This window comes from Paenibacillus sp. FSL K6-1230 (assembly GCF_038002385.1).
GTDB classification, from domain to species: Bacteria; Bacillota; Bacilli; order Paenibacillales; family Paenibacillaceae; genus Paenibacillus; species Paenibacillus massiliensis.
Genome location: NZ_JBBOCK010000001.1, coordinates 5,032,423 through 5,147,765, shown reverse-complemented (window position 1 = coordinate 5,147,765; position 115,343 = coordinate 5,032,423). Strand labels below are relative to the sequence as shown.

The window sequence follows — 115,343 nt, the reverse complement described above, 5'->3', positions numbered from 1 at the left end:
GAACAATATTCTGTAGTTGAGCTAGGTGAGGAGTTGTTTTTAGAGTTACAAAAAGCAGTTCCTCATATTAAAGAAAAGAGAACTAGAGCAGCTATAATTGAAACAATGGTTGAATTTCCAGATTTTAATTTCGATTACGAAATATTAGACGAATATCTAACACTGGTATTTGATTATCAAACCAACAATGAAGATGCTATAAGATGTCTAAAATCTTTTACTGTACAAGACTTATTTAAAGAAGTAATTTTCTTAAGGCTTGCTCAATTCACAGATAAACAAAGAGCGTTAGAAATTTTGGTTGGGATCGGGGGATCTAATTGGGGGGAGATACCAGCAGAGTATCAACAATTTGATGACCAAGTCCGTTCGGGAATAAGGATGAGAAATCGCACATTTATTATTTCCCAATTTTTATATTTTGTTCATCCTTTGTGTCGCGAATATTCTTATATTAATCATTTAGCTGCTCATTATCCTACGATGCAGTCAGCAAGAAACGATTGGGCTTGGAGATTGCCAGGCAGTACCGATCATATTATTAATTCGAAAATAGTGACTTCACGGGAAGCAGAGGTGTTTATCAAATTAGGTCAATTACTACATGAGAAAGTTCATTTAACATCAGTTGTGAAGAAAGGACTCTACTCTGCATTTTTTGAAGGTAAAGACCCAATTGACGTTATTTTTAATTTGCCTCAATGAAATTAAAATGATAGTAAGATATGTTAAGACCTTGGGGGCTACAATCTTCAAGGTCTTTCTTTTACCCCTATTCAGTGCCGAATGAATCCGGCGGCTTCGTTCAAGAGAACTTAACCCTCATCACTCCCGTATAATATTCCTCTAATATGCTTCCTGATATCAAGCGATTCATTATCCGTGATGTCGTGACAGGTACGATCTCGGATACACCAATCCTGAACCAATATGCGTACGTGAACGGGAACACGATCTCGTACCCGACCCATTCGGCTTAAGTCGAGATGGCGACTCCCTGATGCTGTGCGGCGGTGACATGCTGCTGGATCTATTACCGGGAGTAGGTGCGGTAAAAGGCTTCCAGCAGGCCTTCACGGGCGTGAACCTCGTGACAGGTGAGAAGCTGTCTGTAGCGGAACGCTGGATGGAAGGGATTGGATCAGCGATTGGCCTGGTTCCGGTTCCGGTTTCGATAATTTAGAGAGGATAGAAGATATGAAATATCCAGTTAAAATTAACAACAGTGAAAATGGATACAAGCGACTTAAATTGCCTGAAGAAATATCGGCAGTTGAGTACTTGTTATATGACATGGAGTCTTTCAAATTTCCTGTATTTTTATCCTACATTGAAAAAGTACTAAATAAAGAGAGCGAACTCGAAGAAATAGGCGGTAATATTTGTAGTTTGGAAATTACGAAAGATACAACCAAGGTTATTAATAATTTTGTGACTGAGGGGATGCAAGTTGAATGTGAAATCGAAACGGCTGAATTAAAAGCAATAATCAAGTTGTGGGTAGAAGTGAATAAAGATGTCCTAGATTAGCATGTTAGCCTGAGACTACACCTTATGAGAAGAGAAGAACATTTATCGTGATACAGAATTCAGAGAAATACAGAAGAACAACATACATTTCCCATACCACACATAGACTAATCAGAGAGCTAGACGCATTCACCATGCCCGGAGTGAAAGGAATGGGAAGCTGCTACGGAATCTATGGAATCTATCAACAAAGGAATGGTATTCACGAACCAGCTCCTGGCCTACGCTAGCTACAAGATCGGGGACTGGACCTATGGTACTCCACGAATCTGGCAATGGGAATTCAGTTCAAGGCTGGAGATCGGGAAGTTCTGTTCGATTGCCGACGGTGCTAACATCATGCTTGGTGGTGAGCATCGTGTGGATTGGGTGACCACCTATCCTTTCAATGCGATCTTCAAGGATGCCAGTGGGTATACAGGTCATCCACCTGAGCAGATCAGGTAATTGCTTGCCATCCAGTGGTGGGATTGGGATATGGTTAAGATCAAAGACAACTGGAGCTTGCTGCTCGCCAATGACATCCAGGAATTTATAGAGCGACATACCGAATAACCAGAAACGGGCCAAGGTGCTCGTTTTTTTCATTAGACATGAACGCGATCCTACAAAAGACCATAAGTTGTGTGATCCAAAAAATCCGGTAATTCAACGCCAAGACCAGAGCTGTAGTGAGCAGGATGCATGGTTAAGGGTGTAGAATATGTGAGTGAGGCTCATGGTGTAGAATATGTGAAGTTCGCTGCGGTGCGGTGTAGGATTAGAGCAAGTTCAGTAAAAGGAGGTGAGTCACTGTGGATGATCAGCTAACGAACCCTTATGAAGAACGCATACGACAGCTTCTTGATCACATCCTGCCAGGTGCGTATGACAGGCTTGAGACGATTGAAAATTTACCGAGTCAGACTGGTCTGAGTCTACTGGAGATATTAATAGAATTCGCCTGTCAGAGCTCTAATATCAGCTCTATTCTAATTGCGCGTGATCGAATTAGGCAGATTCCTGTTAAGTGGCTGTTGACCTATGCCCCTGATGTAATCCACAAGCGGGTATGCTTTGATGATGAATGGGAGTACCGCAGGTTGCTAGAGCTGGCCCGAGAGAGCCTGCCACAGCTCCTGGATGGCTTCATTAAGCGAGGATTGTCCTCAGACAATGATGAGGTTCAGGAGGCGGCGAACGATTTTCTGGTTACAGGGAGTTAGAATTGCTGTTGCGAGAAGGCGAGAGTGATCAGGAGGAATACGAGCTTGGATGATTGGTGTGAAGCAGTGGAGCGAGGCAAGGTGCGAGGATATGAGGAATACAAGTTGCTCCTTGGAGAGCGGTACATATATCAATATGCCATGAAGAAGGTAGGGAATAAATACTTAACCTATTGCTTCCACATCCCGGAGTCCAAAATTCAGGTGATGGAGGATTACGATGCGGAGGAGATTCAGGAGTTCGAACAGATTGAGCAGGCCATTAGTCATCTGGAGTCCAGGGGCGCTGTCGTAAACCAGTTCACAGCCATAAAAGGAGTGCTGCCATTCTGAGGAAATAAGGATTGGAGATGACTCCGTTAAGTATGGTAACATATGGAGATGACAGCTGTTATTTGGCGTACATGGTTCAATACATGATATTTTATAAGGAAAGGCTGGGGCATAATGAATACACCCTTAAATCAAACTTGGGATTTGGAGTCGATTTTCAAAGGAGGCTCTACCTCAGCGGACTTCACCGCTTACCTGGATACACTTGAAGCGGATGCCCGCAAGCTACTGCAGGATGTAAAGGTAGCTAAGGTGCCTCAGACCGTACTGGATACGGAGGAGCTTGATTCCATTCTGGAGCTGCTGCAGAATTGTGTTGCACGTGCCTCTGAAGCATCCTCCTTCGTCGGTTGCCTCTCGGCACAGGATCAGCATGACAAGGAGGCTGTTCGTCTTAGTGCGCGCATGAATGCACTATTCGCCCTGCTCCAGACAGCTACCACCCTGTACCACAACATTCTCGGTCAGACTGGGGACAAGGTATGGGAGCGCTGGATGCAGCGTGATAAGATTGCTCCCCTAAGCTTTGTATTAACTGAGAGTCGTGAGGCCTCCAGAGAGAAGATGAGCCCTGAGCTGGAAAGTCTGGCACTGGACCTGGCTATTGACGGTTACCATGGCTGGGGTAGCTTCTATGATACGATTGTAAGTAAGGTGAGTGTTCCGGTTAAGGATGACAATGGTGAAATCGTGGCAATGTCAGCAGGTCAGGCGGCAAACAAGCTGCATCATCAGGATCGTGAAGTACGGGAAGAGGTATTCCAGAGCTGGGAGAAGGCTTGGGAGGATGTAGCCGATTACTGTGCGGATACGTTAAATCATCTCGGTGGCTTCCGTCTGAAGCTGTATGAGAATCGCGGCTGGGAGGATATTCTCAAGGAACCTCTCGATATTAACCGGATGTCACGTGAGACACTGGACATGATGTGGAGCGTAATTAATGAGACCAAGCCGGTCCTTGTAAAATATCTGGAGCGCAAGGCAAAGCTGCTTGGGGTCGAGCGCTTAAGCTGGCATGATGTCGAGGCTCCTGTAGGCGAAGCGAGCGACAAGATTAGCTATGACGAGGCTGCTGTAGACATCGTGCAACAATTCCGTAAATTCAGTCCGAAAATGGCTGATTTTGCTGAAATGGCATTCGACAAAAGCTGGATTGAAGCTGAGGATCGTCCTGGCAAGCGTCCGGGCGGATTCTGTACTTCGCTTCCTGTGAGCAAGGAGACAAGAATTTTCATGACCTATGCAGGTACAGCCTCGAACGTGTCTACGTTGGCTCATGAGCTGGGACATGGCTACCATCAGCACGTGATGGATGAGCTGCCTGTACTGAATCAAAATTATGCGATGAATGTGGCCGAGACAGCATCTACCCTGGCTGAACTGATTGTATCGGATGCATTAGTGGAGAGTGCAACAGATGAACAGGGCCGCATAGCACTGCTGGAGGATAAGATTCAACGGTCTGTGGCGTTCTTCATGAATATTCACGCTCGTTTCTTGTTCGAGACACGCTTCTACGAGCAACGCAAATCCGGTCTGCTGACCGCTCAACAGCTATCAGAGCTGATGAATGAAGCGCAGAAGGAAGCATTCTGCGACGTGCTTGCCGAGACACATCCGCATTTCTGGGCTTCGAAGCTACATTTCTATATTACAGATGTGCCGTTTTACAACTTCCCGTATACGTTCGGTTACATGTTCAGCGCCGGAATCTATGCTCATGCACAGCGCACGGGTACTGGCTTTGCTGATCAGTATGATGAGTTGCTGCGTGATACAGGTCGGATGAAAGTGGAAGACCTTGCGAAAAAGCATTTGCAGACAGACCTGACACAGCCTGATTTCTGGCGTGGTGCAGCCGAATTGGCCGTTAAGGATATCGAGACGTTCCTGACTTTGACGGATTCCTCTGTCTCCTCCTAGGTCTCTTCTGACCATTACGTGCTGCGCTACGGGCGAGGAAGCATACGATTCAGTGAAGAAAATGGTTGGATACGTGCTCCTTTCGTAGCTGAATGTGCATAGTAGTCTAACCTTTTATACCCGAATGATGCATCAAGTACGATGATTCGACAAAATGCTGAAAGCCCATCCGAACAACGGATGGGCTTTTTGATATCGGGTTGACGCACAAATTGTCGATTTAAATGGTAATTAAATTTCCAGTAAGACTGGAATGTATGAATGCGTTAACTTTATAGGGATTTTAACCCATTTATGTTGAATATCGTTGAAAGAAGCTATGTATTTTCATATAATTGAGCCATAAGACCTAATTTTTACCATCGAATTAGGGATTAAATAAGTCGAAAGGAGGAGGTGGGATGAAAATAGAGCAACTGTCACTTCCTAGACAACTGGATATGGTGTTTAAAGAATTGGATGAGGAGCTGTCAGGATTGACATCTGGTATCGTGTTTGTGCAGATTCGCAATAATGTGATTGGCAAATTCGGAATCAAGCATCATCCAATTGGTTGTCGAACAGATGAGCTGGATGCTGCCCTGTCAGGATTAACAGCTCAGCAGCGTACAACGTTTCGGAGTCTGGCCCTTGATGCCTTGAAGCTGAAACGTAGCTGGACCCATGGGGAGATTTCGTACGAGTTCGCAGTAATGCAAGGTAAGATTGTAGTAGACACAACGCTGGAGTCCAACTATAACATGGCTAATCTGATGATTCGTTATCCCAGAAATACATATTCAGGCGCGAATTCGGAATCATCTTAATCATAGGCAGCCATCCAGATCAGCATTGTGCAAGTAGTAATGTGCAATTAGCAAAAGGTATTGAAGGTTATATTACTCAAAGAAGCGGCCTCCTTAGGAGACCGCTTAGCTGTATTTCTGCACTATTCTTATTTGCCTTGTCCCGACAATTGCTGCTCGGCGATTTGTACCAGCTTCTTGGTGATATAACCACCCAGGGAGCCTGCTTCACGGGAAGGCATGTTACCGTAATAGCCGTCTGCTGGAATCGTAATCCCCAGCTCTTGTGCAGCCTCGTATTTCAGCTGCTGCAGAGATGCATTGGCTTGAGGTACGATAAGATTATTACTACGGTTACGTCTGCCTTGTTGTTGTGTCGATCCGTACATCGTTGTCACCTCCTTCGGCTTTGGTAAGGATAGTATGTGACATCATTATGAATCTATTCGCCGAAGGAGAGGTTATTAGGAAGGTAATTTATGGTTGCAAAATCTGGATGCTGGAGGTCAGTCGAACAGTCTCGTCAGGAGTAATACGAATGAGACCCGTGAAATCATCCCGCTTGTTCAGATTAGGAGCATCTGGTAGCCAGGTATAAGGCTCAATGCATAGATACTGCTCACATTCACCTTTGGTATACAGCACCCAGTGCTTGAAGTAGCTCTCATCCACCGTATAACGAACTGTATAACCATCATTCCGAACCAGATTCGCCACAGCAGGCCCCGGAGCAGCTCGAAGAGCTGTGTCCAGATTCGTACCTTGCAACGGGAGTGCATCTGTGAGACAAGCCAGGTTCCCGAGCTCTTGGAGCTCGCCGGTAGGAAGCAACTGCTCATCCAGACCGTAGAGACCGCTGACGGGTAGCTGGAGCTGCCAACGTTCAGGCTGACCGTCAAGCAAGAACCAGGTATGGTAACCTATGCCGAAAGGAGCGTTATGCTCCCCTAAGTTAGTGACCTCCAGTGTCTGCGTGAACATATTTCCCTGTAGTCGATAGCTCATCTGCAGCCGCAGAGGAATCGGGAATTGCTCAAGCCAATGCGGATCATTTGCAGTCAGCAATTCCGACGTCAATGTACATCCGTCTTCGTCTTCTTCAATGTCGGTTACGCACCAGGCTTGCTTGCGATGGAGCCCGTGAATATGATTGTGGTTATCGGTATTTTGATCGAATTGATATGCAATTCCTTCATAAGTGAAGCGGCCTTGACGAATGCGTCCTGGAGGAACAAGCAGTGGAACGCCGAAATGGTAGGGCTTCTGTTGAAATAAGGACAAATCCTGTTCTTCAGGTCTACGTACAACCTCGCGTCCACTGAGGGTATCCTGGACAGAGATGGCCTGATTTCCCAGCCGCGGCAGTACCGTGACTTCCAGCTCTTCGCTATGTAAGACGTACGTGTCGTAACCATTCCAATGTCCTTTGGTCACTTGTTTCATATCCATGCTCCTTTGTTCACTTTTGATCGGATAATGATTGCAATATACATTCTTATGATAACATGTTATTTGACATTCAGGTGAACTGGAATTATCATACTGTTAAGTAAAAGAGACAGTCAAATGATACTGTCCTGCATACCGCTGAATACGATGACAAGGAAGAGTAAGCAATCCAGACTCTCTACAGAAAGCCGATGGTTGATGTGAATCGGCGGGAGAGGAATGCCGAATGGACCTTGGAGTTTCCGACAGAACCCAAGCTTACGTTGTTTGCTTGTCAGTATGAAGGAACGACTGTTCCCCGTTACAGGAACCTGAAGGCTGGTCTTCTATTCTTGGTGATTTCCGTGCTGTTCAACAGAACAGCTCTCGGGCCATAGTCAGAGACAGCGAATTAGGGTGGTACCACGGTCTCGCGTCCCTTGGGGATGTGGGGCCTTTTTTGCGTTCGCTAGGGAGACTCAGTGGAATTGCAGATCATATCGGAAATAGGAGGAATGTAATTATGAAAACAGTGCTCTCAGGTATTCAGCCCAGCGGTCAACTGACCCTTGGCAACTACATCGGGGCTATGAAGAATTTTGTGGCCTTACAGCATGAGCATCAGTGTTATTTCATGGTTGTGGACTTGCACGCCATTACTGTCCAGCAGGAGCCAGCCAAGCTGCGGGAGCAATCAGAGGCTGTAGCTGCGTTGTATCTGGCTGCTGGCATTGACCCAGTGAAATCCAGTGTGTTCATCCAATCCCATGTGCCACAGCATGCAGAGCTCGGATGGATTCTGACGACGTTGACTAATATGGGTGAGCTGGAGCGGATGACGCAGTTCAAGGACAAGTCGGAAGGGAAGGAATCCGTCGGTGCGGGACTCTTCGTATACCCTGCACTGATGGCTGCTGATATTCTGATCTATAATGCGGATCTCGTACCCGTAGGCGAGGATCAAAAGCAGCATCTGGAGCTGACCCGTGATCTGGCAGGACGTTTTAATCACAGATTCGGGGAGTTCTTCACCATTCCAGAGCCTTATATTCCTGAGGTTGGGGCTAGAATCATGTCACTGGATGATGGCTCGAAGAAAATGAGTAAGAGCAATCCTAACCCAGGCAGCTATATTGCATTGCTGGATGAGCCGTCCGTCATTCGTAAGAAAATCAGTCGGGCAACTACGGATTCGGGAAGCGAAGTCCGTTATGATCCTGCCAACAAGCCTGAGGTCAGCAATCTGATGAGTATTTATAGTCAATGCTCTGGATTGTCGCTATCCGAGGTGGAGAGAAGATTCGAGGGGCAGATGTATGGCGCCTTCAAAAAAGAGCTTGCTGAGGCCGTGCTTAGCGTCATCGAGCCACTGCAACAGCGTTATCGAGACATTCGTGAATCCGGAGAGTTGACCCGTGTTCTCTCCCAATCCGCTGAAAGAGCGCAGGAGGCAGCTGAGCGTACTTTGACTGAGGTAAGGCATCGGATGGGCTTTTTGCCTAGATAAAGCTAGCTCGTCGCAAGTGAGCTAGCTATAAAATCCGGCTATAGCATAGGCTTCCGTAAGCTAAACTCAGTAGTTTAAACTCTGTAGGAGTAGGCTAAACTCGTAGGACATTCTTCTTTGGGCCAACCCCTTCATACACTAAGCTTCAATGCATGAAGGTGCAATAGCTGCATCTTATGTATTAGATACACCAAAAAGAGGGGCCCTTATGGGCTCCTCTTTTTGGCTATGGATACAGCATGGCTGAGCAAATAGATCTTGAACAAAGAGAGCGGTTACCCAAACCATATCGCATAAGCGCACTATTAAAGCTTGCAGCGGCTGCACCCATAGGGGGCGTGGTACTAGGCTCGATTGCGCTTGGCTTTGACGACGAAGCCCCAGCCAATATTTCCTACAGACAGCAAACCAAGCAGAAGAGCCAGCCAGATCGAATGGCTGATCGCAACAGCGGAAGCGGTCAATAGTACGATGGAAGAAGCTGCGAACCACATGGACAGAGACTTACTCATGGCAAAAACCTCCATAATTGAATATGATCATTTCAGGAATAAGCAACCGGGTCTGAGCCATACTAAGCTTGCAAGCTTGCAAGGAACTTCATTCACAAGACTGAAAGGAGATTCAAATATGGCAGGACGTAATCGTTCAAACAATCTGGTTGTTCAACAAGCTAACAGTGCCATTCAGCAATTGAAATATGAGGCTGCGCAGGAGCTTGGAATTACAATTCCAGCAGACGGCTACTATGGCAACATGCCATCTCGTGAAGCTGGCTCCCTGGGTGGATATATTACCAAAAAGCTGGTACAGCAAGCAGAAGCTTCGCTGGCAGGTACTTCAGCAGGCCAGACAGGACTGTAAGACTCGACTTTCAGCAATACCTGCATGAATGAAAGTCCGGAGCGTAAGTGCTCCGGCTTTTTCTCGTCATGGCTAGACGGAATTTAACCGTTTCCTTTATTTTTTAAGTATTCCTTCTTGTATTGTGAATCAAACGCCACTATTTCGTCAAGAGTACGCTTACATAGTAACAACTGGAATGGGACGTTTGTGCATCTGTCGAGAGGAAGTATTTCGAAAATTTAAGGCATGAGTGTCAGTTATCGTGTCACTCATGCCCATTATTCAGGTTGGAACTGTAACAGATGCTCTAATAGCGTTCCTTGCCAACTGCAATATTGTGATTCGTTCGAGCATAACCAAGAGACTGTCTAGTTCATGTGAGGGGACAGTCTTTTTTGCATTTTCTCGTCACTTAGCCAGCCGACATAGGTGTGAAGTGTCTCGAAGTTGCGATCCATAGCAATGACTGCTACGAACGGATACTGCTTTCGGTGCCGATAACGAACATCGGTCCAACGAACAATATATCCCCAAGCAAATTCTTCTACATCCGCCACGGCATATGAGGAGAAATACAAGAAGGAACGAATGTCACTGTGCTGGGTGGAGACTTCCACAGCTGCGTGCGTAGAGGACTTGGCGCGTCGATTCCAATTCAGCTCACCGTTCTCATAGATGCCGAGCTCATAGCTGCCATTACGTGATGCCTTCACGACATGCCATTTGTTCCAGGACATCGTTGGAATTAGAGAATAGGTGTCTCCCTCCTTGTATCCAGCATCCAGCTGCTGTACTCGCTGTCTCCCCAGCCGATGACTCCACACTCTCCATATATAATAGAAGATGAGCAGTCCATATAGCGCCGTGAACAGAGGGGCAGGTGGCAATAATTGCAGTGCCCAAAGTACAATTGCGACGACATGACTTCCGAAGATGAAGGGGTCAAAAATATGAATGATGTCCCAGGAAATCCATTTACGGCTGAAGGGACGCAGAGCCTGTGTACCATAGGTGTTGAATAAATCGGTGAAGACATGCAGACATACGGCGATCCCAGTCCACAGGGCTACGTGCCATATGGCGGCTTCTCTGAACAGTAACATAATCAATGCCGTAATCAGGAACGTCCATATGGCCAGAAAGGGAAGAGAGTGAGATAATCCGCGGTGATTGCGTATATAGGCTGCATTCCCCCTCATTCTTAGTACGGTATCGAAATCGGGCGCCTGCGATCCGAGCACAGTAGCGAGCATAACAGCTCCAGCAGTGACGGGATCGGCTGCAACTACTGGATCAATATAGGCAAGACCTGCCAGACCGAAGCCAATGGCAAAATGTGTTGCTGTATCCACACGACAACAGCTCCTTTTCATGTCTCTAAAATTGGAAATGTACGATCTTTGTCAAACTCTTTGGCAAATAATTGTGATAAAATTTATATCGGAGGCAGAAAACCTCCGTTTTTTTCTGACTGATAATGAAGGGGGCATGATCCAACGTGAATAATATACAATATAAAACTCAATCGGACGCTGCCGCAGTTACAGTAGGTCGTAAGCCACCTGGTGCTGAGGCAGGTACCTGGAAGGATTTTATTACAGTTACCAAGCCTGGTATCCTTCGTACCAATATGGTTGCAGCCTTCGGTGGATTTTGGCTGGCTTCCGGCTGGAACGTCGACTACATGAAAATGCTTTTTACACTAATCGGAACCGCACTTATTATGGCTTCCTCCTGCGTGTTTAACAACTATTTTGACCGTGAGCTGGATATGAAGATGGAGCGCACACGCAAGCGTTCATTACCAACAGGCCGTCTCAAGCCGACTACTGTGCTGATCTACGCTATTGTTTTGGGAATTGTAGGCCTATCCGTCTTGTTCTTGCTATCCGGGCCTCTGGCTGGTTTACTGGGTATGCTAGGTATGTTCGTGTACGTAGTAATCTATACCCTATGGCTTAAACGTACCTCGACATGGAGTACATCCATTGGAGGCATCTCTGGTGCTATGCCGCCAGTCATCGGTTACGTAGCTGCTTCTGGTCAGATTGACCTAGGTGCATGGTTGCTGTTTGCTCTGTTGTTCTTGTGGCAGCCCCCTCACTTCTGGGCTCTTGCCATCCGAAGAGTGGAGGAGTACCGTGCCGCAGGCTTCCCGCTACTGCCAGTGGTCAAAGGAATTGAGCGCACCAAGTGGCAGACGCTTCCTTACATTATACTACTGATTCCTGTACCCATTCTGATGTATGTGTACAACTATACCGGCCTTGTATTCATGATTGCGACCTTGCTTTTATCCCTGCTATGGCTGTATTTTGCTTTGAAGGGCTTCAAAGCAAAGGACACGGATGCATGGGCCAAAAAAGTATTCTTCTTCTCCATTAACTACTTGACGATCAGCTTCCTGTTGATGATCTTCGATACGGTGCATAAGTAATTGTGAGCTGTCATCGTTATGATCGTCATTCATTTCTTATCATCAAATACGTGATATAACTCCGCAGCCTTGCGGAGTTTTTTTGTATTTAGAAGAAATTAATCCAGTACCGCTGGATAGACGATAAATTCATCCAAGCCAGCTTTTTCAAGCTGTGCAATGACATACTCATCAGGTGTGCCTTCGACACCGGCATAGCCTCTTCGGGTATACATATGCGTGGCATCGGGAAAAGAGTCGCTTAGCACACCACGGATTTTTTTGCCTGAGCTGTCATTATCCAGAAAGAGATAGACCTCGTCATGTCGTGCTTCCTTTCGCAGATGCTCCAGCTTGACCGTATTCAGTGTGCCAAATGTACAGAGAATGGTTACCTCGGGCGTTAGCAGGCGTCTAAGCTTGCTGCGGTCATTTTTGCCTTCCACAATGATGGTTACTGACAATGGATTCACCTCTAATCGCTAGGCGTAGGATATGAATTCCCCGGGAAATGATGAGGGCTCAGGTCTAGTGTAGCAATAATGACAAATAAGATGCAAAAAGCAGCAAAAGAAAAATATCTATCGACGTACTTTCACAGGAGACAAACCACGTTGGGATGAGGTTTTTCTTTGCGAACATCGAATTGTTCAGCTCTATTGAAAGCTAATAACGCTCAAATCTATATTGGATTATCTAAAAAAAGAACCGCGAACTCCACTGGAGCTCCCGGTCCCTTTTGCTATTGACTCAATTTGAATTCAATTCGAATCGGAGTAGATTAGATCCAGAAAGTACGCAGAATAATGACCAGCAACACATACAATACCAGAATTGTTCCTGTAGATGTCCAGACACCGCCGTACATTGGACCACAAGGGTTACAGTTACTCATGTGCTGTACCTCGCTTTCGTGGGGATTTCTTATGTTTTAAGTTGTTTGCTGACTACAATGTATGATATGTGTCCCAGGGACAGATCTCCTGTGCATTCGCCTTATATTGTATAAATAGGCGACTGGCTCAGATAGTTCAGGAGCCATTCGTGGAGAGTGGAGGTACAGGGGTAGGGCGGCGCAAGGGCAGAAAGAGCAGGCCACATGTCATGATCAGAAAGGCTAGGAAGAAAGGCGAGTGTTGATCACGAAGCTGACCCGCCACGACCGGTCCAATGAAGGAGCCAACAGATACAACAATGGAATGCAGGGCGAAGATTCTGCCAAGACGGTTGCCACCCAGCCGAATGAACAAAGCAGCCATGGCTGGAAAGATGATTCCTTTGGCTGTGCCAAGTACGAACAAGACGGGAACCAACGAGCTATCGGGGAAGGCTGCCATATAAAAGAAACAAAGCGCCATCAGAAGCATGCCGCTAACTAATCTGAGCAAGGGAGAATAGTTATTCAGGAATAGCATGCTTAACGTAACCAAGCCGCCCAGACTAATGACCGAGAACAGAAGCCCTGTTGACAGGATGGATTCCGTCCCTGCATTACGGAGCGGAAGCTCATAGAATAAGATCCCTTGAGCACAGGCGATCACTAACGGCAGAAGAAAGTACCGCCAATTCGGTAGTGGGGTATCTGTGTCCTTCTCCTGCGCAAGTGTCGTATGCACCTGTGAGGATTTGGGCAGGGTGAAATAAGCCATGATCCCGGTAAGGATCAGAATGATGCCAAGCGAGCTGAAGGTGCTCTGAAAGCCAAGGCTGGCTACTATAAATGCTCCCGCAGCTGGTGAGATAACGGAAGCAAGGGTGTGTATGACTCCGTGACCAGACATATATTTTCCTTGGGTGACAGGATCGTCAGATAGACGGGCCAATAGTGTCATACAGGCGGGAGACAAGAAAGCCAGTACAAAACCACTGCATGCACGGAGCACCAGCAGCTCCCAAGGGGAGTTGACAAATGCCTGTAGCACCAAAATAAAGCCTGCTGCTGTCAAGCTGAACATAATATATCTTCGGCTGCCGTGGCGATCAACACCTGGCCCTGCGAGCAGATTACCAGGAAGATGTGTCAGGGAGTAGATGCCCATCATCCAGCCAATGAAGGTAGGTGCAGCTCCCAAGGAAATGGCAAAGGGAGTAAGAATCGGGTATTGGGCATGCAGATCGAAGAAGGCGATGAACAGGAACAGATACAACCACAAGGCAGTTTTCACTCAGGTTTCCACTCCTTTGTACGGGCTCTTTGTAGAGCCTACTCCACTTGGGACAGACATAGACCTTTTTTTGAAATATTACGGTACGTCTATCTTGTTATTGGGGTGAAATGTCTACCATCTCCTCGTGCTATATTCCTTTGAAAGTGCCATGCAGGGCAAGCTGACAGGGAAATAGTGAATCATGTATAATGATAGAGTGCATGAGGCTTGCTAGCCTTGTGGAATATTTGCTAAGCTGAAGCGGGAGTGTCATGAATATGGATATGAATGTATGGATTGAATTTATCAAGCAGAACTGGCTGGTGATTCTAATCGCGCTAGTGGTGCTGCTTGTTGTGCTGAATGTAGTCAAGACCGTCTTGAAATGGCTTATTGTCATTGTCATTGTAGCTGGTTTGTTAATCTACAGTGGTATCTCGATGGATCAGATTCAAGAGGCCGTCATGAGTGTAAAAGATGAGGCTGTGGAGACCATGAAATCGGAAGCGGTCAAGGTTATGGCGCAGGAAGCCAAGGAAGCGAAGTATACCTCCAATGGAGACGGGGGCTTTACGATTACGAGTCCAAATCTGGAGGTTACAGGGACAGCTGGCAGCGATAAAGTGAAGGTATCCTTCAAGGGTGTGCCACTCGGGGAGTGGAGTGTCAGTGATACCGTCGCTACCTTTATAGATCAGGCCAAGAGCAGCTCGCCCTAAGCTGGGTTGAGCTCTCACTGACTGAACGCTGGTAGCCTGAAGCAGGGAGGTAGAGATGGAGCAAGATTGGCTTGAGAATTTGACGTCATGGAATTGGAATGGGGTAACCGTTGCGCTAATCGTTGTGGTGGTAATATCCCTACTGCAGGGCTGGCGTAGAGGGGCATCCAGATCTGCTGGAGCACTCTTCAATCTGATCGTAGATGGTGTAATAACGGTTGCGGGTATTCTTGGCGCTTTCGGGCTTGCTGCTTGGCTATCTCCTATCGTGCAGAGCTGGCTCGCCGATTATATGACTGTGTTGAACGAACGCGACACGAGCACTAGCAGCTTCCGGGATGTGATGGAGGCTGTGCTTCAGGTGGTGGAGATGTTCCCGCTGCTGCGCTTTGCTCTGTTGTTCCTTCTCAGCTATATGATCGTTATGTCGCTGTTACGGGGAATCTATGCGTTAGTCATGGGGCGAGATAAGGATTCGACCTCTCATACAACGGGGGCATCCAGCTTTCTGGGGAGATTATCTGGTGCAGGCATTGGTGTAGTCATCGGTGCAGCGCGCGCCATGATGCTCATTGCAGTGCTGTTCATTGGCGTCAGTCTTTACCCAAGTAGTTCCTTCAGTAGCTATGTACAGGCCTCTCCAATCTACAGCAAGGGTGCCCAGACGGTAGTGGCTCCACTGACTGGAGGCTTCATCAAGGATAAACTGCCGGTATTGACCCAGGCTGTAACGAAGGAATTCAGTGACATTCTACGACAGAAATATGAGATTATTGATCGTAGCATTCCTGCTGATATTGAAGGGGCTGCGGCTGAGCTTGTCCGTGGAGCTTCAGGGGATGAGGAGAAGGCCCGAAGGCTGTATGATTGGGTAGGCAGCAGAATTGCGTATGATTACGATAAAGTGGAGGCTTATGAGCAGCGAGGGGAATGGCGCGAGCAGACTCCACGCGATACTTTTGACACCCGAAGGGGTGTATGTATTGACTATGCCCGCCTGTACGCAGTGATGGCAAGATCACAGGGGCTGCAGGTGAAGGTTGTGACGGGGCTAGGTTATAATGGAGCAGGGGGCTATGGGCCTCATGCCTGGAATGAAGTGTACATTGCCGAGCAGGAAGCATGGATTCCGCTGGATGCTACATGGGCACAGAGTGGAAACTGGTTCAATCCATCAGGCTTTGCACAGACACACATTCCAGATGAGTACACAGACACTGCAATCACCAATTGAGTGCGAAAGGCATTCAGGTAGTTAGGAAGGAGAGAGACCGGACACATGATGAGAAAGACAGATCACGGGCAGAATCAGGACACGGCGGCAACCGCTCGTAAACGATTCAGCTTCCGGATCAACCTTTTCTTCTTTAGTGCATTTTTGATATTCACCGTAATTATTGTTAGATTGGCTATTTTGCAATTCGTTGAGGGGCCGCAGTTAAGAGAGGAAGAGACAGGCAGTATTACGAAGAATGTGCCGCTACCTCCTGTTCGCGGAACCATCTATGATTCAACAGGCACGAATAAGCTGGCTTATTCGACACCCGTTCAGTCTCTCTATATCACGCTGGCTAAAAACTATAGTGATAGTGCGGAGAATATCCGAGATGATGACAAGAAGCTATTGCCTGAGCTAGAGCAGATGTCAGAGAAGCTGGCTGACAGCTTCGCTAAATATGGCGATTCCAAGGCACCTAAGTTGACTGCGGCCGAGATTCTGGATTTGATGGACCGGAATTATCGTAAATATAGCGGATTTACGCCTCGTTTAATCAAGGCGGAGCTAACGGAGCAGGAGACAGCTTACTTCATGCAGCACAAGGACGAGTTCCCGGGTGTGGAGGTCGTCGAGGAGAGTATTCGTCATTATGATCCAGATACCGTAGCTGTACAAGCGATCGGTTACATTAACAAGTACAAGGGCGCGCGAACCTCGCTCGATAAATATAAGGATATTGAAGCCAACATGTCGCAGCAGCAAAATCCAGGATTGGTCTATATGGACAATGAGACCGTTGGTTTTGATGGTCTGGAGCTGCAATATCAGGATGAGCTACGGGGAGAGAACGGCTATAAGACCGTCCCGGTGGATCTTCGAAATATGCCCCAGGGCGTAGAGTCAATCACGCCACCTAAGAAGGGGCACGACATCATCTCGACCATCAATAAGGAAATCCAGCTCAAGACAGAAGATGCTATTATGGATCAGCTTCGTTGGCTGCATTCGAATCGTGTGTCAGGCCGCACGCATCCGTACGCACAGACGGGCTTTGCTGTAGCGATGGAAGTCGATACCGGTAATGTCGTGGCGATGGCCAGTATGCCGGATTACGATACGAACTACTGGCAATCAGGCAGTATCTCGACAGAAAATTACAAGAAGGTACAGTATGTGTATCAGAACGGTACGATCCGCGCTTTCTTATCAGGCCAAAAGGGCTCTCACCCTGAATCCGTTGTTTTGTTGGGTTCAACAGTGAAGCCACTGTCCGTGCTGATCGGCTTGCAGGAGGGACTGATCACGACCTCAACCTATTATCAGGACCGTGGTGCGGCTTATTTCGGTCGGAATGATTCCTCACGTGTACGTAACTCCTCAGGACACGTGTACGGGGGACTTTACCCAGATACGGCTATCAAGAACTCCTCCAACGCCTTTATGGTTGATCTGATCGGTGAGGGACTATATAACAAATACCGTAATGATGCCGAGAAGGATCAAGGGGTCAAGGTCTGGGATAATTACATGGAGCAATTCGGACTTGGAGTACCGACTGGAGTAGATTTGCCTCGTGAATATGCGGGTCGGAAGGAATATTACAGTCAGAGTAACGAGAGTAATCTGTCGAAGCTGGCCTATGCTTCCTTTGGCCAGCAAGGGAAGTATACGACGATGCAGCTGGCACAATACACAGTCATGCTGGCGAATCGTGGGAAACGCATGGAGCCGCATATGGTCAGTCAGATCAAGGACCATGAAGGCAATATCGTGAAGAAGTTCGAGCCTAAGGTACTCAATGAAGTCGATTTCCCGAAGGCTTATTGGGATGAGATTATTCGGGGGATGGCAACGAATGTGGCTGCATTTAACGACTTCCCCTATGATTATGCCCGTAAGACAGGAACCTCTGAGCAGAGCGTTGGCGGCAAGCTCGTGGACAACGGGGTATTTATCGCCTTTGCTCCACGTCAGAATCCGAAGCTTGCGGTCGCTGTGATGATTCCAGAGGGCGGCTTCGGAGCGACCAGTGCGGGACCGGTTGCACGCAAGATTTTCGACGCATACGATGAAGTGTACGGTCTGGATGGTGTTCCAAAGAAGCAAAAGAATGCGGAAGACGGCAATGCCAACAATAGTAGTGATACTAATCCTTAATTTAGCTGTTGTATCGAGAGGTAGGACCTCCCCCTGTATTAACGGGTGGGGGTCTTTTTTCGTATGTTTAGGTAGGCTGGTTATTACTGTTAACCCATTTAATGTACACTGTTTCCGGCGCAACAGAACTGATTTTTATTTTCCAATAGCATATTGAAACATGTCATGCCCATATACTTTGCTATCAAGCCAATACAAATGGTTGTCTTATTCATTGGCCCGAAAGGTGGAAAATGGTTTGTCGGACCCTTTTGTAGTCAGATCATTAGATGAGATACGTTTTTGGTCGCGCATAATGAAAGAACATTCCTTATTTCTTCGACTTGGGTTTAGGTGTGAGGACACGCAGTTAATTAATGAGGCTAATCAATTTCATACCATCTTTGAGGATATTGAAAGAAGAGCACATTCTTTTCAAGAAGATGCTGATCCCCAAGTAATTAGACAGTTTAATTCAGAAGTTCACAAAGCCGCTTCATATATTTGGGCATTTAAGAGAAAGGTACTTGGGCTTATACTAAGTTGCCAACTTCCTGGGGGAACCAACTTTCCTTTGCTTGTAGATCATGTTAGCCGAGAAGCAAATTATTTCAGAAATCGGTTAGAAGAGCTCAATAGCGGGAGACTTGAACCATTACCTGATGCGATTATTGATGAAAATGTCTTTTTCCTGAAAATCATGGCTGACCACGCAAAATTTATAGGTCATCTGCTTGATCCATCTGAGCGAAAATTAGTGGAACAAGCAAGGGAATTCAGCCAAGATTTTGATACGCTGATGTTTCAAGCCATTGACCTAAGTTCCATGCGCCCACAATCGCAGACCCATCCATTACTAAGTCAATTTGTTGATGAGAACCGCGTCTCGGTCAAATCATTGCGAGATTTTAAGAAGACTGCGCGCGACTTAATTGAGGAGTGTCGAATCAAAAGTATCATTCATCCTCTATTAGCAGATCATGTTTTTCGTGAAGCTGAACGATTCTTATTTATTCTTGATATGTTCGATCGGTCATTGTCTGGCATGAAGGTAGACAAGAGAGAGATTATGATGTGAGGTAGGTATCTAGATGGATGCATCTATTTGATGGAATACAATGGGCTAGAAGACTTCCATAAAAAGAATTTTTCTTGTTGTTTTAAGCACCCTTTGAGGTGCTTTTTCTATTGCCCATAATGTGACGAAATACGATCTGTTCTGATCGCCCTTCCTGATGAATTACAGGATCAACACAAATCATTGAACATTTACATCACCTCATTCATAGCATGTAGCAGTTCGATAAAGAGAGGGGGTTAACTGATGGAAATACCAATAACAGGGTTTATTGTGCATTCCGATGATTCAGATTTCAAACATTCGCATAAGCTTTTTATTACTTCGTGGGAAGGTAGAGCAGTTAATCTTCACGCGCATCCATTTAAAGGGGATACATCATTTGATATGGGGCACTACCACCATTACGTTGGAGTAACAGAGCCAGCTCCAAGTGGTGTTCCGCATGTTCATCATTATTATGCAGAAACATCATTTAACAATCAGCATTTACACACCATCAGAGGAACAACAGGACCAGCCATTCGCTTGTCAGGCGGTGGACATTATCACCATTTCGAAGGGTATACAACGGTGAACGGTAGAATTCCCCACGCTCATAGGTACAGTGGAAATACTGGAGATGAGGACGAGTACCGTAATTAATTTTCCAAACAACAACTGTAACACTGACGGGCAGCTACTGGCTCGTCTTTTCTTGTTGAAAGGACCGGGTACTTCGCTGCAATCTCTGCATTTGTTGTGCAAGGAGTCTGCAGAGATTCGGTAGCGTATTCAAGCCGGTCCCATGACCGGTGGTCTGGATAGGCTCGTCCAAAAGCATCGAGCCTTTGCTTCGGTTGAGATCGCTTAGCCTACTTGGTAAAAGAAGTGGTATCTGGATTGTCACCAGTTGACCGGTAAGCTGTGGTAACATTGGAATATCTCTGTGCTACAGGAGGATTTGGCATAATGAAGTTGAGTAAGATCGAGAAATCCGGAGTGACTACAGCAGAGAGGAAGCGCTTTACCTTCCGGCTAAATGTGTTTTTCTTCTGCTCCTTTCTATTATTCACTGTCCTTATCGTTCGATTATCTGTGCTACAGTTCCTGGAAGCTGACGAGCTCAAGGAGGAAGTGGCCTATTCTAGTACTCGCAACGTCCCATTCTCGCCGATTAGAGGCGTAATCTATGATGCTACCGGCAAGAATAAGTTAGCTTATTCGACCCCGATCCAATCACTCTATGTCACGCTCCAGAAGGATTATAGCGACAAGACCGAAGCCCTGCGCGAGGAAGAGAACAGGCTCTTGCCTGAACTTGAGCAATTCACGGAGGAGCTGGCAGACAAATTTGCCGAATACGGTGATCCTGATGGAGAGAAGCTGGATGCGGCGGAGATCATGAACCGACTGGATCGTAATTATGTAGTAGAGCGTGGATTCACTCCACGGCTGGTGAAGGTGGGGTTAAGCTCGGAGGAGATTGCCTATTTTCTACAGCATAAGGATCAGTATCCGGGAATTGATATTATCGAGGAAAGCCAGCGTCAGTACGATCCCGATACTGTGGCGGTCCAGACCATTGGCTATATTCGTACCTATCAGAACGCACGCACGAATGTTGATAAATATAAGGAGATTCATGACAATCAGAATGCCCAGCTCAATCCTGGTCTGGTCTATCGGGAGAGTGAGACAGTCGGTTATGATGGCTTGGAGCTACAGTATCAGGATGAGCTGCGTGGCTTGAACGGATACAAGACAATCTCCATCAATCCACGCTACCTGCCTGATGGGGTCGTGTCTGTGACACCGCCCCGCAAGGGCTATGATGTCTACTCTACCATTCATAAGGATATCCAGATGGCCACAGAGCAGGCGATAACGGATCAGCTAAGAAAGCTTCAGTCTTCTCCGAAGACTCGGGAAGCTACTACTGGCTATGCCGTGGCAATGGAGGTCGATACCGGACACATCGTGGCGATGGCGAGCATGCCGGATTATGATGCCAACGTCTGGAAGACAGGCGGAACGTCGCCAGAGGATTGGAAGAAGATTCAATATACGTATCGCAACGGGACCATCTCCCCGGTCCGTCCGAATCGTCCTGGTCAGCATCCCGAGTCTGTCCTGCTGTTAGGCTCCACCATTAAGCCACTCACGGTGCTGATCGGGCTGAAGGAGAAGTTCTTCACTACAGGAGATCGTTATTTCGATAACGGTTCGGCTTTCTACGGACGCAACGACTCCTCCAGAGTTGGTAACTCGGGAGGAAGTGCCCATGGTTCTTTAAGTCCGGCACGAGCCATTCAAGTCTCATCCAATACGTTCATGGTGGATATGATCGGGAAGAGACTCAATAGCCGTTATGGAGCGGAAGCTATCGACATATGGGACCGTTATATGAAGCAATTTGGGCTAGGGGTCTCGACAGGTGTAGACCTGCCAAGGGAGTATCTGGGTAGACTTGAGTATAAAGAAGAAGAAACAAATGAAAGTGTATTGACACGTATGGTGCAAGGCTCTTTCGGTCAGCAGGGCAAATATACGACACTTCAGCTCGCGCAGTATACAGCGACACTTGCCAATAGGGGCAAGCGGATGGAGCCTCAGCTGGTCAGTCATATTAAAGACAGTGAGGGTAATATCGTGCGTGAGATCAAGCCCAAGGTGCTGAATGAGGTAGAATTCGAACAAGCACACTGGGATGAGGTCATTCGGGGGATGGCGACCAATGTCTCTGCCTTTAGCGACTTCCCGTATGATTTTGCCCGTAAGACAGGTACCTCACAGCAAAGCGTAGGCGGACGCATCAAGGATAACGGGGTATTCATCGCGTTTGCTCCCCGTAACAATCCAAAGCTGGCCGTGGCTGTAGTTGTACCCGAGGGTGGCTTTGGCTCGACGAGTGCAGCTCCGATTGCTCGCAAGATATTCGACGCATACGATCAGGTCTACGGACTTGACGGTGTGCCGAAAGGCAACAGGGCTGCCACCGATGAGGGTAATGGCAATAACTGAACCCGAAGAAATCACTCGTCTGGAATGGGGAGCGCAACCTCTATCTTTTCCAATGAGTGATTTTTTTATTTGTTGCATTGGAGCTGTGAAAAAGTGGCTACTCGCGGTAGCGTTTGAATCAAACAAGCTCGCTCAAGTCTGCAATTGGGACATGATGCTGTAGCCCTTGCTGCGTGATAGTGGTAAAATGTCGTTGGGTAAATGCCCTGATTAAGTAGAGAGGAAGCATCACCACAAGCGTGTAGAATCGTGATGCACAGAGGAGGAGCTTCATGGGAGACTATAAGTATAAATTGCTGGCCTTGGATATGGATGGTACATTGCTGAACGACAATCATGAAATTTCACTGGAGACGACGAACTGGATTCACCGTGCGATCAAAGAGGGAATTCACGTCTGTCTGTCTACAGGACGGGCCGCCATGCATGCACTGCCTTATGCTCAGGAACTTGGCCTGGAGACGCCGATGGTTACTGTGAATGGCAGTGAGGTATGGAAATCTCCTCATGAACTGTGGAGACGATCCTTGCTGGATGTAGAGCTGGTTCGCAAGATGCGAGAGATCGCACTTGAGCATGATTCATGGTACTGGGCTTATAGCACGAAGGAGCTCTATAACGCCGAGCGTTGGCCAGAATCGCTGGACGGCTTGGAATGGCTGAAATTCGGATACAATACAAGCGATGATGATAAGCGTCATAGCATCTTGATGAAGCTGCAGGACCTTGGCGGCCTTCAAATTACGAATTCATCTCCTGTCAATCTGGAGATTAACCCTGGAGGAATTAGCAAGGCAACAGGCATTCAGGAGGTATGCGATCTGCTGGGTATCACGATGCAGGAGGTCGTTGCTGTGGGTGATAGCTTGAATGATCTGGCTGTCATTCAGGCAGCTGGTCTGGGTGTGGCCATGGGCAATGCCCAGGAGACGGTGAAGCAGGCTGCTGATGTAGTGGTAGCGAGCAACAATGATGATGGCATTGTCGAGGTGATCCGCAAGTATATTCTCGTCTAATCGGTCTTGATCCTACATTGATCTTACAATACATTTATAAGTTATCTTATACATGAGCTAGGAGTAGAGGAGGTCTTGCATGGACGTATTGGGCTGGATTCTGATTATTGCTTTATTTGCCATAGGCATGCTGGGCGCGGTGTATCCGGTATTACCAGGGGCACTTGCCATCTATTTCGGTTTTTTTGTGTACGGCTGGTTCTTTACGTTCGAGCATTACACGATCTGGTTCTGGATCATCCAGACGTTAATCGTAGTCATTCTATTTGTAGCTGACTATGTGGTGAATGCTTGGGGCGTTAAGAAGTTCGGCGGTTCACGGCTATCGACCATCCTGAGCACGGTGGGGGTTATTGTGGGTCCATTTGTCATCCCGGCATTCGGACTTGTACTGGGACCGTTCATTGGCGCCGTATTGGGTGAACTGCTGCAGCGTCAGTCGCTGGAGAAGGCCGTTCAGGTAGGAATCGGCTCGGTTGTAGGACTGTTTACTAGCACAGTCATGAAGATTGTTCTGCAACTGGCTATGATTATCCTGTTCCTGTTCTGGATATTTTAAGCGCGAGGAAGGTACGACTATTGTCTAAGAAGGAATCCTTTATAAGAGGAACACTGATTCTGGCTGCCGCAGCGCTGGTGGCCAGAGTCTTGGGCCTCGTGCAACGAGTGCCCTTGGAGCACATGTTCGGAGATGTCGGTAACGTGGCATTCACAGCCTCCAATACTGTATATTTGATGCTGCTTACCGTGGCGACAGCGGGTATTCCCAGCACTTTAAGCAAAATGGTGTCGGAGCGCTATGCCTTGAATCGACCGCATGAGGCCGCAAGAATCTATCAGGCGGCTCTGCTCTTTGCTGTCGGCGCAGGTATAATCATGACGATACTGCTGTATGTGGGAGCGCCCTATTATGCGACCAATGTCATCAAGCAGCCTGAGGCTGCACTCGCCATACGTGCGTTAGCACCTGCCCTGCTGCTGTTCCCGGCTATTGCCATGATGCGTGGCTATTTTCAGGGACGAGGCAACATGACGGCTGGCGGCATCTCGCAAATCGTCGAGCAATTCGCCAGAGTTGGGGTAGCGATCCTGTTAGGGTACATGCTGGTGCAGGCAGGCTATAATGAAGAGTTTAGTGCTGCTGGTGCATCCTTCGGCGGGGTGATTGGCAGCATTGGAGCCTTCGCGGTTATGCTATACTTCACCTTCAAGCTGCGCCGTGAGGACCGAAAGAGCGGGACAGGTGAAGCATTGGGAGCACCCATTCCATTACTGCGGATCTACAAGGACATTTTTACCCTGTCGATCCCGATTGTATTATCCTCACTCGCAGTACCTGCTGTATATTTTATTGATACATCGATCTTGAAGACGCTATTGGTGGACAAAATCGGCGAGGCCAGTGCAACTGGAGCACTCGCTGTACTCGGTGCCAAGGCTCAGAGTGTAGCTGGTATTCCGCCTATTCTTGCCATAGCCCTTAGCCAATCGTTGCTTCCAGTCGTGTCAGCAGCCTTTGCACGCAAGGATATGGATCATCTGCGCGGTCAGATGACCTTGGCATTGCGTATTTCTATTTTGAGCGGTCTGCCGATTGTTATTGCACTCACTACGGCAGCTTATTCCATTAATGGATTGCTATTCAAGGACCTGAGCGGGAGCGGAATTATTGCCGCCTTGACCTTGGGGACCATTTTCCAGATTACGATGATGACCAGTAATTCCATGCTCATCGGGATGGGCAAGCCCAATATCTCTACCATTCATGTCATGGTCGGCCTGGTAGTGAAGCTCGCTGCAAGCTGGATTCTGTCGATCTGGTTCGATGTGTACGGGATCATTGCCGCGACTGCATTGTGCTTCCTGGTCATTACATTGCTTAACATCCGTGTGCTCAAGGGCATCGTTCCATTCTCTATTCTGGGACGCAAATGGCCAGGCCTGCTCGTGACGGTCGTCATATCAGCGGCTGCAGGCTATGGTATGAATGTATTAACACTACTCCCCTTCGGAGCAACTCCTTCGCGTCTGGTCTTCTTCTTGGCTTGCGGAGTGTCGGGTGCGACAGTTGCACTTGCCTTTGTTGTTCTGATGATTGTGCTGCGAGTGATTACCAGAGAAGAGCTCGCAGGCTATCCACGGATTATCCAGAAGCTGCTCAGGCCGTTGATGCGGCTGCAGCGTGGACAAGCTCAGTCCGAGGCTGGCAGGGAGTAGGCTATTAGCTTGTTGGCAAGGTGAGATTCGCTTCGGCATCATGAGCCCAAGCGAGCTTCTGAATTCCGAAGCGATGCTCATGGCTGATCTCGAACAAGAGTGGCCTGCGAGGCTTGGTTAAGTAACTCATGACCATCCGTTGTTGATACCAGTCATAATGTGGAATGGGCTCATAGGTGGTATCCGTCCACACCTCATGAAGCTTGGGACTATATAGTCTCTGCCCTTCTGGCAACCATTGCGAGGATACAAGCGCTGCACTCTCTACAGGAGAGCGCAGCGCTTGTTGCATATGCGGGGTGAATAATCCGGGCCAATATTCGCTTCGAGAGCCTTCATGTGGGACCTGATTAACAAAGGAAGTGACCTGTTCAAGTACTTGCTTGTAACCGAATAGCATGCCGTAGAGTTGCTTACCGAAAGCAATCCGTTTGCTAAGGCTACCGAATTGCTCCAGCACAAGCCCGGCGAGGTGACCATTTACCCCAAGGGGAAAGAGCACCTGGTTCAATTGCAGCCATTGATTCATTTTGAACCCTAGTGTACTGGTAACATGTTTCTGGAAATAGGGATGCTGGATAACTCGACCCTCGATATAATACTGCTCATTAATAATAAGAGCAACGCTTAGCATGACACTATCGCGCTTCGTCCAGAAGCGTTCCCAGAAAGGATGCATGAAGGCAGAGATATGGAAGTGAGGGAGCAGATGGAAGCAACTCCGTCCCAGTCGCCTGCTGTGTGCATACAACTGAAGCTGGGGATAGGCATCTTGGAAAATGAGCGCATTGCTGCGTTCCAACAATCGGTAGAGAGAACTTCGGTCCTGATCTGATAGAAGGTCCTGTAGCAGTCCGCCTTTCAGATCTGTCATGTTATACCCCCCGTTACGGGAGACAAGATGTGCTAGTAGTGCCCAATGCAGCTCAGGGTAGGCTTGATAACAGTCCAGATAAGCAGCGGTGCGTGTAATATTGCTACGATTATGTTGCGCTGTATCATGTTGAATGAGCTCAAGCACCTCTTGATCCTGCTGGCACAAGGTATGCTCGGTAGAGCAATGGCGAATGTTACGGCCAAGGTAGGGAAGGAACAGCTCCAGCTCCTGCAAAGCGGCTTCGGCAGCTTCATGGTTCCAAGGGATAGGGCGGATGGGCAAGCGCAATCTGCGTGATGCGGACCAGGCCGCCTGAGTACCCGTCCACTTGTGTTCAAGAGCTTGGGGGATGGTCCGTGCAAGACGAAGCGTATCACGGAATCCGACAGCAATCTGGTGGAGCCAATCCGACATCTTGATCCTTCCTTTCCTGCCTGGCCTGGATTGGAGTGGTTAACATCAGCCGGCACTGAGATCATGTTATTCTAAGTATGGCTTGTTTGACCCTGATTAACCCTGACAGCAAGAACCGGTATGAACTTTTAGATGAGAATGTGCGAGCGCTGTGCAAATTGTATAATTACGGGTACAATAATAATGAGGGTTATTGGTAGCTGATACCAGCAAGTAGGTAGCCACGCTACATGATGCATGCAGAAGGCAGAGCTATTGCCCGTAGGATTAATGTCCACAGAATTATTGTTCCCTAGGAAATGCTCAATTGAACTGAAAGGTGGAATATCTCATGCTAAAAGTAAGTAACAAGGACCAATTTGACGAATTAATTCAGAAGCCCGGTCTAACTGTAGCTGTATTCAAAGCCGACTGGTGCGGTGATTGTAAATTCATAGATCCCTTCATGCCTGAGGTGGAGGAAAAATATGCGAATCAGCTCACTTTGATTGAAGTGGATGTAGAGCATACGGAAGGAATCAGTGAAGCACATAATGTGCTGGGGATTCCAAGCTTCATCGCTTTTAGCAACGGCCAAGAGCTCGTTCGTCTGGTGAACAGGCTGCGCAAATCCAGAGAAGAAATTGAACAATTTCTGGATCGGGCATCAGAGGTGCATGGAGCGATGACTCTGTAATCCAACGAGTGCTTGTAGGACGGTAGCTTGTGATTTGATGGCAGACAAAAGGATAGATGGACCTCATCTGATGTATGAGGCAAATGCGAATGCGTATGCGTATGCAAATGCAAATGCGTAGCAAATGACAGGAAGGCATCCTTGCTTAGCAAAGTGGGGATGGCCTTTTTGGTTTGGTCATCTCGTGATAGTCGTTCATGTTTTGTCACAATCTAACCATGTCTGTGATGAATCTATCAGTTATAATTATTTTAGTTAAGTTTTCATAACATTCACCAAAAAAATATAAAGCTGTAGGTGAGAACAAATTGAAGGGTACTCAAATCTTGAAATGGTTGGCGCTAATAACTTGTTTATTTATGTTTTTGGCTACCTTTGGTGGCGGTGTCGTCACACGGACGGACTCAGGTCTGGGCTGCGGTCAGGAATGGCCGACCTGTAACGGCAAGCTGGTGCCTGCGCACACGGTCGCTTCGGTGATTGAATATTCACACCGCTTCGTTAGCGCAATGGCTGGATTGTTGTCATTATCGAGCTTTGCCGGATTTATGCTGGTATTCCGCAAACGCCGTACGGATTTGCGAGTGTTCTCTGGCCTGACACTGGCTTTTGTCATCATACAGGGCATCATGGGAGCGTTCGCGGTCGTGTTCTCTCAGTCCACGGCAGTTATGGCGCTGCATTTCGGATTCGCGCTCATTGCTTTCGCAAGTGCCACGATGATGACGCTGGGAGTGTGGCAGGAGGCATCGGATTCGGCCAAGAGCAAGCGAACGCAAGGAGCTCCGGTCAAGAAAGGCTTCCGTTGGCTTGTATGGGGCTCTACGATCTACACGTACTTGGCTGTGTATACAGGAGCATTTCTGACCCATGCTACGACCAAGAACATCAATGATTTCCTCGGGATTGCACCGCTGTCGATTCATCAGATCTCAGGTGGATTACTGTTCGTTGTTATTCTGATCGTCGGCCACTTCGCGTATCACAAGCATCCTGATCATCGTGATCTTCGTATGCTGGGGGTCGCTTCAGCGCTCTTGCTGCTGCTGCAGGTCATCGTAGGTATGATTCTGCTGGTTGTAGCGGGCAGACCGGAGATCTACATGTTCGTCGTGCTGTCCCACATGGTTATTATTGCGGCTGCCTTTGCCATTCTGTGCTATATGAGCTTCCGCGTATGGCAGCTCTCACCGGAACGGATGAAGAAAGCGGCACTGGAGTAGGGCTAGTAAGCTGTAGCCTTGCTGGAAAGTACTCGTTCAGAATTCGTTTTGCCTCTAAGTAACTGTGTAGCTATAATGAATATAGTACTGACAAAGTCCGCGAGTTTCTCGTGGACTTTGTCATAGGTATTTAAGGCATTGGGGGAATGAGCGGGGACGGATCAAGGACATGATATAAGGTAAGCTTGAGAACGGTATCTTAAGCTTTGTCGCTTGTATTCGCTGCCTTCCATCATTTCGCACCTAACGAGCTGATATAAGGATACCAGTCTTACGTGGGCTATAAATCCACAAGGGTGATCTGTCCGAGGTACGCCATGGAGACAGCATCAAGCTTATGGATAGCTGAGAGTAATCATTTTAATAATACTGACATGTGAGAGTGAGGAAGGGGCGAGTAGATTGCTGCGTACGTTAGTTGGGGAGGAGCCCCGTAAGGACGAAGGAGTCCTGCTGGAAGCCATGAACAGCATGAACGAGACGTTGCAGCTGTTGCAGCGGCGGATACACAAGCATGGTGATCCTTCCCATGAGGACCGTAAGACGGATATTCTGACCCGAGGCCTGATATCTTCCCTGGATGAGTTGGAGCAGAGCACCTTCGTCGCTGGTTACTTTCGTTCAAAGGTGAAGGCGGGAGCAGGAGATCAGATGTCTGCAAGCGATCAGCCCGATTACTCAAGGTATGTCTATTTTTACAAAGATGGATTCATACGGGTATTCTCCATGCTCGATAAACTTGGTAATCTGTTAAATGATCTGTACGATCTCAATACAACCCGTGTAAAAGCACATTATTCCTACTACACGGTGCTTCGTCAGTTCAAATATCTGAAGGTACACGGTACACTTGCAGACCGTCTGTTTGATCTGAAGGATCAGTACAGGGCGCCGATGGACCGATTGCGCAAGCGTCGAAATATCGAGGTCCATCATATGAGTCCTGAAATGCAGGATGATCTGTGGCAAAGGCATAGAGCCTTGTTCGGTCCAATCCGACTGGAGGATGTGGATGCACACTTGGAGGATCTAAGGCAGGGTCTGGAGATGGTGTGTCGGAGTGTAACGGTTGCATTCGACTACACCAATGATTTCTTGAGGAGAGCGCAGAAGAACAAACTCCACTAAGCTTATCTTCAGTAGATGATAACAATGGATTGTTGCAGTCGATGATCGTAATGTTGTGTAGTGTAGTGCAGTGCAGTATAAAGCGATGCAAAAGTGACAGAAAGGCCATCGTTAAGGTGGTCTTTTTTTGATGTAAAAAATAAATCATATATTGAAGGAAATGGTAATAAAGTAGCGAATTACTTTCTTAGGCTTGTATCCATATCTTGAAGGAGGAGATAGCAATGCGTAGACGAAAGAGGCAAGGAAAGGTTGGTGTATTGATAATTGTAAGCGCTTTATTAGTGTCATTAGGAATATTCTCTCCACAGACATCGGCTGCCGGGCTCGAATATCGTTTTGATTTTGGAGCGGGGGCAGTAGAGCCTGGATACGTGGGGGTCAGGGCAGAGGATGGCTATACTGCTAGCAAAGGATACGGCTTCCAGACCCCCGAGCATATGCGTAATGTGACAGCCTCGGGTACAGGAGTCAAGTCGGACGCGGTGCAATTCAGACAATTCGGTATCAAGAGCAGCAATACCTTTAATGTGGATTTGCCAACAGGTCTTTATGAGGTGAAAGTTACACTTGGTAATACGAGCAGAGCCAGTGTGGCTGCGGAAGGGGTCTACCAGCTGATGAATCTGACTGGTAATGGAGCAGTCGATCGCTTCCAAATCCCGGTTACCGATGGGCAACTGAACCTGCTAGTTACGGAGGGAAAAGAGGGGACAGCTTTTACACTGAGTGCGCTCGAAATCGTGCAGCTATCAAGTCAGCCGGCGACGAGTCGTACAATCTACATTGGCGGTGATTCGACGGTGTGCAACTATTACCCGTTGGATAGCAGTGCACAGGGCGGCTGGGGACAATTACTGCCAGGATATGTAGATGGAGATGTGTTCCAGGTGCGTAATATGGCCACAGGTGGTCAGATTGCAAGGGGCTTCCGCGATGATGGACAGATGGAGAGTGTTCTACAATATATTAAGCCTGGTGACTACTTCATCCTGCAATTCGGCATTAATGATACGAATGCGAAGCATCAGGTCAGCGAGGCTCAATTCAAGGAAGCGATGCGGGATATGGTAATTCAGGCGAAGGCCAAAGGCGCCCATGTCATATTATCGACACCACAAGGCAGAGCCACAGATTTCAATGCGAATCAGGTACATTCATCCGTGAACAGATGGTACAGAGGGGCTACGCTAGCCTTGGCACAGGAGGAGAATGTAACGCTGGTTGATCTGAATGTGCTCAGCTCAGCCTACTTTACCTCCATTGGACCAGAGGCGACTCTGAATCTCTATATGCCAGGAGATACTCTGCATCCGAACCGTCAGGGAGCTGAGCAGCTGGCCAGACTTGTAGCCGAGGATCTGAGACGGCAGGGCCTGGAGGGCTGGTAAGCCCTAATCATGTGAGTTGTCGGGATCATCAAGCCGAGAACTATAATGAAGGAAGCATTGAGCTTCATTAAGCATATCCCCCAGGCTGTTAGCATTGCCAGGGGGATCATGCATGATAGCTATTGTATTTAACGGTTCCAATTAAGTTCTGAGCTTTATTGTATTAGACTCTGACGTCTAAAGTGGAGGATGTTGAAATTGGACTACCAGCATGAGTCAAATGGCTTGCTGAGGTCGAAGGCTGTATGCCTTCAGAAGACGATGCGTCAGTCTCCGATGTTGTCTTTGATGCTGTATTGGATCCATCCAATTGGTTCGCTTCTTTTTCAGAAGAAGGCTTGTTGGCTGACTCAGTCTGAGCTGGAGCAGGCTCATTTGCCTTCTGGGATAACTCCTCAATTTTCTCGTCAATCTTACTGATCTGAGAGCTTGCTTTCTGTATCATCTCACGTTTTTTCGCGAGCACCGTATTCTCTGCATTTTCCAGCATGATAGATTTCCCCGAGTCAGCACCTGGAGTAGGTTCTAGAACCATTCTGTCAAAGCGGTTTTCTCCTTCCATCGTTCGTACGGAAGTCTCCACATTCTTACGCATACCCACCAACTTGCCTAATTGATCATAGGTCTGACTTTTTTTCATCAACTGATGCATGGATGGATCTTGACCATCCTCTTTAACTTGGCTTGATTGAGTTTGTTGCTGAGCTTGTTCTGTTTTTTTGTTTTTTTCTTGGAATTCTTCCATCTTAATCTGTGCGATCTGGTTATCTAACTGCTGGATACTACTTGTCAGTGTTTTGACCCGATCAGCTTTGATGGTGGCTTCCAGTTCATCATTCGCCTTGACATCTTGAAGCTGTTCATTCAGCCTCATCTTTTGCTTTAGAAGTCCCTGAATTTCTCTTTCGTATCCCGAGCTAAAAGTAGACTGAGCAGGGCTGCTAGTCTTGGACATAGATGAGATAGAAATCATACATTCTCCCCCTATTTAGGTTAGTGAAGTGATATACTAATTTTTTCGGATGTTAGTTGAAGTTAATGAAGAGTTAGTAAATGAAAGTTAAGGGGAAATATACATCTTAATTTCTGATTAGTGCGGAAATGAGCATATCTGTTGACTGGACTATATTTCTTTTTAAAATTGACCTTTGACAAACGTGTGTAAACTATCTATACTGAAAGCTAGTTTCATATATTTTGATTATTTACAAGTAGTATTCATTCAGATAGTGAGATCTGATTATAATAACATAATTCTTATCGAGAGTGGTGGAGGGACTGGCCCTTTGAAGCCCGGCAACCGGTTATCCCCGTCGTATAGACGAGCGGGGTGAACGTCATGGTGCTAATTCCAACAATACATCTATGAATAGATTGTATTGGCAGATGAGACAAGTGGTGCAGTTCATGCAAGAGCCCTTATCCTTCTGTGATAAGGGCTCTTCTATTTATGCATATTTCGGGGCAGTTACGGCAGGAAAGGGTAAAGGTAAGAAAGGGGGGCACGTCCTTGATTGAAATTAAGCAATTAACGAAGTATTACGGTAAGGGAAGTCAACAAAATATCGCCTTGTCCAATCTGGACTTGACTATAGAAAAGGGTGAAATCTTCGGTGTCATCGGTCACTCCGGTGCAGGCAAGAGTACATTGATTCGATGTGTGAATCTTCTCGAACGCCCAAGCTCAGGAGAAGTATGGGTAGGGGGCGTGAATCTGACGGCGCTTCCGCGCAATCAGCTGCAATTGGCGAGACGTAAGATCAGCATGATCTTCCAGCATTTTAACCTGTTGTCCTCTGCGACGGTCTATGAAAATGTAGCCTTCCCCCTGCGACTGGTTCACACTCCTGCGGCTAAGCTGGATGCCAAAGTGAGAGAACTACTGGTGTTGGTAGGACTGGAGCAGCATAGCTCTAAATATCCAGCTCAGCTATCCGGGGGACAGAAGCAACGGGTAGGAATTGCACGAGCACTAGCAAGTGATCCAGACGTGCTCCTGTGTGACGAGGCAACCTCGGCACTTGACCCGCAGACGACGAATTCTATTCTGAAGCTCCTGCGAGATATTAATCAGCGCTTTAATCTAACTATTATGCTCATTACGCATGAGATGCACGTCATCCAGAGCATTTGCGATCGAGTAGGTGTTATCCATCAGGGTGGGATCGTTGAGCAAGGCCCTGTATCCGAGGTATTCTTGAAGCCGAAGCATCCGGTTACGAGAGATTTCATTCTGAGAGAAGCCGATGAGCAGCAAGAACTTAGCAAGATTCTCCAGGCGGCCCATCAGGATTCAGCCCAGATTGTGAAGATCTCGTTCCTTGGTAGCCAGACCTATAATCCGATCCTCTCTAAGGCTGTGCGTAATACGGGTGTGGACTTTGCGATCCTGCAGGGAACCATCTCTACCTTGAAGGATACGCCTTATGGCCAGCTTATCGTACGCTTTGAGGGTGCTGCTCCTGATATTAGCCGGACAATAGCCGAGCTCACTGCCCAGGGGCTGGATGTGGAGGTCATGCAATGATAGTGGATCTGGATTTTTCCCAGATAAATTGGGAAGAGGTTAGCAAGTCGACGATCGATACCCTGAGAATGTTGGGTGCCTCCGGGCTCTTCACCTTACTTCTGGGGCTTCCCCTGGGCGTAGTGCTATTTCTGACGAGCCGTTCGTCTAATGTCGTTTTGCAGATTGTCTATAATATATTATCCGTCATTGTAAATATTCTGCGCTCCGTGCCATTCATCATTCTGATTGTGGCTCTGATTCCGCTGACGCGTCTTATCGTTGGCACGTCTATTGGTGTCGAGGGTACGATTCCACCCCTCGTCATTGGAGCCGTGCCGTTCTTTGCCCGTTTGGTGGAGACGTCCTTGCGTGAGGTAGACCGAGGCGTCATTGAGGCGGCCCAATCAATGGGTGCCTCCACGACCCAGATTATTTTCCGAGTCCTGCTACGCGAGGCGCTTCCTGGTCTGGTGGCTGCGCTGACAATTACGATTGTTACGCTTGTATCTTACACCGCGATGTCGGGAATGATTGGTGGTGGCGGGCTGGGTGCACTAGCCATCAACTATGGATATTACAGGTATAATCTGCCAGTCATGATTGTGGCCGTTGCACTGATGGTTGTCATTGTACAGGTGCTGCAGATGGTCGGTGACCGTCTGGTTCGGCATTACACACGGAAATAAGGAAAACATATATATAGATCCTTATGTCACTATTTTTATTAATCACATTGGAGGGGTACACATGAAAAAATGGTCTCTATTGTTACTGAGCATTACCTTGATGGCGGTTCTCGCAGCTTGCGGCAACAATACCCAAGGTAATCAGGCGGCAGGCGAAGCTGAGCCGACACCAGGAGGCGCACCGCGTCAAGTCGAGCTGAAGGTAGGAGCAACAGCAGTTCCGCATGCGGAAATTCTGGAAGCTATTAAGCCAAGCCTGGAAGCACAAGGTGTTCGTCTGCAGGTAGTAACTTTCAATGATTATGTACAGCCAAACGTACAAGTATTCGATAAGCAATTGGATGCGAACTTCTTCCAACACAAGCCCTACCTGGATAGCGAGAACGAGACACGCGGCATGGACTTAGTGCCAGTCGTATCTGTACACGTTGAACCTATGGGTGCCTATTCCCAGAAACTTACATCCATCGACGAACTGAAGGATGGAGCAATTGTAGGTATTCCTAACGATGCAACGAATGGTGGACGTGCTCTGGTATTGCTGGCCAAGCAAGGGCTGATCACGCTCAAGGATAACACGGATGTCGGTTCCACTATTGCTGACATTACGGCTAACCCTAAGAATCTTGATATCAAAGAAGCCGATGCAGCCATTCTGCCGCGTCAATTGCCGGATCTCGACCTGGCCGTTATCAATACGAACTATGCATTGGAAGCTCAATTGAATCCTACACAGGATGCACTGTTCATCGAGGACAAAGAATCTCCTTATGCGAACTTACTTGTATCCCGTCCGGATAACAAGGATTCCGAGGGAATTCAAGCGCTGGCCAAAGCGCTGCAATCCGATGAAGTTAGAAAATTCATTGAAGACAAGTATCAAGGTGCTATCGTTCCAGCGTTCTAAGTTGGCATCATTGGTCCGAAATAACATCAGCTATTCGTTGTCAGAACAGCCAGCCTCCGCTTCGACGGATGCTGGCTTTTTTTGATTTGGCAGGTGCTCTTCTTGTGAGGAGGTGCCAAATCGAATATACTGTTGCTGTGACCGTTCTCTGTGCAGAGGAGGAAGGATGTTGAGACACAGAATAGCCCTTATAACTGGAAGCGCCAAAGGTCTTGGTCGAATGACGGCTCTTCAACTGGCGGATCTGGGCTGCGACATCGCACTGAATTATGTACACAGTCAGGCGGAAGCGGAGGAGCTTCAGCAGCAAATCAGAATGAAGGGCGTGCGGTGTATTACAGTACAGGCGGATATATCGAGGCCTGACCAGATTGAAGAACTCATTAGCCGGGTAGAGCAGGAGCTTGGCGGCGTGGATATCATGATTAATAATGCAGGACCATTTATTCGTGAACGCCGTTTATTTGCCGAGTATACTCACGCGGAGATTCAATCCCTAATACAGGGGAACCTCGTAGGAGCCATGCTGCTGGATCATTATGTGCTGCCTCACATGCGCAAGCAGCGGTGGGGAAGAATTATTCACTTTGGCTTCGGACATGCTGGAGAAGCGAGATCGTGGCCGCACAGAGCGGTATATGCGGCAGCCAAGGTAGGACTTGTATCCTTTACGAAGACACTGGCAGTGGAAGAGGCCCCATTTGGCATAACTGTAAATATGATCTGCCCCGGTGATATTCGGGGGGATAATAAGGAAAAGACGATCGCAGAGGTCAGCAGTCTGCCTGATCCAGAGACACCCAGAGGAAGACCCGGCAGCGGGGAGGATGTAGCCCGTGTCATCGCTTATTTGTGCGGGGATGATTCGGATTTTATTACTGGGAACATTATGGACATCTCAGGGGGGCTGGACCCCATCCGACCTTCCATCGGTAAATCTTCAGTGAAGCCGGAGCAAGCTAAAATAGTGGATTGATGACTAAGGGCAATACGGTTCCATCTTCGTATGAGAGCCGAGAGCAACAAAACCAATAGCCCAGGTGGATACATGAACATGCGCAAAAAAAAGAGTCTTGGCTTCAGCTGAAGCCAGGACTCTCTGTCATAAAATATGCAAGGGCATATCTTAGAATACTTGTACCACTTCTTGAACGCCTTCCACTTCTTCGAGAAGGGCACGTTCAATACCTGCTTTCAACGTGATCGTTGAACTCGGGCAGCTGCCGCATGCACCCATCAGCTTCAGCTTCACGATGCCGTCTTCAACATCGACCAGTTCCACGTCACCGCCGTCGCGCTGCAAGAAAGGACGCAATTTGTCCAACACTTCCAGTACTTCATCATACAAGGTGATGCTTTGCGTGTTATCGCTCATTTAGAATTCAACTCCTTTCCTGATACCTATTATTATAGTACAATTCAGGTTAAATTAAAATGGCCTTACGAAAAGCAGGTGAAATGAATTGAGACCAATTATCGAATTTTGCAGCAGTAATATGCATCTGGGTACAGAGGAGGTCATGTCACGTCTGGAAGAGAATCCAGACTATGATGTGATCGAATATGGATGCCTGACCAATTGCGGGCAATGTTATATGGAGCCTTATGCTATGGTCAATGGCGAGATCGTGGCAGCAGATTCGGCTGATGCGCTGTATGAGGCGGTTATTGCCAAGATCAAGGAAGCTGAAGCATGGCTGGAGATTGATTTGGATTAAAAATAAGGGTTCCCGCGCTTGAGCACATCCAAGCGGGGAACCCTTTACTGTGTTAACGAATGTTGTACAGCTGACCTGATTGTCTCCTAGATGCTATCCGAAATGACGCTTGGATTTCCATAAGACACCGCTCTTGAGCAGACGCGGAATACGTCCGCGGAGAGAAGCCGCTCCCATGAAGCCATAGCCGAAGCCGGCCTTTTTGCCAAGGGAGCCCAGAGTACCGCGCAATCTAATCGGATGTGGATGCGGAGTGTCTCCCTTCCATAGCGCTCTCACAATATGGGAAATACGCTCACCCTGAGCTTCAGCTGCCTGGGCACTTGGAGAGAATGGGAGGCTCGCACAATCCCCAACCACGTATACCTCCGGGTACTGTGGAATCTGATATAGCTCATTCAGCAATATACGCCCTTGCGCGTCCTTGGCCACTTGCAGGTCTTGAACGGCTTTGACAGGCTGAATCCCTGCTGTCCACACTACGGCATCGGTCAGCATTTCCGTATCCCGATTGTAGATGGCAGATGTTTCTACGCGGGATACGGCTACATGGGACATGGTATCCACCTGATGCTCTTTGAACCAGGCATGGACATACGTTGACAATCGCTGTGGAAAGGCTGTTAAGACGCGCTCTCCACGGTCCAGGATTGCAATATTAAGATCTGGGCGACTCTCGCGAAGCTCAGCAGCCAATTCGACGCCACTTAATCCTCCACCAACAATATGCACCTGACCGTATGGCTTGATTTCGTTCAGGCGTAGGTAAGTCTGGCGAGTACTGTTGAAGGATTGGATTGTAGAGGCATATTCCTTGGCACCGGGTGTGTTATGGAACCGATCTGTACAGCCTAGCCCAATCACAAGCTGGTCATACTCCAGAGGATCACCGATCATGAAGTGCACGGTCTTGTTCTCCAGGTCAATCGAGGTAACCTCACCGTAGCGGCGAGTAAGCTCGGCATGTGCCGGAAAGGAGACTCTGAGCTCCAGATCAGAGACAGTCCCCGCAGCCAGTGCATAATACTCGGTCTTCAGACCCTGAAAGGGCATGCGATCGACGAGGATGATCTCGATGTCTTTGGGAACGTGCTTATCCAGCAATTCTTTGGCAATGGTGAGGCCGCCGTAGCCGCCCCCCAGAATGACGAATTTCTTCATATCAGGTCAGCCCTTTCTGTGTTGTGCTGTTACTAGGCTTTATCCTTTAGCTCATGTTGGCTCGTGCCTGTTATGGCTTGTGAGTCGATTCATTGCATTCTGTTTATTCTTGCTGTATGTTAGGTCAGATTACCTGTGCCAAGCTTCATGATCTCTCCAGTGAACAAAGCCTGTTTAACCTGTTAGAAGGTATCTGCTTCAGGCTTATTCGTACACTTCGATCTCGTTGTAGAAGGTATCCCGTTCAACGGGAATGCGTCCTGCGCCCTTCACTAGCCAGATCAGCTCTTTGCGAGTCAAGCCTTCAGGAGTCAGTGCACCAGCAGCGTGACTGATCTTCTCACGAACGATCGTGCCATGCACGTCGGATGCGCCGAAGGATAGAGCCACTTGTGTCAGCTGAGGTCCAATGTTAATGAAGTAAGCCTTGATATGATCGATGTTATCCAGCATCAGACGGCTGATGGCAATTGTCTTAAGATCTTCGTAAGCCGAGTTGCGGCGCATAATGCTGGCATTCTTGCTCTTAGGCTGCATGGACAGCGGTATGAACACCATGAACCCGTTCGTCTCATCTTGTAGCTGGCGAACCTGCAGCATGTGGTTGATGCGATCTTCATAGGATTCTACTGAGCCATACAGCATCGTCGTATGCGTGCGCATACCCATGTTATGGGCTGTACGGTGTACTTCAAGATAGCGGTCCACATTTGCTTTGTCGACACGCATTTTTTGGCGATACTCATCGCTGAGGATTTCGGCACCACCGCCAGTCAGGGAACGCAGTCCAGCACCTCGCAGCTCATGCAGCACCTCGGAGATGCTGAGTCCACTGATACGTGTGAAGAAGTCAATCTCCGCAGCCGTGTAGGCCTTGAGAGTGACATTCGGATATTTCTCGTGCAGAGCCTTCAGGGAGTCTACATAGTATTGAAAAGGAACATGCGGATTATGTCCACCTACAATGTGGAATTCCCGAACGCCAGGATGGATATGCTGCTCTACATATTCAATCATTTCAGAGCCAGAGAGGGTGTAGGCACCATCATCGCCCTGATCCTTCCGGAAATTACAAAAGGCACAGCGTGCCTCGCATACATTCGTGAAGTATAGACTCATATTCTCAATGAAGTATACTTTCTTGCCGTTCTTGCGCAGGTTAGCTTCATTCGCAAGCTGCCCAAGCGTCAGCAGATCATCCGTTTCATATAAATAAATGCCGTCCTCTAGAGACAGGCGCTGACCCTGCTGTACCTTCTCTACGATCTCCGCCATGCGTTTATCTGTAAAAGGTGTTGTTAATGTGGACATACCAATTTCCTCCTTCAAGTTGCTGGGTGATGCGTGAAGGAATAGCTGGCTTCACGATGCACACAGGATGCCCGCTTTCGTCGGTTAGTCCCGGCTTCACGGTCTCACACAATAAGTGAAAAATGTTACAATGATAAATGTGTCGATTGAGCGACTTCTTGTTGACAAAATTCCGACAGTTCATCTACTGCGTCGTTTCTATTATAAACCTGACGTTGCAGGTGTTCAATACAATTGCTGTGAAAAAGGGTATTCGCGCGGCAGCTTGCGTTGTGAATGATGACTTGAGGACCTTCTGTATGTGGAGTATACTGAAATGAACTGAAGAAATAAAGGAGGAAATAGCATGATTACCATTTCGGAATCTGCGGCAGATCGGCTGAAGGAGATGCTGTCTCAGCAGGAGACGCCTAATATGTTCTTGCGTCTTGGCGTGACTCCAGGCGGCTGCACGGGATTTTCTTATGCGATGGGCTTTGACGATCAAGAATCTGATCAGGATATATATATGAATGTACAGGATATGAAGGTTGTTGTAGAGAAGGAGAACCTACGTTACCTGGACGGCCTTGAGATTGACTTCGAGGAATCTGGTATGACGGGTGGATTCACCATCCACAATCCGAATGCTGTTGCCACTTGCGGCTGCGGCTCTAGCTTCCGTACTCGTGAAGAAGCCGGTGTCCCTGACAAGGAATGCTAATGTTCTTGTAGATTAACAATAACCTTGAATGAGGGACTTTAATAATCCCTGAAATTCGTTGCAGGGTTGTGAATCACGCGGCCTTTATGGCGTATTAGTCTCGTGCTAATTACGTTATGGAGGTCTTTTTGCTTTGTTTTTATAGTGTCTTTTTTATTTATTTAATGACAAATTAGGAAATAGCCAATAACAAATCGGAACATCACCATGAAATCCTTCGTCTATATTAAAGGATGTAGAAAGCGAACAATTCCAGTATTGCTTCTGATACTTTTTGTCGCTGTAATTTCTTGCTCGCTATTATTATATCAAAATCAACAAAATATAAGTAAAACAACTCAAATGAAATTGGAAAGCATGCAGGCAGTGCATTGTATAATATTTCGAATGGCTATCAAATCATGGGTTCTTCTGACCCCCAAGATCTGACTTCAGAAAAAGTCACGGCAATATCTAACCAGTTGTCTAGAATAGCAGTCTATTCTGCCGTGATGGATCAGGCAACTGGAGCAGTCCTTCTGGGACCGATCGCTGAGAAATTAACAGCTTTATTGAAAGACATCTCATCTGATACTACGTACACCAATGCCGATCTAGAAAAGTACAGGGCCCTTCTTCAGTTTGCGAATGAACTTCATCCCCTGCTTACTGATTATTATGTCCCAATGATCGCTTGTGTACATGAGATCATCCACGCGGGCTTTCAGCGAATGATCACTGATTGTCAGAATATCTTTGTTCAGGTAAGCTATCAAATTTCAAAGCAGCTTATGGTATAATCAAATCATCTATTCGACAAAACTCTCCAATTTAGAACAGGTGAACCCCTTCCTGCCGCTTTTTTTGCTGGTGGTCTTTTTTATTTAAATCTAGTGAAAAGGGCAGTGCTCTTCTCTGGAATGACTTACTAGTCAGATCTTGAGTATCTCTGTTAGGGAAGATTCGGCCAGGCTGTCACTTCGGTAAGAGGAACTTGTCGTAAGCAGCAGATCCGAGAAGGGGAAATAATCTTGAGAAAATACATAGATCTCTTGCTGGCTAACATACGTACTCAAATGGATGACTGGTTCGATCTCTCTCAAGCTATCGAGCATGAAGAAGTGCGTCGATTCCTTCATTCGGTCAAGGGCACCGCAGGCACATTGCAGATGTCAGCTCTATCTGAGCTGTCCAGCTCGTTGCTGGAGCGACTAGAGCCCATCTCCGATTATGTATGGACGCCTCACGAGCTACGTACCTTCCTAATGCCTATCATTAAGACTAGCTACACCACTGGACATAGCCAGGAGCTTGAGATGAAGCATCCGATGCCTACAAGAGCAGAGATCCCCACCGAGCAGCCGCTCGTCCTCATTTTGGATGATGACGCTGCTCTGCTTCAATTTTTGAAGGAAGAGTTGGAGTCGAGGGGGTTTTTTGTCATCGCTACGGTCAATCCCAATCAAGCGATTCACTACTTCCATGATTTATGGCCAGACTGTCTGATTCTGGACCTGATTATTCCCGAAAAAAACGGATTCGAGGTTATTGCTACCCTGAAGGATCGGATCAGCAAGGGCTTCATTCCGACAACGATCATCAGCACAGATACCAGAAAAGAGAGCCGACTTAGGGCGTTTGAGATGGGAGCAGATGATTTTCTCAATAAACCGCTAGATATGGATGAACTGCTGGCGCGCTTGAATCGGCAAATGCGGAAGAAGAAGCAAATCGACAGCCTGTTATTTATGGACGAGCTAACAGGAGTTATGAACAGGAAATACCTGGATGAAGCTTATATGCGGTTATGCCGTGAACGCAATCGTCTGAATTCCAACTTCTCTTTAGCGGTCATTGATCTGGACTATTTCAAAAAGGTGAATGATCAGCATGGACATCTTGTTGGCGACAAGGTGCTGCTTGGATTCACCTCGTACATGAAGGAGAATATTCGCACGGCAGATATTTTGATACGGTTTGGTGGTGAGGAATTCGTACTATTATTGCCGCAGACCAGTGCTGACGAAGCCAAGCAGGTTCTTGAACGACTGCTCAGTGAATTCTCGACTCTGGAGCTGGGGGCGCCTGATGCAGGTCTGCGGATGACGTTCTCGGCTGGCGTAGTGGAAGTGCTGGATGCTGATCCACAGCAGTGTCGCGAGTGGCTGAGCATCGCTGATCTGGCATTGTACGAAGCCAAGGAGCGTGGTCGCAATAGGGTGGAGGTTGGCTATACGGGTATGGTCAAGGAGACCTACTCCCGTAAATTGAACATCGCGATTATTGATGACGATGCCATCATTCGCGCGCTGCTGCTGGAATCCCTGCAGGAGTCGATGGGTGGGATCATGCCGGTAGAGGTGAGGGCTTATCGCGATGGCGAAATGTTTTTTGCGGACCCCTGGCATGCTCAATCGTCCCCGTTCCTGGTCGTTCTGGATGGTGTTATGCCGAAAATGGATGGTCTGGAGGTGCTGGAGCGTATTCGAATGCTGCCGAGGTCCAGTATGTATTCTGTCATTATGCTTACGGGTCGCAAAGAGGAGAACGATATTGTACGTGCCTTGCAGCTTGGTGCAGATGATTATCTGACTAAGCCATTTCATATCGGTGAGCTAGAGGCCCGGATGAAGCGGCTGCTTGCTCGCATGAATCTGGCCATCAAAAGTTAAACATAAGTCTGAGGGGGAACAAATGTTGAAAAGGTTATTGCTTGCAGAGGATGAACCTGTGCTGCGTATGCTAGTGGCGGATACGCTTGAAGATGAAGGATACGAGCTGGATGTCGCGTGTGATGGAGAGGAAGCTTTGGAGCGGATTACTTCGACAAGCTACGATCTGGTCATTCTGGATTATATGATGCCTAAATTAACAGGGCTGGATGTCATTACACAGGTTCGAGCTATGCCAGACAGACAGCATACTCGAATTCTGATGCTATCAGCCAAGAACCAGCATCGGGAGCAGGACCGGGTAAGGATGGCGGGAGCCAATGATTTCATGTCCAAGCCCTTCAGTCCACTGGAATTGGTTCGCAAGGTGGAGGAAATGCTTGTATGAGCAAGTGGGTCATTCCATTCCGCAGAAATTTAATGATGCGCTTCATGGGTATGATGCTGACTGTTCTGGTGCTATTTTTTATCGGTGCAGGGGCTCTGTACTTGAACGAGCAGCGGGAGCAAGAAGAATTTCGGAAGATGGATGAGGTGCTGGTAGCCAAGCAGGAGATTCTGGATGAGCTGTCGCATCATTTTACTGGTGTTTTTTTCCGTGCTCGCGGGTACTTTATGCTTCAGAATGAAGAAGAGTATAAGAAGATGTTTGAAGAAAAGGCTGCAGTGGAACGAAATATAGCTGATTATAAGAAATACCAGGCTAGCGCAAGGGAAATTCAGGTGATGGATAATCTGGATTCGCTATTGAAGGATTTCTTTACCCGGGCTTTGCCTATGGCTACGGAGCTATCTCAGAACGGGGATTATAGGGAGTTGCGCAATTTATCCCAGCAAGGCGCCACGATGCAAATGAATCATCTTCTTGAGGAGCTAAGCTCATTAAATGCTGAATATCGTACTCGTGGACAAGAAAAACAGACAAAGGTCATCGATCGTCTCCAAGCTCAAAATGTTCAATACATCGTATATGTGCTCTTCATAATGTTCTTGTTGTTCCTGATGATGATCAAGACCGCTCGGGATTTGGGCATGCCTATGATTCGGCTGGCGGGCAGTGCCAAAGCCTTTACGCTTGGTGGTGTGGATAAGGTCAACTACACAGATCGCCCAGATGAGATTGGCGTGCTGGCCCGCTCTTTGCAATCCATGATGATCCAGATTCAAGCGAAGGAAGAGGAGCTTGTTGCCCAGAATGAGGAGCTGCAGGCACAGCAGGATGAGCTTCAGATGCAGCAGGAGGAGCTTACCGAGGCCCTCGTCAAAATGGAGGAAAAGGAGCATAGCCTTCAAAAGCATAATCAATTCATACGCTCCATCTCGACAACACTCGACCGACAAGAGCTGCTTCAGAGCATTATTACACATATGGCAGCCATCATGAAAGCTGATAAGGGCGTATTGCTGCTCCCGGGTGCACAGACAGATTATGCCTCATTTGGTCTGTCTGAGCACTCGATTATCCAGTTTGTAACAAATTATAGAGAGGGCATCTTGCCACGACTGGAAGAGACCAAGGTGCCTTATAGCATTCATCGTCAAGCAAGCGACGCAGAGAAAGGATACCATCTGGGGCAACTGTCAGCGAGCGATATTTTTGTGCCCGTTCTCCATTCAAATGGTGAAATTATTGCGATATTGGCATTGACACGCTTTTCACGAGAATTTACCTCCAAAGAGGAGGAGGAGACGAAGTCCTTTGCCCAGCAAATTTCACTCTCGTTGGAGAAATTGGCTATCTATGAGGATGCCGAGAGTCATCGGAAGCTGACTCAGGATATTCTGGATACAATTGATGTTGGGGTCCAGCTTCTGGACCGGCATGGAACGACCATTCAAGTGAATTCAAGCTGGAAGCGAATGATGATGCTCGAACACGATGATAATCCCGAGGTTCATTTGACATTGGAGGACATGGAGACCAAGCTGTCCCCTCTGTTAGCGGATGCTACTCCTCTTCGCCAGTACCTAACAGATCTTATGGATGGTCGCTCTGCTGAGCAGCAACGGATCATATATGAAATGGCTATGCCGGATCGGAGCATGATCGAGATGTACAGCAAGCCGCTATTCACGGGAAGTAATCATGCAGGGACGCTGCTGGTACACCGTGATATTACGAAGGAGTACGAGGCGGATGAAATGAAATCCGAATTCGTCAGCACCGTCAGCCATGAGTTGAGGACCCCGCTGGCTAGTGTGCTCGGCTTTGCTGAGCTCCTGCTGCACAAGGAGCTGACCGCAGAGCGTCAGAAGAAATATATCCGAACCATTCATCAGGAGGCTCACCGACTGACGTCGTTAATCAATGATTTTCTGGATCTGCAGCGGATGGAATCAGGCAGACAGACCTACCATTTCAGTCGGGTCAGTCTGGCGGAATTGATTGAAGAGACGATAGACATGCAGAGGGTGCAGGCAACCAAGCATACCTTCGTATTCGATAACGCTGCTGGAGATGTAACGGTGAAGGCTGATTCGGATAAAATCAAACAGGTGCTCATGAATGTAGTCGGAAATGCGGTCAAGTATTCACCTTCTGGTGGCAAGGTGGGTATTACTTTAGGTATCGAGGACTCTTATCTGCGAGTAGATATTTCAGATGAAGGGCTTGGCATACCAGCAGAAGCTATTCCGCAGCTGTTCCAAAAATTTTATCGTGTAGACAATACAGATCGCCGTCAGATTGGCGGAACTGGACTCGGCCTCGCCATTGTAAAAGAGATTATGCAGCATCACGGTGGCGACGTACAAGTAACATCCACTTATGGCCAAGGCAGTACCTTCTCGCTGCTGCTCCCTTTTGTGAATGAGGGCTATAGGGAATCAGAGCTGCAGACTGGCCAAGCATCCAGAACCATCTTTATTGTCGAGGATGATGCGAGTCTGTCCAACCTGCTGGCTGAGGAGCTGACCGGAAGCGGCTACCAGGCAGTACAATTCACGAGTGGGGAAAAAGCATTTGAGGCTATGCTGGAACAGCCTCCTACTGCGGTAGTGCTGGATCTTGTCCTTACTCATGGTATGAGTGGCTGGACAGTGATTGAGAAGATGAAGCAAACGGATGCGCTCAAGCATGTGCCGATTCTAATCTCTAGCGCATTTGAGGAAAAAGAGCGTGCCCTGGATATTGGAGCCCGGGGGTATCTTGTGAAGCCCTACTTACCCCACAAGCTGTCTATGGCGCTTCTGCAGATCATTAATGATCATCAGCATGCCAGAGGCTCGATCTTTGTTCCGGGTCCCATTCCCAATAACGAATAACCTGGACACCGGACATGGCACGTTAGCTTGTCATTCGGGGCTTTCAGGAGTGTTGACTGACAGACATCCACACAGGAGGAGCAAAAATTGAACATTGTGATTTCTCAGCAAATTAAGGCTACAGGTGTGAATGAGTATACGAAGGTCTCACGCACGTTTGAATCAGAAGCCATTCCTCATATCGGACATAAAATTATGGATGCCGCCTTTGGTGATATGCTGTATTACGAAGTAGAAGACGTCATGCTTGATTACTCCGTTGCTGAATGCTGGGTTGTGCTTCCAGCGGTTACGATCCATACTAGTGATGTGGAGGATTTACGTGACGCTGCTCGTGAGTACGAGTCCCATGGCTGGGTCTGCACCAAGCGTGTGTAGCCAATTTAGCATCAGAAATGTAATAATTGTCTAAATATTTTCCCGCATGATTGAAAATTATGAAAATTTTACAGGATGCGTGGAAACAGTTGATTACAACCAGTAGATATAAATAAGAAAGAAGGATATACTGTAGTATAGATAACATATGCCAGCATTCTGCAATATTCGATCCCAGTCGCCTGACTGACTGTGTCCGAACAACCTTTCACAGCGCCATAGAGAATGTCACGCAGGATCTGATGAAAAGGGGGCATTACATTGAAAGTGAAATTGCATTTTACGAACAAAGGGAAATCAGCGGTTGAGAAATTCACTAACGATGAATTGCTTGAAATTTTCGCAAGATACAGCAATACGCTGACGAAAAAGTATGATGTCTCGGTAGTGGTGCCCGAGGAGGACAATCCCAACATTGTTGAGGAAGGAGCCATTCAGCTGCAGCTGGAGCAGGTTCAATGTGATCCTGACGTCTTCCTGAAAGAGCTGGGAAGAGATATCAAGGTTCCGCTGGTGAAGCGACTAGGTGCAAAGCTGGATCAAGTCTTCAAGCCGGAGTTTATTGAGCAGTAGTAAAGTACTGAAGCACTCCGCACAAGCTCTAAGAACGTAAGGAATAGCCCTGCTGACGGTGATCGCCAGCAGGGCTATTTCTGTGTGCTCTTGCACTGTTCTGTGCGCATTTTGCACTATGTAGTATCACAGATTTTAGCAAGGTAATCATGCTTCGTCATTCATCTGCTATACTCTGATCAGTTCACTCGCTGCTCACCAGGAATGGCTAGCTCCATCGTAGTCGTCTCCCCGACCTTGGCCATTCCACTCGCAGTGGCATAGCCATATTCAAGGCCTCCTCCAGGCAAGGCACGGAAGTATACCATCCGTCCAGACATCTCCGGGCGTTCTGCGCCAATGTAGGAGCTAGTCAAGCTGTATGGAATTGAAGCAAAGGGAGCGGCTCCAGACTGTCCGGCACGTACTTGGGCTGTACCTTTTTTGTACTTCACCCCATTGATAACCTGATAATAGCTCATGACATCATTTTGTATCGAAATGAATCGGTCAGATCGTCCTTCTTGAAAAAATACCAGCGAGCGATTATCAGTAGGTGCCTTCTCCAGCTCAATGAGCATATCAACCAATGGCAGGGACAGCGCGGTTGCTCGGGCAGTGGCCAGCGAAGGCAAGGCCAGATTAGCAAGCTCCTGCTCTGTAGCTGAGGCGACGTAGACCACCTGATTCGATGAGCTGTAGCCAACAGAGGCTCCTGAGGATTCTGCGATAAAGCGTAGTGGTACCATCACGTAGTTGTTGCGCAGCATCACAGGCTGACTAAGCGTCACCTGCTTGCCGTTCAGTGTAGCTGATGTTGCACCAAGCCGGAGCGTAATGCTTCCCTTTGATGTTGTTAACGATGCGGTCTTACTGCTGTTATCCCAACTCACCTCATGTCCGAGGGAGCGAACAACGTTCAGGGGAACCAGAGTTGTACCTTCATAAATGATTACGGATGCTCCGGAGGGGAGCTCTACAATCTTGTTGTTCACTGATACCTGTAATGCACCAGTGTGGATCGGGGATGGTCCTGTGACCTGCAGCGCGGATGCTGCATGAGATACCGAAACGAACAGTGCCCCGGATAATGCGGCCGCCAGAACCAGTGATACCCATTTCTTCATCAATTCTCATCCCTCCTCTGGATGGTCGAACCAGTCGTGTATTGTGGTGACTTCTCAGACTTTCTTACTACATACCCGAATGGTGAGGCTTATGAATCAGAACTAGCTTACAAGCTACGCAGCTTGGCCAGATCGAAGGCGGGTACAAGTCCTTCCGCAGAAGCTCGTCCAAGCAATGCTTCAATAGCAGCGTAGCCGTCTTCTCCAAGCTCCGCCGTGAACTCGTTCACGTATAGAGCAATATGGGATTCTGCTACGTCTGGAGACATCTCCTGTGCATGGGAGAGAATATATTCACGCGAGGCTTCCGGGTGCTTCCAGGCGTAATCTACAGATTGACGAATCCATTGTGAAATCTGAGCGAGTGGAAGCGTTCGACGAGCTATAATGGCTCCAAGCGGGATGGGCAATCCTGTATCCTCCTCCCACCAGTTTCCGAGGTCTACCAGCATATGCAGTCCATAATTGGTGTAGGTGAATCTGGCTTCATGAATAACCAGTCCAGCATCAATACTGCCTTCCTGAACGGCGGGCATAATTTGATCGAAAGGCATCACAATGATCTCTCCCACGCCCCCTGGAACATACTTGGCCGCCCAGAGCCGGAAGAGCAGATAGGCTGTGGAGCGTTCGCTGGGAACAGCCACTCGCTTGCCAGACAATTCTTCTGGTGAGATGGCTCCCGTACGTGTGAGTACAAGGGGACCACAGCCACGTCCCAATGCGCCGCCACAAGGCAGCAGAGCGTATTCATCCAGCACCCAGGGCAGGGCAGCATAGGAAATCTTCATGACCTCCAGTCCATCTGGTGTAACTGCAAGGTTGTTGGTAATATCAATATCGGCGTATGTAACTTCCAACGGCGGTGCGTCTGGCAGTAGGCCATGAGCCCAGGCGTGGAAGACAAAGGTATCATTTGGACAAGGTGAAAAAGCAATCTGCATTACATGACCTCCATTAATGTGCGGAATGTGAGCTCCAGCGAGTGAAGTGCCTCCTGAATTCGCCATGCTTCGCGGTTACGCGGTCCCACGGCGTTGGAAATGCTGCGTATTTCATAACAGGGTAGCCCAAAGGTGCGGGCGGCTATGCCGACCCCATATCCCTCCATAGCCTCGGCAGCGGCGCCTGGCACTCGCTTGCGCAGCTCGCACGCCTGCTTCTCACTACCTGTGGCTGTGTTGACGGTGAGTATGGGGCCCCTGCAAGCGGGAATGGTAGCAGCCTGGAGTAAGTCCACCCATTGCTGAGCAATGGCAGGGTCTACCTCCAGCCTGCTGCTTCCGAAGCCTAGCTCCTCCACACTACTGAACCCATCCGGTGTCTCAGCCCCTAGGTCGGCAGCAATGATCTCGGTTGCTACCACGATGGATTCGATCGTTGCGACCTCACTGAACCCCCCCCCGATTCCAGCACTGATCACCATTGCATAGGAATCCTTCGCAAGTAGGGCAGCAGTGAGTGCTGCGGCTGAGGCAGGACCTACCCCAGCGAGCGACACGACAAAGCGAGGGTCATCTCCGACACCTCTAAGCACAGCGGCACGCTCAGCCTCCACTGCGGTCATAATCAACACACGGCCTGCTGTGTCAGACCTCGTATGTATTCTGGCTTCTGTCATTTGTATCTTCCCTTCCGTGTTAACCAATACAAGCATTCTACACCTTTTCAGAAGCAGGTTCAAAAAAATCATGTAATGAAATGACAAAAAGCGCCATAATTGGCGCCGGGATTATACATATCATATAATGGCTAACTCATCGAGAGATAATGGCTAATTCATCGAGAGATAATGGCTAACTGATCGAGAGCTTAGATGGGCTTGTCTTGCATGACAGCCTGGAACATCGTGGAGCTTCGCTCGTAATGACTCGTTGTATGATCAGGATTGGCGATGCGAATGACTTGATCCGAGAACATCTCGATGCAGCCACGGCCAATCTCGCAATATACGCCTGTAGCATCCTCCTGCCAGACCGAGACGGGTGTCTGTGAGAGGGCTGCAGTGAAGAAGTCGATATTCTTTTGCAGTATGAACGTTTTCCTTTTGGAATCCATTTTGATTTATCCTCCTGAATTTATGCAGACTTACATCGAGCACTGTGCCTGAAATTAGGTATAATAAAGGTAATATTTCTGTTGTGTCTTTCAGCATGCCATCACGTATCCAAGCCTCCTGATCAGTTGACCGAAGAAATGGTACTTTACATGGATGGAAGGTATGCCGACGGACGTAATGACTTTACCTTATCGTACAGCAGATGTAAAGATTAAATCTTATTTTACATGGATTTTACATTCCCATAACATTCGGCAGATGCTTGACCAGTTCAGCGGGTAGTACAATAGTAATGTACAGAGTTTCAACATTATTAGACACTTTTTGATTGTACACAGGAGGCCCTATGCTTAATGAATCGATGATCCTTAATGAACGTCAGCTTATAGACAAATCCGGCTCCTCTCGGTACTTTAACCGTGATCTGAGCTGGATTGAATTTAATCGCCGGGTGCTTCAGGAGGCACAGGATGAGGAGACCCCACTGCTCGAACGAGCCAAGTTCCTTGCGATCGTTTCCAGCAATCTGGATGAATTTATGGGTGTTCGCGTCGCTGAGACGCTAGAAAAGATTAAAGCAGGCTTCATGCAAAAGGATTTTACCGGTTATGCCCCACAAGGCCTATATAAACGACTGATGAAGAGAGCCAGCTCCATGGTCTCTGACCAATACAAGACCTACCGTGAGGTATCACGTCAGTTGGTCAAAAAAGGGCTGCGTTTTCTGGAATATGAGGATCTGAGCCCGACCCAACGCAAGGCACTGGATGCTTACTATCATGATATTGTATTTCCGGTCCTGACGCCGATGGCTGTCGATCAGAGCCGTCCTTTCCCGCTCGTTCATAATAAATATGTGTATCTGGCGGTAGTTCTGAAACGTAACGTTGTCATGCCCAAGGGCAAGCTCAAAAAATCCGAGCCCAAAGAGGCTGCTACGGATGATAATCTCTATTTTGCCATTGTCCAGGTACCCTCCAATATACCGCGACTAGTGCCGATTCCTGGGCGGGCGAATAGCAAACGCAAGTCATTCATTTTCCTTGAGGAGCTCATTAAGAATCATATCCATACGTTATTCGGGGGTTACACGCCAGAGGCAGTTCATGGGTTCAGGGTTACACGGAATGCTGATCTGTTCATTAATGAAGAGGAAGCTGAGGATTTGTTGGAGGAGATCGAGAAGGAGCTTCGTCGCCGTCGTCGCGGGGCGCCTGTACGTCTGGAGGTGGAGCAAGGAATCCACCCCTATGCGCTTGAGGAGCTTCAGTATGCCTTCCAGCTGAATGATCATGTCTTTGAGATTGATGGTCCGCTGGATTTGAGTTTCTTGTCCTCGTTTGCTGAAGGATTGGAAGGTCATTCCCACCTGCGCTTCCCACCTATCAAGCCTGTCTATCCTCAAGAGCTTGAGCTCAGGGAAGAGTTCTTCGAGATTCTGCGGAACCGGGATGTGCTGTTGTACCATCCATATGAATCCTTCGATGCTGTGACGGATTTTGTCATTGAAGCCTCGGAGGACCCGAATGTCATGGCGATCAAGATGACCTTATATCGGGTAAATGGGGAATCCAAGCTTATTCCGGCCTTGGCACATGCCGCTGAGTCCGGCAAGCAGGTGACTGTAGTGGTCGAGCTGAAGGCGAGATTCGATGAGGAACGTAACATTGCCTGGGCCCGCAAGCTGGAGAAGGCTGGCTGTCATGTTGTCTATGGACTGGTTGGACTCAAGACCCATGCGAAGATTATCCTCGTCGTACGACATGAGCAGAACGCCCTCAAGCGATATGTGCATGTCGGTACAGGCAATTACAACGCGAGCACGGCTCGTCTGTATACAGATATTGGACTATTCACCTCAGAGGAATCTGTCGGGGAGGATGCGTCTACACTGTTCAATGAGATCACGGGCTTCTCAACCCCGAATGAGCTTAAGGCCTTTACGGTAGCTCCGACAGGCATGAAGGACCGACTATTCGAGCTGATTCGTCGTGAGGCACGTCATGCGGCAGCTGGCAAATCCGCCTACATCCAGGCGAAGGTCAATTCCTTATCTAATCAGGAAATGATTGATGAGCTGTATGCAGCTTCTCAGGCTGGAGTGAAGATTGAGCTGATTGTACGCGGAGTATGCTGCCTGCGTCCAGGTATTCCGGGGCTTAGCGAGAATATTCGCGTCATTAGCATCGTAGATCGATTCCTGGAGCACTCACGACTGTTCTTCTTCGAGAATGGGGGAGAGCAGGAGGTGTATCTTTCTAGCGCGGACTGGATGACTCGCAACCTGACCAGACGGATCGAGCTCATGTGTCCAGTTAACGATAATACATTGAAGCAATCGGTCATTCGAATATTGCAGCTGCAGCTAAAAGACAATGTCAAAGCGAGGGAACTGCTGCCGAATGGAAGCTACGCTTATGTACCTCATAGCGAGCCATCCATTCGCAGCCAGTTTGAATCCATGAATATTAAGAGTTGGAAACGGACTGTACGGACCAAGTAATTTGCAGGTTCCATACCTTCTGCACATCTTTGGCCTTATTCTCCAGCTCGTTGAGCTCAAGTACGGGGGTGCCTTTACAGAATAGTGCTAAATGCAGCGTCTGTTCTTGCAGGGAGGCCTCCATCTGCTGAATCGTTCCACTCTCACTGCAATCGAGGGCAATAGCAAGCTGTAGGAGAGAGCCGGTCTGATGGACCCATGCTGTATCTGTATGCCGCACGATGTCACGATGGTTATCAAGCAGCTGCTCTGTGCGCAGCTTCGGATGATAATCCGCAAGTGCTGCGGCTAGCACCGTCTCCCGATGTGATAGACCACCAAGTCCACCGCGCATGATATGGTAGGTGCTATGCTGACTGTACTGGTAATAGTTCAGTGTAGCGCCGCTCTTGTACAGCATGGCTGCTGTACGAAGAATACGTTCATCTGATGGAAGGTTATCGACCTGTAGTAGTCTGCATAGTTGCCGAGTATGGCTGAGTACCCGCTCCAGATGCTCTTTTCTAGCCGGACTGCTGGAAGCCAGCGCATTCTGAATGCTTGCATCGAGTGGATCTGCTACAAGTGGCTGCCGTGCATTTCTCATCTGATGAAACAGACCATCTCGTAGTCCAGCTCCGCTGATCATAAAGGCTGTTCCCTTGGCAGCGGAGAAGATGGTGTACAAGATAATAAGTCCCGATACAATGATGTCGGCTCTGTCCTTGGACAGGCCGGCTATTTTTTTGCGCTGACTGTAGCTCATCTTTGGTAGTCTGTGGTACATCTCATTAATCTCTTCGACGCTCATCTCATAATGATGCAGGATTGGCAGGGAATAGTTCCGTTGCTTCTGACTGATCTTGGCCAACGTTCGTGCCGTACCTCCCAGGCCAACGAAGGGGAGTCCTAGATTCTCGGTAATCCAGGGATGGTCGGCTAACGCTGAACGGACAACGGCCTGAAGTGCTTCAATACGCGTATCGTCCCAGCTATCCTGTTCGCTATTTGTCCCGAAGCGGCTGTTCATATTCACAGCTCCAAAAGGAAAAGACACCGTCTGCAGACGCTCACGTCTACTGAACAAGGTAATTTCCGTACTGCCTCCCCCAATGTCAATGAGGATTCCATCCAGCACATTCATCGTATTGGCTACACCAAGAAAACCCATGGTTCCTTCTTCCTCGCCAGACAGAACCTCCAGCTCCAGACCCGTCTCCTCAGCAATCCAAGAGATGATCTCCTCTGTGTTCGCGGCATTGCGGATCGCTGCGGTAGCTGTAGCACGGATTCGCGTAGCATTGAATACCTCGCACACCTGCCGGAATTGCCGAAGAATGGGTGCTATCACGGCAATCGCTTCCCGCTCCATTCTACCTTCCGGCCCAATCTTGGCACTGAGGCGTGCCGATTCCTTGCATTCCTGTATTACACGGTATTCACCGTTTGTAGTGAATTCATATATCACCAGTCTGATAGAGTTGGACCCGATGTCCATAATGCCTACAGTCTCATACATTAGAGCTAATCTCCTTAGTCAGTGGTATTCTCCCAATCCAAATATATAGAGATATTGTATCAATGATGAGAGTGACACGCTACCCACTCATGAATTCCACGGTAAAACAGGCCCTCGCCTCGGACAAACATCCAAGAGGTGAAGCTACCATTTGAGTACAGTGTTAATATATCCGTCCGAGAAAGGAGACATTAATGTGCCAAGACAATTAGCTAGCAAACTGCTAAAAACGGAAGCGCTGCTGCGAAGTGCCGAGGTAGCAGCCCATATACCGGAGACCAGCGAATACTCTGCTACTAATCTTCGATTCATGTTGGACCGCTATCAGATGGTGTTCATCAAGCCTGTAAGAGGCGGAGGCGGGAGTGGTGTTATTCGGGTACTTCGTACAGCTGAAGGGTATGCCTTTAACCGAATGGAACGAACGCACAGATTCAGAGATTTCGAGAAGATGATAACGAAGCTTGAGGCCGTCAAGCTGAAACGTCCTTACTTGATTCAGCAAGGCATTCGACTGGCGACGATCGGAAGTAGACCTGTGGACTACCGATTGAAGATGGTCAAGAATGGTGACCTCTGGGAGCTACGGGCCCTGGTTGGCCGGGTAGCTAAGCCAGGCCTCGTCGTAACCAACCTTTGCAAGGGAGGAACGATGCTACAGGGACGCGATGCATTGAAGCGTTCGCTAGGTGCGAAGGCTGTATCTCCCAAACGTAAGGAAATGAGAGCCTTGACTGCATTATGTATTTCCATTCTGGAAGAGCAGTTCCCTGGTATTGGTGAGCTTGGCTTCGACTACGGTATTGACCGTGACAAGCGCATCTGGCTACTTGAGGTTAACACTAGGCCACAATAAATCACCTTTCGTGGTGTGTCTCCCAACCTACTAGTAGTGTGCAAATTTATTTTTTGGAAGCTTTATATAGAGTAGGAGCCTGTGCATAAATATTATCCACATTATCCACTGCAATGTATAAGGGATCGAGACACTTACCAACAAATTACACACAGGATTTCCACAGGTGGTTGTGGATATCAGGAACACTTGTTCTGCCGATGTTAATTTGCTAGAATAGTCATAAGGAAAAAAAAGGAAAGGTGTGTCTTGGATGGGAATGCTGACGGATGAAATGCTGCTGGAATCCTATCACATGGCAATTAAGCTGAAGCTTGATCGTGATTTTATCACATTGCTTCTGGCAGAGATTCAGAAGAGAAAGCTAGTTGTGGATGACACGACTCTTCTGCATTAATTTCCCTCCAGGCAGACGCTGTCTCGGAGTTGTACATCTGGGCCGGATGCTGGTATAGGAGCCTTCCAAAGCCGTTCTTCTGCCGTTGCCAACAAGATATGATTCCCCACACAAAAGGGTGCTTTACTTCCGTGAAAAAATACGGGAGTAAAGCACCCTTTATTCTCATATGCTACATGGAGAGCTATAGCTTCATATTACTACTATGGCCCGGAGACAATTTAGCCTCGGGATCAATATATACCTTCGCATTGTTGACGGCTGTAGGCGCTTCTCCGAAGCCTACGGCAATCAGCTTCAGCTTACCAGGGTAGGTGGTAATATCGCCAGCTGCGAAGATGCCAGGGATATTCGTCTGCTGTCTTGAATCGACTACGATCGAATTGTTCTCAATCTCGATGCCCCATTCAGAAATAGGCCCCAGTGAAGATACAAAGCCAAAGTTCACGATCACATCGTCTACTTCAATCGTCTGCGTCTCCTTGGTCTTGACGTGAGCCAGTGTGACAGAGGTGATCTGATCTTCCCCTTCCAGGCTAACAATCTCAGTAGGAGTAATGACCTTCACCTTGGATGCCATCAGATTCTCGACACTGTGCTCATGAGCACGGAACTTGTCCCGGCGATGAATGAGAGTGACTTCCTCTGCGATTGGCTCCAGCATCAGGGCCCAGTCTACAGCAGAGTCGCCGCCGCCGCTGATCAATACCTTTTTGCCAGCGAATTTGCTCAGATCGCTCACAAAATAATGCAGATTCGTCTTCTCGAATTTGGCTGCCTCTGGAAGCTCCAGACGACGAGGCTCGAATGCACCAACACCTGCTGTGATGATGACGGCTCGTCCTTCATATTCTGCGGTATCAGTCGTCACTACGAAATGACGCTCATCCTTCTTCACGACAGAGACGACCTTCTCCTCCAGTCGTACATTGGGGTTGAAGTGATTCATTTGCTGAACCAGATTGTTCACGAGCTCCTGGGCGGTAACTTTCGGGAAGCCTGCTACATCATATATATATTTTTCTGGATAAAGTGCTGCAAGCTGTCCCCCGAGTTGGGGCATACTTTCAATCAGAGTAACAGAGGCCTGACGCATTCCACCATAGAATGCAGCAAAAATCCCTGCTGGACCGCCTCCGATAATAATTAGATCACTTATATGTTCACCTGTTGGTGTAGCCAAATTCATAACACCTCCGCTGTAATTATGAACCATTCATGGACAGGGAATCAGGCCACAATCCGTATGATTCAACTGACTATCATTATAAACGCACGAACTCTGATTGGGAAGTTCATCCCCCGTAAGTTAATAGAACCTTCATTTTTGTTGCAAGCTATGTGTATGCTCAGATTCAGGACAGGGAAGATTAGGAATACGGAAGGAGTAGGTCTCATGGGCGATCAACCTAAAATTGTAATCCTGGGCGCAGGCTATGGCGGTATCCTGACAGCACAGCGCCTGCAAAAGGAATTAAGGCATAAGGAAGCAGATGTGACACTCGTCAATCGGCATGATTATCACTATATTACGACTCACCTTCATATGCCGGCGGCAGGAACAGATAGCATTGAGCATTCAAGAATCCCGATCGGAGATTTGATTGATGGTCTGAAGGTGAAGCTGATCAAGTCTTCCGTTCAGGCGATTCAGCCAGCTGAGCGCACTGTCGTTCTGGATAGCGGGTCTATCCCGTATGATTATCTGGTACTGGGGTTAGGCGGCGAGCCAGAGACCTTCGGTATTCCAGGTATGCTGGAGCATGCATTGACGATCCGCAGCATTAATTCGGTGCGTCTCATTCGTGAGCACATCGAATATCAGCTGGCCCTATACAAGAACGACGGACTCGAATCGCGATTGTGCTTCGTCATTGGGGGAGCCGGATTTAGCGGGATTGAATTCGCGGGAGAACTGGCTGACCGTCTGCCGCAGCTGTGTCGTCAATATGATATCCACCCGAGTCAGGTGTCGATTATTAACGTCGAGGCTGCCCCAACGGCTCTCCCAGGCTTCGATCCTGAGCTTGTCGAATATGCGATGGATGTGCTGAAGCGCAAAGGGGTCACCTTCCGTATTGGCGTTCCAATCAAGGAGTGTCTGGCTGATGGCGTCATTATTGGCGAAGGAGAAAAAATAGAAGCTTCCACGGTAGTCTGGACTGGAGGGATTCGCGGTAATCATCTGCTTGAAAAGGCCGGCTTCGAGGTCATGCGTGGCCGGGTAAAGGCGGATGAATTCCTGCGAATCCCGGGGTACGATCATATTTTCGTGATCGGGGACAACTCCTTAATGCTGAATCCGGCTGGAAAGCCATATCCCCCAACAGCGCAAATTGCCATGCAGCAGGGTGTGACGTGCGCGAGGAACATAGTTGCTTCCATTCGCGGGCGAGAGCTTAACAAATTCGTATTCAGCAACAAGGGAACAGTAGCTTCGCTTGGTAAAGGAGAGGCGGTAGCTGTCGTGGGCGGAAAGAAGATCAAGGGCTGGGTTGCAGCCCAGCTTAAGAAGGTCGTAGATATGCGCTACTTGTTCATTATTGGTGGCATTCCACTGGTCATGAAGAAGGGGCGATTCTTCGGATAATTACAACGGAAGCGAAAATAAAGAAACAAGCCATACGAAATTTCGATGGCTTGTTTTTTTTGTTTATATGTGAGCCGTTACCTGGAATTACTCCGGGCTGCTTATAGCTTCAGCATCTCTTCAATGGACTCGGCGTTAAGCACACTACCAACATAGAAGGAACCGAATTCGCCATAGCGCGCACTCACCTCGTCGAAGCGCATTTCATAGATCAGCTTCTTGAACTGAAGAGCATCATCAGAGAACAGCGTTACGCCCCATTCCCAATCGTCAAAGCCAACAGAGCCAGTAATGATCTGCTTCACCTTGCCAGCATAGCTGCGGCCGATTAATCCATGACTGCGCATCATTGTGCGGCGCTCCTCCATGGATAGCATGTACCAGTTGTCAGCAAGCTCGCGCTTCTTGTTCATCGGATAGAAGCAGATGTAGCGATTCTTCGGCAGAATTGGCTTCAGTCTGGCTACAACCTGAGGGTTCTGCATCGGGTCCTCGTCCTTGCCGCCAAGGTAATTGCTCAGCTCTACGACGCTGACATAAGAATAAGCCTTGGTCGTATATTTGGCGAAGGTAGTCTTATTGAATTCATTTTCCAGCGTCTTCAGATCCTCTAACGTCTCGCGCAGATGCATCATTACGAAGTCGGCCTTCTGACCAACAATGGTGTACAAAGCGGAGCTGCCCAGTCCATCGGCCTCCGTCGTTCCCCATTCCTCCATGAATTCACGCAGCTCGTCCAGTGCTCCAGCGCGCTCCTCGTCATCGGCAGCTTTCCAGGCCGTCCAGTCGATGGATCGAAAATCATGAAGGGCGTACCAGCCCTCCAGCGTTGCAGCGGCCTCATTCGTATGTGCTACAGGTTGATTCATTCTACGTACACTCCTTTGCTGAATCAGCAAGAGCCGAAGGAAGAGTCGGTGATCGCTACGAATAGGATACCCGGCTGTTCTGATTGCGGCCCTGTGCTGTCATTTGACGTTTGCAGGATCATTTCCTGCCTATGTAATCTGTATGGATAAGCATGTGGATTGACCTACCAGCATCCTGCAAGGAATGACTGGCTTCATCTTATTGTAGCGCAAAAGAAACGAAACGAGCAAATGACGATGCCAGTAAAATTCATGCCGATGATCAAATCCTCCGATTTTGCGCCTAAGGGCGAAGTAGGTTGAAGATGATCGTGAAATCCTCGCATATATCCGTATATTTTCCGTCTTTATCAGCGGCCCAAGTATGATAGAATAGTAAGGCATCTTGGAGATTGGTGATGCAAGGAAAGGAAGAGCACACTATGCGCATGAAGAATCTGCTGCATTTTACGGAGCACCACCGATACTGCGTATACCGCGAGTTCGGGCTTGGGCATGTCGATGAGATCATGCTGAGCAAGGTATATCAGCCGATGGTAGGAGCGTTTGCTGTCAGTCTATATCAGTTGCTGTCCCAGCAAATTCCGGCTGGACAGATCGGTTACTCGCCTGTAGAGCAGCAGCGCGGTCTTTTTCTGACGCTAGGCCTGGAGCCGAGCGAGAAGGGACGCAAATATCTGATTGAACAGACATCAAAGCTTGAAGCTGTCGGACTGTTGCAGACGTCCAGAATGTATGCTCCGGACACGGATGATTATATGTATGAATATGAGCTACAGCAGCCATTATCCCCTTCGGAATTTTTCCGTACACAGCATCTGACCTTGCTCCTGCGAGACAAGATTGGCAAGTTCGCCGTCCTGTCACTGCGTGCATCGCTATGGAGTCAGGAGACGGCCGACTGGCAGCAGATGCTTCACAATAAAGAGAACATTTCAGTCCCCTTTTACGATATATTCGAGCTGAATACCCATGTCATTGATTATGAGCTGGAGCAGGCCTTGTCTGAGGTAGCGGTGTCTCGCCATAAGGGGGCTTCGGCGGATGAGGCCGGAGAACTCAATTATGCAGACATGATTTTGCGTTTTCCACGAGAATCGGTGAACCGCAAGCATGTTGAGCGCCTGCGCTTTGATTATGAGCAATTCGGTGTGGTACAATATGTGGCCCACAAATATGATCTGAGCGCTCAGGATGTAAGCCGCCTGCTGGATGAAGAGGATGTCTTCACGGAGCAGGGGGAGGTTGTGCTGGATCGGCTGCAGTATCATGCACAGCTTCAGTTCAGACAAGCCAAGAAGCGGATGGAGGACCAGCAGGTGAAGGCTGCCAAGGTCATCGCATTGCGGCAAGGCGTGGAAGAGGAGACCGCACAGCCGCCTGCCGAGCAAGCGGTCGAGATGGAATATTATGTAGAAGTGCCTCCGCAATTCGAGGGCAAGTGCGATATCCATCAATATAATATGATGCTCCGCAATGAGCCTTATTATCGCTTATTACAGACGTTTTTTCCGGGGACAGTCCCGGGCAATCTGCTGGATATATTCGAAAAGATTGATCTGAGCTACAAGCTTCCTGGTGAAGTGATCAATGTACTTATTCATTATCTAATGACCATGCTGGTATCCGGAAGTGATCAGCGCATCAACCGGAATTTCGTCGAGACGGTAGCCTCCAATATGCTCGTCAAGCAGGTGAACTCTTATGAGAAGGCCGTCCAGTATATTCGAGACCAATCCAAAGTCAAAGGACGTAAGTCAACTGGGGGCAGTAGTGGTGGTGGACAGCGTCCGCGGTCCGTGAAGGGGGCTTCAGGCAAGCCCTCGATTCCAATTGTTCAGGATCAGGTGGCAGAGACACCTGTATCCGAGCAAGAACTGGAGGAGTTGCTACGCATGGCGGAGCAAATGCAGTCTGGCAAAAAGTCGAATTTGTAAGGCAAGTGAATCTACGTGAACGTACTTTAACGTACAAAGTTCAATGAATATAGAAGTAATGATCGCAAGGGAGGTCAAGGTATGGAATCATTAGGTGATTTGCTGCAGAACATGCAGAACCCGTCGTTCCGGCAGCGGTCACGAAATATTACCGAGCAGGTGATGAACCACCCGCTGGTGCAGGAATTCCGTGCTGCGCATCCAGAGCTGGATGATGAGCTGCTGCGTCTGAATATGAGCAGACTGTACCAATACATGCGAGATCGTAGTAATTGTGCCCAATGTCCTGGACTTGAGCATTGTCCGAATGATTTTCAAGGCCATTATTGCAATCTCATGGTAGAGGAGGCTCAAGGGCGCACCCAGATTGTAGACAGCCGTACGCCCTGCAACCTCCAGTTGGCCCGGGAGCATGAGCAGCAGGTTAAGCAGCGTATTCGTAGCTTCTACGTGGATGAGCGAGCGCTGCGTGAGGGCTATGATGCGGTGGAGATCTCGCGTAAGGATCTACAGCGCGTGCCGGCAGTGAGTCGGGTGTTTACTTACATTAATGAGGTGAAGACGCAAGGACTAACTCCGCGCGGGCTTTACCTGGAGGGTACCTTCGGGACAGGCAAGACCTTCCTCGCAGGCTATATGCTGCATGAGCTGGCCAAGTCCGGCTATAATGGAGTCATCGTGTACATGCCTGATTTTGTGGAGGATCTCAAGTCCATGTTCCAGGATGGTCAGAAGCTGAAGGAGACGACAGATATGCTCAAAAATTGTGATCTGCTCGTCTTCGACGACATCGGCGCCGAGAATCTGAGTCCGTGGGTACGTGATCATGTGCTTGGCTCCATCTTGAATTATCGGATGAATCGCAAGCCGACCTTCTTTACCTCCAACTATTCATTAGCTGGCCTGGAGCAGCATCTCAGCTTCACGAGCAAGGATGGCGAGGAAGTGTACAAGGGACAGCGGCTGATGGATCGTATCCGGCCATTCGTAGATGTCATCACGGTCAAGGGTACGAATCAACGTGGGTCTTAATTGCCACAGTTTACTTACATTTGAATTAGTGGTATGCTATAATCGTAAGGTGTCGCCACAGACATTCGAGGTTATAATATATATGACTTTCCTATAAGGAGGAATTTCCAATGGCTATAGTTAACGTGTCCGATCAATCCTTCAATACTGAGGTGGAAGGACAAGGAACCGTTTTGGTTGATTTTTGGGCGCCATGGTGCGGACCTTGTAAAATGCTGGCACCCATCTTGGAGGAACTGTCCTCTGAAGTGTCGGATGTCAAGATTGCGAAAGTGAACGTGGATGATAATCCGGAGTCTGCTTCCCGTTTTGGCGTGATGAGTATTCCTACTCTGATCGTGTTCAAGGATGGACAGCCTGTCGATAAAGTGGTAGGCCTGAACTCCAAGGAAGCACTCAAGAACATGCTGTCCAAACACCAGTAATAACATGATTCGGTTGTCCGATTCGGACGTACCGTTTCTTGCCAATATTACTGACGAATGCCTCCGGTATATGCCGGGGGCGTTTTTGATTTTGATCTCTGCCTTGCTGAAGAAGTCGGGAGAAACAGCCGAGAGTAGAAGGCAGGAGAAGAAGCCATGAGAAGCAGCGGATCATGATATACTATGAAGGACGATATAAGATTTTATATAGGTTGAACTGTAAAATTGATAAGGGGGGCAAGTAACGGAGGGGAAGTTTGGAACTGGAGGAGCGACAGCGACCGCCTTTGTCTCTGGATTTCCACGGCTATAGGCCGTTTATATGGAAGAAATCTGGAGACAACAGTGGCGAAGGTTCAAACGTTCACCGCATTTGCACGGACCCGAAATCTTAACATGTTCAGTTCAATTTATATTGATATAGTGAATCAGCTTGGAAGGAGAGACCCTGCGCCATGGAACATCATGCAGAGCGAATACGCGAGCAGGAAAAGGCATTAGAACGCATCAACCATAAGCTAGCGCTGCTGCCGGATCAGCCGGGGTGCTACCTGATGAAGAATGAGGAAGGCACCATCATCTATGTTGGCAAGGCCAAGATTTTGAAGAACCGGGTGCGTTCTTATTTCCGTGGGAGCCATAATGGCAAGACCCAGCGCCTGGTAGCCGACATTCGTGATTTTGAATACATCGTGACGGCGAGCAACATGGAGGCACTGATTCTGGAGTGCAACCTGATCAAGAAGCATCAGCCTCGTTATAATGTCCTGCTGAAGGATGACAAGACGTTTCCCTATCTCAAAATAACCAACGAGCGTCATCCCAAGCTGGAGGTCACACGCCGTGTCCTGAAGGACAAAGCTAAATATTTTGGCCCTTATCCCAATTCCTATGCGGCCCATCAGACGAAGAAGCTGCTAGACCGAATGTATCCTTTACGCAAATGTGGCGTGCTGCCAAAGGAAGTATGCCTCTACTACCATATGCATCAATGTCTTGGCCCTTGTGTACAGGAGGTCTCCGAAGAGACCTATGAGGATATCTCCAAAGAGATTGCTTCATTTCTGAGTGGCGGTCATGAGGAGATCAAGAAGGAGCTTCAGCGCAAGATGGAGGAAGCGGCCGAGGAGCTTTATTTTGAACGTGCAAAGGAGCTACGCGACCAGATTATCAGCATTGATGCGATTATGGAGAAGCAAAAGATTACGACGGCTGACACCAAGGATCGTGACGTCTTCGGCTATGCTGTGGATAAAGGCTGGATGAGCGTGCAGATTCTGTATGTTCGCAAAGGAAAAATGATTGGGCGGCACATGTCCTCCTTTCCTTTCTATGGAGAGGCGTACAGTGATTTTGTGTCCTTCGTGACCCAATATTATAGTGACAATCCGGCTCTGCCGCAGGAGATTCTGCTACCCGTCTTGAGCGAGCATGCGGCAAAGACTGAGCAGGAGCAGACCGAGCAGCCCGTAGTCGAAGTGAGAGGAGAGACCGCAGCAGAGGGAGAGGCTGAAGCAAGAGGGGAGGCATTATCACAGGAGGTAACGCCTGTCCTAGGTAATGACGAGGATTCGGCTGTATTGCAGACGAGAGTTGCACCAGCAGCGGATAACATAACGGCGCTGGAATCAGCGAGCCCATCTGCTGATCAGGACGGTTCATCTATCCATGAGGCAGCTGTATCCTATGAATTGAATTCGTCAGAGGCTTTGGAGGCAATTGAAGAAGCCCCCGCACTTACCGGAGGTCTCGATGATCCAAGCACAGCTGCCTCGGCACTGGAACAATGGCTCGGAGTCAAGGTGCATATTCCCCAGCGCGGCCTGAAGAAGCAGATGACAGGTATGGCTTCGGATAACGCGCGAGTCGCGCTGGACGAGAAGTTCCGCCTCATTGAACGCAATGAGGAGCGAACCTCCAAGGCTGCTGATAATCTGGGACGAGCGATCGGACTGGAGACGCTGTACCGAATTGAGGCGTTTGATAACTCCAACATTCAGGGAGCGAACCCGGTATCAGCGATGGTTGTCTTTGTGGATGGCAAGCCAGAGAAGAAGGAATACCGCAAATACAAAATCCGTTCCGTACAGGGACCAGACGATTATGAGACGATGCGCGAGGTTGTTCGTAGACGATATGAGCGTGTGCTGAAGGAGAATCTGCCGCAGCCAGACCTGATCATTGTCGATGGCGGTAAGGGACAGATCGCTGCAGCGATTGATGTGCTACACCATGAGCTTGGCTTGTTCATCCCGGTGAGTGGACTCGTCAAGGACTCCAAACACAAGACAGCTCAGCTACTGCTCGGTGATCCACCACAGCCAGTCGTGCTGCCACGCAACAGCGAGGAATTCTACCTGCTGCAGCGGATTCAGGAGGAGGTCCACCGCTTTGCAATTACCTTCCACCGCGAGCAACGAGGCAAATCCATGGTCACCTCGCGACTCGATTCGATTCCGGGGATTGGAGAGAAGCGTCGGAAGATGCTGCTCAAGCATTTTGGCTCGATCAAAAAAATAAGAGAGGCCAGCGTCGAAGACTTCCGGCCTCTCTCTATAGGGGATAAGCTGGCAGCTACGATTATAGCTGCCCTTCAGGAGGAGTCGTAGGATACGACTTCTCTTTTTGTGTAGGATTATATTTGTACACGATATACCCGACAATGGCAGGCAATATGATGCCGACCACGCCAGCGGTTACATTGGACAACTGCCCCATCGTCATCAGGCTGATGCCCATAAGTATGCTGTTGAACACCACATGGCTGAACATGACAGTAATGAAGCCATAACGCAGGAAAATGAAGCTGAACAACAGTCCGATGAATAACAGCTCAATCGGTCTTGTAATGACTGGATAGATTGGATACAGCGTATGGCCGAAGGCCCAGATCAGTGATGTGATGATGCTGGCGACCAAGGTGCTGCGGACCATTCTTTTTACCATGGCAATTCCGAAGAAACGATAGACCGCTTCCTCACCAATGCCGGCCATCCAGGCCATAATGGGCAGTACCCACGCATAGGTCATATTAAAAGGCGATTGAGTCTCGTCCGTCGTCGACCAGGTACCAATCGTCATGCCGAGAATCACAAAGATGATGGACTGTACACCCAGTAATATGAACGCCCACAAGTAACCTGCCCACATACTGCGCAGGACGTAGAGCCCGTAACCTGGCTCTTTCGCTCTTGGCCATGGATTCCATCCATGCTCCCGCCACAGTGCATTGCCCCCGACTAATGAGAAGTAGACCGACCCAGCCATAACAATCGTAATGATCGTCTGGAAGATAATCAGAAATACCAGCATGAAGGAGCTTGTGCTCTCACTCTGGAAGACGGGAAGCATGTTGAAGAAGCTGATCATGGAAGCCAGGAAATAGACGATGCTCAGCACGATTCCTCTGCCAAAAGAGGTAAAGCTGCGCTTCACAATACTATACACAATGGCCAAAACGCCTAATACAAAGGTGAATAGGGCAAATCCGATATAATACATCCAATTCGCTTGCGCTGTCTGCTGCTTCACATAATCTGTGTGCAGCTTCGGTGCCACGAACATGGGCTCGAAGGATCGAATTTTACCATTCTCGAACAAGAACTTCAGCTCAAGTGGTGCTTCGCCAATCTGATGATTAGTAACCCGATAGAGCAGCCCAGTGTCGCCGTCGCTCGTGAGTAGCTCCAGCGTAGCAGGATCATAGCCCATATCGGTGAGGACGGCTTTCGCCTCAGCCTGTTTGTCTGCTAGGGAAATGCTACCTTCAGCAAAACGCAGCATCGTATCACTGGTCTCATCCTCCAGAACGCCTTCGGCCATAAATGAAGGGGTACCCCGATCGACGACAAAGCCTACAGCCTTACCCGTGACCATATCCAGGTCGACACGAAGCGTAGCATTGATATCATCATATGGGATATGAACACGGAACAGATCGTAAGGATATTCGGACACCCAAGTTCGGTTGTACTCCGCCAACAACTCATTTTTCATGAGATACCCATATAGATCGGAATGAGCACGGTAGGTGACCAGAGGATTCGCCGGGGTCTCTACCTGATAACCGAGTGTCTCTTTGATGAATGTAGTAGCTGAAGAGACAGCCTCTTGATCACTTATGGTCTTCTTCGGGACGAGCTCTTGATTGCCAGCCAGTGTCGGCAGGATGACCTGCAGCAGCAAAAATATGAACAGGCCAATGGCGCCAAGCAGGCTCAGAAGCTTGAAATTAGCCTTGAGCACGGCTGGTTTCCCAACAGGATTCATCTAATACCTCCTTTATGTACACCATTCTAAGATAACATAAGATGAAATTGAATCGCCAGTAAAGGCAAGCGTTACTACAATAAATGTGCTCCAAATGTACTTCGTCATCAATAGAATGCTCCAGCAAGAATGTATGAGAAACACAATAATCAGCAGTGAATCCGCAAAAAGGTCAGGGTTTTACCGGGATTTGCAGAAATTTTGCAGTATTTCACTGAAAATCCCTTTGTGAAGTGCAGGAGGAACGATTATAATTTGTATGCTAATCCAACTATGCATCCAACAATACGTCCTGTACGTAATAAATAAATGTCTGTTTTTAAGTTTCAGTGGAGCTGAACAATTCAGTAATCGCAATAAAAACTACTACTAAATGCGGTCTGTCTTCTGTGAAGTACAACGATAAATGTTTTTATTATGTTTTACGTTGAAAGAAGAAATGCTATGAGTAGTTCGTCCTATGCTCAGCCTTTTGTTCACTTCGTCAGCTGGGGGAACGAGGATAGGTTTGGGGCTACTTGGGATAATTGTGCTTGAGGAGGTCGGCATGCAGCTTCACATTCAAAAATTCAGATTATCGCCACCCCGTATTCTGGCTGGGGGCTTCGCTCTTATTATATTTCTGGGCACATTGCTCTTGATGCTGCCTATTGCGAATACATCGGGAGAGCCCCTGCCATTTCTGGATGCGCTGTTCACGGCTACCTCGGCCACCTGTGTTACAGGCTTGGTCGTTGTAGATACAGGCACTCATTTTACCATATTCGGTCAGATCGTCATTGCAGTACTCATTCAGATCGGTGGGCTGGGCTTCATGACGATGGCTACGCTTGTAGCGTTGGTATTTAAGCGCAGAATCTCCTATAAGGAGAGACTAATCCTGCAGGAGGCGATGAACCAGACCTCTGTTGAGGGGATTGTTGCTCTCATTCGCAAGGTGATTATCTACTCATTGACGATTGAGGCGGTGTGCGCTGTTCTATTCGCGATTCGTTGGGCGTTTGACATGCCCTTGGGGCAAGCCTTGTATTTCGGTATCTGGCATTCGATATCCTTGTTTAACAATGCGGGGTTCGACATTTTCGGAGATTTCCGTAGTCTGACCGGCTATGTAGCAGACCCCTTCACTAATTTGATCTCGATTTTTCTGATTGTCACTGGTGGACTAGGCTTCGTTGTGCTGTCTGATCTGGTGGAATATCGGAGCAAACGACGTCTGTCTCTCCATTCCAAAGTGGTGCTAACAGTGACTCCTGCCCTGATCTTGGTAGGGATGCTGGTTATTTTGATCTTCGAATTCGTCAATCCCGCTACTCTTGGCCGTCTTGATGGGGGAGGTAAGCTTCTCGCTTCCCTGTTCCAGTCTGTGGCCACACGGACGGCAGGTGCAAATACACTGGATATTGCGAATATGGAGCAGGCTACGCAGTTTTTCATGATTTTATTAATGTTCATCGGTGCTTCTCCGGGATCAACTGGAGGTGGGATCAAAACGACTACGTTCGTGCTGCTGCTGGGTGCCGTATGGGCTATGATTAGAGGAAGAGAGGATATCGTGTTCTTTCGTTACAGGCTCGAACAGGAGCGTGTTCTCAAGGCTCTATCCATAGTGCTGCTGGCCCTGTTCATAGTCATTGGAGCGACGATGATCCTGTCTACGACGGAGGACCATCATTTTCTGATGATTCTGTTCGAGGCTACATCTGCCTTCGGGACGGTAGGGCTTAGTATGGGACTGACTCAGGATCTCACGGACGTCGGCAAAATGCTAATTATTATGCTAATGTTCATTGGCCGGGTCGGACTGATTACGATGGCGTATGCATTAGGTCGCCGCGAGGGTAAAGAACTGTATAGACATCCTGAAGGCAAGATGATTATCGGTTGATTCGTTACGTTAAGAAGAAATTCATCATGGGTTAAGAATAGGAGAGTTACGGAGAGGTCATGAAAACAGGGCAGTATGTCATCATTGGACTGGGACGGTTCGGCGCAAATCTGGGAATACAGCTTATGGAGATGGGCTGTGAGGTACTGGGCATTGATAAAGATGAGGAAGCAGTAGATGAGATGAGTGAGCTGCTGACGCATACGGTTGTGGCTGATGCCACCGATGAGCAGACGCTTCGTTCCCTTGGGGTACGGAACTTTGACTGCGGGATTGTAGCGATCGGCAACGATATTCAGATGAGCATTCTGACTACGATCCTGCTCAAGGAAATGGGAGTCAAGACGGTCATAGCCAAAGCCATCTCCAAGCTGCACGGACGGGCACTGGAAAAGCTGGGCGTGGATCGTATTGTATACCCAGAACGCGACATGGCCATACGGGTGGCTCATCAGCTCGTTACTCCGCATCTGCTGGACTACCTGGAATTATCAGGTGAATACTCCATTGTGGAGCTCAAGGTACCCGCTTGTCTTCATGATATGACACTGGCAGACCTGAATTCTCGCACCCGTTTCGGCTGCACGGTCGTAGCCCTTCATACCTCTGCGGGGGTGCGCATTGCGCCTACGGCCATGGATCGACTGCACAAGGATGATATCATGGTCGTCATCGGAAGCAATGATAATCTGGAGCGCTTCGAGGATGAGGTCGTTAATGAGTAAGGATGTAGATTTATCTTCAATAGCAGTGCTTTCGTGGATGTTTTTTAACTTTTTTTACAAATATATGATTTAGTATTTCAAACGGCTGTGATATTGTTGCTGGAGATAGCAACAATATCACAGCTTTTTTTGGTTGTACAATTAAATTTTGACAATGAAATTCACAAAAAAATGAAGGGGAAAAATGAAGATTTGGCAGTTAGCTACAGGATTAAATGCTTTAATGATTGACATTGAAGACGGAACAAAACCAGAAATTGATGAAATACTTGGTAATATATCAAGGGGACAACCTATAAAGGATACATGGAAACCTTTAAAAGTAATTTATAAAACAGATAAAAACAAAGCAATTGACTTTCCTAGATATGCACCTGCTATGAATGTTTTTCATGAACGTTCAATCACAATTCTTGAGCCATTAATCGCCGATTTAGTAGAATTTTTACCGTTAATAGATGATAAATATCAATTTTATTTCTGTAATGTAACCAATATATTGGACTGCGTGGATCATGAGAATTCTGATCCGGAAATTAAGTATGATATTTTGTTTTCTTATCATAGCTTATACTTCAAAGAAGAAATGCTGCGTACGGAGAAAAGACATATTTTCAAGATACCTGAATTAGTAAGAACTAGTGTATATGTCTCAGATGAGTTTCGTGATGCGGTGCTAGAGGCGGGTCTGAAAGGATTAGATTTCATCCCGGTATGGGATTCCGAGTTCACAAAAGCAGACGAGCTTGCTCAGAAGGAGCGTTATGAGCATTATTTAGCTGAATTGGAGAAAAATAAGGGAGTCTAAATGGATTGGGATACAGCTATGAAGCTTCTTAATGAAGGCAAAGCCGTAGCTAGTGCTCATTGGAAATTGAAAAAGGATGCAAGCAAGGAGCTGCTGGTGGGGAACTTAACCTATGACCTTAATTACGATTTTGCCAAGTTGATTTATATTCCTCCAATTCTTTTGGATTTGAAGTGGCATGAAGTCGAACGAGGTGAGTAGTCAGAACTTGGAGAGGTGCTCTGGCAAGTTTCTCGGCTCCCGTTTAGGTGAGTTATTGAAGTAAATAGCATTTCTATGAAAAGAAAGCTGTATCTGTATTTTTTCTCAGATTCAGCTTTCTTTTCGGATAGTTACAATCGTGCTTCAGATCATCCGGTACCCAGCAAAGGAAGCGCGTGTCTCGCTAATCCACTGCCTGGCAGTCGGTCCATGCTCGACGGTCTCAGCGTAGATGAGACAGGTTGTTCGCCGAGTCTCCTTCAACTCGGGCATGAACACGGCTACGAGGCCGCTATCCCGTACCAGCTCCTTGCGCAGATAGGATTTGGGCAGCAATGCGGCTGCCTTGCAGGTAGGCAGTAGGCGCACGATCGCTTCGAAGGAATCAATCTCCATGCGAATGTCTGGCATAATGCCACTCTGCTGGAACAGCTCGTCCGTGAGGCGACGATACCACGTTCCCTTGGAGAAGAAAATCATCGGTAGTCCTTGCAACTCAGCCATTCCAGTTGGTCCCGGCTGTGCGGCCAGCGGGTGCCCGACAGGGACGACCAGCATCAGATGATCATCGAAGAGTGGGACACAGCTCAGCCCGGGCTCTTCAATGGAGGAGCCTACGATGCCGGCATCTGCCTTCTTGTCCCGCACAAAGCCGACGATCTCATGCGTCTTGCCGGTCAGTAGCTTCAGCTCAGTCTGGGGGTGCTTGCTCATGAAAGCCTCCATCAGCGTAGGCAGGGTTGTCTGAATCGTCGTCAGACTTGCACCCAGCGTCAATTCACTCTGCCCCTCCTGCTTGTATTGCGACAGCTTGTTCAGGAAGCGAAGCTGCCGCTGTCTTTGCTCCAGCGCGAAGGTGTAGACAAAGCGACCGGTAGAAGTTAATTCCAGCCGCTTACCGCGTCTGTCGAACAGTTTGACTCCCAGTTCCTCCTCCAGCTTGGCTATTTTTCGTGACAGGGCAGGCTGTGATAAATTTAATAGCTTTGAAGCCTTATTCAGGCTCGATTGCTCTACAACGACGGCAAACGCACTCATATCCTCAAACAGGGCTACCAGCTCCTTTTCGTCTAAATCAACCAACCACAGCTTAGTTTTAACGGGTATATGCTTAAATGTTATAACAATTAATAAATATATTGCAATTCCATTATAAGATGAAAAGGAGTAACATAAAAAGTGACACAAGTTGTTCACAGTTAATCAGTCAGGTTTAGGAACAATTTGTCGAAACTCCTCTTGGGAGATATGATAAATATAGAATTTGAAAACGCTATTTTTGGGAAGGGGAACAATGCATATGAAAGGGTTTTACTCCCGCAAGATTCACTCTTTGCTTGGTATCATTCCACTGGGCCTGTTTTTTGTGAATCACCTGCTCGCCAATTTCAGCGCAGTAGAGAACGGCAAGGAAGGCTTTGACAAGAGCGTGGCTTTCATTAATGGTCTACCGCTGATCCTGGTTTTGGAGTTCGTAATGATCTATTTACCGATGCTGTTCCACGGTGTATATGGTCTATACATTGCCTACCAGGCGAAGCCGAATGTGAATCGCTACGGGTATGAGCGCAACTGGCGCTATTTGGTACAGCGGATTACAGGCGTCATTGCCTTCGTCTTCATTATCTGGCACGTGTATGATACGCGAGTGCAGGTGGCATTGGGCAACATTACGCATGAGCAGCTTGGCGGCCAGATGTATGCTATTCTGAGCAATCCTGTATCGTTCGTCCTCTACACAATCAGTGTAGTGGCCGTATCCTTTCACTTTGCCAATGGACTATGGTCCTTCCTGGTTAGCTGGGGGATTACAGTAGGTGCACGTGCTCAACGTGTCTCCTCTTTCATTTGCATGGGAGTATTTGCAGTGATGTCCGTCATGTTCATTGCGACACTCTTTGCGTTCCGTGGGGCTGAATTCAGTGAGGCAACCTCTCTGCTGAATACCATTTCCGCTCTGTACAGCTAAGAATGGATTATAGAGGTTTGCATCATAGTAGATGATCATAACAAGATTCATCGGCAAGTATTACTGAAGAGGAAGTGAGAATTCATGGCAGCATCCAATATTATTGTCGTGGGCGGCGGTCTCGCTGGCTTGATGGCGACCATCAAGGCGGCAGAAGCAGGCGTTCACGTAGACCTATTCTCGCTGGTACCAGTCAAGCGCTCACACTCGGTCTGTGCGCAGGGCGGTATTAACGGAGCAGTAAATACCAAAGGTGAGGGCGACTCCCCGTGGATTCACTTCGATGATTCCGTCTATGGGGGAGATTTCCTGGCTAATCAGCCACCAGTTAAGGCGATGTGCGAAGCGGCACCGGGTATTATCCACCTCATGGATCGTATGGGTGTTATGTTCAACCGTACCCCTGAGGGTCTGCTTGATTTCCGCCGTTTTGGTGGTACTCAGCATCACCGTACTGCATTTGCAGGTGCTACGACAGGGCAGCAGCTCTTGTATGCATTGGATGAGCAGGTACGTCGCTGGGAAGCAGCAGGACTTGTCACCAAGCACGAGAACTCTGAATTCCTTCAGGCTGTTATTGATGATGAGGGGATCTGCCGTGGTATTGTGGCTCAGGAGCTGAAGACGATGGAGATCGCGACCATTATAGCCGATGCCGTTATTCTTGCCTCCGGTGGCCCTGGCATTATTTTCGGTAAAACGACGAATTCCGTCATTAATACCGGAACTGCTGCCGGCGCGGTATATCAGCAGGGTGTACGCTATGCAAATGGTGAGTTCATCCAGATTCACCCAACGGCCATTCCTGGTGATGACAAGCTGCGTCTGATGTCCGAGTCGGCTCGGGGTGAAGGTGGGCGGATCTGGACTTATAAGGACGGTAAGCCTTGGTACTTCCTGGAGGAAAAATATCCGGCTTACGGCAACCTGGTTCCGCGTGATATCGCAACTCGTGAAATCTTCAGTGTCTGCGTGGATCAGGGGCTCGGAATTAACGGCGAGAACATGGTCTATCTGGACTTATCGCATAAGGACCCCAAAGAGCTGGACGTCAAGCTCGGTGGAATTATTGAAATCTATGAGAAATTCGTCGGTGACGATCCACGCAAGCTGCCCATGCGCATCTTCCCTGCGGTTCACTACTCCATGGGTGGGATGTGGGTAGATTACAATCAAATGACGAACATTCCTGGTCTGTTCGCTGCTGGTGAATGTGAGTTCCAGTATCATGGTGCGAACCGTCTCGGCGCGAACTCCTTGCTATCAGCTATCTATGGCGGCATGGTTGCTGGCCCGAAAGCAGTAGAGTACATCAAGGGGCTTAAGAAATCGGCTCGCGATGTAGCTTCCTCTGTATTCGAGGGGCAACGCAAGCAGCAGGTAGATAAATATGAAGGTATTCTGACCAACGATGGTAACGAGAACGCCTATGTCATTCATAAAGAGCTTGGCGAGTGGATGACCAACAATATGACAGTGGTGCGCTACAACGATAAGCTCGAAGCGACGATCAACAAAATCAAGGAGCTCAAGCAGCGCTACCGCAAAATTAACATCAATGACGCATCGCGCTGGAACAATACCGGCGCAGCCTTCACACGTCAGCTGTGGAATATGCTGGAGCTGGCAGAGGCGATGACCAAGGGTGCGCTGCTGCGTGATGAGAGCCGTGGTGCACACTATAAGCCGGAATTCCCGGATCGGAATGATGAAGGGTTCCTGAAGACGACCATTGCGGATTGGACTCCGGAAGGGCCACAAATCTCGTACGAGCCTGTGGACGTATCTCTCATTCCACCGCGTGTACGTGACTATTCCAAGAGCAAATAATTCGGCCAAGATGGCTGAAGTGACGACTACCCGGTCTGTCTGCGCCTATATTAACGGGCAGCCGGAGGAAAGGATGAAATAGGATGGCCGATGTGAAAAAAACGGTTAAGCTAGTCATTACCCGTCAGGATCAGCCGGAGTCGGCACCGTATAAGGAAGAGTTCGAGATTCCTTACCGCTCTGGCATGAATGTCATCAGTGCTCTGATGGAGATTCAGCGGAATCCAGTCACCAGCTCAGGGGGCGATACAGCACCAGTATGCTGGGAATCCAACTGTCTGGAGGAGGTATGTGGTGCCTGCTCCATGGTGATTAACGGCAAGCCGCGTCAGGCTTGTGCGGCGTTGATCGATCAACTGGAGCAGCCGGTACAGGTGGCACCGATGAGCACCTTCCCTGTAGTACGGGATCTGGTCATTGACCGTGGACGGATGTTCAATGCACTGAAGAAGGTAAAAGCATGGATTCCAATCGACGGTACCTACGACCTGGGTGCCGGTCCGAGAATGAATGAGAAGAAACGACAATGGGCTTATGAGCTGTCCAAATGTATGACCTGCGGCGTCTGCCTGGAGGCTTGTCCGAATGTGAACGAGAAGACAGACTTCATTGGACCTGCGGCGATCTCTCAGGTTCGTCTATTCAACAGTCATCCTACAGGTGAGATGAACAAGGATGAGCGTCTGGAGGCGCTAATGGAGGCTGGTGGAATCGAAGGCTGCGGCAACTCACAGAACTGTGTACGCGCTTGTCCGAAAGGTATTCCATTGACAACTTCAATTGCTGAAATGAACAAGGAAACGACCAAGCACATGTTTAAGCGTTGGCTGACGGTGTAACGGTACAGCATCCTTGAAATGCTCCCTGTCATGAGAACTGCACAGCAGTTGTCTGGCGGGGAGCGTTTTTTTTCAATAGACTTCCGGCTTATGATATACTACGTGTAATAAAAACGACCCAGTACCTTAATCAGATTACAGCTGAGTATAGAGTCGCCGCAAGCGGTGAGCCTTGTCGACCGCTCTTAAGCCTGCTGTTCCATGATTTAAGGTGGATAGCGGTTTGAACAGCAAGCTGAAAGGAATTGAGCGAATGACTCATAACATGATCATTGAGCAGCCCCTTACGCAGACGGAGCTTGTGCGTTCCCTGCATAATCTGGGTGTTCGTGAAGGCATGACACTGCTCGTACATACTTCGCTGCGCAGCTTCGGACGATATATTCCAGGCGACGCGAGCACTGTCATTACGGCGCTCCGACTCGCATTGGGGCCGCAAGGAACGCTGGTCATGCCGACGCAATCGAGTGATCTGACAGATCCTGCAACATGGCAGGCTCCTCCGGCAGATCCGAAATGGTGGAATCTGATCCGCGAGGAGATGCCGGCTTATGATCCATACTTGACGGTTACAAATGGCATGGGGCGAGTCGCCGAGCTGTTTCGGCTGTTGCCTGGAGTGATACGTAGCATGCATCCCCAGCTCTCCTTTGCTGCTCAAGGTCCACTTGCAGAGGCCTTGCTAGCTGAGCACAGTCTTGATTTTGCACTTGGCGAGGCTTCTCCACTGGCAAGAATGTATGAGAACGATGCTTATGTGTTACTGTTAGGCTGCGGACATGACAGTAATACCTCGTTGCATCTTGCAGAGTACAGGACGGATTATGCAGGGAAAGAAGAGCAGGAGCTTCTGGCGCCTGTGCTACAGCAGGGGAGCAAGCAATGGGTTAAGCGTCGGGATATCAATATTACGTCAGATGATTTTGACCGCCTGGGGGCAGATTTTGAGCGGGATTACCCAGGTGAGGCTCGGCGTATGGAGATCGGTCAGGCATCCTGTTTCTTGGGCCGACAGCGGGTGTTAGTCGATTATGCTCAAGCATGGCTACCGGTCAACCGAACTTTATAAATAAGGAGGCCTGATGCATATGGTGGATAAACCGCATGCAGGGAGGCCTGAGTCGGATAGGGAGAAGGAAGCTACAGATACTAGGCTGGGTCTGGATGAGATGACATCTGGGCTGACAGTAGCCTCTGGAGAGCTCAAGATGACACGGCGAAGCTTTCTGAAGAAGGGGGCTGTTGCGGCGGTAGGTATGGCCCTGCTGACGGGCGGATATGCCAGTGTCTGGGAGCCACACAGGCTGGAGATTACCCGGTTGTCGCTCAGCTTCCCGGGGCTGCCGAGTAGCTTTGATGGTATGCGTATCGTGCATTTCAGCGATATGCATCTGGGCTTCTTTACGAATGATGATCATATTGACAATATGGCAGAGGCTATTCGACAGCTTCAGCCAGATTTGCTGTGCTTCACGGGTGACATTGTCGATGATTATGCTGATTCCATGCAGGACTACCTTCCCTTGCTGGCTGCAATGGAGGCCCCGCTGGGGAAGTACACTGTGCTAGGTAATCATGATTATCGGGGTATACCCGAAGGAGTGCAGGCATTATATAAGCATACTGGATTTCGCTTGCTCAAAAATGAACACGAGATCCTTGAGCGTCACGGAGAGCGATTAGCTATTGTTGGCCTGGAGGATTTGCTGCTTACCAAGCCGGATCTGTCTAGAGCCATAGCAGGGATTCCAGCCACCATGTTCAAGCTGCTGCTCATGCATGCGCCTGATTTTGCAGATCAGGCTGCAGAAGCTGGCATTCATTTGCAGCTGTCTGGGCACAGCCATGGAGGGCAGATTCGGGCCCCGTTCCTTGGTGCGCTCAAGACTCCACCTGGTGGACGCAAGTACGTGCAGGGGCTATATAGCGTAGGAGAGCGTAAGATGCCAGTATACGTAAATCGAGGTATCGGGATGACCCAACTGCCTGTCCGGGTATTGTGTCCGCCTGAGCTTACGGTGCTTACGCTCCGAAGAGGACAGGATGTGTAGCGTCTGGAGTGCTCAGGGTGCAATTCGTTCAGCGAGGTTAGAGATGAAGGAGGAATCAGGATGCAACGAATTGCTATAGTCTCGGATTTGCACGGCAATCTGGCTGCATGGAATGCAGTACTGGAGGATATATCTGTACGAGGGGTTACGGAAATCTACTGCCTGGGAGATCTGGTCGGTAAAGGGCCGAACCCTGTAGAGGTATTTGAAAGTGCACGTAAGCACTGCAAGATCATGATTAGAGGGAACTGGGATGAGCTTATCGGACGAGAATCGGACGAGAACTTCAGTTGGCATGCGAAGCTATTGGGGCCACAGCGAGTTCGTGAGCTAGGGGAGCTGCCATTCCATTATGATTTTCTAATGAGTGGGCGCCGTATTCGGCTTGTCCATGCTTCTCCGCAGAGCGTCTACCACCGGGTACAACCGTGGGATTCCGCTGAAAGTCGAATGGGGATGTTCGATCCAACACCCGATGAGAAGGAAGACAGCCGTTTCGAACCTGATACCGTGGGGTATGGAGATGTACATAATGCATTTCTGCAACACCTGCACGGCAGAACTTTATTCAATGTAGGCAGTGTGGGCAATCCGCTGGATATGACGGAGGCTTCGTATTGTATCCTGGAGGGGCATATAGGAGACACTACACGGGAAGGCTTCTCGATCCAGTTCATTCGAGTCCCGTACGATATTGAACTGGCTGTAAGACAGGCTGAAGAGGCCAAGGTGCCATCATTGAATTATTACATCAGAGAATTACGGACTGCCATATACAGAGGCTTGCAGGATTAAGCTTCCGGTCCCGCGATATGAATGTCAGGCTGTGGACGCCCACCGGAGGTACCCAAGGAGGTAATATGGTGCTGACGAAACAGACAATTCGTGCTTCACTTCCCGAGCTATATTCAGCAAGGACCAGAATGCGCAAGCTGCGTCCAGAGGATGGAGGCAGGCTGAGGCAGCTGCTGTCAGACCCGCTCGTAGTCCAATATGTCAATCGTAATAACAAGCCGCCTGAGGAACGGGCTCTTCGACTTGTACAGCAAATCCATACCAGCGCAGCCGCTCTGGAGGCCTTACATTATGTAATCACACTCCGTGAGCATGAGACGGTGATTGGGCTGATCTCATATCAGCACTGGAATGAGCGGAATGGTCAGGTGCAGATTGGCTATATTCTGGAGCGGGACTATTGGGGGCAGGGGCTGGCAAGTGAGATCGTGAAGGAGTGGCTAGCTCTGGGCTTTAGCAATCTGGGCTTCAAACGAGTCGAGGGCAGATGCCATGAGCAGAACGGAGCTTCGGCACGTGTGCTGCTGAAGAACGGAATGAAGCTGGATCGTAAGCTAGGCTATCACGGTATCGGAAACGAAGGCACGATCGTAGAGGTTTATGGCATCAATGCGGAGGAGTTCATCACTTCGAATGAGGGGACTCACCAAGCGCGATATTGAGCTCTGATTTCTTATCGTTATGTTTTGTTACACAATTGAAATATAGATGCAAAAAGACTCTAACAGACAGCGGGTACAATGATGACATGACCCCCTTTTGAATATTATAAATTTTGGGACCCGAAGCTTCGGGTCCACTTTTTTTGTTGGCTATGTTAAATTCTAATGTTGATATTTGACCATAAGAAAACCGCCTCAGTTGAAAGGCGGTTCATTAAGCTATCGTACCCGTTTGTTTAAGAATTACCTGCACGTAATAACCAATTGTTGACCCACAATATTAGTGTTGGTACAATCTATAAAACAAATTGGAGGAGATACCATGGAAGCCATCTTACAACATCTTAATTTTAGGATTACGGATGTTCCATCCAGAATCCATACTTATTCTGAACTCGATTTTTCTATTCGGACCCGACCAAACAGTTGGTCAAAAAAGGAAATACTAGGGCATCTGTGTGACTCCGCACTTACTAATTTACAACGATTTGTGCGTTCTCAATATGAATCTCAACCTTACTCAGTGTTAAAATACGCCCAGAATCATTGGGTGGAACTCATGAATTACCAAAACCTAAGTATTGATCATATTTTGGCTCTTTGGGTTATGTTGAATAAGCAAGTGGCTGAAGTCATTGCAAACATTCCTGAAGACAAGTTGCTGTATTTATGCGACATTGGTGAAGAAAAACTTGTTACGTTAGAGTGGCTTATAAAAGACTATGTTGAGCACTTGGAACACCATCTCGAACAAATTTTTAGTACATAACTGCCAGCTAGCTTAACAAGAATAAGCAGAAATCCGAAGTTTGGTATTCGTGTCGGTTACAGTAAACAAGCACGATTTGACCAACATATTTTTCTTATTCGATGCGGTATTCTCATATTCCTTGCTGTCTAAGTATCGAAACCAAGCCAAATAATGTTGCAAATATTTCGTTGCAACACCATTAAAGCGATCCATCCATTTCTTCAAGCGGCTGTGGTAGCTGTTTACGTTTTGGATATGGTATACGCCTTTCACACGCTGTTTTCCGTCGGGCTTGAATCGATAATGAGCCAAGCCTTTTGAATTCGCATAGGAACTGAATGCCCTCCACGAATTAGTGCATAGCACGTTTGAGTCGGAGAGATGACCGCCAATTGCTTCGTCCAATTATGTAGTTCGAATACGTCCACGCCCAAGCACACCAGAGTAGGTCATTTTCTGACGGTCACGAGCAACCAGTACGCACACTTGATCGTGGCTTATACCACAATAATTAGCTTTACCTCCACGTTTACGTGGCTTGCGTTTGGTGAACATGCGTGACTTCATCGTTTAACTGCTCTGCACATTTTCTCAGAGAAAAGCCCTCAATCATGCATTCAATAAAACGAACCTAAATATGAGGTCTTCTCGTGCGTTGAAGAGGGGTGTTTGTAAGGTCATTGAACGTTTGGCGACAGGACTTACAACGGTAATGTTGACGTTTAACCTCTCCAGTGCATGTTTTTACAGCGTACTTTCCAAATCGCAAGACAGAATGATTTTTACAATGCGGACAAACAAGTCCATCTTTGTGCTTCTGCTCTTGAATTTCATCAATTGCCGGTATTTGATTAGCAATCCCCGTCGTTCGAGTCTGCAAAAAGTAAACAAGTTCTCGTTTTTCGCTATCGTTTAAGGCAGTAGCAAGCTTTTCAGTTCCTTTAAATCCATAGGTAAACCATCTCCGAATAGTGATATTGCCTATGTTGTAGAACGTTTGTTTGTTACTATCAAATATCAACAACAAAGTTTAACAAAGCCTTTTTGTTAGGGGATTATAACCGTGAAGCTGTCGAGTTCTGTAGCCTGTATCTGATTGGATGCGGACCTCTGTTCGGGCAGAGATTCCTTGTGACCTTCATCAATAGCAACCCCTTCACCACTGGTGGGAAAAGACAGATATGGCGTGATAGTCAGTGCTGTGACGTCTGTACCAAGCGGTGCAAACAATTTTGTGCTGGACGAGTAACGGATACCATCACGAACCTCGACGCTGGTTCCTCCTGAAGATGTTACCAACCTTCTGCCTTCCTGATCCTTCATTTTAAAGGTTATCCTATAATCTGAATGATCATCTTCGCTCGTTATTGTATTATAGGTCAACAGCATGCCAGCCGCACTGCTTTTGATGTTAGCCACGTTCAACTCAATATCTGCTACTCGTTGCTTATGGTTCACTGTAATGAGCTGCGTGTCAGTCTGCATGATTACAGGAATATTGAACTTCCATTGCCTGTTCTCTCCCTCATGGAAGAGAAGGCCTAGCTCGAACTGATCCGGCAGATCAGCAGGTGGGTCGATGTCAATAATTCCGACATGATAGGTTGGTGTTATTTCTGTTCGGGTCTGGCCTCTGTTGAAGAAAGTTTCTTTGCCGTTCACGGTAATGTCAGTCCTTAGTTGGGCATCCCAGTCCAGTGGCTGCTGCGATACCAAGGAATAGGCCACGGATAGTCTTATTCCGTCGTAAAACACCTCGTTAATGGTCATCGAACTACCATCGTTGGTTCGGGTCTCTCCAATGGCCGTAGTTAAGCCCTGCTCACTGGCATTCCTCAGCCCGGGATCTCCTTGCTGAACAAATATTGAACCGATTACGGGAATCTGCGCCATGATACTGGCCATAGCCGGAGAGACGAAGCCTGAGCCAAGCAGCAGACCAAGTGTGGCCACGGCGGCGCTTGCACGATACAACACTTTTTTTCGTAGCCGGGTGGGCGATGGTCTTCTCGGATGCTCCTCTTGACAGGTAGCTGAAATGATCTGATCGAGTCGATCTATCGGCACGGGGATGCTGTCGATCTCCTTTTTAAAGGAAGGAATCTGTTCTGTCTTCATCATAGGCTCCTTTCAGTTGTTGGCGAAGGCTGGACAAGCCGCGATGGATATGAGTCTTGACCGTACCTTCAGGAATATCCAGGATCTCGGCAATCTGCTTGATCGTGAAATCTTTATAGAAGCGTAGCAGTAGCACCGACTTGTATTTCTCTTCCAGCGTGTCCAGTGCTTGCAGCAGATCAAGCTGATCTTCAAGCTGTCCATTGTCCGTGCTGGCGTGATTTTCAAGTATTTCTGGACTAAAAGGGATCACTTTCTGTTTTCTTCTTAGAAGGGCAAGAGCTGTATTAATCAGAATCCGCGTCATCCATGTGGAGTAGTATTGGTTGTTCTCAAGCGTGGAGATCGACTTGAAAGCCTTATATATCGTTTCCTGAAAAACCTCCAACGCATCCTCTTCATTCCCCATATAGATATAGGCCATTCTGTAGAGCTTTTCTTTGTCAGTGTGGACCAGCTCCTGAAATGCTTTCGGATCACCCTGCTTGGCTCGGATAATCAGTTCTGAATATGTACTCAAGGCTAATTTACCTCCTTCTTCTCTGAATTAGAGAGATTAGGCTGGCAAAACGTTTCAAAATTCTTTGAAATGGGCTGTCATAGGGGGCATATAGAACCCAATACTGGATAAGGGGAGGCATATTGAGGAGGCAGGGCATAGAGGGAGAAGAATACGCAGGGAAAAGAGCATGAGGTGAGAAGGATACGAAGAGGCATGGAAATGATTAGAACGTTCCTGAAAGTAGGATAAAATAGCTGGACAAAGTAAGATAAGAAAGCAAAAGTGAGACAAATACGCAAAACAAGAACGCAAAACAAGAACGCAAAACAAAAATGGGCCTTCACACCAGAGTGCCGTAGTGGCTGCCCGTGACGATCAGACCCATTTCTAATGAGAGATTGCTTGAGCTAGCTTATAGTGGAACCGTCACCTTCTGCTGCTGCTTGTAGTATACCCAGGATGTATAGCCAATCTCCTTCAGCAGGCTGCGTACTTCCTCCCAGTCATCACCGACACGGGATGGTACATGAGCGTCCGAACCAAAGGTAACCTCGACTCCATAATGACAAGCACGTTCCAAAATGCTATTCGACGGATACCATCCACCGACTCGCTTGGTCTTCCCAGAGGTATTAATCTCAATGGCTATGCCGCAGGAAGCAATCGTCTGCAGGGTATCGTCTATAGCTGCTTCGGTCTCGATATCCGAGAATGCAGGATAGTTGCCCTTCATAGCGTCGATATGCCCTAGAATCTGGAACATACCACTCCGTGCAGAATCCTTGATCATTCTGTAATAGGTGTTCTTGACCTCCTGCTGCTTCTCCGTGCTAAGACCCTTCCAGCGGCGCTCATTGAAAATGCTGACACCCTCCACATGATGTACAGAGCCGATCAGGTAATCAAATGGATAGGCAGCGAGCGTTGTTCGATACAATTCGAAGTGCTCCGGAAAATAGTCTGTCTCCAGACCGAGCAGTACATCAATTCGTCCTGCATATTCGCGCTGCAGCTTCAGAACCTCTTCAACGTAGCCACTTAGCTGTGATTTCGCCATGTAGATTTGTGGGAATGCCTGATCCTTGTCACTGCACAAGTATGGGGAATGATCAGATATACCGATCACCTGTAATCCTGCTGCTATGCCAGCTTCTATGTAGTCCCTTATGTTGCCGTCTGCATGTCCGCAGCGGAAATGGTGAGTATGCAGGTCAAACTTCATGTTGTCTGTTCCTCCTTGTCACTCGGAGCTGATAAAATGCGTCTCCGGCATTCCCTTCAGGTCGCTTAAAAATTGTTGCATGGCAGAGTTCAGATAACGGGTGGATTTATAGATGACTCCTACAGGATGACTAACTTCCAACTCACGAACAGGGATTAGCTTGAGCGTCCCGGCACGCATCTCGGCTGTTACGGATTGCTTGGAAATGATGGCAGCTCCAAGATTAATCTCAACCATCCGCTTTACTTCTTCACTGCTGGACAATTCCATCACTACATGAGGCTCAATATTGAATTTCTTAAATACATCATCAACGAAGCGGCGGCCTACCGTATCAGGTGACAAGAGAATCAGGGGAATCTCGCGCAGAGCTTCCATCGTCGCCTGTGGCCTGGATGCCAAGGGGTGATGGGGCGAGACAACAAGCTCGAAGGTATCGTAATACAAAATCGAAGTACTGAGGTTCGGATTGCGCTCAATCAAATACCCGATTCCTACATCAATCAGTCCACTCTCCACCTGCTGATAAATGGCTGATGAGGGCATGGATTGAATGGAGGTCTTGATCAGAGGGAATTGGTCCTGAAAATAGGAGAGTACTCGCGGTAAAATCTGAATGGCTATGGATGTGGTCGTGCCCATAATGATCTGACCTTGAGGTACCTCTTTCAGATCGGTCAGCTTCTGGCGTAGCTCCTCCACGACATCCAGTATTCGTTCGGCATGCTCTAAAAATACCTTTCCCGGGTCCGTTAAGGTCACCGGCTGGTTCCGATCGACGAGCACGGTCTTGAACTCATCCTCCAGGCTCTTGATCTGGGCGGATACCGCAGGCTGAGTCAGATTTAGCAGCTCTCCCGCCTTGCGAAAGCTCATGGTTTTGGAGATGGTAAGCAGGGTCTCCAATTGGCTGATATTCATGGAATCCCTCCTAATCTGTTGTTCACAATGCCGGAATTCTTTTTTCTATCCCTAAATTATAGGTGAATCCAGGCGCTAGGGCAATGAGAGAGCCGTCGGAACGTGATAAAAGCAGCTATTTTTTTCATGTGCAAGCTGGAATTACTGCTATGGGTTCCTCACATGTTATTGTGTTCCTTCATTAAATGAACGGAAAATCATGGGATAAGTGAACTATTTCCCCCAATGCTCCTGTCTCTAACCGTAGTTTTTATTTATGTAGCACTTGTACCGTTTAAGTATGTGAATAGTATGTGAGAAAGCTATATACCCTCATTCATTTGCCCGAAAAATCACATAAGACTAAAGTCCTTTAGAATTAAATTTGGTACAGGCTACCAATATCACTGGTGAAATTTTCGTATAGGACAAAGTTCGTATAAATTGTACTTTTTGCTATAAAAAATGGCTTTCCTTTTGACGATAAGGAAGAAGTGACGTGTTATTTTAATTTATAATGAATTGTTTTTGATCTTACAGTATAATACAAATAATGATAAATGGGACTTTTGTTGTGTGACTAAAAACCCATAAGCGAAGGGGTGCAAGGTAACGTGAAGGCGGAAGTAATTAATCCTTTTCTGGAATCGGCTCGTAATGTCATTGAGCAGTTGATTCAAATTTCTCCCTCGACAGGAGCCCTCGGTATCAAGGACATCGAGGTGATTGACGGGCATATCTGGATCATGATCGGGATGACGGGCCAATTGAGTGGTAATGTGATGTTCGGTATTCAGGAGCAGGTGGCCCTCAAGATCGTGTCAGCGATGATGGGTGGCTTTGTGATTACAGAAATGGATGAAATGAGCAAAAGTGCCATCTCCGAGCTGGGTAACATGATTAGCGGTAACGCAAGCACGATTCTGTCCAATCAAGGGGTCGCAGTAGACATTACTCCTCCGCAGGTTGTGAATTCCTCAAGTCTCAACATCAGTCCACAGCGTGCGCTATGCATACCTCTTGTCATGGATGGAATCGGTGAACTGGATATTCAGGTGATGATCTCCTAATATAGAAGATATCATTCTTCTAATCAGACATGTTGCATGGACGATGCAGGATGCTGATAGGTCAAAGGAGCACCGATCATGAGTAGGCTGAAGGACAAGGTTGTATGGATTACAGGAGCATCCAGCGGCATAGGAGCCATGTGTGCGGAGCTGCTTGAGCAGCGAGGTGCCATTCCCGTTCTGACGGCCCGATCAGCAGAGAAGCTACAAGCGATTTCCACTCGTCTGCAAGGCCGACACCAGTGGATGAGCATGGACGTCACAAGTGATGAAGAGGTCGCCCAGACCGCGGCCCGTATCCAGCAAGAGTTCGGAGCGGTAGATATCGTGCTCAATAATGCTGGATATGGAAAATTTGAGGCGATCACGGATATACCCATTGAGGAATATGGACGTATGATGGACGTGAATTATATGGGAGCGGTGCGGTGCATTCAGGCTGTGTTGCCAGCGATGCTTGCACGGAGGGACGGTCAAATCGTCAATGTCGCCTCTATGGCAGGAAAGATCGGGACAGCCAAATCCACTTCGTATACGGCCACGAAGCATGCTTTGCTTGGATTCAGCAATGCACTGCGTCAGGAGATGCGTGGGACGGGGATCACTGTAACAACGATTAATCCTGGACCGATAGACACGCCCTTCTTCGATATCGCCGATCCCAATGGAAGCTATGTCAGCAACGTCAGATGGATGATGCTCAAGCCGGAGCAGGTCGCAGAACAGATTGTACGTGCGATGGAGAAGCGTAAGGAAGAGGTCAACTTGCCGAGACTGGCCTCCGCGGCGATCCGGCTGTATCAGCTATTTCCCAGGCTGGCCGATCGGCTTACCCATGGGATTATGAATCAGAAATAGACTGGCTGTGTACTGACAGCCGGTTTTTTTGCGTGAGAAGGGCTGTCTGCATGTAGGCTTCCTGGACCTGTAAAGAACGTAATTTGGTCAGGGAGCTCTTTTCGCATATAATGGAAGATGATGATGAATCAGAGCTTTCACCTGCAAAATAGTGCAGCTAGTATGTAAGACTGAACTTCAGGAAAGCTGTTGATGAACAACGGTGAAAATATGTATAGGGGTTGGACGATCTTGACAGAATTGAATTTTACAGCATTGAATATACAACAATCACTTACGGACAAGCTTGCAGAGCATGGCATTACGCAGCCATCGCCAGTGCAGCAGGAGACCATCCCGCTAATTCTGGAGGGACGGGATGTGCTCGCCAGATCGCAGACGGGTACAGGGAAGACTTTGGCATACTTGCTACCCCTTCTTCAGTCTATTAATCCTGCTGAAAAGAGTACCCAGAAGCTGGTGCTGGCTCCCAGTCAGGAGCTTGCCATGCAGATCGTCCGTGAGGCGCAGCGTTACGGTGAGAGTCTGGGCATCGGGGTGCTTGGTCTGATCGGCGGAGCGGCAGTCAAGCGCCAGATTGACAAGCTGCGTGAACATCCAGCCTTGGTGGTCGGTACCCCTGGACGGGTGCGTGAGCTGCTTGCATTGCGTAAGCTGAAGATGCACAAGGTATCTACGATCGTCGTGGATGAAGTAGATCAGATGTTCAAGCTCGGAGACTCTGGCGAGGTACGCAACATTCTGAAGAGCGCTCTTCGGGACCGCCAGCTGGTCTTCCTGTCTGCTACGCTGAATGATGAGATTCGGGGACTGGCCCGTCAGGAGATGAGAGAGCCAGCTGAGGTAGGTATTGATCCGAGCCGAGTAACGGCTGAGGGGCTTCAGCATCTTTATTTTGTGTGCGAGGAGCGTGACAAGGCGGATATGCTTCGCCGGATCGTAAGGCAATATAATCCGCGCAAAGCCATTGTCTTCGTTAACGTCACGGACGATCTGGGCGAAGTCGAAGCAAAGATGAACTATGTAGGCTTAAGTGCTGCGGCTCTATACGGGGATGCGGATAAGGTCACCCGGGCTCGCGTCATGTCGCAATTCCGCAATGACAAGCTGAAGCTGCTGATCGCCTCGGATGTGGCGGCTCGCGGACTGGATGTCGAGGGGCTGGACATGGTTATCCACTATGACCCGGCTACCGATGCCGAGCACTATGTGCACCGGGCAGGCCGCACAGGTCGGATGGGTAAAAAGGGAACGGTGGTCTCCATCGTCACTGAGCGCGAAGAATTCATTATGCGCAAATTCTCACGGGAGATCGGGGAGAGCATTCAGCAGCGTGTGCTTCAGGACGGCAAGGTGCTCAGTCTGGATGAGCAGAAGGCCTACTCCGCCCCGCGACATGCCAGAACGGGCAGCGCCAGTCACAATATGAGTAATGGCAGTAAGCAAGATAGCCATAAGCAGGATAGCAGCAAACGTAGTAGCAGTAATAGGAGCAACAGCGGTAACAGCGGTAATGGGAATAATAGCAGTAATAGTAATAGCGGTAAGACCACCAGCACCACGAATGGCGGTCGTAAGAGCACCAGTCGTACAGGTCCGTCCCCTGAGCGATCGGAACGTGCAGGGAGAAGTGCCAACACATCTGGTCGCAGTCCGCTGAAGAGTCAGCGTGATCGGGATCGGGATCGCAAGAATAAAGGAGCACCGAAGTGGCTCAAGGAAAAAGCATCCCGCTCAGATGAATCAACCCGTGAATAAATAGATCAATACGCAGGCGCTGCCGAGAGTCATGTGTCGCGGCGCCCGGAACGGAAAAGAGGGGAAGCCATGCAACAGGAACAGAAGCCTGTATTGGAGATTAGCGGACTGACGGGCGGCTACAGCGCCAAGCGTCCTGTACTGCACGATATCTCACTGGAGGTACGTCCCGGGGAGATGATCGGTCTGATCGGCCTGAATGGAGCAGGCAAGAGCACGACCATGAAGCATATTCTGGGACTCATGACGCCGCATAGCGGAGTAATTCGGGTACAGGGCTCGACCAGGGAACAGCAGCCGGAGCAATATCAGGCCGGAATCGCTTTTGTCCCGGAGGCACCTGAGCTATATCCAGAGCTTACAGTGATGGAGCATCTGGAGTTCACAGCTCGTGCTTATGGTGTGAGTGAGGAGGATTTTCGCACGAGATCAGCGATGCTGTTGGATTTGTTCCGGATGAAGGAGAAGAGCGGCAGTCTGTCGATCCACTTATCCAAGGGGATGCGTCAGAAGGTGATGATTATGTGCGCCTTTTTGGCAAGGCCACCGCTGTATATCATTGATGAACCATTTCTGGGACTAGATCCGCTGGGGATACGGTCTTTGCTGGATTTCATGCTGGAGATTCGGAATTCAGGCTCGTCCATTCTGCTTAGCTCACATATTCTGTCTACCATTGAGAATTATTGTGATCGGTTCGTGGTGCTGCATCATGGCTCCATCATTGCCAAGGGCACTTTGGATGAGGTCAGAGCACAGGCAGGGAAACCGGGCGTCCCGCTGGAGGAAGTATTCTATTCTCTAGTACAGGACAGGGATTAAAGCCATGGACTTGAACAAGCTTCTGCAAGACAGAAGAGCGTCGTTCTGGAAGCAAATCCTACCTTATCTCGGGTATGTGCTGCAGAGTGGACTTGCTGCTGTGTTTGCCTTTATCATGATTGCATTCGCAGCATGGTACACCTCGCTGCTGCAGAACGTTCCAGCGGAACTGCCCATCCGTTGGATCATGCTGCTCGTACTGATTCCTGTTGCTTATAGCAGCTACCGGACCTATCTGACGGATGCGGATATCGTCTTCCTGCGTCCGCAAGAGTATCGAATGCAGGTTTATTTTCGGAGTGTACATACAAGAGGAGTCACCTATAAGGCAATAGGTATGCTATTGCTGCTGATGATCCTGTGGCCGCTGTACGTGCGCAGTGAGGTAGAGCCGAGAGAACTGATTCTGTCAGTCGTTCTGCTCCTGTTGGTTAAGGGCTTGTCAGGCTATGGCGGATGGCAGGAGCTTAGAATGGTCTCTCCATCACTGCGAAGAGTGTTTGCAGTAGGTAGATGGGTGCTTGCCCTGCTCATTCTGGGAGCCTGGTGGTGGTATCCGCCATTGCGGAGCCTTCCATTCATTGTGCTCATTGCTGTGTTGTATCTGATTCTGCTGCGCCTCCCCATCAAGCATCCGGTGCCATGGGAGCTGTTGATCGCCCAAGAGAAGAGCAACGGTGGCAGACTGATGCGCGTATTAAGTTGGTTCGTAGATGTGCCCGCATTGGGACAGCAGATTACATCACGCAGTTGGCTTTCCTGGCTAGGAGCCGGGATGGGCTGGAATCGAGCCAATGCTTATCGCTTTCTCTTAACCAAGACCTTCACTCGCACCGAGGCTGCGGGGATTGTCATCCGCTTATTGGTGCTTGGTCTCTTGCTCGTTGGCTTTACGGCATCCGGATGGCTTGGCAGTCTGTTGTACCTGCTCTTCCTGTTGCTCATTGGTCTTCAGATCACCTCTCTGCGTCGCAGTCATCAGGAATCGCTGTGGCTACAGCTATATCCGATTACGTCGGAGCAGCGCAAGCAGGCTTTCCTTAGTTTTATTACGCGCATGATCCTACCAATCGTTATCTTGCTCTGGCTCCCTTTGCTTAGCGGCGGAATGGAGCGATTGGGGATGAGTGTATTGACCTTGGCTGGCGGTGGAGTTGTGCTGCTGTTGATGAGAGCTTCTCAGGCCAGACGCTGGGCTAAGGCGGAAGAGGATGAGTAGCAGAGCTTGTCTGGCGAGGTTAGTTGGGAGTTGGGATAGCGAGGTAAATATAGAATTTATAAAGTGAGAGGGAGCCGAAGTCAGGCTCCCTTGTTTTATTTTGGAAGTACCATGAACAATTCTACAGTGGGTTTACTGAACAGACACACACTAGATTAGGTAGGGAGTTTCTTTATGAAATTGTGTATGATGATCATCTTCGTGTGTATCCTGACTTCTTGTGGATTAAGTAACAATGGATTGCCGACTAGCGAGAACGAAACATCTACTAACTTATCAAGAGATTTTAAGGATGTAGAGACTAGGAAAGAAAGCGTTGACCAAAGTGAGAATAAACAATACTTCCAGAAGGCAATTTATACTCACGGTAATGTAAAGAGTCTATACCCTGTGCTTGTTCATTTAGAAGATTCAGAAAAACAAAATAGAATCAACAAAATGCTGAAAAATGATGTTTTGAGAGCCTTGGAAAGTTATGTAGAGGATAATCCAAACATGGAAATTCAACTGGACTTCACTCCACGTCGCATCGGAAAAGAATTGCTGAGTATTCAATACCTGGGTACTAGTTACACTACAACTGGCGCTTACCCTGTTAATATTTCTTTTACAACTAATGTTGATTTAATCACTGAGAAGAGGATCGGAATTACAGACTTGTTAATTATAAACGATACTTTTTTGGAACTGCTGAGAAAAGCAAAATATGTAACATATGATCCAGATTTAGAAGTTGAATCAGAAGCTAAGGATTATTTTAATAGTTATACTAATCATGAGTTAATTTCCTATTTGGAACATTCTGATGAGTTTAGCGAGCAGAACGAATTAGGTATCTACACATATATTACGAATGACTCATTGGGCATCTCCTTTGAAGTACCCCATGCGATTGGAGACCATGCGGAGTTCGAGATTAGTCTTAGTGAGTTACAGGATGGTACTTTTAAATAGAAGGGGTGGATTGAGCCAATATTCCAGTAAGCACCTCACTTGTCAGGAGAGAACTGAATCAAGGGAAAAGTTATAGAAAAAATATCCGTAAGAATTTGTGGGGGATTTTCCTGATTATTCAACTGCTTTCTTAGAAATGAAAATCCAATCATTGTCCATAATATATTCAAATTATCCACATTTCAACTATAATCATGTAGCTGTATCTATTCCGATAAGGTACCGTGGTAAAAATATAGGACTACACAGAGTGTTATTTAACTTTGATGGGGGAATAGAGGACGACTTTTATTTTATGGATTAATTCCTTCTAGACTTTAATATATCTTGTATAAACAGAGCAAAAACAAGGGCGATCACTGCGTACATACGCGTGATCGCCCTCTTCTAGTTCCAGTAATTACACCAAATCCTGATAGGCCTGGTACACAAGATTGTACAGATCCTCCAGATACTCCTCTGCAATACAGGAGAAAGCAATGCGCAGATCATGCTCACCAAGAGCGATGGTGCCTACGCCATATTGCTGCAGCAGATGAGTGCGCAGTTCCTCGGCATGGACCTTCTTCAGCTTCAGACACATGAAGTAGCCGGAGTTGAACGGATAGTATTCCCATGCATCATCATACTTGCCTGTGTCCAGCAATGCCTTGACCTTGTTCGCCCGACCCTTCATCACTGCGAATTTCTCAGCCTTTTGGGCTTCGAATTCCGGTGACTGCAGCGCATCCAGCACGAAGGTCTGGGACGGGTGTGGACCGCTGGAGATGGTGGCACGAATGATACCCAGTGTCTTTTGCTCCAGAGCGGAGAGGACCTCGCTGCTGTCAGAAGCATAGGTGATGAAGCCGACGCGGAAGCCCCATACATACTCTTCCTTGGTGGCACCGTCAATTTTGACAGCCAGCACCCGTGGGTGGATATTTGCAAGTTTGCCAAAAAGGGACTCCTGCAAGGATTCCTCAAAGAATAGTCCAAAGTAGGCGTCGTCCGTAACCACCACGACGTTGATCCCGGCTTCAGCAGCATCGCGGATGGCGGCAACAATCTCGTTACCTTCCTCAAGACCCGGAGTGTAGCCAGTCGGGTTGTTCGGGAAGTTGAGCAGCACGATCGCTTTGCCCTGCTCCTGCTGAGCCATGAGCGCCTCGCGCAAGCCTTGACTGTTGAACCGCATATCCTCTGTGAACAGCGGATAATTGACGAGACGAGCATGACGACGGACACCGAAGGTCAGCTCGTAGTTCTCCCAGTTCTTGTCCGGATAAATGACAGCATCGCCTTCGTCAGCGAACAGATCAGCCACGATACTGAGACCGTGGGTCAATGCGTTCGTCACGATGGGAGTGCCGAAGGATTTATGTTGTAAGGATGGGTTCTCCACCAGCATTTTGCTACGCCAAGCTGTACGCAGCTCAGGCTTGCCCGCAGGAGGGGCATAAGGATACAGATCCTTCGGTTGGAAAGCCGACAGCTTCTCCTGAATGACACTCAGGTGCATTGGGCCGCCTTGTTCAGTAGCGATACCAATGGTGGCATTGTATTTTTGGGCCAGCTTCCCTGCTTCGGCAGATTGACTCAGAATACCTTCCTTCGGAAAGTAGATTTCTTTGCCGAGGGTGGAGAGCATTTCGTATACATGCACTTGCTCGGTGTGAAGCGTGTGATTCAATTGCTCAGCCAATGAATTCATTCGGTTCATCCTTCCAGTCGATGGAAATGCATGACCCTGTACCGCAGGGCAGCATGGCACCATCTAGTTCTAATTACTAATTGCCATACATTATAGCATTTCACCGCGGCACAGTCACCCGAAAAAGCGCATCGTCACAGGGAAAATCAAGAAGAATGGAAGGGACAATATTTGCGCATGAGTTCCGCAGTCTGAATGTCCTTACCTTGAGCACGTTCCTCCAGTCGTTCAGTCATCTCCTTCCGGGCCCCTGCACTCAGGTTTTGCCCAAATTTGAACTTGGCTGTCAGCGAGGAAGGCATGATCCGGGTGACGGACACGCCCTTGAGTGCAACACGGTAGCGTTCATCACTGGCCTGAATAGGGGCATATCCGCCCTCTGGCTGGAGCTTGCGCATGAATGCGCCGAGTACGGCTGCCTTCTCCTCCAGATCCGTGACAGCCTCCGCATGTCCGAGTAGGGTAACACTTTTAAAATACGCGGTTGCTGGGCAGGCAAGCTCCGCATCTGTGTAGTAGGAGGGGATGAGCGAATATTCCTCAGCCACGGTGAAGCTGACCTGAGCATGAGCCTTTATATTCTTCATTTTCTCTCCAGCGTAGCTACCATGAAAATAAATAATTCCGTTCTCATACACAAAATTAAGTGGAGTCACGCGCGGCTCTCCCTCTTGGGTCACGGTTCCCAGAAAGCCGAACGTCATATGATCCAGAAATTCCTGAATATCCTGCTCCTCTTCTACGCTGAATTCTTTTCTTCGCATACTCAAATAGCCTCCTTCATCGTATGCTCTAGCCGGCCGGTTCGAGATATGCAACTAGCATAAAACGAAAATTGACATGAAAATAGATCCACTTTAAAGTAATTTGTATAGGCCACTTATTTGGAGTCAATTTTGACTCTTATGGAGTTGAAGATCATGGACTTTATGCTGCCGCTGGAATCTTATATAGAGCGGTATCGGTATAAATATGCTGCGCTCTACCATGCGCTCAAGGATGCCATCTGGGAGGGGAGATTGGAGGAGGGCACGCGTCTTCCGTCTTCGCGCTGGATGGCCAAGCATTATGGACTTTCGCGTGGTTCGGTAGCCGAGGCTTATGAGATGCTACAGGCGGATGGCTATGTGCACACCGAGATCGGAAGCGGTACCTACGTAGCGTTTGCAGCGACCTCGGTCTCCAGTCCAACAGAGGAAGCGCCGATCCTTCTCTCTCCATGGGCCAGACGAGTCATGAGCACGAAGCTGCCCCCTCGTCAGCAGGATGAAGGTAGGCTGTGCCCTTCCTTTACGTCGTCAAACCGTTTACCTGAGGCTGAGGCGTCACAGTATTCCTTTGGGGGTGCCATACACACGCCAGGCACTGCGGATGCTCCGAGCCCGAGCGACATCAGCTTTGTGCCTCGCCGCATGCCAGAGGATCATTTTCCCGATGCAGAATGGCGAAGGTCGCTTTCAGCAGCTGCAGCGGCTAGCGCAGTGAATCGAGGGGTGACTGATGCGAAAGGAAGCCTTGAATTGCGGGAAGCCATCGCTGCCCACCTGCGCCTGACACGAGGTATCCGTACATTGGCAGAGCGAATTATTTTGTTCAATGGCTCAATGCACGGCATTGCGCTGCTGACGCAGCTGCTTATACAGGAGCAGGATGAGGTGGTGCTGGAGCAGCTATGCTATCCTGGAATTCGCAGAGCAGTCGAGGTCTGTGATGGGCGGATTGTAGCCGCAGAGCTTGACCGGGAAGGGATCATCCCGGACGACTGGAAGGCTCGGCTGCTATTCGTGACACCAGCCCGCCAATTTCCCACTGGAGCAGTGCTAAGTCTGCAGCGCAGAAGAGAGCTGTTAAGCTGGGCTTCGCGAACGGGGGCCGTCATTGTAGAGGATGACTACGACAGCGAATTCCGCTGGGGAGGTAGGCCGATCGAGCCCTTGAAGGCACTGGACACAGAGGAACGCGTGATCTATGTAGGGTCCTTCTCCAAGACGATGCCGGAGGATTTCCGTGTAGGCTTCGCTGTAGTACCTCCCTCACTAGTGGAACCTTTGCTGTCGGCCAAGCAGCTATATGATCCGATCCCTTCCGGGCAGCTGGAGCAGCGGGCTATGGCTTATTTCATGACGAGAGGTAGCTATGCTCGCCATCTGCGTCGTCTTACGCGCTTGTATGAGATACGATATTCTGTCTTCACTACATGGATGAAGTATTATACAGATTCATTATTTGACCTGGAGCCAACAGATGCAGGTCTACATGTCTTCGGACGCTGGCGGCAGGACCCGGCGAGCTACGAGGTGTTCAGGCGAGCTGCAGCTGCGCGTGGTGTCTGGATGAGGGACATGAAGGACTATAGCTTGTCCCCCTCGGTTCCAGCGGTGAGCTTCGGCTTCTCGCATCTGGATGAACAGCAGCTGGAGGAAGGGGCCCGGCGTATGCAACTGGCATGGCAGGATGTGCTGGACTTGCAGAAGCAAGGCGAACAACAGGATTTGGACAGGAGGTAGGAAGAAGTGCTTCATATGCAACCATCGCAGCTTGTGCTGCTCCCGGCATTTGCCAAAATCGTATGTGAACCAGGCTGGAGATGGCAGCCGCGTGAGAAGCCGATGCCTAATTACGATCTGTTCTATGTATGGAGTGGGGAAGGCACGGTCACGGTCAATCAAGAGAATTATGAGGTGGGAGCCGGCAGCTGCTTCCTGTTCAGGCCTGGAGATTATACAAGTGCCGTGCACAATCCGCAGCGCCCACTTGTTCTTACGTATATTCATTTTGATGTCGAGGCCACCCCCGAGCCTGTGCCTGAGCGTTATCGGGTGCTGGAGGAGACGGTGGACTTCGAGCATATGTTGTCCAGGTATGTACGACTGTCTTTGGAGCAAGCCTATGGCGCCATTGAGGAAGGGCGGCTCTTGCTGCAACAACTGCTAATCCATCTGCTGCGGGCAGATCGGCAGGAGAAGGTAGTCCGTACCGTCAGCCATCATCTGGAGGAAGGGATCTATGAGATCGCCAATTATGTTCGTCAGCATCCAGGTATGCAGCATCGTGTGGAGGAGCTGGCGGCCCGGGTCGGATTGTCTCCGAGATACTTCTCCATCAAATTCAAAGAGCTGACCGGGATATCGGTGCAAGCTCATATCATCCGTATGCGAATTGAGCGTGCGCAGCATCTGCTCCTGCATGCAGGTATGAATGTTACGGAGGTAGCGGAGGCGCTAGGCTACAGGGACATCTTTTTCTTCAGCCGCCAGTTCAAGCAATATACGGGGAAAAGCCCATCGGAGATACGTTAGCCATGATCCTCGGTCAAAAAACAGCGGGTTGAACCGTGGTTGACGGAGCCTTCCACTCACAGCAGCTCTACACGTACATTTGATTGCCTCAAAGGACTATTTGGCAGGCTGGATCATCCGAATCGAATGGGCCCTTCTAGCAAGGGGCTTCACTTCTTGCTCGTCGTTTCAAGTCAGGAGCTGCTGGGTAATCCTCTCTAAGAGCACCCGGCAAGGTCTGGGATACATAGAGAAGGGAGACATCGGGTATGAACAGACGACGCAGAATGCTGACACGCAGAGGCAACGGCTCCGGGCTGGTGAAGTCCCGTTTTCGGCAGCGCAGAATTAGGGTAGCAGAGCCACAAAGTGTATGGTTCTGATCTACGTAGGGCGTACACAATGAGACGCTAATCGAACACGTTATGCATACGACAGCCTGAAAGGGCATGTCATACATACAGTATTGGGTAACACGTATTGTCGCAATGCCAGACGTACAAAAAGGTCAAGTACAGGAGCTGAGTAGCTACTGTCTCGACCTTTTATGTTAGTGGAGGATGGACGAAATGATCGAATATCATACGCGAGCAAATGGTGTCCTCGATAGCTTCTTAGATCAGCGATGTCAGGCTTGGCCTACGAAGTGACCCAATGACTGCCCCATTCTGATTCGACTGCCGACCACCGCGGATTCCAGCGGCTTGAAGGTGTCGTCTTCCGTAATGAGCACTACTGTTGAACCGAATTGGAAAAAGGCTAGCTCCTCCCCCTTGGTCCAGGATTTCGCCTGCTCATCGGTATACTGAATACTGCTGACGTTCATTGCGCCAACCTTAATGAGTGCCAATTCACCATAATTATGCTGGATGTAGGCGATCTTCCGTTCATTTCGACTAAGCACAGTCCTCATATGTGTCAGCCCGAAATCATTGACAGGGTAGACTTTGCCCTTGATGTGCTCTTTCTCGACCAGCTTGCCAGTCACGGGACAATGAATCCGATGATAGTCTGTCGGACTCAGGTATAGTACAAAAGCGTAACCGTGTTTGTATTTTTCGAAGCGTGGAGAATAGTTCAGCAGCTCCTCCACGGAATAATCCTGTCCTTTGACATTCAGCATCGTGCCAGCCTCGACATCACCTGCGAATGTGATCAGGGCATCTACGGGACTTGCGAGCGTATTCGGTGTCTCATCTACCGGACGCATTCCCGGCTTCAGCCGCCGTGTGAAAAATTCATTCAACGAAGCATAATCAGTCCAATCTCGCTCCGCCTCTTCAGCGGCAATACGGTATGTACGGATAAATGTGGGTATTACATGTCGGCTGGCGCCACTCTGGGCGAAGCCTCCCACTAATCGGCAGACCCATTTGCGTGATGAGAGCTCTGTCATCAGCCGGAGCCATTGTTTTGCCATTACAGATCCCCCTTGTGGTTGTTCCGGGCCATGAACCGAAGCGTATCCGGCCACTACTGCATTATATTGCCACATAATGTTATGTAAATCAATATTTTGGAGTACATCAGTGCACCAACCCGCATGAATAGGGGGGGCTGGCGCAAGGATTGAGCAGAGAAAATTCGAGGCGGTGGTAACACAGACCAGAGTCCCATCACCGCCCTACACCTCATATTTTCCGTTCTTCGGCACCTCAATACGTCAATGCTCAGTACCTCCGCCCTCAATACATCAATACATCAGTACATCAGTACCTCAACATCAGTACCTCAACATCAATACCTCAATGCCCAATAATTAGATATTCAACTTATCTCTGCCCAATTAGTAGGCTGCTGTGCCAAGGTAGCCTTGGACCCATCACATACGCTTCAGGGCCAGTTGATGGAGTACCCAGCTGGCATATGCGACAGGTTTGTCATAGGTCTCCTGCCAGATCTCAGGCATGCCTGCCTCACGGAAGCCATAGCGCTGGTCCCTGCCGTTGCATTCGATAAAGTGCAGCTCACCACGTTGATCTACTCCCAGATCGAGCCCTATGTCGGCCAAAGGACTTAAGGGTCCGCTATGAACCAGAGAGGATGCCAGGGATTGGGCTATGCGTATGGCCAGCATTTCCAGTCTGGAGAGCAGAAGTCTCACCTGATAAGGCGGGAAATTGAAGGCAAGAGCCTCCTCCACGTGGATTGCACTTCCGCCTTGTCCTACGTTGGATACGAAGCTGTTCGGTGGTGCTACCTTGGCGAACATGCCGGTAATTCCCCAACTACCACCATATCCACGCTGCACGGTCACGCGAATATCGAATGGACGACCGTGATACTGTGCCAGAGGAACCGTCTGCTGCACAATGTAAGCCTGTGAGTGCATACGCTGAAGCATCCAGTAAGGCAGCTGTCCATTCAGCAGCGGTGCATTTAGCCATTTTCGCTCTCCTGCACGTTCTCTGTATTGCATCATCCAGTATTCACTGCCTTTGTACAACCGCATGATGCCTTTGCCAATACTGCCATTGCAGGGCTTGAGGACGACATCTCCATGCTCCTCCAGCAGCTTCGTAATACTTGCAGAGGATGCTTTGTGCGTGGCTGGCAAGTGGGGAAGGAGTGAGCGGTCCCGCATTAGCAGCTGGTGAACGTCGTATTTATTAAAGCGGGTATATCCGTTGAAAATATGAACACCGCGTCTTCTTAGCGCCTCCAATCGCTGCCAGCTACGACGATGCTTATACATGGCCCGATTGTGAATGACCGTAGGAACCGGAACAAGCATCCGCTGATAGCCTCCATCAACTGGTACTTGTGCTACACAATGACGCTTCGTCGGATGAATATCCTCCAGTCGAAGAAAGCAGGGGATGACCCCATACTTTCGGGCTGCCTCTACATAGTGTCCAAGGGCTTCTGTCCCCGTCCTTCCTGTCGTTATGCCCCGGTATAGTGCTGAATTCAGTAAGATACCGGCGTACTGCATGTGCATGACCGTTCCTCCTTACGTTATCCCTGGATCAACAGTTCATTAGCCTTGTACTTTCATCTGATCGTTGCCATTGGCTGAATGCCTCGCTTGCGTGTCGAATCAGAATGTGTCTGTCCCTAGCAGTATATGAAGGTCCTTGTCCTGCTGTAATGGACAACGGCTGAAGGCCTTGGCCCAAAATCTCCTTATAGGTACATACTCCGTGTCCATACGCTGCTCTCTCTGTATATGATGTAGGGTATCCGCAACAGAATTGGAGGATGACGCCCATGAGGGAGATTGCAAGAATCGCCGTCATCTCGCCGGGATCGTTCGTGGTGCCGTCTGCACACAGCAGCTCTGTAGAACGCATCATCGAGCATACGGTACCGCTCTCTGTGTATCGGGAGCAGACTATCATTTATGGAATTCGTGGAGAGGGTCTGCCGCGGCGGGGAGAAGTGCACGGAGTTCATTGCGTACGCGTATCCCGTGGTAAAGGCTATACGCGTGTCGTCATGCGAGCCATGGCAGCCCAGCAGCCCGAGGTGGCAGATGTGCATAATAGGCCAGCTATCGCCTGGCAGATCAAGAGGACCTTTCCCCGTATGAAGGTCCTGCTGACACTCCATTCCACGACGTTCATCAAGCCGCCACTGATCTCCCGGCGCCGACTACGAGCGATGCTGCGAAGCATCGACGGGATCATAGTGAACAGCAGCTTTCTGAGAGATGAGGTGCTGCGGCTGGCTCCTGAATCCCAAGGTCGCTTGTTCGTCAATCTGCCAGGAGTGGACCCCCGGGACTTCGCCAGGCGTGGTCTTCCAGAGACAGAATTGCTTCGAGAGGCCAGATTGCAGCAGCTGGGCTGGTCTTCCCGCCGCATTATTCTGTATACAGGGCGCCTGATACCGGGAAAAGGAGTTCACCATCTGCTACATGCACTTCAGCATATTATCAGGCAGTGCCCCAATGTCCTGCTGCTCATCGTCGGTAGCCCCCGATATGGCAGAAATATGGAGACAGCCTATCTGTCTGCGCTGAGAAGACAGGCTGCTGCCTTACCAGGGCATGTGCTCTTCCTTCCCTACACGCCCCATCCTGCCCTTGCCGAGTTATATATGCTTGCGGAGATCGCAGTGGTTCCTTCCTGTGGAGAGGAGGCCTTTGGCTTGGTGAATGTCGAGGCCATGGCTACAGGAATTCCGGTGGTAGCCTCACGAATTGGGGGGATTCCAGAGGTAGTCCAGCATGGGATTACGGGTCTTCTGGTAGAGCCTTCCCGCATGGCAGAGGAGTTGGCAGAGGCCATCACATACTTGCTCAGAAATCCACACTGCTCCAGAAGCATGGGGATGGCAGGACAGCGGGAGGTTAGCAGGCGCTTGCTCTGGAAGCACACGGCAGAACGTTGGGATCATGTGGTACAGCAGATGCTTGCCGTCAAGCCTCCTTCTGGGAGAAGGTGGACTCGATAGCCAGTACAAATGCCGTTACCGCCCCATCAAGGGGAGCATAACATGTGTGGAACTGTTCGGATACCGACCACCGAAGCGGGAAAGCAGGAGGGTAGGCATGAATCGGAAGAAGAAGAGAATATCAGCTGGAGTATCGGACAACAAAATGAAGCATCGCTCCATGACAAGAAGCGTGACCACCACAAATGCCAGGTCGTCCCGAAAGAGCAGACCTGCTCGGTCTGCGCAGCATTCGGACAGTATCCGGGCAGATTGGCTGCATGAAGCACGTCCGCTCGTATCCGTCATCATCCCGGCGATGAACGAGAGCCGAACCATTGCCTCCGTGGTGACGCAGGCTCAGCTGGTCAGTTCGCCAGTTGAGGTGATCGTCGTGGATAATGGCTCTGAGGACGGCACGGGTGATCTTGCCGCCGCCGCTGGAGCCAGGGTTCTCTCCTACGAGCATCCTTTGGGGCATGATATCGGACGCCGTATCGGAGCAGAGGTGGCAAAAGGGGAGATCCTGCTCTTTCTGGACGCAGACATGATCATTCCCGCTGTTCTCCTTCAGCCTTTCATAAGAGCTATATTGGAGGGGGCAGATATCGCTTTGAACGATTACAGTGGCCCCGTCCGGACGCGGAATGTTCACCCGGTAGTGGAAGCGAAGCATATGTTGAATATGTTGCTGCAACGGCCCGACCTGCGTGGAGCCTCACTGACAGCGGTGCCTCATGCTCTTAGCCGCACAGCACTCCAGACGCTTGGCTATGAGGTGCTGGAGAGACCGCCGCTGGCGCAAGCGATGGCCGTCCTGAATGGCTTGAAGCTGAGCCTGGCAGCGTCCGTTCCAGTGGGAAGCTGGAACCCTAGACGAACGACTCGTGGTGTGGACCCACTACAGCACATTGTAGTGGAAGATCATAAAGAGGCGTGGAGACGATTAGCGGAGCATAGAGGCCTGCGCATGGGATATGATGCTATGCAACGGCTCCGTCATATGGATGTGATCCGATCATGAATCAAAGCCACAGCAGAAATAAAAGGCAACGTGGAGGCACAGCGAGAAGTAGCACAAGCTCAGGAAGAAGAGCTGGAGGATTGTCAGTTAGATCGTCCGCCCGTAAGACCCTCTCACCTTCCCTCGCTCGGTGGAGCGGGAGAGCCGCATCCAAGCCATCGTTCGGGGCGTTACACAAGTCAGTCTCTAAATTAGCAATACAACCACTCCATCGATCATCACACCGTACATCGAATCGTACATCGAACAAAAAATCACACTATACATCACACGGCCTTCCATACCGTTCGTCATCCTCGACGCCATATCAGACATCACAGCATATCCCGCTTGTGAACGGCAGGGCCAGAGCTTTCCAACATACAAGGGAGTTACGGATTCCCATTCATATGAAGGCTGCTGCCATCGTGACAGCCTGCAACGAAGAGAAGACGATCTCACGTGTATTAAGCGAGCTAAGACGACTGCCCCTACAAGATATTATTGTGGTCCTGAATGGTTGTACGGACAGGACCTATGAGCAGGCGATAGGACACCCAGGTGTGACTGTCGTTCATATTCCGGAAAGGCTTGGCTACGACGTCGGCAGGAGCATTGGGGCCAGATTGACCACAGCAGATATCGTGTTGTTCACAGATGCGGACATTCCACTCCGTGCTGAGGAGCTTGCGCCTTTCCTGCTTGCCGTACAGCGAGGAACGGATGTCGCATTGAATCATCTGACGCCGTTGATTCCCGTATTCGAGCAGCAGGATCAGGTTACGCGTTGCAAGGCTTTTCTGAATCGGATGCTGGATCGTACCGATCTTGGAGCAGATTCCATGACAGCTATTCCACATGCACTCTCTCGCCGCTGTCTTGATGCCGTTGGCACAGACGTCCTTGCCGTTCCTCCGCTGGCACAGGCACGTGCAATCATGAAGGGAATGAGGATTGCTGGGGTATGCAGTGTGAACGTGTTGGCGCGTAACCGCCGTCGGGCCAGCATGAACCGTGGGGCAGGGAATCCAGTGGAGCAGCTAATTATTGGGGATCATGCAGAAGCGCTGTCTGCCATATTGAATGCCTCCGAATGGAATGCCCGAGGTGAATCCAGCACCCGCACGCTACCGTCCCGCGCCAAGATTGCCGAAGGGAGGAATCGCTATACGCCTCACAAGCATCATCATTCCCACGTATAATGGGTTGCCGCTCTTGCAGCGTTGTGTGGCTGCGATCCGGCAGTATACGGACGTACCTTACGAGATTATCGTAGTGGATAATGCCTCAACAGACGGCACAAGTAGCTATTGTGTCCAAGAGAATCTACGCAGTGTACGTCTGCCTGTGAATCGGGGCTTTCCGGCAGCCTGTAACCTCGGTCTTCGTCTGGCAGAGGGAGATGAGCTGCTACTGCTGAATAATGACGTCACAGTGACTCCCTGCTGGCTGATGAATTTACGTTCTGCCCTGCATAGCGCAGCCGATATAGGGATTGTAGGTCCAGTTACGAACTATGTGAGTGGCTTGCAGCAGGTCGATTGCGGGGCGAACTCTATGGAACAATTCATGAGCTATGCTGTACGCAACAATGTCAGTGATGCAGTGCGCTGGCGAGAGGTCAAGAGGCTGGTAGGATTCTGTATGCTCTTCAGTCGAAAGTTGCTGGACCGCATTGGTTACCTTGATGAGGGATACGGTGCAGGGCATTACGAGGATGATGACTTTTGCTTCCGGGCCCGGTTGCAGGGCAGCAGACTACTGATGTGCAGCGATTGCTTTGTACATCATGAGGGTAGCGCGAGCTTTGCCAAAGTCAGACAGCCAGAGCTGGAAGCCCTTATAGAGCGCAACTATCGCAGGTTCATGAGCAAATGGCATACCGATCCTCGCGAATATATTGAGCTTCCAGAGAACACGGTTCGTGGTGAACCGTATGAGAGCGGAGGTGGTGGGACATGAAAGGCATCATTCTGGTCGGGGGAACGGGAACACGCCTAATGCCCCTGACATCGATCATTAACAAGCATCTGCTGCCTGTCGGCAAATATCCCATGGTTCTGTACGGGATTGAGAGGTTGCGTCAAGCGGGGATCCAGGACATTCTGATCGTGATGGGTAAGCATTCTGCCGGGTTGTACACGAACTTGCTGGGGAGTGGCAATGCCTACGGGGTGCAGATTTCCTACCGTATTCAGGAGGAGGCCGGGGGGATTGCAGAAGCCTTGAACCTGGCCGAGAGCTTTGTCGAGCATGCCGGTAAATTCGTAGTCCTCCTCGGGGATAATCTCTTCGTGGATGATTTGCAGCCAAGTATTGCAAAATTCATGGAGCAGCCGTTCGGCAGCGCCAGGGTACTACTGAAGGAAGTAGAGGATGCTCATCGCTACGGTGTGCCTGTCTTTGACCCCGATGCGCCTTCCAAGATTCTGCAGATTGAGGAGAAGCCGGCGAACCCGCAGTCCCAGTATTGTGTGACAGGCATCTACCTCTATGATGTATCTGTCTTCTCGGTCATTGAACAAATGGTTCCCTCAGCAAGAGGTGAGTTCGAGATTACGGATGTGAATAACTGGTACGCCAGAGAAGGTCAGCTGGAGTATGACATTCTGGAGGGCTACTGGAGCGATGCAGGCACCTTCGAATCTCTGCGGGAAGCCAGCGAGCACATGAGGGATTTTGCCCTGGCTGCTCCTTCGGAGCAGGTGGAGGCTGGTACCTCGACAGTGGAGTTCAATGAGACTTCGCTGGATGAAGTAGCGGCTGAATCCCAGGATGATAGCGAGAAGCTGGCCCATGAAGGAATAGATGACAGGGACAATCGGATGGTTGACTCGGTCATCGAGATTTCTGAGAACGATACCGAAGCTACCAAGAATATCGAAGCTATCAAGGAAGCCAAGGAATCCAAGGAATCCAAAGCTAACAAGGGTACCAAAGATATTGAGGCTAGCAAGCAAGGTGATGAGTAAGAACAGGAAGTAAGGCTGCGGTGTACTGGAGTATGCCGTGGCCTTTTCATGATTTTGGCATCTAGACAAGCTGTATTCAGGCGGAACGTGTGGGGGAATCTGCATCTTGGGAAGCGACCGACTCACTGAGCAGAGTAATTATGTGATCAGCTTCAATTCCGATGGAATTTGGAAGAACCCGAATGCAGGCAGGCGAATAGGTTGTAGGAGGCGGCATACTGATTCTAGCCCACAGGATATACAAGTGGTGAAAAGAATAAGGAGGTATCGGGTGGTTCATGCAGGACAAAATTGATGATCTGCTGCAGCACATCTCCCAGTCACATCAGCAGATGGCCCGGTTGCTGGACACCGAGCGGCAGGTTGTGGTGAGGATGGCCCACATCATTCATCAGCTGCCGGATCAGGACCCGGACCTGGATGGCATATCCGGCTTGATGGACGGCTCCTCGGAGGTTAACAAAAGTGTGATTGCCTATTTGAATGGCCTGGCCGACTTTCAGGATGCCATGGCTGAGATGCTTACGAAGGTCATGAAGGAAATGAATGGGCAGGATGAGGAATAGCGTATTACTAAAGGCGGTGAGGTGAAGATGAGCAGGGAACAGGCCATGATGCATATGCTGGATGCCGCTGCCAAGCTGCAGCGAAATGTGGCGCTCATCCTGGAGGCCAAGGCTCTTGAAGCCGAGAAGGCTCGCAATTGGACGATTAATCATGTCATGGCTCATACCTTTGAGACGCACGAGGATCAGCTGCAGAAGCCACTGGAGATTCATGAGCAGATGGTGGAAATGCTGGAGGGATTAACCCGTCTGCAGACAGGTCTGTGCAGCAATCTGAAGGCTGTGCTGGAGGAGGAGTCTGCAGACGGACTGGACGGGATGTTCGGCGACAGCTTTGGTGACGGAGACAGCGATTCATGAGCTATCAGCGGGAGCATGAGGTGAAGCTGGAGCTGGTGGATTCCATAGCAGCCAGCCAGCATGCCATTGCTAGGCTGCTGCACAGTATGGCCGATGTGATACCTCATGCCGAAGTATCCGCCAAAAGCATGGAGGAGAGCCTGCGGCTACTTACAGCCTATCAGCATGAGATGGCGCGCATGCTGGGGGGCATCTCGCTGCCCAAGCCACGACATGGGGTGCCGTCCAGTCCCTGGCTACCTCCGCAGCAGCGGATCAGGACAGAGCCGATGAGCAACTATAAGGAGGACTGACATGAAGAAGAAAACGGGACGCGTATACAAGAAGTCCAGGCTACGCTCCGGGCGCAAAACACTCGGTCGGGCTTCTCGAGCCAAGCTGAAACTCCAGAAGAAAAGAAGAGGGCTGCTGGTCAAAGGGCGCAAGCATGTGACCAAGCGTGGCAAGAAGGGACTCTACAGATCTCGCCGCAAGCTGCGGGCTGCTGCCGGGTTCGCTCCGCAGCAGAATATATTTGTTCCGACTCAGGAGCCAGCCCCCGCACCCCAACAGGTAGAGGTCGTTCCGGCTCCAGTCAGCCAGAGCTTCGACGAGGCGTATCATGAAGGGTTCAACGAAGGCTTTGCCAAAGGGTATGCAGAAGGGCACGAGCTTGCCTTTAAGCCTCAAGGATAGGGAATATCGTTCGTCCACCTAGATGGTATGAATGACCGAAAGACATCGGTTATTCGTACCTTTTTTGTGTTATGGTCCCGTAGATTCTGACAACGAAGATGAGCAGACAAGACAGGGCTGGAGCCAATTTTCACAAAACACGGCTGTCGTCCATGATGCAAATAACCCCACGGCATATATAGGTTAAGAACGACACTATCTGCCTGTATGCTCCTGCATGGATGGCGGGATCACATTAGGGGACCTTGGGTGGGCAGGCTGCAAGCTGTGGAATCTGAAATGACGTGTCCTAACTTGGAAAGGAAGTGAGTCACCTGACACATACAGAGGGGTATTCGAGCGGCTATGAGGAAGGACGACGAGTAGGAGGCTGCAAGGCCATACTGGAGAGCTTCACGGTCACTCCGCAAATGTCAGACTTGCGTGTGCTGTATATTCCGCAAGGATTTCCAGCCATTGATACGGGCGTCATCGACGCACTCCGCCAGAGCGTACGTGAATGCACCGTGGGCAATATCAAGACGATTTTGGCCGATGCCATCGTGTCGCGTCCTGACCTGGTGCTGGTAATGAATGGTCTGCATGGACTGCCGGAGGACCATGAGGAACAGCTGAGACAAGTCCGTGCCTTCGGGATCAGGACGGCGGTCTGGTTCGTTGACGATCCTTATTTTACGGAGAAGACAGCTAAAAATTGCTTGTACTACGATGTAGTGTTCACACACGAAATGTCCTGTGTACCCTTTTACCAGAGTATGCAGGCCAAACAGGTACATTATATGCCACTGGGGGTTGGCCCGAGTGTGTTTCATCCCCGGAAGGTTAACCCAGAGTACAAATATGATATTTGCTTCATCGGCAGTGCATTCTGGAATCGGGTGGCGCTATTCGACCAGTTGGCTCCTTTTCTCGAAGGTAAAAAGGTGCTCATCGTAGGTGGCTCCTGGGAACGAATGCAGCGACAGGATATCCTCGGTCCCTTCATTCGTCCAGGCTGGATGGACATTGAGGAGACGGCTAACTACTACAACGGTGCCAAGATTGTGCTCAATATTCACAGACCTGCCGAGAGCGGGCTGGATAATGAGAACCTGCACCAGATTCCTGCCCAGTCCATCAATCCGCGCACTTACGAGATCAGTGCCTGCGGTACGCTGCAGATGACGGACATCCGCGATGATCTGGTCCGTTACTATCAGCCAGGCCACGACATTGAGACCTTCGCTACGGCTGAAGAGCTGCAAGCGAAGCTGGCCTATTACCTGGAACATGAGACGGAGCGGCTCCGACTGGCGTGGGAAGGAATGCGTACCACCTTACAGAAGCACACGTTTGCCCATCGTATCCCGCAGCTGCTCCAACTGGCCGTGACCTGAGGCCGAAACGTCAGCTAGATTCAACCATTAGGCTTATTAAAGGAGAGAGAGCGATGTCTGAGAATACAATTACGGTCATGCTCAAGCCGCATGGCTGGCATCAGGGGTATGAGGAGGGCTATATGCGGGGAAGAGCGAACGCGATTGCAGCTCTGCCGCGCCCGGTTTTTCCGGTTCGTCCCCTGCATATTCTGTATATTCCTTCTGGCAAGTCATTCCCTTATTCCCCGATTGATTCGGCGATTATCGATGCACTCCAGTTGCTGGCAACCCGGGTAACCGTGACGGACCCTTCCCTGCCATTCAGTGAGATTGCTCTCCAGCAGCACCCGAATCTGGTACTGGCTCTGGATGGTCTGGACGTCGACAAGGAGCAGATGGATAAAATCCGCCGAAAGGGAATTCGTACAGCTGTCTGGTTGACGGACGATCCGTATTACACCGATCTGACCATTCCACTGGTCCAGCATTTCGACCACGTCTTCACATTGGAGCTGAATTGTCTAGAGCTGTACCAGCAGGCCTGCAGTGCATCTGTTCATTATTTGCCGCTTGGCGTGGCACCGTCACATTTTCATCCGCTGGCTTATCCATCCAATAACCGCCGCGAGCTGAGCTTTACCGGCTCTGCTTATTGGAGTCGTATCTTCTACTTGCAGCCGATTATGTCCCAGCTCATGCAGCGTGACTTCCGTATCAACGGACTCTGGTGGGACCGGATGCCGGATTATCCATTGTATGCAGATCGAATTGATGTAGGCACCTGGCTGGACCCGAGTCAGACCAACGAGGTCTATAACGGAAGCAAGATTATTATTAATCTGCACCGCTCGCATGAGGATGAGCTTGTGAACAATAACCTGCTGAAGCTACCGGGGTATTCACCGAATCCACGCACCTTCGAGGTCGCGGCCTCGTCTGCTTTTCAATTGACGGATATGCGCGAGGATCTTCCCAGATTCTACGAGCCTGGTGTAGAGATCGAGACCTACAGCTCTCCCAATGAGCTGCTGGATAAGGTGCATTACTATCTGGAGCATGAGGAGCAGCGGCGAAACATTGCGCTCAAAGGGCTGGAGCGCACACTCCGGGATCATACGTATATGAACAGAATCGATCAGCTGCTGACGACTCTGTTCCCAGGGTGATGGAGATGAGCAAACGACCTACATTGATGTTATTCAGTCACATTAGCAGCAATCGGAGCATTACAGGAGCTGAGAAGCTGCTGCTCCACTTTTGCAGGGAAGTGGGCTCCTATTTCGATTGCATACTTGTCGCTCCGGAGGAGGGAAAGCTGACTACAGAGGCGCGTCGCGATAACATTTACACACATATTCAGGAAGTACCCGTGCTGTACGGCATGTATACCCCTTACCCTGAGCTGGAGAGGGATATCGAGCAATTAAAGCATTCGTCTGCATACACGGCTCTTGTGCGCATGATTCGAGAGCATCAGCCTGATCTGATCTATGTCAATACCTGTATCCATGTACTGCCTGCACTAGCGGCTAAAGAGGCTGGAGTACCTGTCATATGGGGCATTACGGAGATTATTCGTAGCAATGAGTATACTCCGCTTGCTGCACGAATCATGGAACGGCTGGCTGATCGGCTGGTGGGCATATCCCATGCGACGTTACGACCGCTACAGCAGGCTGGAATACGGATTCGGATGGATGTACTGTACCCGACAACCTCCATAGATTCGATGGGGCAGGCCCAGCGCTATATTCAGCGCACTCGCAAGCGGGAGAAGCTTCGCCTACGCCCCGAGCATATTTGCATAGGCTATATCTCCTCCTACATCACCGAATCCAAAGGGCTAAAGTCATTCATCGACATGGCGCTGGCCTTGTGTCACAGGTACCGGGACTGCCGCTTCTGGATCATTGGAATGCCGATTGAGCAGGAATATTACCAGCAATGTGAGGCCAAAATTCGCGAATCCGGCTACAGCAGACGCTTTCGCTTTTCCAAATTCGAGGAATCCGTAGCAACGGCTTATGGTGCCATGGATATGGTGGTCATTCCCAGTATGGTCGAGGAGGGCTTTGGGCTAACGGCATTGGAGGGCCATATGTACGGCAAGCCGGTCATTTCCTTTGCGCACGGAGGCCTCGTGGAGATTATGCAGCTATCCGGCAACGGTGACTATCTGGTGGAGCCAGGGAACAGCTATGAGTTAACGGCAAAAGTAGCATACCTAATAGACAATCGCGAGGAAGCGGTGCGGGTTAGTAAACGAAATCAGCAGGAATCCATGCGTATGTATGGGGCAGATGTGTATCGTAGCCGCTGCAAGGATATGGTCGTACGCTGGATTGCCGAGCATCCATCATGGTTCCCCTGCCTACAGCATCCAGATGGAGCTCTGTATGCTAATGGTGAAGGTTATGGGCACTGGACCACACAAGGCTCGGAAGGCAAGCCACGAATTCGGCAATTCCCGGCACAGATCATTGAAAGTCTGCCTCTGCGGCGTCAGGAATCGGCTCCTGAGCTGGAGGCCGTGCAGCATCGGGCTGTACCTGAGCTACCGCAAGCTCTGCCGCCCGCTCCAGAGCCAGAATATGTGAGAGATTTCATACAAGTACGTGCTGGAGGCAAGCGCAGGAGCATACGAAGACGAAAGGGTCAGCGTACACACCTGAAGGGTCGCCGCCGCATACATCAACGTATGAAGCGAACGTACAGGCTGGGCAAAGTGGGCAGAGGCAAGAAAAGGTGGGGAAGCAGAAGATGAAAATCATGACCATACTCGGTACCAGGCCGGAGATCATTCGTCTCAGCCTGGTCATGACCAAGCTGGATCAGTATGCCGACAAGCACATCATGGTGCATACGGGCCAGAATTATACGGAGAGCCTGAGTGGACAGTTCTTCCGCCAGCTTGGGCTGCGGGCGCCCGATTATGTGCTGCAGCAGAAGGCAGGAACACTTGGGCAGCAGCTCTCTGCCATGTTCGGACAGATGGAGACGATCCTTCATCAGGAGCAGCCGGATCAGGTGCTGTTATTGGGGGATACGAATAGTGCATTATGTGCGGTACTGGCTGAGCGGCTGGGCTTCCCCGTCGTTCATATGGAGGCAGGTAACCGCTGCTTCGATCTGGCCGTTCCAGAGGAGAAGAACCGAAGAGTCATTGATGCGATCTCTTCTATTAATATGCCTTACACGGAGCAGAGTAAGCAGAATCTGTTGCGAGAGGGATTTCCGGTGCAGCGCATTGTCTGTACTGGAAATCCAATCTATGAGGTAATGAAGCATTACGAGTCGGATATTCAAGGAAGCCGAATTCTGGACATCATGGGGCTTAGCAAGGGAGATTACTGCATCGTGACGGCCCACAGAGCCGAAAATGTGGATGATCCAGTGCATCTGGCAGCGATCCTGGATGGCTTGAATAAGGTCGCTGCGAGCAGTGGCAAGCGCATGTTATGCAGCATTCATCCTCGCACCGCTGCCCGGATTGCGGCAAGCCCCAGCATGACTCGACATCCACTTGTGGAATTCCATGAGCCCTTTGGCTTTTTTGATTTTGTACAGCTGGAGGCCCACGCCTGGTGCGCATTAACGGACAGCGGTACCGTTCAGGAGGAATGCTGTATTTTGGGCGTACCGACCGTCACGATGCGTAAGACAACCGAACGGCCCGAGACGGTGGATTGCGGCAGCAATGTCATATCAGGATTAGACGGAGATGCGATTGCGGAGGCCGTCAGCATTATGACCTCATTGCCGCAAAGCTGGAAGTGCCCGGAAGGGTATCTGGCGGAGGACGTCTCGGATATTGTAGTCAAATATGTACTCGGTGGAAAACGACATGTATGAGCAATAGCAGAGTGCGATAGCCATAAAGCGTCGTGGAAATATGGATATTAGGGAGGGTTCTCATTGAAGCTCCTGATTCTGGGCGGTAACGGCATGGCCGGGCATGTACTGGTCAATTACTTCAAGCATCAGGCTGTGCACCAGGTATTCTATACGACTCGTGATTCCAAGGACCAGGGAGGACTGCTGCTAGATGTGCTGGATGGTAGTATGGTTGATCTACTCATCCGCATTGTACGTCCTGCGGTCATTATTAATGCTATTGGTGTGCTAAATGAGCATGCAGAGCAGAAGAAGACGGATGCTTACTGGATCAACGGTCTGCTGCCGCATCGCTTGGTGGAGAGTGCGAATCAGGTAGGTGCGAGGGTCATTCATATCAGTACGGACTGTGTCTTCTCCGGATCACGCGGTCGCTATACCGAGACTGACCCACCAGATGGTACAAGCGCCTACGCGTTAACGAAGATTCTGGGGGAAATACATGAGCCAGGACATCTCACGATACGCACATCCATTATTGGTCCTGAGATACGGTCCCGGGCGATCGGCCTCATGCACTGGTTCATGCAGCAATCCGGGGAGGTAGCTGGCTATACGAGGGTTATGTGGAATGGAGTAACCACGCTGGAGCTGGCCAAGGCGATTGATGCCTTACTGAATGAACAGCTCGATGGGCTCATCCATCTGGCCGTACCTCAGCCGATCAGCAAGCATGATCTCTTAGTACTGTTTAAGCGCATCTGGAGCCGTGACGATATTACAATCCGGCCAGAGGCGGGAATCGTGCAAGACAAGACCTTGCTCTCTACTCGCAAGGATCTGCAGTATCAGGTGCCATCGTATGAGTCAATGCTGCAGGAGCTACATGACTGGGAGATGAAAGGAGGAGTACATTGAGGCCACTGGTTAGCGTCATTATCCCGTTCTATAATTGTCCCTATGTCGATCAGGCTGTACGAAGCGTGCTTGCCCAATCGTATAGCCCCGTGGAGATTATCGTCGTCGATGATGGCTCCACACAGTTCCAGGAACGTCTTGATCCCTATCGATCCCGTATAATTTATCTGGGCAAAGCTAACGGCGGAACAGCCAGCGCTCTCAATCATGGGATAAGGCATGCATCCGGTCAGTACATTGCTTGGCTGAGCTCCGACGACCTCTTTTACCCCGATAAGATCAACAACCAGGTATGCTTCATGCTGGAGCACCAGGTCTATATCTCTCATACCAACTTTGACTATATCGATCTGCACAGTAACATCTCCAGGCATGGGGTAGCCCCTTTGTTTGCCAATCTGAAGGAGTTCTACACCTTCTTCCTGACTGCAAATCCTGTGAACGGTTGTACTGTGATGTTTCGGAAGGAGATATTCGAACGCCTGGGGCTCTTCGATGAGTCGCTGCCCTATACCCATGATGTAGACTTCTGGTATCGGGCGATTGTGAACGGCTATACCTTCCCGTTTCTGAATCAGTCGCTGGTCGGCTACCGCTGGCACGGGGGAATGGGGACGCTGCGCTATCGTGATGTGATTCAGCGTGAGTATGACTATGTACAAGGGCGAACCCGGGCGCGGATGGAGCAGTTCTTGAATACGATCTGATGGTGAACAGTCAGAAGTAGTCTTGAAATGATCTTGAAATGTGATCTCTAAATGACCTCAAAATCCACAACAGATGTGGACAGCGAGGTCATTTTTTATAGTCTTGTGGTTGGAATAGATCAACTATGCGTATAGAGCCGCGGCAAGTGGGGGGCCCTATCGACTACTGTTATGCATGCTGTTCTTTCCTCTCAGATGAATAACGATCAACAGCGATGAACAGCAAGCTTAAAGGCCACTGCATTTCTCGAGGGCTTCCCCTCTTTCTGCTAACAACGATGCTTATCATACAAGTAGGGTGGCACATCAATCTGGTGCATCCAATCCTGAGCTTTGTGAAAGGTTGCGTGTTGCGTACAGTCAGGGTACATGCGGATTCTGTGCATGGCTTGTTCCGCTGACCATATCTTTTCTTGCTGCTATGAATATATTAAATAGAGCTCTGGTAGCAGCTTCCTTGCACCGGACAGCTTTGCAGGAACCTTGAAGGAGGGTGTTACAGGTTTGAACGAACAGATTACAGTGCTCATCCCGTTCTATAATCCAGGCCCCTTTCTGCTGGAAGCTATCGAAAGTGTATTTAGACAGACCTACAGCCAGTGGAAGCTTATTCTCGTGGATGACGGGTCAACACAGCCTTACTCGCCTGGATTGAAAAGATATTTGCAGGATCCGCGGGTCATGTTGCTTAAGACTGTACGGAATGTTGGACAATCAAAGGCAATGAACAAGGGATTGTCCCAGGTAAAGACCCCACTTGTCATTCAACTGGATGCGGATGATTGGTTCTTCCCGTATACGCTGGAGGTTATGGTGAAGGAGGCCGCCAAGCTTCCGGAAAAGGTAGCCGTCATCTCAGGCAACATTCATATTGTCCATGAGGACGCGTATGGCAATCGTCTGATGACCGAGGTCTACAAGGGTCGGCACTACAAAGACAAGTATGCCTTCCTGCTCGCCAATTCGTCGGTATGGCCGCGATGCTATCGGGTATCCGCACTGCGCTCGATCGGGGGCTGGCCCATTGATGACAAATATGGCGGCAGATATCTGGAGGATAAGCGTGTATTGCTCCGTCTGATTGAGCAATATCATTTCCATTGGATTGATAAGCTGCTCTATAACCACCGTCGTCATGACACGAATCAGACCAATAATGTTCGTGTGTATGCCGAGATGGCAGAATGGACGATCCACAATGCGTTAAGCCGCTGGGGAAATGAATACAAGCCGGTCATTCTGACCTTCGGGGTTGGCTGGAAGCGACTGGATCGTCTCATTCCACTGAAGACGGCCAGAGGATTGTCCCCACCACTCAAGCCGGGGCTTGTACCTCAGCCACTTCAGGCACCGCCAGACATCCCAACTTCGCCGCCGACGCCTTCAATAGCCCCTGCCAGTACGGCTAAGCCTGCTGTAACAGCGGCACCAAAGGTAGCCACTCCACCACCGATAGCAAAGGCACCAGCACCACCAAAGGCGCCATTATTGCCGCCAACACCACCCATATCTTCTACCTCCTCTACCCCTCCAGCAGCAGCGTACACAGGCTTGAAGATTACGGAAGGGAAGGGACTGGGATCTGCTCCTGGCATGGGCTTGGGGACTGGACCCAACACAGGACCTGGAACAGGACCGGGGACGGGCCCCGGCACCTAAGGAGTGTGAGCTTGCATGAGTCAGGTGACGATTGTCGTCCCTACCTATAACAAGGCAGCCTACATCCAGCGCACTCTGGAGTCCATTCATGCTCAGACCTATCGGGACTGGCAGTTACTGATCATTGATGATGCCTCGACAGACCCGACTGTTGCGATTGCCAGACGACATGCAGACCCAGCCCGTACCCGAATTATTGTACGCAAGGTTAATCAAGGGATCTGTCATGTACTGAATGAGGCGCTTAAGCATATCAGGACCGAATACTTCATTCAGGTGGACGGCGATGACTGGATCGAGCGGGATGCTGTACAGGTGCTGTATAATGCGATGACCAGACAGCCTGCAACTACAGCACTTGCTTACGGGAATACTGTACATTGGCATGAGTATGGAGGACAGCTGCATTATCACAAGACCGTGAAGCAGCGAAGCTTCGCAAGCAGGTATGACTTTGCCGTATATGATCCCATGGTGCAGCCTCGCTTCTACCGAACCTCTAGTGTCAGACGTGTCGGAGGCTGGGAGATCGACAGGCTTACCGGTGGCCGGAAAATGGAGGATCGGCGTATGCTGCTGCGACTGCTGGATCATTACAGATTCGTCTACGTGAACCGTGATCTGTACCACTTCCGGTACCATCAATCGAACCTTAGTCATGATCGAAATGCTGCCGTCTACAACAAACTGAGACGATTCTATACGGAAAAGGCTCTGCAGCGCTGGGGCGGTCACTATCGCTGTGAGATGGTCGGACCGCCGGAGCTGTGGCAGTCGATCCGCCTCGTTCCCACGGGACGCAAGACATGACTGCAAGGATTATAGAACACGATTATAGAACACATGGCGACAGAGGAAATTAGATGGGGACAATAGCTTAGTGTATAGAATAGATGTTTTGCAGATTTCTGGAGATCGAAATCGACCGTTCATAGAAGTAACTGAGGGACAGAGCTGTTAGAGCTCTGTCCCTTGCATTTTGCCTATTCTTACTCGTTCTTGCATGTATTTACCTTTAGCATACTGAGAAGCCTGCAGAAATGCGTATGGGTATTTCACGAATGTGAAGGCACAACAGACTAATTTCAAACATTAGCCTGATAGTAAAAATTAACTATTATAATGTAAAATTACATTGTATTTAAAATAGAACAATTCATAAGATTTATTCTCGTCATTCCAATTTTTAAAAGGTGACTGTACCTTCACATATCCATCTGGAAAAGGCAGTGAGAGACAGCAATGAACAGATCCCAAGCCATGGAGCATTTTGAACAGAATACAGTGATCCCACGAGTGCAAGATATGCTTCAACGGCTTGAATCTTACTATCAGCTACATAAGTCCCAGCTAGCCCAGTCATTCTGGTGTTCCATAGAACA

General features: G+C 49.1%; 113 protein-coding genes, 2 pseudogenes, 1 riboswitch and 1 other annotated feature (2 of these 117 only partly in view). Of the genes and pseudogenes, 85 read left to right on the top strand and 30 right to left on the bottom strand.

Annotation, left to right across the window (positions count from 1 at the left end; genetic code table 11):
• From MKX74_RS22760 to MKX74_RS22720, 9 genes are all read left to right on the top strand, one after another.
• Positions 1-705, top strand: the 3' portion of a protein-coding gene (locus MKX74_RS22760) for a hypothetical protein (RefSeq protein WP_341179929.1). Its footprint begins 90 nt before the window's first position; 705 of the gene's 795 nt are visible here — the last part of the coding sequence; the start codon falls outside the window, past its left edge; it ends in the stop codon at positions 703-705.
• 146 nt (positions 706-851) lie between these two features.
• Complete coding sequence (locus MKX74_RS22755; RefSeq protein ID WP_341179928.1) at positions 852-980, top strand: hypothetical protein; 129 nt, start codon at positions 852-854, stop codon at positions 978-980.
• A gap of 20 nt (positions 981-1,000) precedes the next feature.
• Positions 1,001-1,183 carry a pre-toxin TG domain-containing protein gene (locus tag MKX74_RS22750; RefSeq protein ID WP_341179927.1) on the top strand — a complete coding sequence of 61 codons (183 nt, stop codon included), beginning with the start codon at positions 1,001-1,003 and terminating at the stop codon, positions 1,181-1,183.
• 14 nt (positions 1,184-1,197) lie between these two features.
• Entirely contained in the window at positions 1,198-1,530 is a 333-nt protein-coding gene (locus MKX74_RS22745) for a hypothetical protein (RefSeq protein ID WP_341179926.1), read from the top strand.
• A gap of 174 nt (positions 1,531-1,704) precedes the next feature.
• Positions 1,705-1,977, top strand: coding sequence for a hypothetical protein (locus MKX74_RS22740; protein WP_341179925.1), 273 nt, complete (start codon positions 1,705-1,707; stop codon positions 1,975-1,977).
• A 347-nt stretch (positions 1,978-2,324) separates the two neighbouring features.
• Complete coding sequence (locus MKX74_RS22735; protein WP_341179924.1) at positions 2,325-2,735, top strand: hypothetical protein; 411 nt, start codon at positions 2,325-2,327, stop codon at positions 2,733-2,735.
• Between the two features lie 45 nt (positions 2,736-2,780).
• The gene (locus MKX74_RS22730; RefSeq protein ID WP_341179923.1) at positions 2,781-3,068 is read left to right on the top strand and encodes a hypothetical protein; all 288 of its coding nucleotides are present in this window, start codon (positions 2,781-2,783) and stop codon (positions 3,066-3,068) included.
• A gap of 114 nt (positions 3,069-3,182) precedes the next feature.
• Positions 3,183-4,991 carry a M3 family oligoendopeptidase gene (locus tag MKX74_RS22725; RefSeq protein ID WP_341179922.1) on the top strand — a complete coding sequence of 603 codons (1,809 nt, stop codon included), beginning with the start codon at positions 3,183-3,185 and terminating at the stop codon, positions 4,989-4,991.
• 401 nt (positions 4,992-5,392) lie between these two features.
• Positions 5,393-5,797, top strand: coding sequence for a hypothetical protein (locus MKX74_RS22720; protein WP_018885634.1), 405 nt, complete (start codon positions 5,393-5,395; stop codon positions 5,795-5,797).
• A 128-nt stretch (positions 5,798-5,925) separates the two neighbouring features.
• On the opposite strand, the gene MKX74_RS22715 is transcribed toward MKX74_RS22720, so the two are convergent.
• Positions 5,926-6,165 (bottom strand): alpha/beta-type small acid-soluble spore protein, encoded by a 240-nt coding sequence (locus MKX74_RS22715; protein ID WP_018885633.1) that lies wholly within the window; start codon positions 6,163-6,165, stop codon positions 5,926-5,928.
• Positions 6,166-6,253: 88 nt separating this feature from the next.
• Entirely contained in the window at positions 6,254-7,219 is a 966-nt protein-coding gene (locus MKX74_RS22710) for an aldose 1-epimerase (RefSeq protein WP_341179921.1), read from the bottom strand.
• Between the two features lie 144 nt (positions 7,220-7,363).
• Positions 7,364-7,648: a binding site (T-box leader), on the top strand.
• Positions 7,649-7,727: 79 nt separating this feature from the next.
• Here MKX74_RS22710 and trpS point away from each other — a divergent pair.
• Positions 7,728-8,711 carry a tryptophan--tRNA ligase gene (gene trpS, locus MKX74_RS22705; RefSeq protein ID WP_341179920.1) on the top strand — a complete coding sequence of 328 codons (984 nt, stop codon included), beginning with the start codon at positions 7,728-7,730 and terminating at the stop codon, positions 8,709-8,711.
• Positions 8,712-9,055: 344 nt separating this feature from the next.
• On the opposite strand, the gene MKX74_RS22700 is transcribed toward trpS, so the two are convergent.
• Entirely contained in the window at positions 9,056-9,223 is a 168-nt protein-coding gene (locus MKX74_RS22700) for a hypothetical protein (RefSeq protein WP_018885629.1), read from the bottom strand.
• Between the two features lie 118 nt (positions 9,224-9,341).
• Here MKX74_RS22700 and MKX74_RS22695 point away from each other — a divergent pair, with 118 nt between their 5' ends.
• Positions 9,342-9,575 carry an alpha/beta-type small acid-soluble spore protein gene (locus MKX74_RS22695; RefSeq protein WP_025680214.1) on the top strand — a complete coding sequence of 78 codons (234 nt, stop codon included), beginning with the start codon at positions 9,342-9,344 and terminating at the stop codon, positions 9,573-9,575.
• A gap of 350 nt (positions 9,576-9,925) precedes the next feature.
• On the opposite strand, the gene MKX74_RS22690 is transcribed toward MKX74_RS22695, so the two are convergent.
• On the bottom strand, positions 9,926-10,909 hold the full coding sequence (locus tag MKX74_RS22690; RefSeq protein ID WP_341179919.1) for a metal-dependent hydrolase: 984 nt from the start codon (positions 10,907-10,909) through the stop codon (positions 9,926-9,928).
• 146 nt (positions 10,910-11,055) lie between these two features.
• Between MKX74_RS22690 and cyoE the strand changes: the two genes are divergently transcribed.
• Positions 11,056-11,994, top strand: a complete 939-nt coding sequence (gene cyoE, locus MKX74_RS22685) for a heme o synthase (protein ID WP_018885626.1) — start codon at positions 11,056-11,058, stop codon at positions 11,992-11,994.
• Between the two features lie 98 nt (positions 11,995-12,092).
• Here the strand turns inward: cyoE and MKX74_RS22680 are convergent, their stop codons facing one another.
• The 3 genes from MKX74_RS22680 to MKX74_RS22670 form a co-directional block, all read right to left on the bottom strand.
• Positions 12,093-12,437: a toprim domain-containing protein gene (locus MKX74_RS22680; protein ID WP_018885625.1), complete on the bottom strand. Its 345-nt coding sequence runs from the start codon at positions 12,435-12,437 to the stop codon at positions 12,093-12,095.
• A gap of 317 nt (positions 12,438-12,754) precedes the next feature.
• The gene (locus MKX74_RS22675; protein ID WP_231505463.1) at positions 12,755-12,841 is read right to left on the bottom strand and encodes a YjcZ family sporulation protein; all 87 of its coding nucleotides are present in this window, start codon (positions 12,839-12,841) and stop codon (positions 12,755-12,757) included.
• A 163-nt stretch (positions 12,842-13,004) separates the two neighbouring features.
• On the bottom strand, positions 13,005-14,138 hold the full coding sequence (locus MKX74_RS22670) for an MFS transporter (protein ID WP_025680210.1): 1,134 nt from the start codon (positions 14,136-14,138) through the stop codon (positions 13,005-13,007).
• 260 nt (positions 14,139-14,398) lie between these two features.
• Here MKX74_RS22670 and MKX74_RS22665 point away from each other — a divergent pair, with 260 nt between their 5' ends.
• The 9 genes from MKX74_RS22665 (at position 14,399) to MKX74_RS22625 (ending at position 25,508) form a co-directional block, all read left to right on the top strand.
• Positions 14,399-14,839, top strand: a complete 441-nt coding sequence (locus MKX74_RS22665; protein ID WP_025680209.1) for a hypothetical protein — start codon at positions 14,399-14,401, stop codon at positions 14,837-14,839.
• A gap of 55 nt (positions 14,840-14,894) precedes the next feature.
• Positions 14,895-16,073 (top strand): transglutaminase domain-containing protein, encoded by a 1,179-nt coding sequence (locus MKX74_RS22660; RefSeq protein WP_341179918.1) that lies wholly within the window; start codon positions 14,895-14,897, stop codon positions 16,071-16,073.
• Between the two features lie 48 nt (positions 16,074-16,121).
• Complete coding sequence (locus MKX74_RS22655) at positions 16,122-18,215, top strand: peptidoglycan D,D-transpeptidase FtsI family protein (RefSeq protein ID WP_026281175.1); 2,094 nt, start codon at positions 16,122-16,124, stop codon at positions 18,213-18,215.
• Positions 18,216-18,453: 238 nt separating this feature from the next.
• Positions 18,454-19,272 carry a DUF2935 domain-containing protein gene (locus MKX74_RS22650; RefSeq protein ID WP_018885620.1) on the top strand — a complete coding sequence of 273 codons (819 nt, stop codon included), beginning with the start codon at positions 18,454-18,456 and terminating at the stop codon, positions 19,270-19,272.
• A gap of 246 nt (positions 19,273-19,518) precedes the next feature.
• The gene (locus MKX74_RS22645) at positions 19,519-19,917 is read left to right on the top strand and encodes a YmaF family protein (protein ID WP_341179917.1); all 399 of its coding nucleotides are present in this window, start codon (positions 19,519-19,521) and stop codon (positions 19,915-19,917) included.
• Positions 19,918-20,223: 306 nt separating this feature from the next.
• Positions 20,224-22,275 (top strand): peptidoglycan D,D-transpeptidase FtsI family protein, encoded by a 2,052-nt coding sequence (locus MKX74_RS22640; protein ID WP_341179916.1) that lies wholly within the window; start codon positions 20,224-20,226, stop codon positions 22,273-22,275.
• A 272-nt stretch (positions 22,276-22,547) separates the two neighbouring features.
• Positions 22,548-23,291 (top strand): HAD family hydrolase, encoded by a 744-nt coding sequence (locus MKX74_RS22635; RefSeq protein ID WP_341179915.1) that lies wholly within the window; start codon positions 22,548-22,550, stop codon positions 23,289-23,291.
• A 79-nt stretch (positions 23,292-23,370) separates the two neighbouring features.
• Positions 23,371-23,850: a DUF456 domain-containing protein gene (locus MKX74_RS22630; RefSeq protein ID WP_018885616.1), complete on the top strand. Its 480-nt coding sequence runs from the start codon at positions 23,371-23,373 to the stop codon at positions 23,848-23,850.
• Between the two features lie 20 nt (positions 23,851-23,870).
• Positions 23,871-25,508, top strand: a complete 1,638-nt coding sequence (locus MKX74_RS22625; RefSeq protein WP_341179914.1) for a putative polysaccharide biosynthesis protein — start codon at positions 23,871-23,873, stop codon at positions 25,506-25,508.
• 4 nt (positions 25,509-25,512) lie between these two features.
• On the opposite strand, the gene MKX74_RS22620 is transcribed toward MKX74_RS22625, so the two are convergent.
• Complete coding sequence (locus MKX74_RS22620) at positions 25,513-26,805, bottom strand: DUF2515 family protein (RefSeq protein WP_445667330.1); 1,293 nt, start codon at positions 26,803-26,805, stop codon at positions 25,513-25,515.
• 325 nt (positions 26,806-27,130) lie between these two features.
• On the opposite strand from MKX74_RS22620, the gene MKX74_RS22615 reads away from it, so the two are divergent.
• From MKX74_RS22615 to MKX74_RS22600, 4 genes are all read left to right on the top strand, one after another.
• Positions 27,131-27,475 carry a thioredoxin family protein gene (locus tag MKX74_RS22615; protein WP_018885613.1) on the top strand — a complete coding sequence of 115 codons (345 nt, stop codon included), beginning with the start codon at positions 27,131-27,133 and terminating at the stop codon, positions 27,473-27,475.
• Between the two features lie 359 nt (positions 27,476-27,834).
• Positions 27,835-28,698: a COX15/CtaA family protein gene (locus MKX74_RS22610; protein WP_154659085.1), complete on the top strand. Its 864-nt coding sequence runs from the start codon at positions 27,835-27,837 to the stop codon at positions 28,696-28,698.
• A gap of 402 nt (positions 28,699-29,100) precedes the next feature.
• Positions 29,101-29,826 (top strand): Cthe_2314 family HEPN domain-containing protein, encoded by a 726-nt coding sequence (locus tag MKX74_RS22605; RefSeq protein WP_341179912.1) that lies wholly within the window; start codon positions 29,101-29,103, stop codon positions 29,824-29,826.
• Between the two features lie 224 nt (positions 29,827-30,050).
• Positions 30,051-31,217 (top strand): GDSL-type esterase/lipase family protein, encoded by a 1,167-nt coding sequence (locus MKX74_RS22600; protein ID WP_133570199.1) that lies wholly within the window; start codon positions 30,051-30,053, stop codon positions 31,215-31,217.
• Positions 31,218-31,380: 163 nt separating this feature from the next.
• On the opposite strand, the gene MKX74_RS22595 is transcribed toward MKX74_RS22600, so the two are convergent.
• Positions 31,381-32,190, bottom strand: a complete 810-nt coding sequence (locus tag MKX74_RS22595) for a FlxA-like family protein (RefSeq protein ID WP_341179911.1) — start codon at positions 32,188-32,190, stop codon at positions 31,381-31,383.
• A 281-nt stretch (positions 32,191-32,471) separates the two neighbouring features.
• Positions 32,472-32,610: riboswitch (SAM riboswitch) on the top strand.
• On the opposite strand from MKX74_RS22595, the gene MKX74_RS22590 reads away from it, so the two are divergent.
• The 5 genes from MKX74_RS22590 (at position 32,583) to MKX74_RS22570 (ending at position 36,295) form a co-directional block, all read left to right on the top strand.
• Positions 32,583-32,735, top strand: coding sequence for a hypothetical protein (locus MKX74_RS22590; RefSeq protein WP_341179910.1), 153 nt, complete (start codon positions 32,583-32,585; stop codon positions 32,733-32,735). It overlaps the preceding riboswitch by 28 nt.
• Complete coding sequence (locus MKX74_RS22585; protein ID WP_341179909.1) at positions 32,728-33,744, top strand: methionine ABC transporter ATP-binding protein; 1,017 nt, start codon at positions 32,728-32,730, stop codon at positions 33,742-33,744. Before MKX74_RS22590 ends, MKX74_RS22585 begins: the two co-directional genes overlap by 8 nt.
• Positions 33,744-34,412: a methionine ABC transporter permease gene (locus MKX74_RS22580; protein ID WP_025680200.1), complete on the top strand. Its 669-nt coding sequence runs from the start codon at positions 33,744-33,746 to the stop codon at positions 34,410-34,412. The genes MKX74_RS22585 and MKX74_RS22580 overlap by 1 nt, the downstream gene beginning before the upstream one ends.
• A gap of 61 nt (positions 34,413-34,473) precedes the next feature.
• Positions 34,474-35,319 carry a MetQ/NlpA family ABC transporter substrate-binding protein gene (locus MKX74_RS22575; protein WP_133570197.1) on the top strand — a complete coding sequence of 282 codons (846 nt, stop codon included), beginning with the start codon at positions 34,474-34,476 and terminating at the stop codon, positions 35,317-35,319.
• A gap of 169 nt (positions 35,320-35,488) precedes the next feature.
• A complete protein-coding gene (locus MKX74_RS22570) occupies positions 35,489-36,295 on the top strand; it encodes an SDR family oxidoreductase (RefSeq protein ID WP_341180641.1) in 807 nt (268 codons plus the stop codon).
• Positions 36,296-36,445: 150 nt separating this feature from the next.
• Here the strand turns inward: MKX74_RS22570 and MKX74_RS22565 are convergent, their stop codons facing one another.
• Positions 36,446-36,694, bottom strand: coding sequence for a NifU family protein (locus MKX74_RS22565; protein ID WP_018885605.1), 249 nt, complete (start codon positions 36,692-36,694; stop codon positions 36,446-36,448).
• A gap of 88 nt (positions 36,695-36,782) precedes the next feature.
• On the opposite strand from MKX74_RS22565, the gene MKX74_RS22560 reads away from it, so the two are divergent.
• Positions 36,783-37,037, top strand: a complete 255-nt coding sequence (locus MKX74_RS22560; RefSeq protein ID WP_133570195.1) for a DUF1450 domain-containing protein — start codon at positions 36,783-36,785, stop codon at positions 37,035-37,037.
• A gap of 93 nt (positions 37,038-37,130) precedes the next feature.
• Here the strand turns inward: MKX74_RS22560 and MKX74_RS22555 are convergent, their stop codons facing one another.
• On the bottom strand, positions 37,131-38,198 hold the full coding sequence (locus MKX74_RS22555) for an NAD(P)/FAD-dependent oxidoreductase (RefSeq protein ID WP_341179908.1): 1,068 nt from the start codon (positions 38,196-38,198) through the stop codon (positions 37,131-37,133).
• A gap of 204 nt (positions 38,199-38,402) precedes the next feature.
• A complete protein-coding gene (mqnE, locus tag MKX74_RS22550; protein ID WP_025680197.1) occupies positions 38,403-39,509 on the bottom strand; it encodes an aminofutalosine synthase MqnE in 1,107 nt (368 codons plus the stop codon).
• A gap of 346 nt (positions 39,510-39,855) precedes the next feature.
• Between mqnE and MKX74_RS22545 the strand changes: the two genes are divergently transcribed.
• From MKX74_RS22545 to MKX74_RS22515, 7 genes are all read left to right on the top strand, one after another.
• On the top strand, positions 39,856-40,212 hold the full coding sequence (locus MKX74_RS22545; protein WP_018885601.1) for a HesB/IscA family protein: 357 nt from the start codon (positions 39,856-39,858) through the stop codon (positions 40,210-40,212).
• Positions 40,213-40,583: 371 nt separating this feature from the next.
• Positions 40,584-40,991, top strand: coding sequence for a hypothetical protein (locus MKX74_RS22540; RefSeq protein ID WP_341179907.1), 408 nt, complete (start codon positions 40,584-40,586; stop codon positions 40,989-40,991).
• Positions 40,992-41,222: 231 nt separating this feature from the next.
• Complete coding sequence (locus tag MKX74_RS22535; RefSeq protein WP_341179906.1) at positions 41,223-42,863, top strand: GGDEF domain-containing response regulator; 1,641 nt, start codon at positions 41,223-41,225, stop codon at positions 42,861-42,863.
• Positions 42,864-42,888: 25 nt separating this feature from the next.
• The gene (locus tag MKX74_RS22530) at positions 42,889-43,251 is read left to right on the top strand and encodes a response regulator transcription factor (protein ID WP_025680194.1); all 363 of its coding nucleotides are present in this window, start codon (positions 42,889-42,891) and stop codon (positions 43,249-43,251) included.
• Positions 43,248-46,127, top strand: a complete 2,880-nt coding sequence (locus MKX74_RS22525; RefSeq protein ID WP_341179905.1) for an ATP-binding protein — start codon at positions 43,248-43,250, stop codon at positions 46,125-46,127. Before MKX74_RS22530 ends, MKX74_RS22525 begins: the two co-directional genes overlap by 4 nt.
• A gap of 96 nt (positions 46,128-46,223) precedes the next feature.
• A complete protein-coding gene (locus MKX74_RS22520) occupies positions 46,224-46,505 on the top strand; it encodes a hypothetical protein (protein ID WP_341180640.1) in 282 nt (93 codons plus the stop codon).
• A 261-nt stretch (positions 46,506-46,766) separates the two neighbouring features.
• Positions 46,767-47,078: a hypothetical protein gene (locus MKX74_RS22515; protein ID WP_018885595.1), complete on the top strand. Its 312-nt coding sequence runs from the start codon at positions 46,767-46,769 to the stop codon at positions 47,076-47,078.
• Between the two features lie 179 nt (positions 47,079-47,257).
• Here the strand turns inward: MKX74_RS22515 and MKX74_RS22510 are convergent, their stop codons facing one another.
• The 4 genes from MKX74_RS22510 to MKX74_RS22495 all read right to left on the bottom strand — a co-directional run bounded on the left by MKX74_RS22510 (position 47,258) and on the right by MKX74_RS22495 (position 50,242).
• Positions 47,258-48,184, bottom strand: coding sequence for a copper amine oxidase N-terminal domain-containing protein (locus MKX74_RS22510; RefSeq protein ID WP_341179904.1), 927 nt, complete (start codon positions 48,182-48,184; stop codon positions 47,258-47,260).
• 107 nt (positions 48,185-48,291) lie between these two features.
• Positions 48,292-49,128 (bottom strand): 1,4-dihydroxy-6-naphthoate synthase, encoded by an 837-nt coding sequence (locus tag MKX74_RS22505; RefSeq protein WP_341179903.1) that lies wholly within the window; start codon positions 49,126-49,128, stop codon positions 48,292-48,294.
• On the bottom strand, positions 49,128-49,805 hold the full coding sequence (locus MKX74_RS22500; RefSeq protein ID WP_341179902.1) for a futalosine hydrolase: 678 nt from the start codon (positions 49,803-49,805) through the stop codon (positions 49,128-49,130). The genes MKX74_RS22505 and MKX74_RS22500 overlap by 1 nt, the downstream gene beginning before the upstream one ends.
• A gap of 191 nt (positions 49,806-49,996) precedes the next feature.
• The gene (locus MKX74_RS22495) at positions 49,997-50,242 is read right to left on the bottom strand and encodes a hypothetical protein (RefSeq protein WP_341179901.1); all 246 of its coding nucleotides are present in this window, start codon (positions 50,240-50,242) and stop codon (positions 49,997-49,999) included.
• Between the two features lie 365 nt (positions 50,243-50,607).
• Here MKX74_RS22495 and ppk1 point away from each other — a divergent pair, with 365 nt between their 5' ends.
• Positions 50,608-52,746: a polyphosphate kinase 1 gene (gene ppk1, locus MKX74_RS22490; RefSeq protein ID WP_445667329.1), complete on the top strand. Its 2,139-nt coding sequence runs from the start codon at positions 50,608-50,610 to the stop codon at positions 52,744-52,746.
• Here ppk1 and MKX74_RS22485 read toward each other — a convergent pair.
• A complete protein-coding gene (locus MKX74_RS22485; protein WP_341179899.1) occupies positions 52,712-54,244 on the bottom strand; it encodes a Ppx/GppA family phosphatase in 1,533 nt (510 codons plus the stop codon). The two genes, ppk1 and MKX74_RS22485, sit on opposite strands and share 35 nt — an antisense overlap.
• 196 nt (positions 54,245-54,440) lie before the next feature.
• Here MKX74_RS22485 and MKX74_RS22480 point away from each other — a divergent pair, with 196 nt between their 5' ends.
• Together MKX74_RS22480 and MKX74_RS22475 are read left to right on the top strand one after the other, a co-directional pair.
• Positions 54,441-55,100: a YheC/YheD family protein gene (locus MKX74_RS22480; RefSeq protein WP_018885588.1), complete on the top strand. Its 660-nt coding sequence runs from the start codon at positions 54,441-54,443 to the stop codon at positions 55,098-55,100.
• Between the two features lie 253 nt (positions 55,101-55,353).
• Positions 55,354-55,497 (top strand): sporulation histidine kinase inhibitor Sda, encoded by a 144-nt coding sequence (locus MKX74_RS22475; RefSeq protein ID WP_018885587.1) that lies wholly within the window; start codon positions 55,354-55,356, stop codon positions 55,495-55,497.
• Positions 55,498-55,681: 184 nt separating this feature from the next.
• On the opposite strand, the gene MKX74_RS22470 is transcribed toward MKX74_RS22475, so the two are convergent.
• Positions 55,682-56,686 (bottom strand): NAD(P)/FAD-dependent oxidoreductase, encoded by a 1,005-nt coding sequence (locus MKX74_RS22470; protein ID WP_018885586.1) that lies wholly within the window; start codon positions 56,684-56,686, stop codon positions 55,682-55,684.
• Positions 56,687-56,893: 207 nt separating this feature from the next.
• Between MKX74_RS22470 and MKX74_RS22465 the strand changes: the two genes are divergently transcribed.
• Complete coding sequence (locus MKX74_RS22465) at positions 56,894-58,087, top strand: NAD(P)/FAD-dependent oxidoreductase (protein ID WP_018885585.1); 1,194 nt, start codon at positions 56,894-56,896, stop codon at positions 58,085-58,087.
• A 101-nt stretch (positions 58,088-58,188) separates the two neighbouring features.
• Here the strand turns inward: MKX74_RS22465 and hemQ are convergent, their stop codons facing one another.
• Positions 58,189-58,956, bottom strand: a complete 768-nt coding sequence (hemQ, locus tag MKX74_RS22460; protein ID WP_025680185.1) for a hydrogen peroxide-dependent heme synthase — start codon at positions 58,954-58,956, stop codon at positions 58,189-58,191.
• Positions 58,957-59,378: 422 nt separating this feature from the next.
• Here hemQ and MKX74_RS22455 point away from each other — a divergent pair, with 422 nt between their 5' ends.
• The 5 genes from MKX74_RS22455 (at position 59,379) to uvrC (ending at position 64,959) form a co-directional block, all read left to right on the top strand.
• Positions 59,379-60,893 (top strand): helicase DnaB, encoded by a 1,515-nt coding sequence (locus tag MKX74_RS22455; RefSeq protein ID WP_026281169.1) that lies wholly within the window; start codon positions 59,379-59,381, stop codon positions 60,891-60,893.
• An 81-nt stretch (positions 60,894-60,974) separates the two neighbouring features.
• Positions 60,975-61,925 carry a primosomal protein DnaI gene (gene dnaI / locus MKX74_RS22450; RefSeq protein WP_018885582.1) on the top strand — a complete coding sequence of 317 codons (951 nt, stop codon included), beginning with the start codon at positions 60,975-60,977 and terminating at the stop codon, positions 61,923-61,925.
• Between the two features lie 110 nt (positions 61,926-62,035).
• Entirely contained in the window at positions 62,036-62,350 is a 315-nt protein-coding gene (gene trxA, locus MKX74_RS22445) for a thioredoxin (protein WP_018885581.1), read from the top strand.
• 4 nt (positions 62,351-62,354) lie between these two features.
• Positions 62,355-62,510 (top strand): hypothetical protein, encoded by a 156-nt coding sequence (locus tag MKX74_RS22440; protein WP_341179898.1) that lies wholly within the window; start codon positions 62,355-62,357, stop codon positions 62,508-62,510.
• 295 nt (positions 62,511-62,805) lie between these two features.
• Positions 62,806-64,959 (top strand): excinuclease ABC subunit UvrC, encoded by a 2,154-nt coding sequence (gene uvrC / locus MKX74_RS22435; protein ID WP_018885580.1) that lies wholly within the window; start codon positions 62,806-62,808, stop codon positions 64,957-64,959.
• Here the strand turns inward: uvrC and MKX74_RS22430 are convergent.
• Positions 64,931-66,619 carry a CPBP family intramembrane glutamic endopeptidase gene (locus MKX74_RS22430; protein WP_018885579.1) on the bottom strand — a complete coding sequence of 563 codons (1,689 nt, stop codon included), beginning with the start codon at positions 66,617-66,619 and terminating at the stop codon, positions 64,931-64,933. The genes uvrC and MKX74_RS22430 overlap by 29 nt on opposite strands.
• A 547-nt stretch (positions 66,620-67,166) precedes the next feature.
• Between MKX74_RS22430 and MKX74_RS22425 the strand changes: the two genes are divergently transcribed.
• The 4 genes from MKX74_RS22425 (at position 67,167) to MKX74_RS22410 (ending at position 70,241) form a co-directional block, all read left to right on the top strand.
• Entirely contained in the window at positions 67,167-68,507 is a 1,341-nt protein-coding gene (locus MKX74_RS22425; RefSeq protein WP_018885577.1) for a TrkH family potassium uptake protein, read from the top strand.
• Between the two features lie 59 nt (positions 68,508-68,566).
• Positions 68,567-69,232, top strand: a complete 666-nt coding sequence (locus MKX74_RS22420; protein WP_341179897.1) for a potassium channel family protein — start codon at positions 68,567-68,569, stop codon at positions 69,230-69,232.
• A 184-nt stretch (positions 69,233-69,416) separates the two neighbouring features.
• Positions 69,417-70,040 carry an imm11 family protein gene (locus tag MKX74_RS22415; protein WP_341179896.1) on the top strand — a complete coding sequence of 208 codons (624 nt, stop codon included), beginning with the start codon at positions 69,417-69,419 and terminating at the stop codon, positions 70,038-70,040.
• On the top strand, positions 70,041-70,241 hold the full coding sequence (locus MKX74_RS22410) for a hypothetical protein (protein ID WP_341179895.1): 201 nt from the start codon (positions 70,041-70,043) through the stop codon (positions 70,239-70,241). It abuts the gene before it with no gap.
• A gap of 144 nt (positions 70,242-70,385) precedes the next feature.
• Here MKX74_RS22410 and MKX74_RS22405 read toward each other — a convergent pair whose 3' ends face one another.
• Positions 70,386-71,291 carry a LysR family transcriptional regulator gene (locus tag MKX74_RS22405; protein WP_025680176.1) on the bottom strand — a complete coding sequence of 302 codons (906 nt, stop codon included), beginning with the start codon at positions 71,289-71,291 and terminating at the stop codon, positions 70,386-70,388.
• Between the two features lie 250 nt (positions 71,292-71,541).
• Between MKX74_RS22405 and MKX74_RS22400 the strand changes: the two genes are divergently transcribed.
• The 8 genes from MKX74_RS22400 (at position 71,542) to MKX74_RS22365 (ending at position 79,156) form a co-directional block, all read left to right on the top strand.
• On the top strand, positions 71,542-72,210 hold the full coding sequence (locus MKX74_RS22400; protein ID WP_025680175.1) for a succinate dehydrogenase cytochrome b558 subunit: 669 nt from the start codon (positions 71,542-71,544) through the stop codon (positions 72,208-72,210).
• An 84-nt stretch (positions 72,211-72,294) separates the two neighbouring features.
• Positions 72,295-74,040 carry a succinate dehydrogenase flavoprotein subunit gene (gene sdhA / locus MKX74_RS22395; protein WP_018885571.1) on the top strand — a complete coding sequence of 582 codons (1,746 nt, stop codon included), beginning with the start codon at positions 72,295-72,297 and terminating at the stop codon, positions 74,038-74,040.
• An 83-nt stretch (positions 74,041-74,123) separates the two neighbouring features.
• Positions 74,124-74,879 carry a succinate dehydrogenase iron-sulfur subunit gene (gene sdhB, locus MKX74_RS22390; RefSeq protein WP_025680173.1) on the top strand — a complete coding sequence of 252 codons (756 nt, stop codon included), beginning with the start codon at positions 74,124-74,126 and terminating at the stop codon, positions 74,877-74,879.
• A gap of 253 nt (positions 74,880-75,132) precedes the next feature.
• Positions 75,133-75,948 (top strand): aminoglycoside N(3)-acetyltransferase, encoded by an 816-nt coding sequence (locus MKX74_RS22385; RefSeq protein ID WP_445667328.1) that lies wholly within the window; start codon positions 75,133-75,135, stop codon positions 75,946-75,948.
• A gap of 19 nt (positions 75,949-75,967) precedes the next feature.
• The gene (locus tag MKX74_RS22380) at positions 75,968-76,930 is read left to right on the top strand and encodes a metallophosphoesterase (protein WP_341179894.1); all 963 of its coding nucleotides are present in this window, start codon (positions 75,968-75,970) and stop codon (positions 76,928-76,930) included.
• Positions 76,931-76,990: 60 nt separating this feature from the next.
• The gene (locus MKX74_RS22375; protein WP_341179893.1) at positions 76,991-77,725 is read left to right on the top strand and encodes a metallophosphoesterase family protein; all 735 of its coding nucleotides are present in this window, start codon (positions 76,991-76,993) and stop codon (positions 77,723-77,725) included.
• 68 nt (positions 77,726-77,793) lie between these two features.
• Complete coding sequence (locus MKX74_RS22370) at positions 77,794-78,387, top strand: GNAT family N-acetyltransferase (protein WP_341179892.1); 594 nt, start codon at positions 77,794-77,796, stop codon at positions 78,385-78,387.
• A gap of 322 nt (positions 78,388-78,709) precedes the next feature.
• The gene (locus MKX74_RS22365) at positions 78,710-79,156 is read left to right on the top strand and encodes a DinB family protein (RefSeq protein ID WP_018885565.1); all 447 of its coding nucleotides are present in this window, start codon (positions 78,710-78,712) and stop codon (positions 79,154-79,156) included.
• Between the two features lie 12 nt (positions 79,157-79,168).
• Here the strand turns inward: MKX74_RS22365 and MKX74_RS22360 are convergent.
• From MKX74_RS22360 to MKX74_RS22340, 5 genes and pseudogenes are all read right to left on the bottom strand, one after another.
• Positions 79,169-80,108, bottom strand: a pseudogene (locus MKX74_RS22360) (IS1595 family transposase).
• Between the two features lie 77 nt (positions 80,109-80,185).
• Positions 80,186-81,256, bottom strand: a complete 1,071-nt coding sequence (locus MKX74_RS22355; protein ID WP_341179891.1) for a DUF4179 domain-containing protein — start codon at positions 81,254-81,256, stop codon at positions 80,186-80,188.
• Positions 81,228-81,776 (bottom strand): sigma-70 family RNA polymerase sigma factor, encoded by a 549-nt coding sequence (locus MKX74_RS22350; RefSeq protein WP_341179890.1) that lies wholly within the window; start codon positions 81,774-81,776, stop codon positions 81,228-81,230. The genes MKX74_RS22355 and MKX74_RS22350 overlap by 29 nt, the downstream gene beginning before the upstream one ends.
• Before the next feature lie 394 nt (positions 81,777-82,170).
• Positions 82,171-82,980: a histidinol-phosphatase gene (locus MKX74_RS22345; protein WP_341179889.1), complete on the bottom strand. Its 810-nt coding sequence runs from the start codon at positions 82,978-82,980 to the stop codon at positions 82,171-82,173.
• Positions 82,981-82,998: 18 nt separating this feature from the next.
• The gene (locus tag MKX74_RS22340; protein WP_018885561.1) at positions 82,999-83,901 is read right to left on the bottom strand and encodes a LysR family transcriptional regulator; all 903 of its coding nucleotides are present in this window, start codon (positions 83,899-83,901) and stop codon (positions 82,999-83,001) included.
• 593 nt (positions 83,902-84,494) lie between these two features.
• On the opposite strand from MKX74_RS22340, the gene MKX74_RS22335 reads away from it, so the two are divergent.
• The 6 genes from MKX74_RS22335 to MKX74_RS22310 all read left to right on the top strand — a co-directional run bounded on the left by MKX74_RS22335 (position 84,495) and on the right by MKX74_RS22310 (position 90,561).
• Positions 84,495-84,950, top strand: a complete 456-nt coding sequence (locus MKX74_RS22335; RefSeq protein WP_018885560.1) for a chemotaxis protein CheX — start codon at positions 84,495-84,497, stop codon at positions 84,948-84,950.
• Between the two features lie 78 nt (positions 84,951-85,028).
• Positions 85,029-85,808, top strand: a complete 780-nt coding sequence (locus MKX74_RS22330; RefSeq protein ID WP_341179888.1) for an SDR family NAD(P)-dependent oxidoreductase — start codon at positions 85,029-85,031, stop codon at positions 85,806-85,808.
• 231 nt (positions 85,809-86,039) lie between these two features.
• Entirely contained in the window at positions 86,040-87,566 is a 1,527-nt protein-coding gene (locus MKX74_RS22325; protein WP_026281167.1) for a DEAD/DEAH box helicase, read from the top strand.
• Positions 87,567-87,635: 69 nt separating this feature from the next.
• Positions 87,636-88,388, top strand: a complete 753-nt coding sequence (locus MKX74_RS22320) for an ABC transporter ATP-binding protein (protein WP_018885557.1) — start codon at positions 87,636-87,638, stop codon at positions 88,386-88,388.
• Between the two features lie 4 nt (positions 88,389-88,392).
• On the top strand, positions 88,393-89,607 hold the full coding sequence (locus MKX74_RS22315) for an ABC transporter permease (RefSeq protein WP_341179887.1): 1,215 nt from the start codon (positions 88,393-88,395) through the stop codon (positions 89,605-89,607).
• Between the two features lie 174 nt (positions 89,608-89,781).
• Entirely contained in the window at positions 89,782-90,561 is a 780-nt protein-coding gene (locus MKX74_RS22310) for a hypothetical protein (protein ID WP_341179886.1), read from the top strand.
• 400 nt (positions 90,562-90,961) lie between these two features.
• On the opposite strand, the gene MKX74_RS22305 is transcribed toward MKX74_RS22310, so the two are convergent.
• Entirely contained in the window at positions 90,962-92,254 is a 1,293-nt protein-coding gene (locus tag MKX74_RS22305; protein WP_018885554.1) for an aminotransferase class I/II-fold pyridoxal phosphate-dependent enzyme, read from the bottom strand.
• 146 nt (positions 92,255-92,400) lie between these two features.
• On the bottom strand, positions 92,401-93,018 hold the full coding sequence (locus MKX74_RS22300) for a pyridoxamine 5'-phosphate oxidase family protein (protein ID WP_341179885.1): 618 nt from the start codon (positions 93,016-93,018) through the stop codon (positions 92,401-92,403).
• A 156-nt stretch (positions 93,019-93,174) separates the two neighbouring features.
• Here MKX74_RS22300 and pdxR point away from each other — a divergent pair, with 156 nt between their 5' ends.
• Both pdxR and MKX74_RS22290 read left to right on the top strand, forming a co-directional pair.
• Positions 93,175-94,761, top strand: coding sequence for a MocR-like pyridoxine biosynthesis transcription factor PdxR (gene pdxR / locus MKX74_RS22295; protein ID WP_341179884.1), 1,587 nt, complete (start codon positions 93,175-93,177; stop codon positions 94,759-94,761).
• Positions 94,762-94,767: 6 nt separating this feature from the next.
• Complete coding sequence (locus MKX74_RS22290; RefSeq protein ID WP_018885551.1) at positions 94,768-95,553, top strand: AraC family transcriptional regulator; 786 nt, start codon at positions 94,768-94,770, stop codon at positions 95,551-95,553.
• A 607-nt stretch (positions 95,554-96,160) separates the two neighbouring features.
• Here MKX74_RS22290 and asd read toward each other — a convergent pair.
• Together asd and MKX74_RS22280 are read right to left on the bottom strand one after the other, a co-directional pair.
• Positions 96,161-96,952, bottom strand: coding sequence for an archaetidylserine decarboxylase (asd, locus tag MKX74_RS22285; protein WP_018885550.1), 792 nt, complete (start codon positions 96,950-96,952; stop codon positions 96,161-96,163).
• Between the two features lie 402 nt (positions 96,953-97,354).
• A complete protein-coding gene (locus MKX74_RS22280) occupies positions 97,355-98,473 on the bottom strand; it encodes a YheC/YheD family endospore coat-associated protein (protein ID WP_341179883.1) in 1,119 nt (372 codons plus the stop codon).
• A gap of 269 nt (positions 98,474-98,742) precedes the next feature.
• On the opposite strand from MKX74_RS22280, the gene MKX74_RS22275 reads away from it, so the two are divergent.
• From MKX74_RS22275 to MKX74_RS22190, 18 genes and pseudogenes are all read left to right on the top strand, one after another.
• Positions 98,743-99,930 (top strand): glycosyltransferase family 4 protein, encoded by a 1,188-nt coding sequence (locus MKX74_RS22275; protein WP_341179882.1) that lies wholly within the window; start codon positions 98,743-98,745, stop codon positions 99,928-99,930.
• A 97-nt stretch (positions 99,931-100,027) separates the two neighbouring features.
• Positions 100,028-100,933, top strand: coding sequence for a glycosyltransferase family 2 protein (locus MKX74_RS22270; protein WP_341179881.1), 906 nt, complete (start codon positions 100,028-100,030; stop codon positions 100,931-100,933).
• Between the two features lie 389 nt (positions 100,934-101,322).
• Complete coding sequence (locus MKX74_RS22265; protein WP_018885545.1) at positions 101,323-102,114, top strand: glycosyltransferase family 2 protein; 792 nt, start codon at positions 101,323-101,325, stop codon at positions 102,112-102,114.
• On the top strand, positions 102,080-102,874 hold the full coding sequence (locus tag MKX74_RS22260) for a glycosyltransferase family 2 protein (protein ID WP_026281165.1): 795 nt from the start codon (positions 102,080-102,082) through the stop codon (positions 102,872-102,874). Before MKX74_RS22265 ends, MKX74_RS22260 begins: the two co-directional genes overlap by 35 nt.
• Positions 102,871-103,587 (top strand): annotated as a pseudogene (locus MKX74_RS22255) (sugar phosphate nucleotidyltransferase); the annotation flags it as partial. The gene MKX74_RS22260 and the pseudogene MKX74_RS22255, both read left to right, overlap by 4 nt.
• Positions 103,588-104,162: 575 nt before the next feature.
• The gene (locus MKX74_RS22250; protein ID WP_018885542.1) at positions 104,163-104,450 is read left to right on the top strand and encodes a hypothetical protein; all 288 of its coding nucleotides are present in this window, start codon (positions 104,163-104,165) and stop codon (positions 104,448-104,450) included.
• Positions 104,451-104,477: 27 nt separating this feature from the next.
• Positions 104,478-104,810, top strand: coding sequence for a hypothetical protein (locus tag MKX74_RS22245; protein WP_018885541.1), 333 nt, complete (start codon positions 104,478-104,480; stop codon positions 104,808-104,810).
• Positions 104,807-105,103, top strand: coding sequence for a hypothetical protein (locus tag MKX74_RS22240; RefSeq protein ID WP_036635591.1), 297 nt, complete (start codon positions 104,807-104,809; stop codon positions 105,101-105,103). The genes MKX74_RS22245 and MKX74_RS22240 overlap by 4 nt, the downstream gene beginning before the upstream one ends.
• A gap of 1 nt (position 105,104) precedes the next feature.
• Positions 105,105-105,485 (top strand): hypothetical protein, encoded by a 381-nt coding sequence (locus MKX74_RS22235; protein ID WP_341179880.1) that lies wholly within the window; start codon positions 105,105-105,107, stop codon positions 105,483-105,485.
• Between the two features lie 305 nt (positions 105,486-105,790).
• Entirely contained in the window at positions 105,791-106,861 is a 1,071-nt protein-coding gene (locus MKX74_RS22230; RefSeq protein ID WP_341179879.1) for a CgeB family protein, read from the top strand.
• Between the two features lie 53 nt (positions 106,862-106,914).
• Entirely contained in the window at positions 106,915-108,009 is a 1,095-nt protein-coding gene (locus MKX74_RS22225; RefSeq protein WP_341179878.1) for a CgeB family protein, read from the top strand.
• A 5-nt stretch (positions 108,010-108,014) separates the two neighbouring features.
• Entirely contained in the window at positions 108,015-109,607 is a 1,593-nt protein-coding gene (locus tag MKX74_RS22220) for a glycosyltransferase family 4 protein (RefSeq protein WP_341179877.1), read from the top strand.
• A complete protein-coding gene (gene wecB / locus MKX74_RS22215; protein WP_341179876.1) occupies positions 109,604-110,695 on the top strand; it encodes a non-hydrolyzing UDP-N-acetylglucosamine 2-epimerase in 1,092 nt (363 codons plus the stop codon). Before MKX74_RS22220 ends, wecB begins: the two co-directional genes overlap by 4 nt.
• 63 nt (positions 110,696-110,758) lie before the next feature.
• Entirely contained in the window at positions 110,759-111,595 is an 837-nt protein-coding gene (locus MKX74_RS22210; protein WP_341179875.1) for a dTDP-4-dehydrorhamnose reductase family protein, read from the top strand.
• A complete protein-coding gene (locus tag MKX74_RS22205; RefSeq protein WP_341179874.1) occupies positions 111,592-112,302 on the top strand; it encodes a glycosyltransferase in 711 nt (236 codons plus the stop codon). Before MKX74_RS22210 ends, MKX74_RS22205 begins: the two co-directional genes overlap by 4 nt.
• Before the next feature lie 504 nt (positions 112,303-112,806).
• Positions 112,807-113,961: a glycosyltransferase family 2 protein gene (locus MKX74_RS22200; RefSeq protein WP_341179873.1), complete on the top strand. Its 1,155-nt coding sequence runs from the start codon at positions 112,807-112,809 to the stop codon at positions 113,959-113,961.
• A 15-nt stretch (positions 113,962-113,976) separates the two neighbouring features.
• Positions 113,977-114,771 (top strand): glycosyltransferase family 2 protein, encoded by a 795-nt coding sequence (locus tag MKX74_RS22195; RefSeq protein ID WP_341179872.1) that lies wholly within the window; start codon positions 113,977-113,979, stop codon positions 114,769-114,771.
• Positions 114,772-115,203: 432 nt separating this feature from the next.
• A protein-coding gene (locus tag MKX74_RS22190) for a pentapeptide repeat-containing protein (RefSeq protein ID WP_341179871.1) crosses the window boundary here: on the top strand, positions 115,204-115,343 show its 5' portion. 1,006 nt of this gene lie beyond the right edge of the window; the window shows 140 of its 1,146 coding nt (coding positions 1-140); the start codon lies at positions 115,204-115,206; the stop codon falls past the right edge of the window.

Bases quoted from the DNA above. Each gene is read 5' to 3' on its own strand.
- MKX74_RS22565 (WP_018885605.1), bottom strand. From the start codon at position 36,694: ATGAGCGATAACACGCAAAGCATCACCTTGTATGATGAAGTACTGGAA.
- MKX74_RS22410 (WP_341179895.1), top strand. From the start codon at position 70,041: ATGGATTGGGATACAGCTATGAAGCTTCTTAATGAAGGCAAAGCCGTA.
- MKX74_RS22740 (WP_341179925.1), top strand. From the start codon at position 1,705: ATGGAATCTATCAACAAAGGAATGGTATTCACGAACCAGCTCCTGGCC.
- MKX74_RS22225 (WP_341179878.1), top strand. From the start codon at position 106,915: ATGTCTGAGAATACAATTACGGTCATGCTCAAGCCGCATGGCTGGCAT.
- MKX74_RS22300 (WP_341179885.1), bottom strand. From the start codon at position 93,018: ATGCGAAGAAAAGAATTCAGCGTAGAAGAGGAGCAGGATATTCAGGAA.
- MKX74_RS22635 (WP_341179915.1), top strand. From the start codon at position 22,548: ATGGGAGACTATAAGTATAAATTGCTGGCCTTGGATATGGATGGTACA.
- MKX74_RS22660 (WP_341179918.1), top strand. From the start codon at position 14,895: ATGGAGCAAGATTGGCTTGAGAATTTGACGTCATGGAATTGGAATGGG.
- MKX74_RS22505 (WP_341179903.1), bottom strand. From the start codon at position 49,128: ATGCAGATTGCTTTTTCACCTTGTCCAAATGATACCTTTGTCTTCCAC.
- MKX74_RS22220 (WP_341179877.1), top strand. From the start codon at position 108,015: ATGAGCAAACGACCTACATTGATGTTATTCAGTCACATTAGCAGCAAT.
- mqnE (WP_025680197.1), bottom strand. From the start codon at position 39,509: ATGTCCACATTAACAACACCTTTTACAGATAAACGCATGGCGGAGATC.
- wecB (WP_341179876.1), top strand. From the start codon at position 109,604: ATGAAAATCATGACCATACTCGGTACCAGGCCGGAGATCATTCGTCTC.
- MKX74_RS22420 (WP_341179897.1), top strand. From the start codon at position 68,567: ATGAAAACAGGGCAGTATGTCATCATTGGACTGGGACGGTTCGGCGCA.
- MKX74_RS22555 (WP_341179908.1), bottom strand. From the start codon at position 38,198: ATGAAGAAATTCGTCATTCTGGGGGGCGGCTACGGCGGCCTCACCATT.
- MKX74_RS22600 (WP_133570199.1), top strand. From the start codon at position 30,051: ATGCGTAGACGAAAGAGGCAAGGAAAGGTTGGTGTATTGATAATTGTA.
- MKX74_RS22250 (WP_018885542.1), top strand. From the start codon at position 104,163: ATGCAGGACAAAATTGATGATCTGCTGCAGCACATCTCCCAGTCACAT.
- MKX74_RS22320 (WP_018885557.1), top strand. From the start codon at position 87,636: ATGCAACAGGAACAGAAGCCTGTATTGGAGATTAGCGGACTGACGGGC.
- MKX74_RS22725 (WP_341179922.1), top strand. From the start codon at position 3,183: ATGAATACACCCTTAAATCAAACTTGGGATTTGGAGTCGATTTTCAAA.
- MKX74_RS22430 (WP_018885579.1), bottom strand. From the start codon at position 66,619: ATGAATCCTGTTGGGAAACCAGCCGTGCTCAAGGCTAATTTCAAGCTT.
- trpS (WP_341179920.1), top strand. From the start codon at position 7,728: ATGAAAACAGTGCTCTCAGGTATTCAGCCCAGCGGTCAACTGACCCTT.
- MKX74_RS22695 (WP_025680214.1), top strand. From the start codon at position 9,342: ATGGCAGGACGTAATCGTTCAAACAATCTGGTTGTTCAACAAGCTAAC.
- MKX74_RS22615 (WP_018885613.1), top strand. From the start codon at position 27,131: ATGCTAAAAGTAAGTAACAAGGACCAATTTGACGAATTAATTCAGAAG.
- MKX74_RS22495 (WP_341179901.1), bottom strand. From the start codon at position 50,242: ATGGATTCCAAAAGGAAAACGTTCATACTGCAAAAGAATATCGACTTC.
- MKX74_RS22755 (WP_341179928.1), top strand. From the start codon at position 852: ATGCTTCCTGATATCAAGCGATTCATTATCCGTGATGTCGTGACAGGT.
- MKX74_RS22240 (WP_036635591.1), top strand. From the start codon at position 104,807: ATGAGCTATCAGCGGGAGCATGAGGTGAAGCTGGAGCTGGTGGATTCC.
- dnaI (WP_018885582.1), top strand. From the start codon at position 60,975: ATGGAATCATTAGGTGATTTGCTGCAGAACATGCAGAACCCGTCGTTC.
- MKX74_RS22630 (WP_018885616.1), top strand. From the start codon at position 23,371: ATGGACGTATTGGGCTGGATTCTGATTATTGCTTTATTTGCCATAGGC.
- MKX74_RS22645 (WP_341179917.1), top strand. From the start codon at position 19,519: ATGGAAATACCAATAACAGGGTTTATTGTGCATTCCGATGATTCAGAT.
- MKX74_RS22595 (WP_341179911.1), bottom strand. From the start codon at position 32,190: ATGATTTCTATCTCATCTATGTCCAAGACTAGCAGCCCTGCTCAGTCT.
- MKX74_RS22710 (WP_341179921.1), bottom strand. From the start codon at position 7,219: ATGAAACAAGTGACCAAAGGACATTGGAATGGTTACGACACGTACGTC.
- MKX74_RS22470 (WP_018885586.1), bottom strand. From the start codon at position 56,686: ATGAATTTGGCTACACCAACAGGTGAACATATAAGTGATCTAATTATT.
- MKX74_RS22310 (WP_341179886.1), top strand. From the start codon at position 89,782: ATGAAATTGTGTATGATGATCATCTTCGTGTGTATCCTGACTTCTTGT.
- MKX74_RS22305 (WP_018885554.1), bottom strand. From the start codon at position 92,254: ATGAATTCATTGGCTGAGCAATTGAATCACACGCTTCACACCGAGCAA.
- MKX74_RS22365 (WP_018885565.1), top strand. From the start codon at position 78,710: ATGGAAGCCATCTTACAACATCTTAATTTTAGGATTACGGATGTTCCA.
- MKX74_RS22665 (WP_025680209.1), top strand. From the start codon at position 14,399: ATGGATATGAATGTATGGATTGAATTTATCAAGCAGAACTGGCTGGTG.
- MKX74_RS22510 (WP_341179904.1), bottom strand. From the start codon at position 48,184: ATGAAGAAATGGGTATCACTGGTTCTGGCGGCCGCATTATCCGGGGCA.
- MKX74_RS22610 (WP_154659085.1), top strand. From the start codon at position 27,835: ATGTTTTTGGCTACCTTTGGTGGCGGTGTCGTCACACGGACGGACTCA.
- MKX74_RS22425 (WP_018885577.1), top strand. From the start codon at position 67,167: ATGCAGCTTCACATTCAAAAATTCAGATTATCGCCACCCCGTATTCTG.
- uvrC (WP_018885580.1), top strand. From the start codon at position 62,806: ATGGAACATCATGCAGAGCGAATACGCGAGCAGGAAAAGGCATTAGAA.
- MKX74_RS22455 (WP_026281169.1), top strand. From the start codon at position 59,379: ATGCGCATGAAGAATCTGCTGCATTTTACGGAGCACCACCGATACTGC.
- MKX74_RS22415 (WP_341179896.1), top strand. From the start codon at position 69,417: ATGAAGATTTGGCAGTTAGCTACAGGATTAAATGCTTTAATGATTGAC.
- MKX74_RS22355 (WP_341179891.1), bottom strand. From the start codon at position 81,256: ATGAAGACAGAACAGATTCCTTCCTTTAAAAAGGAGATCGACAGCATC.
- MKX74_RS22485 (WP_341179899.1), bottom strand. From the start codon at position 54,244: ATGTATGAGACTGTAGGCATTATGGACATCGGGTCCAACTCTATCAGA.
- MKX74_RS22500 (WP_341179902.1), bottom strand. From the start codon at position 49,805: ATGACAGAAGCCAGAATACATACGAGGTCTGACACAGCAGGCCGTGTG.
- MKX74_RS22590 (WP_341179910.1), top strand. From the start codon at position 32,583: ATGAATAGATTGTATTGGCAGATGAGACAAGTGGTGCAGTTCATGCAA.
- MKX74_RS22675 (WP_231505463.1), bottom strand. From the start codon at position 12,841: ATGTACGGCGGTGTCTGGACATCTACAGGAACAATTCTGGTATTGTAT.
- MKX74_RS22380 (WP_341179894.1), top strand. From the start codon at position 75,968: ATGGTGGATAAACCGCATGCAGGGAGGCCTGAGTCGGATAGGGAGAAG.
- MKX74_RS22265 (WP_018885545.1), top strand. From the start codon at position 101,323: ATGAAGGCTGCTGCCATCGTGACAGCCTGCAACGAAGAGAAGACGATC.
- MKX74_RS22400 (WP_025680175.1), top strand. From the start codon at position 71,542: ATGAAAGGGTTTTACTCCCGCAAGATTCACTCTTTGCTTGGTATCATT.
- MKX74_RS22525 (WP_341179905.1), top strand. From the start codon at position 43,248: ATGAGCAAGTGGGTCATTCCATTCCGCAGAAATTTAATGATGCGCTTC.
- MKX74_RS22475 (WP_018885587.1), top strand. From the start codon at position 55,354: ATGGGAATGCTGACGGATGAAATGCTGCTGGAATCCTATCACATGGCA.
- MKX74_RS22315 (WP_341179887.1), top strand. From the start codon at position 88,393: ATGGACTTGAACAAGCTTCTGCAAGACAGAAGAGCGTCGTTCTGGAAG.
- MKX74_RS22340 (WP_018885561.1), bottom strand. From the start codon at position 83,901: ATGAATATCAGCCAATTGGAGACCCTGCTTACCATCTCCAAAACCATG.
- MKX74_RS22655 (WP_026281175.1), top strand. From the start codon at position 16,122: ATGAGAAAGACAGATCACGGGCAGAATCAGGACACGGCGGCAACCGCT.
- MKX74_RS22715 (WP_018885633.1), bottom strand. From the start codon at position 6,165: ATGTACGGATCGACACAACAACAAGGCAGACGTAACCGTAGTAATAAT.
- MKX74_RS22280 (WP_341179883.1), bottom strand. From the start codon at position 98,473: ATGCACATGCAGTACGCCGGTATCTTACTGAATTCAGCACTATACCGG.
- MKX74_RS22700 (WP_018885629.1), bottom strand. From the start codon at position 9,223: ATGAGTAAGTCTCTGTCCATGTGGTTCGCAGCTTCTTCCATCGTACTA.
- MKX74_RS22275 (WP_341179882.1), top strand. From the start codon at position 98,743: ATGAGGGAGATTGCAAGAATCGCCGTCATCTCGCCGGGATCGTTCGTG.
- MKX74_RS22640 (WP_341179916.1), top strand. From the start codon at position 20,224: ATGAAGTTGAGTAAGATCGAGAAATCCGGAGTGACTACAGCAGAGAGG.
- MKX74_RS22345 (WP_341179889.1), bottom strand. From the start codon at position 82,980: ATGAAGTTTGACCTGCATACTCACCATTTCCGCTGCGGACATGCAGAC.
- hemQ (WP_025680185.1), bottom strand. From the start codon at position 58,956: ATGAATCAACCTGTAGCACATACGAATGAGGCCGCTGCAACGCTGGAG.
- MKX74_RS22270 (WP_341179881.1), top strand. From the start codon at position 100,028: ATGAATCGGAAGAAGAAGAGAATATCAGCTGGAGTATCGGACAACAAA.
- pdxR (WP_341179884.1), top strand. From the start codon at position 93,175: ATGGACTTTATGCTGCCGCTGGAATCTTATATAGAGCGGTATCGGTAT.
- MKX74_RS22465 (WP_018885585.1), top strand. From the start codon at position 56,894: ATGGGCGATCAACCTAAAATTGTAATCCTGGGCGCAGGCTATGGCGGT.
- asd (WP_018885550.1), bottom strand. From the start codon at position 96,952: ATGGCAAAACAATGGCTCCGGCTGATGACAGAGCTCTCATCACGCAAA.
- MKX74_RS22375 (WP_341179893.1), top strand. From the start codon at position 76,991: ATGCAACGAATTGCTATAGTCTCGGATTTGCACGGCAATCTGGCTGCA.
- MKX74_RS22385 (WP_445667328.1), top strand. From the start codon at position 75,133: ATGACTCATAACATGATCATTGAGCAGCCCCTTACGCAGACGGAGCTT.
- sdhA (WP_018885571.1), top strand. From the start codon at position 72,295: ATGGCAGCATCCAATATTATTGTCGTGGGCGGCGGTCTCGCTGGCTTG.
- MKX74_RS22545 (WP_018885601.1), top strand. From the start codon at position 39,856: ATGATTACCATTTCGGAATCTGCGGCAGATCGGCTGAAGGAGATGCTG.
- MKX74_RS22245 (WP_018885541.1), top strand. From the start codon at position 104,478: ATGAGCAGGGAACAGGCCATGATGCATATGCTGGATGCCGCTGCCAAG.
- sdhB (WP_025680173.1), top strand. From the start codon at position 74,124: ATGGCCGATGTGAAAAAAACGGTTAAGCTAGTCATTACCCGTCAGGAT.
- MKX74_RS22440 (WP_341179898.1), top strand. From the start codon at position 62,355: ATGATTCGGTTGTCCGATTCGGACGTACCGTTTCTTGCCAATATTACT.
- MKX74_RS22745 (WP_341179926.1), top strand. From the start codon at position 1,198: ATGAAATATCCAGTTAAAATTAACAACAGTGAAAATGGATACAAGCGA.
- MKX74_RS22330 (WP_341179888.1), top strand. From the start codon at position 85,029: ATGAGTAGGCTGAAGGACAAGGTTGTATGGATTACAGGAGCATCCAGC.
- MKX74_RS22575 (WP_133570197.1), top strand. From the start codon at position 34,474: ATGAAAAAATGGTCTCTATTGTTACTGAGCATTACCTTGATGGCGGTT.
- trxA (WP_018885581.1), top strand. From the start codon at position 62,036: ATGGCTATAGTTAACGTGTCCGATCAATCCTTCAATACTGAGGTGGAA.
- MKX74_RS22195 (WP_341179872.1), top strand. From the start codon at position 113,977: ATGAGTCAGGTGACGATTGTCGTCCCTACCTATAACAAGGCAGCCTAC.
- MKX74_RS22750 (WP_341179927.1), top strand. From the start codon at position 1,001: ATGCTGTGCGGCGGTGACATGCTGCTGGATCTATTACCGGGAGTAGGT.
- MKX74_RS22235 (WP_341179880.1), top strand. From the start codon at position 105,105: ATGAAGAAGAAAACGGGACGCGTATACAAGAAGTCCAGGCTACGCTCC.
- MKX74_RS22720 (WP_018885634.1), top strand. From the start codon at position 5,393: ATGAAAATAGAGCAACTGTCACTTCCTAGACAACTGGATATGGTGTTT.